At 71.0% G+C, this 113575-nt stretch carries 104 protein-coding genes (2 of these 104 only partly in view); 64 read left to right on the top strand and 40 right to left on the bottom strand.

Going from position 1 to position 113575, the window contains the following annotated elements; translation table 11 throughout:
- Positions 1 to 804 carry the 5' portion of a transporter substrate-binding domain-containing protein gene (locus tag QBL25_RS11020; RefSeq protein WP_409056846.1) on the bottom strand. Its footprint begins 156 nt before the window's first position, so 804 of the gene's 960 nt are visible here — the first part of the coding sequence; it begins with the start codon at positions 802 to 804; its stop codon lies beyond the left edge, outside the window.
- Positions 805 to 1394: 590 nt separating this feature from the next.
- Between QBL25_RS11020 and QBL25_RS11015 the strand changes: the two genes are divergently transcribed.
- The 9 genes from QBL25_RS11015 (at position 1395) to adhE (ending at position 12323) form a co-directional block, all read left to right on the top strand.
- A complete protein-coding gene (locus QBL25_RS11015) occupies positions 1395 to 2252 on the top strand; it encodes an amino acid ABC transporter permease (protein WP_409056845.1) in 858 nt (285 codons plus the stop codon).
- Complete coding sequence (locus QBL25_RS11010) at positions 2249 to 3124, top strand: amino acid ABC transporter permease (RefSeq protein WP_409056844.1); 876 nt, start codon at positions 2249 to 2251, stop codon at positions 3122 to 3124. Before QBL25_RS11015 ends, QBL25_RS11010 begins: the two co-directional genes overlap by 4 nt.
- Positions 3121 to 3882 (top strand): amino acid ABC transporter ATP-binding protein, encoded by a 762-nt coding sequence (locus QBL25_RS11005; protein WP_409056843.1) that lies wholly within the window; start codon positions 3121 to 3123, stop codon positions 3880 to 3882. Before QBL25_RS11010 ends, QBL25_RS11005 begins: the two co-directional genes overlap by 4 nt.
- Before the next feature lie 48 nt (positions 3883 to 3930).
- Positions 3931 to 4905, top strand: coding sequence for an ABC transporter substrate-binding protein (locus QBL25_RS11000; protein WP_409056842.1), 975 nt, complete (start codon positions 3931 to 3933; stop codon positions 4903 to 4905).
- Between the two features lie 158 nt (positions 4906 to 5063).
- Positions 5064 to 5903, top strand: a complete 840-nt coding sequence (locus QBL25_RS10995) for a DUF1684 domain-containing protein (protein ID WP_409056841.1) — start codon at positions 5064 to 5066, stop codon at positions 5901 to 5903.
- Positions 5904 to 6189: 286 nt separating this feature from the next.
- Complete coding sequence (locus QBL25_RS10990) at positions 6190 to 7089, top strand: S1 family peptidase (RefSeq protein ID WP_409056840.1); 900 nt, start codon at positions 6190 to 6192, stop codon at positions 7087 to 7089.
- 172 nt (positions 7090 to 7261) lie between these two features.
- Positions 7262 to 8125 (top strand): slipin family protein, encoded by an 864-nt coding sequence (locus QBL25_RS10985; protein ID WP_409056839.1) that lies wholly within the window; start codon positions 7262 to 7264, stop codon positions 8123 to 8125.
- Between the two features lie 275 nt (positions 8126 to 8400).
- Complete coding sequence (locus QBL25_RS10980) at positions 8401 to 9486, top strand: S1 family peptidase (RefSeq protein ID WP_409056838.1); 1086 nt, start codon at positions 8401 to 8403, stop codon at positions 9484 to 9486.
- Between the two features lie 230 nt (positions 9487 to 9716).
- Positions 9717 to 12323 carry a bifunctional acetaldehyde-CoA/alcohol dehydrogenase gene (gene adhE, locus QBL25_RS10975; RefSeq protein WP_409056837.1) on the top strand — a complete coding sequence of 869 codons (2607 nt, stop codon included), beginning with the start codon at positions 9717 to 9719 and terminating at the stop codon, positions 12321 to 12323.
- A gap of 79 nt (positions 12324 to 12402) precedes the next feature.
- Here adhE and QBL25_RS10970 read toward each other — a convergent pair whose 3' ends face one another.
- Entirely contained in the window at positions 12403 to 13548 is a 1146-nt protein-coding gene (locus tag QBL25_RS10970; RefSeq protein WP_409056836.1) for an AAA family ATPase, read from the bottom strand.
- A gap of 67 nt (positions 13549 to 13615) precedes the next feature.
- Positions 13616 to 14707, bottom strand: a complete 1092-nt coding sequence (locus QBL25_RS10965) for a DUF3533 domain-containing protein (protein WP_409056835.1) — start codon at positions 14705 to 14707, stop codon at positions 13616 to 13618.
- A 163-nt stretch (positions 14708 to 14870) separates the two neighbouring features.
- Between QBL25_RS10965 and QBL25_RS10960 the strand changes: the two genes are divergently transcribed.
- The 5 genes from QBL25_RS10960 (at position 14871) to QBL25_RS10940 (ending at position 22512) form a co-directional block, all read left to right on the top strand.
- Positions 14871 to 18314 (top strand): DNA polymerase III subunit alpha, encoded by a 3444-nt coding sequence (locus QBL25_RS10960; RefSeq protein ID WP_409056834.1) that lies wholly within the window; start codon positions 14871 to 14873, stop codon positions 18312 to 18314.
- Positions 18311 to 19285, top strand: a complete 975-nt coding sequence (locus QBL25_RS10955; RefSeq protein ID WP_409056833.1) for a DNA polymerase thumb domain-containing protein — start codon at positions 18311 to 18313, stop codon at positions 19283 to 19285. Before QBL25_RS10960 ends, QBL25_RS10955 begins: the two co-directional genes overlap by 4 nt.
- A gap of 115 nt (positions 19286 to 19400) precedes the next feature.
- Positions 19401 to 20777 carry a sensor histidine kinase gene (locus QBL25_RS10950; protein WP_409056832.1) on the top strand — a complete coding sequence of 459 codons (1377 nt, stop codon included), beginning with the start codon at positions 19401 to 19403 and terminating at the stop codon, positions 20775 to 20777.
- Positions 20774 to 21469, top strand: a complete 696-nt coding sequence (locus QBL25_RS10945) for a response regulator (protein ID WP_409056831.1) — start codon at positions 20774 to 20776, stop codon at positions 21467 to 21469. Before QBL25_RS10950 ends, QBL25_RS10945 begins: the two co-directional genes overlap by 4 nt.
- Positions 21470 to 21627: 158 nt before the next feature.
- Positions 21628 to 22512 (top strand): esterase/lipase family protein, encoded by an 885-nt coding sequence (locus QBL25_RS10940; RefSeq protein ID WP_409056830.1) that lies wholly within the window; start codon positions 21628 to 21630, stop codon positions 22510 to 22512.
- Between the two features lie 89 nt (positions 22513 to 22601).
- Here the strand turns inward: QBL25_RS10940 and QBL25_RS10935 are convergent, their stop codons facing one another.
- The gene (locus QBL25_RS10935; protein WP_409056829.1) at positions 22602 to 23618 is read right to left on the bottom strand and encodes a lytic polysaccharide monooxygenase; all 1017 of its coding nucleotides are present in this window, start codon (positions 23616 to 23618) and stop codon (positions 22602 to 22604) included.
- Positions 23619 to 24249: 631 nt separating this feature from the next.
- Between QBL25_RS10935 and QBL25_RS10930 the strand changes: the two genes are divergently transcribed.
- The gene (locus tag QBL25_RS10930; RefSeq protein ID WP_409056828.1) at positions 24250 to 25521 is read left to right on the top strand and encodes an ATP-binding protein; all 1272 of its coding nucleotides are present in this window, start codon (positions 24250 to 24252) and stop codon (positions 25519 to 25521) included.
- A gap of 825 nt (positions 25522 to 26346) precedes the next feature.
- Here QBL25_RS10930 and QBL25_RS10925 read toward each other — a convergent pair.
- Positions 26347 to 26748, bottom strand: a complete 402-nt coding sequence (locus tag QBL25_RS10925; protein WP_409056827.1) for an SANT/Myb-like DNA-binding domain-containing protein — start codon at positions 26746 to 26748, stop codon at positions 26347 to 26349.
- Positions 26749 to 26923: 175 nt separating this feature from the next.
- On the opposite strand from QBL25_RS10925, the gene QBL25_RS10920 reads away from it, so the two are divergent.
- Both QBL25_RS10920 and QBL25_RS10915 read left to right on the top strand, forming a co-directional pair.
- Positions 26924 to 27127, top strand: coding sequence for a toxin-antitoxin system HicB family antitoxin (locus QBL25_RS10920; RefSeq protein ID WP_409056826.1), 204 nt, complete (start codon positions 26924 to 26926; stop codon positions 27125 to 27127).
- On the top strand, positions 27124 to 27429 hold the full coding sequence (locus QBL25_RS10915) for a hypothetical protein (RefSeq protein WP_409056825.1): 306 nt from the start codon (positions 27124 to 27126) through the stop codon (positions 27427 to 27429). The genes QBL25_RS10920 and QBL25_RS10915 overlap by 4 nt, the downstream gene beginning before the upstream one ends.
- Before the next feature lie 44 nt (positions 27430 to 27473).
- Here QBL25_RS10915 and QBL25_RS10910 read toward each other — a convergent pair whose 3' ends face one another.
- From QBL25_RS10910 to QBL25_RS10900, 3 genes are all read right to left on the bottom strand, one after another.
- Positions 27474 to 27923: an NUDIX domain-containing protein gene (locus tag QBL25_RS10910; RefSeq protein ID WP_409062608.1), complete on the bottom strand. Its 450-nt coding sequence runs from the start codon at positions 27921 to 27923 to the stop codon at positions 27474 to 27476.
- Positions 27924 to 27975: 52 nt separating this feature from the next.
- Positions 27976 to 29190, bottom strand: coding sequence for a helix-turn-helix domain-containing protein (locus QBL25_RS10905; protein WP_409056824.1), 1215 nt, complete (start codon positions 29188 to 29190; stop codon positions 27976 to 27978).
- 240 nt (positions 29191 to 29430) lie between these two features.
- Positions 29431 to 29805: a GntR family transcriptional regulator gene (locus tag QBL25_RS10900; RefSeq protein ID WP_409056823.1), complete on the bottom strand. Its 375-nt coding sequence runs from the start codon at positions 29803 to 29805 to the stop codon at positions 29431 to 29433.
- Positions 29806 to 30824: 1019 nt separating this feature from the next.
- Between QBL25_RS10900 and QBL25_RS10895 the strand changes: the two genes are divergently transcribed.
- From QBL25_RS10895 to QBL25_RS10825, 15 genes are all read left to right on the top strand, one after another.
- Positions 30825 to 31205, top strand: coding sequence for an RRQRL motif-containing zinc-binding protein (locus QBL25_RS10895; RefSeq protein WP_409056822.1), 381 nt, complete (start codon positions 30825 to 30827; stop codon positions 31203 to 31205).
- A gap of 261 nt (positions 31206 to 31466) precedes the next feature.
- Positions 31467 to 31799 (top strand): hypothetical protein, encoded by a 333-nt coding sequence (locus QBL25_RS10890; protein ID WP_409056821.1) that lies wholly within the window; start codon positions 31467 to 31469, stop codon positions 31797 to 31799.
- Positions 31796 to 32134: a hypothetical protein gene (locus tag QBL25_RS10885; protein ID WP_409056820.1), complete on the top strand. Its 339-nt coding sequence runs from the start codon at positions 31796 to 31798 to the stop codon at positions 32132 to 32134. The genes QBL25_RS10890 and QBL25_RS10885 overlap by 4 nt, the downstream gene beginning before the upstream one ends.
- Entirely contained in the window at positions 32134 to 32319 is a 186-nt protein-coding gene (locus QBL25_RS10880) for a hypothetical protein (protein ID WP_409056819.1), read from the top strand. Before QBL25_RS10885 ends, QBL25_RS10880 begins: the two co-directional genes overlap by 1 nt.
- A gap of 8 nt (positions 32320 to 32327) precedes the next feature.
- Entirely contained in the window at positions 32328 to 33440 is a 1113-nt protein-coding gene (locus QBL25_RS10875; RefSeq protein ID WP_409056818.1) for a hypothetical protein, read from the top strand.
- A 226-nt stretch (positions 33441 to 33666) separates the two neighbouring features.
- The gene (locus QBL25_RS10870; RefSeq protein ID WP_409056817.1) at positions 33667 to 35424 is read left to right on the top strand and encodes a type IV secretory system conjugative DNA transfer family protein; all 1758 of its coding nucleotides are present in this window, start codon (positions 33667 to 33669) and stop codon (positions 35422 to 35424) included.
- A 135-nt stretch (positions 35425 to 35559) separates the two neighbouring features.
- Entirely contained in the window at positions 35560 to 36552 is a 993-nt protein-coding gene (locus tag QBL25_RS10865) for an NlpC/P60 family protein (RefSeq protein ID WP_409056816.1), read from the top strand.
- Positions 36552 to 36776, top strand: coding sequence for a hypothetical protein (locus QBL25_RS10860; RefSeq protein WP_409056815.1), 225 nt, complete (start codon positions 36552 to 36554; stop codon positions 36774 to 36776). Before QBL25_RS10865 ends, QBL25_RS10860 begins: the two co-directional genes overlap by 1 nt.
- Positions 36777 to 36778: 2 nt before the next feature.
- Positions 36779 to 37153, top strand: coding sequence for a hypothetical protein (locus tag QBL25_RS10855; protein WP_409056814.1), 375 nt, complete (start codon positions 36779 to 36781; stop codon positions 37151 to 37153).
- A gap of 3 nt (positions 37154 to 37156) precedes the next feature.
- Positions 37157 to 38425, top strand: a complete 1269-nt coding sequence (locus tag QBL25_RS10850; RefSeq protein ID WP_409056813.1) for a hypothetical protein — start codon at positions 37157 to 37159, stop codon at positions 38423 to 38425.
- On the top strand, positions 38349 to 39692 hold the full coding sequence (locus QBL25_RS10845; RefSeq protein WP_409056812.1) for a hypothetical protein: 1344 nt from the start codon (positions 38349 to 38351) through the stop codon (positions 39690 to 39692). Before QBL25_RS10850 ends, QBL25_RS10845 begins: the two co-directional genes overlap by 77 nt.
- A complete protein-coding gene (locus QBL25_RS10840; protein ID WP_409056811.1) occupies positions 39686 to 40948 on the top strand; it encodes a hypothetical protein in 1263 nt (420 codons plus the stop codon). The genes QBL25_RS10845 and QBL25_RS10840 overlap by 7 nt, the downstream gene beginning before the upstream one ends.
- 82 nt (positions 40949 to 41030) lie before the next feature.
- Positions 41031 to 41168 (top strand): hypothetical protein, encoded by a 138-nt coding sequence (locus tag QBL25_RS10835; protein WP_409056810.1) that lies wholly within the window; start codon positions 41031 to 41033, stop codon positions 41166 to 41168.
- 147 nt (positions 41169 to 41315) lie between these two features.
- Positions 41316 to 41522, top strand: coding sequence for a hypothetical protein (locus tag QBL25_RS10830; protein WP_409056809.1), 207 nt, complete (start codon positions 41316 to 41318; stop codon positions 41520 to 41522).
- A gap of 4 nt (positions 41523 to 41526) precedes the next feature.
- The gene (locus QBL25_RS10825) at positions 41527 to 41730 is read left to right on the top strand and encodes a hypothetical protein (RefSeq protein ID WP_409056808.1); all 204 of its coding nucleotides are present in this window, start codon (positions 41527 to 41529) and stop codon (positions 41728 to 41730) included.
- Between the two features lie 3 nt (positions 41731 to 41733).
- On the opposite strand, the gene QBL25_RS10820 is transcribed toward QBL25_RS10825, so the two are convergent.
- Positions 41734 to 41979, bottom strand: coding sequence for a hypothetical protein (locus QBL25_RS10820; protein WP_409056807.1), 246 nt, complete (start codon positions 41977 to 41979; stop codon positions 41734 to 41736).
- A gap of 42 nt (positions 41980 to 42021) precedes the next feature.
- Between QBL25_RS10820 and ssb the strand changes: the two genes are divergently transcribed.
- From ssb to xerC, 7 genes are all read left to right on the top strand, one after another.
- A complete protein-coding gene (ssb, locus tag QBL25_RS10815) occupies positions 42022 to 42480 on the top strand; it encodes a single-stranded DNA-binding protein (protein WP_409056806.1) in 459 nt (152 codons plus the stop codon).
- 84 nt (positions 42481 to 42564) lie between these two features.
- On the top strand, positions 42565 to 42687 hold the full coding sequence (locus tag QBL25_RS10810) for a hypothetical protein (protein WP_409056805.1): 123 nt from the start codon (positions 42565 to 42567) through the stop codon (positions 42685 to 42687).
- Positions 42687 to 44495: a DNA cytosine methyltransferase gene (locus tag QBL25_RS10805; RefSeq protein WP_409056804.1), complete on the top strand. Its 1809-nt coding sequence runs from the start codon at positions 42687 to 42689 to the stop codon at positions 44493 to 44495. Before QBL25_RS10810 ends, QBL25_RS10805 begins: the two co-directional genes overlap by 1 nt.
- A gap of 88 nt (positions 44496 to 44583) precedes the next feature.
- Positions 44584 to 45489: a bifunctional DNA primase/polymerase gene (locus tag QBL25_RS10800; RefSeq protein ID WP_409056803.1), complete on the top strand. Its 906-nt coding sequence runs from the start codon at positions 44584 to 44586 to the stop codon at positions 45487 to 45489.
- A 364-nt stretch (positions 45490 to 45853) separates the two neighbouring features.
- The gene (locus tag QBL25_RS10795) at positions 45854 to 47107 is read left to right on the top strand and encodes a DUF3631 domain-containing protein (protein ID WP_409056802.1); all 1254 of its coding nucleotides are present in this window, start codon (positions 45854 to 45856) and stop codon (positions 47105 to 47107) included.
- 150 nt (positions 47108 to 47257) lie between these two features.
- A complete protein-coding gene (locus tag QBL25_RS10790; protein ID WP_409056801.1) occupies positions 47258 to 47512 on the top strand; it encodes a helix-turn-helix domain-containing protein in 255 nt (84 codons plus the stop codon).
- 74 nt (positions 47513 to 47586) lie between these two features.
- The gene (gene xerC / locus QBL25_RS10785) at positions 47587 to 48786 is read left to right on the top strand and encodes a tyrosine recombinase XerC (protein ID WP_409056800.1); all 1200 of its coding nucleotides are present in this window, start codon (positions 47587 to 47589) and stop codon (positions 48784 to 48786) included.
- A gap of 172 nt (positions 48787 to 48958) precedes the next feature.
- Here xerC and QBL25_RS10780 read toward each other — a convergent pair whose 3' ends face one another.
- On the bottom strand, positions 48959 to 49645 hold the full coding sequence (locus QBL25_RS10780) for a response regulator (protein WP_409056799.1): 687 nt from the start codon (positions 49643 to 49645) through the stop codon (positions 48959 to 48961).
- Between the two features lie 256 nt (positions 49646 to 49901).
- On the opposite strand from QBL25_RS10780, the gene QBL25_RS10775 reads away from it, so the two are divergent.
- From QBL25_RS10775 to QBL25_RS10760, 4 genes are read left to right on the top strand one after another with little or no spacing between them, the layout of a single operon-like run.
- Positions 49902 to 50885 (top strand): Bug family tripartite tricarboxylate transporter substrate binding protein, encoded by a 984-nt coding sequence (locus QBL25_RS10775; protein WP_409062607.1) that lies wholly within the window; start codon positions 49902 to 49904, stop codon positions 50883 to 50885.
- Entirely contained in the window at positions 50882 to 51430 is a 549-nt protein-coding gene (locus QBL25_RS10770) for a tripartite tricarboxylate transporter TctB family protein (protein WP_409056798.1), read from the top strand. The genes QBL25_RS10775 and QBL25_RS10770 overlap by 4 nt, the downstream gene beginning before the upstream one ends.
- A 1-nt stretch (position 51431) precedes the next feature.
- Entirely contained in the window at positions 51432 to 52940 is a 1509-nt protein-coding gene (locus QBL25_RS10765) for a tripartite tricarboxylate transporter permease (protein ID WP_409056797.1), read from the top strand.
- The gene (locus QBL25_RS10760; RefSeq protein WP_409056796.1) at positions 52937 to 53422 is read left to right on the top strand and encodes a GNAT family N-acetyltransferase; all 486 of its coding nucleotides are present in this window, start codon (positions 52937 to 52939) and stop codon (positions 53420 to 53422) included. The genes QBL25_RS10765 and QBL25_RS10760 overlap by 4 nt, the downstream gene beginning before the upstream one ends.
- A gap of 54 nt (positions 53423 to 53476) precedes the next feature.
- Here QBL25_RS10760 and QBL25_RS10755 read toward each other — a convergent pair whose 3' ends face one another.
- Positions 53477 to 53623 carry a hypothetical protein gene (locus tag QBL25_RS10755; RefSeq protein WP_409056795.1) on the bottom strand — a complete coding sequence of 49 codons (147 nt, stop codon included), beginning with the start codon at positions 53621 to 53623 and terminating at the stop codon, positions 53477 to 53479.
- Between the two features lie 108 nt (positions 53624 to 53731).
- Between QBL25_RS10755 and QBL25_RS10750 the strand changes: the two genes are divergently transcribed.
- Positions 53732 to 54817 carry a methyltransferase domain-containing protein gene (locus QBL25_RS10750; protein WP_409056794.1) on the top strand — a complete coding sequence of 362 codons (1086 nt, stop codon included), beginning with the start codon at positions 53732 to 53734 and terminating at the stop codon, positions 54815 to 54817.
- A gap of 141 nt (positions 54818 to 54958) precedes the next feature.
- Here the strand turns inward: QBL25_RS10750 and QBL25_RS10745 are convergent, their stop codons facing one another.
- Positions 54959 to 55483, bottom strand: coding sequence for a DUF402 domain-containing protein (locus QBL25_RS10745; protein ID WP_409056793.1), 525 nt, complete (start codon positions 55481 to 55483; stop codon positions 54959 to 54961).
- On the bottom strand, positions 55464 to 56393 hold the full coding sequence (locus QBL25_RS10740; protein WP_409056792.1) for a GNAT family N-acetyltransferase: 930 nt from the start codon (positions 56391 to 56393) through the stop codon (positions 55464 to 55466). Before QBL25_RS10740 ends, QBL25_RS10745 begins: the two co-directional genes overlap by 20 nt.
- Before the next feature lie 70 nt (positions 56394 to 56463).
- Here QBL25_RS10740 and QBL25_RS10735 point away from each other — a divergent pair, with 70 nt between their 5' ends.
- Entirely contained in the window at positions 56464 to 56874 is a 411-nt protein-coding gene (locus tag QBL25_RS10735) for a GntR family transcriptional regulator (protein ID WP_409056791.1), read from the top strand.
- Between the two features lie 41 nt (positions 56875 to 56915).
- Here the strand turns inward: QBL25_RS10735 and QBL25_RS10730 are convergent, their stop codons facing one another.
- Positions 56916 to 58010 carry a DUF5925 domain-containing protein gene (locus QBL25_RS10730; protein ID WP_409056790.1) on the bottom strand — a complete coding sequence of 365 codons (1095 nt, stop codon included), beginning with the start codon at positions 58008 to 58010 and terminating at the stop codon, positions 56916 to 56918.
- A gap of 156 nt (positions 58011 to 58166) precedes the next feature.
- Here QBL25_RS10730 and QBL25_RS10725 point away from each other — a divergent pair, with 156 nt between their 5' ends.
- Positions 58167 to 59591, top strand: a complete 1425-nt coding sequence (locus QBL25_RS10725) for a GH39 family glycosyl hydrolase (protein WP_409056789.1) — start codon at positions 58167 to 58169, stop codon at positions 59589 to 59591.
- Positions 59592 to 59624: 33 nt separating this feature from the next.
- Here the strand turns inward: QBL25_RS10725 and QBL25_RS10720 are convergent, their stop codons facing one another.
- The 6 genes from QBL25_RS10720 to QBL25_RS10695 all read right to left on the bottom strand — a co-directional run bounded on the left by QBL25_RS10720 (position 59625) and on the right by QBL25_RS10695 (position 68178).
- Positions 59625 to 63578 carry a lipopolysaccharide biosynthesis protein gene (locus QBL25_RS10720; protein ID WP_409056788.1) on the bottom strand — a complete coding sequence of 1318 codons (3954 nt, stop codon included), beginning with the start codon at positions 63576 to 63578 and terminating at the stop codon, positions 59625 to 59627.
- A complete protein-coding gene (locus QBL25_RS10715) occupies positions 63571 to 64371 on the bottom strand; it encodes a polysaccharide deacetylase family protein (RefSeq protein WP_409056787.1) in 801 nt (266 codons plus the stop codon). The genes QBL25_RS10720 and QBL25_RS10715 overlap by 8 nt, the downstream gene beginning before the upstream one ends.
- Positions 64372 to 64403: 32 nt before the next feature.
- Positions 64404 to 65435, bottom strand: a complete 1032-nt coding sequence (locus QBL25_RS10710) for a glycosyltransferase family 2 protein (protein ID WP_409056786.1) — start codon at positions 65433 to 65435, stop codon at positions 64404 to 64406.
- The gene (locus QBL25_RS10705; protein WP_409056785.1) at positions 65432 to 66265 is read right to left on the bottom strand and encodes a glycosyltransferase family 2 protein; all 834 of its coding nucleotides are present in this window, start codon (positions 66263 to 66265) and stop codon (positions 65432 to 65434) included. Before QBL25_RS10705 ends, QBL25_RS10710 begins: the two co-directional genes overlap by 4 nt.
- Positions 66266 to 66644: 379 nt before the next feature.
- Positions 66645 to 67745, bottom strand: a complete 1101-nt coding sequence (locus tag QBL25_RS10700; RefSeq protein WP_409056784.1) for a GNAT family N-acetyltransferase — start codon at positions 67743 to 67745, stop codon at positions 66645 to 66647.
- A gap of 1 nt (position 67746) precedes the next feature.
- Positions 67747 to 68178, bottom strand: a complete 432-nt coding sequence (locus QBL25_RS10695) for a hypothetical protein (protein WP_409056783.1) — start codon at positions 68176 to 68178, stop codon at positions 67747 to 67749.
- Between the two features lie 231 nt (positions 68179 to 68409).
- On the opposite strand from QBL25_RS10695, the gene QBL25_RS10690 reads away from it, so the two are divergent.
- The gene (locus QBL25_RS10690) at positions 68410 to 69234 is read left to right on the top strand and encodes an SGNH/GDSL hydrolase family protein (protein WP_409056782.1); all 825 of its coding nucleotides are present in this window, start codon (positions 68410 to 68412) and stop codon (positions 69232 to 69234) included.
- A 13-nt stretch (positions 69235 to 69247) separates the two neighbouring features.
- Here the strand turns inward: QBL25_RS10690 and QBL25_RS10685 are convergent, their stop codons facing one another.
- From QBL25_RS10685 to QBL25_RS10670, 4 genes are all read right to left on the bottom strand, one after another.
- Entirely contained in the window at positions 69248 to 70867 is a 1620-nt protein-coding gene (locus QBL25_RS10685; protein ID WP_409062606.1) for a serine/threonine-protein kinase, read from the bottom strand.
- A 110-nt stretch (positions 70868 to 70977) separates the two neighbouring features.
- Complete coding sequence (locus QBL25_RS10680) at positions 70978 to 72471, bottom strand: sulfite exporter TauE/SafE family protein (RefSeq protein ID WP_409056781.1); 1494 nt, start codon at positions 72469 to 72471, stop codon at positions 70978 to 70980.
- The gene (locus QBL25_RS10675; RefSeq protein WP_409056780.1) at positions 72468 to 73826 is read right to left on the bottom strand and encodes a tetratricopeptide repeat protein; all 1359 of its coding nucleotides are present in this window, start codon (positions 73824 to 73826) and stop codon (positions 72468 to 72470) included. Before QBL25_RS10675 ends, QBL25_RS10680 begins: the two co-directional genes overlap by 4 nt.
- A 166-nt stretch (positions 73827 to 73992) precedes the next feature.
- A complete protein-coding gene (locus QBL25_RS10670) occupies positions 73993 to 75549 on the bottom strand; it encodes a DUF4331 domain-containing protein (RefSeq protein ID WP_409056779.1) in 1557 nt (518 codons plus the stop codon).
- A gap of 210 nt (positions 75550 to 75759) precedes the next feature.
- On the opposite strand from QBL25_RS10670, the gene QBL25_RS10665 reads away from it, so the two are divergent.
- The 4 genes from QBL25_RS10665 (at position 75760) to QBL25_RS10650 (ending at position 79435) form a co-directional block, all read left to right on the top strand.
- Positions 75760 to 76314: a sigma-70 family RNA polymerase sigma factor gene (locus QBL25_RS10665; protein WP_409056778.1), complete on the top strand. Its 555-nt coding sequence runs from the start codon at positions 75760 to 75762 to the stop codon at positions 76312 to 76314.
- A complete protein-coding gene (locus tag QBL25_RS10660) occupies positions 76311 to 77126 on the top strand; it encodes an anti-sigma factor domain-containing protein (RefSeq protein ID WP_409056777.1) in 816 nt (271 codons plus the stop codon). The genes QBL25_RS10665 and QBL25_RS10660 overlap by 4 nt, the downstream gene beginning before the upstream one ends.
- Positions 77127 to 77242: 116 nt before the next feature.
- Positions 77243 to 77509, top strand: coding sequence for a hypothetical protein (locus QBL25_RS10655; protein ID WP_160504136.1), 267 nt, complete (start codon positions 77243 to 77245; stop codon positions 77507 to 77509).
- Positions 77510 to 77707: 198 nt separating this feature from the next.
- Positions 77708 to 79435 carry an amidohydrolase gene (locus QBL25_RS10650; protein WP_409056776.1) on the top strand — a complete coding sequence of 576 codons (1728 nt, stop codon included), beginning with the start codon at positions 77708 to 77710 and terminating at the stop codon, positions 79433 to 79435.
- 48 nt (positions 79436 to 79483) lie between these two features.
- Here the strand turns inward: QBL25_RS10650 and QBL25_RS10645 are convergent, their stop codons facing one another.
- The 3 genes from QBL25_RS10645 to hmgA all read right to left on the bottom strand — a co-directional run bounded on the left by QBL25_RS10645 (position 79484) and on the right by hmgA (position 82883).
- Entirely contained in the window at positions 79484 to 80707 is a 1224-nt protein-coding gene (locus tag QBL25_RS10645) for a type ISP restriction/modification enzyme (protein ID WP_409056775.1), read from the bottom strand.
- Between the two features lie 15 nt (positions 80708 to 80722).
- On the bottom strand, positions 80723 to 81472 hold the full coding sequence (locus QBL25_RS10640) for a GntR family transcriptional regulator (protein WP_409056774.1): 750 nt from the start codon (positions 81470 to 81472) through the stop codon (positions 80723 to 80725).
- A 64-nt stretch (positions 81473 to 81536) separates the two neighbouring features.
- Complete coding sequence (gene hmgA, locus QBL25_RS10635) at positions 81537 to 82883, bottom strand: homogentisate 1,2-dioxygenase (RefSeq protein WP_409056773.1); 1347 nt, start codon at positions 82881 to 82883, stop codon at positions 81537 to 81539.
- A gap of 101 nt (positions 82884 to 82984) precedes the next feature.
- Here hmgA and QBL25_RS10630 point away from each other — a divergent pair, with 101 nt between their 5' ends.
- From QBL25_RS10630 to QBL25_RS10615, 4 genes are all read left to right on the top strand, one after another.
- On the top strand, positions 82985 to 83617 hold the full coding sequence (locus QBL25_RS10630; protein WP_409056772.1) for a TetR/AcrR family transcriptional regulator: 633 nt from the start codon (positions 82985 to 82987) through the stop codon (positions 83615 to 83617).
- Positions 83618 to 83775: 158 nt separating this feature from the next.
- Complete coding sequence (locus QBL25_RS10625; protein ID WP_409056771.1) at positions 83776 to 86052, top strand: molybdopterin oxidoreductase family protein; 2277 nt, start codon at positions 83776 to 83778, stop codon at positions 86050 to 86052.
- A gap of 121 nt (positions 86053 to 86173) precedes the next feature.
- Entirely contained in the window at positions 86174 to 87628 is a 1455-nt protein-coding gene (locus tag QBL25_RS10620) for a CitMHS family transporter (RefSeq protein ID WP_409056770.1), read from the top strand.
- On the top strand, positions 87628 to 88875 hold the full coding sequence (locus QBL25_RS10615; protein WP_409056769.1) for an MFS transporter: 1248 nt from the start codon (positions 87628 to 87630) through the stop codon (positions 88873 to 88875). Before QBL25_RS10620 ends, QBL25_RS10615 begins: the two co-directional genes overlap by 1 nt.
- Positions 88876 to 88881: 6 nt before the next feature.
- Here the strand turns inward: QBL25_RS10615 and QBL25_RS10610 are convergent, their stop codons facing one another.
- The 6 genes from QBL25_RS10610 to QBL25_RS10585 all read right to left on the bottom strand — a co-directional run bounded on the left by QBL25_RS10610 (position 88882) and on the right by QBL25_RS10585 (position 96973).
- Complete coding sequence (locus tag QBL25_RS10610) at positions 88882 to 91101, bottom strand: beta-glucosidase (RefSeq protein ID WP_409056768.1); 2220 nt, start codon at positions 91099 to 91101, stop codon at positions 88882 to 88884.
- Positions 91102 to 91114: 13 nt separating this feature from the next.
- Complete coding sequence (locus QBL25_RS10605; protein ID WP_409056767.1) at positions 91115 to 91999, bottom strand: carbohydrate ABC transporter permease; 885 nt, start codon at positions 91997 to 91999, stop codon at positions 91115 to 91117.
- The gene (locus QBL25_RS10600) at positions 91996 to 92943 is read right to left on the bottom strand and encodes a carbohydrate ABC transporter permease (protein WP_409056766.1); all 948 of its coding nucleotides are present in this window, start codon (positions 92941 to 92943) and stop codon (positions 91996 to 91998) included. The genes QBL25_RS10605 and QBL25_RS10600 overlap by 4 nt, the downstream gene beginning before the upstream one ends.
- Complete coding sequence (locus tag QBL25_RS10595; protein ID WP_409056765.1) at positions 92940 to 94265, bottom strand: ABC transporter substrate-binding protein; 1326 nt, start codon at positions 94263 to 94265, stop codon at positions 92940 to 92942. The genes QBL25_RS10600 and QBL25_RS10595 overlap by 4 nt, the downstream gene beginning before the upstream one ends.
- Before the next feature lie 311 nt (positions 94266 to 94576).
- Positions 94577 to 95569, bottom strand: a complete 993-nt coding sequence (locus tag QBL25_RS10590; RefSeq protein ID WP_409056764.1) for a LacI family DNA-binding transcriptional regulator — start codon at positions 95567 to 95569, stop codon at positions 94577 to 94579.
- Between the two features lie 189 nt (positions 95570 to 95758).
- Positions 95759 to 96973 carry a S8 family peptidase gene (locus QBL25_RS10585; RefSeq protein ID WP_409056763.1) on the bottom strand — a complete coding sequence of 405 codons (1215 nt, stop codon included), beginning with the start codon at positions 96971 to 96973 and terminating at the stop codon, positions 95759 to 95761.
- Between the two features lie 317 nt (positions 96974 to 97290).
- Here QBL25_RS10585 and QBL25_RS10580 point away from each other — a divergent pair, with 317 nt between their 5' ends.
- The 3 genes from QBL25_RS10580 to QBL25_RS10570 all read left to right on the top strand — a co-directional run bounded on the left by QBL25_RS10580 (position 97291) and on the right by QBL25_RS10570 (position 101378).
- Positions 97291 to 98679, top strand: a complete 1389-nt coding sequence (locus QBL25_RS10580; RefSeq protein WP_409056762.1) for an aldehyde dehydrogenase family protein — start codon at positions 97291 to 97293, stop codon at positions 98677 to 98679.
- A gap of 51 nt (positions 98680 to 98730) precedes the next feature.
- A complete protein-coding gene (locus QBL25_RS10575; RefSeq protein ID WP_409056761.1) occupies positions 98731 to 99813 on the top strand; it encodes a zinc-binding dehydrogenase in 1083 nt (360 codons plus the stop codon).
- A gap of 215 nt (positions 99814 to 100028) precedes the next feature.
- On the top strand, positions 100029 to 101378 hold the full coding sequence (locus tag QBL25_RS10570; protein ID WP_409056760.1) for an MFS transporter: 1350 nt from the start codon (positions 100029 to 100031) through the stop codon (positions 101376 to 101378).
- Here QBL25_RS10570 and QBL25_RS10565 read toward each other — a convergent pair.
- Both QBL25_RS10565 and QBL25_RS10560 read right to left on the bottom strand, forming a co-directional pair.
- On the bottom strand, positions 101344 to 102357 hold the full coding sequence (locus QBL25_RS10565; RefSeq protein ID WP_409056759.1) for an urea transporter: 1014 nt from the start codon (positions 102355 to 102357) through the stop codon (positions 101344 to 101346). The two genes, QBL25_RS10570 and QBL25_RS10565, sit on opposite strands and share 35 nt — an antisense overlap.
- 177 nt (positions 102358 to 102534) lie before the next feature.
- Entirely contained in the window at positions 102535 to 103185 is a 651-nt protein-coding gene (locus tag QBL25_RS10560; protein WP_409056758.1) for a TetR/AcrR family transcriptional regulator, read from the bottom strand.
- 109 nt (positions 103186 to 103294) lie between these two features.
- Here QBL25_RS10560 and QBL25_RS10555 point away from each other — a divergent pair, with 109 nt between their 5' ends.
- From QBL25_RS10555 to QBL25_RS10545, 3 genes are all read left to right on the top strand, one after another.
- On the top strand, positions 103295 to 104446 hold the full coding sequence (locus QBL25_RS10555) for an acyl-CoA dehydrogenase family protein (RefSeq protein WP_409056757.1): 1152 nt from the start codon (positions 103295 to 103297) through the stop codon (positions 104444 to 104446).
- 60 nt (positions 104447 to 104506) lie between these two features.
- A complete protein-coding gene (locus QBL25_RS10550; protein WP_361195722.1) occupies positions 104507 to 104797 on the top strand; it encodes a YiaA/YiaB family inner membrane protein in 291 nt (96 codons plus the stop codon).
- Positions 104798 to 104865: 68 nt separating this feature from the next.
- Positions 104866 to 105498 carry a TetR/AcrR family transcriptional regulator gene (locus tag QBL25_RS10545; protein ID WP_409056756.1) on the top strand — a complete coding sequence of 211 codons (633 nt, stop codon included), beginning with the start codon at positions 104866 to 104868 and terminating at the stop codon, positions 105496 to 105498.
- A gap of 12 nt (positions 105499 to 105510) precedes the next feature.
- On the opposite strand, the gene QBL25_RS10540 is transcribed toward QBL25_RS10545, so the two are convergent.
- Complete coding sequence (locus tag QBL25_RS10540; protein ID WP_409056755.1) at positions 105511 to 105975, bottom strand: MaoC family dehydratase; 465 nt, start codon at positions 105973 to 105975, stop codon at positions 105511 to 105513.
- A 175-nt stretch (positions 105976 to 106150) separates the two neighbouring features.
- Here QBL25_RS10540 and soxR point away from each other — a divergent pair, with 175 nt between their 5' ends.
- Positions 106151 to 106618 (top strand): redox-sensitive transcriptional activator SoxR, encoded by a 468-nt coding sequence (gene soxR, locus QBL25_RS10535; protein ID WP_409056754.1) that lies wholly within the window; start codon positions 106151 to 106153, stop codon positions 106616 to 106618.
- Between the two features lie 20 nt (positions 106619 to 106638).
- Here soxR and QBL25_RS10530 read toward each other — a convergent pair whose 3' ends face one another.
- On the bottom strand, positions 106639 to 107361 hold the full coding sequence (locus QBL25_RS10530) for a 3-keto-5-aminohexanoate cleavage protein (protein WP_409056753.1): 723 nt from the start codon (positions 107359 to 107361) through the stop codon (positions 106639 to 106641).
- A gap of 51 nt (positions 107362 to 107412) precedes the next feature.
- On the opposite strand from QBL25_RS10530, the gene QBL25_RS10525 reads away from it, so the two are divergent.
- Positions 107413 to 107931, top strand: coding sequence for a hypothetical protein (locus QBL25_RS10525; RefSeq protein WP_409056752.1), 519 nt, complete (start codon positions 107413 to 107415; stop codon positions 107929 to 107931).
- 33 nt (positions 107932 to 107964) lie between these two features.
- Here QBL25_RS10525 and QBL25_RS10520 read toward each other — a convergent pair whose 3' ends face one another.
- On the bottom strand, positions 107965 to 108573 hold the full coding sequence (locus tag QBL25_RS10520; RefSeq protein WP_409056751.1) for a hypothetical protein: 609 nt from the start codon (positions 108571 to 108573) through the stop codon (positions 107965 to 107967).
- Positions 108574 to 108821: 248 nt separating this feature from the next.
- Here QBL25_RS10520 and QBL25_RS10515 point away from each other — a divergent pair, with 248 nt between their 5' ends.
- Entirely contained in the window at positions 108822 to 111650 is a 2829-nt protein-coding gene (locus QBL25_RS10515; protein WP_409056750.1) for a penicillin acylase family protein, read from the top strand.
- 31 nt (positions 111651 to 111681) lie between these two features.
- On the opposite strand, the gene QBL25_RS10510 is transcribed toward QBL25_RS10515, so the two are convergent.
- Positions 111682 to 112953, bottom strand: coding sequence for a serine-threonine protein kinase (locus QBL25_RS10510; protein WP_409056749.1), 1272 nt, complete (start codon positions 112951 to 112953; stop codon positions 111682 to 111684).
- Positions 112954 to 113038: 85 nt separating this feature from the next.
- On the bottom strand, positions 113039 to 113575 hold the final stretch of the coding sequence (locus QBL25_RS10505; RefSeq protein WP_409062605.1) for an MFS transporter. The gene runs 717 nt beyond the window's last position; 537 of the gene's 1254 nt are visible here — the last part of the coding sequence; its start codon lies off the right edge, out of view — the gene reads right to left on this strand; it ends in the stop codon at positions 113039 to 113041.

Below are 113575 nucleotides of genomic sequence, written 5' to 3'. Positions count from 1 at the left end.
GAAGCCGACGTCGAGGCGGTGGTACTCGCCGAGGAACTTCAGGCCCTCCTGGTGGGCGACCGCGTAGCGCAGTCCGTTGATCGTGGACATCACCACGTCGGTGCGGCCCTGCTGGAGCGAGCCCCAGACCGCGCCCTGCTCGGCGTACGTCTTCACGCTGTACGGCTTCTTGCCCGCGTCCGCGCACACGTGCTTGTTGTCCTCCAGGGTGACCTCGAAGGTGGTGCCCGCGCCGGTCGCCACGTTCAGACCGCACAGCTGCTTGAAGTCGGTGACCTTCTTCAGCTTGCTGTCGTCGCGCACGGCGAAGCCCTGGCCGTCGTTGATGTACGTGACGAAGTCGATGGTCTTGCGCCGCTCCTCGGTCACGCCGAAGTTGCCGGTGCCCAGGTCGTACTTCCCGCTGTCCAGGGCGGGCAGGATCGCCTCGAAGCTCGCGGCCTCGCGCTTCAGCTTCAGTCCGAGCGCCTTGGCGACGGCCTCCGCGAAGTCGGCGTCCTGCCCGACGATCGTCTTGCCGTCCTCCAGATAGGTGTTGCCGGGCGGACTGCCCCCGACGGCGGTCGCCAGACTCAGGGTGCCCCGCTCGCGTACGTCCGCGGGCAGGAGCTCGGCGGCCGCCGCGTTCTTCTTGACCGAGGAGACCACGTCCTGCGTGGGGATCTTGTCGCTCTTGCCCGCGGGTGCCGCGCCGACCGCCGTGCCGGCGGACCCGCCGGAGCCGCAGGCGGTGAGCGTGAGCGTGGCGGCGGTGATCAGGGCGAAGGCGGCGGGGATGCGGCGGGCATGCGGAAACGTGCTCATGGCGTGAGGCTCTCCATCAGGCGGCAGGGCAGGGCGAAGCGGACGTACGAGGGAGGGGTGCCGTCGCTCAGAACGGTGCGGCGGCGGTGTACGCGTGTGAAGGCGAGGTCGATGACGCGTGGGCGCACGGGAGATGCCCGACGAACGCGGAGAACGTGAGGAGCGCGGCGAACACAGAGAACGCGGCGAACACAGAGAACGCAGCGAACACAGAGAACGCGGCGGACGCGGTGAAGGAGGCCCGGGAACGGGTGGGCTCAGCGCGCAGGGGGTCGGCTCAGAGAGTCGTCGAACACGACGCCGACCACACTCGACCGAAGTCGATGTGGGAGCGCGTGACCAGCCACTGCTGCGGATGCATGGGGCAAGTGGAGCAGGCATCCGTTTCCCCGTCAACTGCCGTGAGACGTACCGCTCATATCCTGGACAGCCTTGACAGCGGGCCGAAAGCGCCCCGTACTCTCAGGGCGGATCGTGCTGAGGGGCTCGGTCCGTGTGAAGGCATCACCCGTGTGTGATCTCCCGCCGAGCGCTTCGCCCTGCGATCGCGCCGTGCGCCGGGGATCTCCGACATCCACGGAGCCTTCGCCATGTCTTCCGACACGCTCGCCAAAGCCGCGACCGCACCTGCCCAGGACCCGCCCCCCGATGTCCCGCTGATCGTGCCGCAGCGCCGCGTCGGGCAGTGGGTGGCCGCCGCTGCGGTCCTCGTGCTCCTCGCGCTCGCCCTCAACTCCGTCGTCCGCAACGACGCGTTCCAGTGGGACGTCGTCGGCGACCACTTCACCTCGGCGTCCGTGCTGCGCGGGCTGTGGCTCACGCTCTGGCTGACCGCCGTCGTCATGGCGCTCGGCTTCGCGCTCGGCGCGGTGCTCGCCCTGGGCCGGCTCTCGTCCAATCCTGTGCTGCGCGCGGTCAGCTGGGGCTATGTGTGGCTGTTCCGGTCGATGCCGATCCTGGTGCAGCTGCTGTTCTGGTTCAACATCGGGGCGCTGTACCCGTACCTCTTCGGCGTGAAGACGGTGAACCTCCTCGGGCCCCTCACCATCGCCGTCATCGGGCTCACCCTGCACGAGGCCGCGTACGCCGCCGAGGTGGTGCGCGGCGGGATCCTCTCCGTCGACCGCGGCCAGATCGAGGCCGCGCAGGCGCTCGGGATCAGCCGGTGGCGCCGATGGCGGCGGATCGTCCTGCCGCAGGCCATGCGCTCCATCGTGCCGCCCGCCGGGAACATGCTGATCGGCACGCTCAAGGGCACGTCCATCGTCAGCGTGATCGCCGTGCAGGACCTGCTGTACTCCGTGCAGCTCGTCTACCACCGCACCTACCAGGTCATCCCGCTGCTCCTGGTCGCGACCATCTGGTACGTCGTGATCACCTCGCTGCTCAGCGTCGGCCAGTACTACGTGGAGCGGCACTACGCGCGCGGTTCGGAGCGCTCCCGATGAGCCTGACGGAACGCAAGCCGGCCGGTGACACGGCCAAGGAGGACTTCGGCGCGCTGAAGGTCGTCCCCGTACGCCACCCCTGGCGCTGGGCGGCCGTCGTCGCGACGGCGGTCCTGGTGGCCCAGTTCGCGCACGGCCTCGCCACCAACCCCGGCTGGGAGTGGGAGGTGTTCGCCGAGTTCTTCACCGCCGACGTGATCCTCAAGGCGGTCTGGATCACCCTCCAGCTCACCTTCTACGGCACGGCACTCGGCTTCGCGCTCGGCATCGTGATCGCCTTCATGCGGCTCTCGGCCAGCCCCTTCCTGCGGGCGGTGGCCTTCGGCTACATCTGGGCGTTCCGGTCGATCCCGCTGATCGTGCAGCTGCTGTTCTGGTTCAACCTGGCCTACCTCTACAAGGAGCTCCGGTTCGGGATCCCCTTCGGGCCCGGCTTCTTCTCCTTCGACACGATGGGCCTGGTCGGAGCGATGAGCGCGGCGGTCCTCGGGCTCGCCCTGCACCAGGCCGCGTACGCCGCCGAGATCGTGCGCGCGGGCGTGCTGTCCGTCGACAGCGGCCAGCTGGAGGCGGCGGCCGCGCTCGGCATCCCCCGGCTGCGGCAGATCCGCCGGATCGTCCTGCCGCAGGCGATGCGCTCGATCCTGCCCAACGCGGCCAACGAGATCATCTCCCTCTTCAAGGGCACCTCGATCGTCTCCGTGATGGCGATCGGCGAGCTCTTCTATCAGGTGCAGGTCATCTACGGCCGCAACGGCCGGGTCGTGCCGCTCCTGATGGTCGCCACCGCCTGGTACGTCCTGCTCACCAGCGCCCTCTCCGTCCTCCAGCACTACGTCGAACGTCACTTCTCGAAGGGGGCATCGCGATGAGCGCGATGGTCGAACTCCGGTCCGTACACAAGTCCTTCGGGACCCTGGAAGTCCTGCGGGGTCTCGATCTGGAGGTGCGCAAGGGCGAGGTCACCGTCATCCTCGGCCCCTCCGGCTCCGGCAAGTCCACGCTCCTGCGCGCCATCAACCACCTGGAGAAGGTGGACAAGGGCTGGATCAGCGTCGACGGCGCGCTCGTCGGCTACCGGCGCTCCGGCGACAAGCTGTACGAGCTGCGCGAACGCGAGGTGCTCAAGCAGCGCACCCAGATCGGCTTCGTCTTCCAGAACTTCAACCTCTTCCCGCACCTGACCGTCCTGGAGAACATCGTCGAGGCGCCCGTCTCGGCGCTGAAGCGGCCACGCAAGCAGGCCGCCCTGGACGCCGGGACCCTGCTGGCCCGGGTCGGTCTCGCCGACAAGGCGGACGCCTACCCCAAGCAGCTCTCCGGCGGGCAGCAGCAGCGCGTGGCCATCGCCCGCGCCCTCGCCCTGGAGCCGAAGCTGCTCCTCTTCGACGAGCCGACGTCCGCGCTCGACCCCGAACTGGTCGGCGAGGTCCTCGACGTCATCAAGGACCTGGCCCGCCAGGGCACCACGATGATCGTCGTCACCCATGAGATCGGCTTCGCGCGCGAGGTCGCCGACACGGTCGTCTTCATGGACGAGGGACTCATCGTCGAGCAGGGCACCCCCGGCGACGTGCTGGACCGTCCACGGCACGACCGCACCCGCGCGTTTCTCTCCAAGGTTCTCTAGCCCGATTCCCTCTCCGGCCCAGATTCTCCATTCTCCAGGAGCTCCCGCATGTCTTCCCGACGCACCACCCTCTCCCTCTCCGCCGCCGCCCTGGTCCTCGCACCCCTGCTCGGCGCCTGCGGCGGGGACAGCGACGCCGCGACCGGCGGCGGCGAGCCCGGCACCAAGAAGGTCGGCGACATCAACATCGGGCCCGACCAGAACCGCGTCCGCGGGAAGAAGGACGCCGCGGCCGCGAAGCTCGTGCCCGCGGCGGTGCGCGAGCGCGGCACGCTGCGGCTCGGCGGCAGCGCCGACTCGGTCGCGCCCCTCGGTTTCTACGCCACCGACGACAAGACGCGGATCGGCTCGGAGGTCGACATCGCGAGCCTGGTCGCCGACACGCTCGGCCTGAAGCCGAAGTTCGAGCAGGTCTCCTGGGAGAACCTCTTCGTCGGCCTGGACAGCGGAAAGTTCGACGGCGTCTTCTCGAACGTCACCGTGACCGAGGAGCGCAAGGAGAAGTACGACTTCGCGACCTACCGCCACGACAACATCGCCTTCGAGGCCCGCAAGGACGCCGACTGGACGGCGAAGAAGCCGGCGGACGTGGCCGGCAAGTCGATCGCGGTCTCCTCCGGCACCAACCAGGAGAAGATCCTCGTCGACTGGAGCGAGCAGAACGAGAAGGCCGGGCGTGAGCCCGTGGCCATCAAGTACTTCCAGAAGGACTCCGACTACTACCTCGCCCTCCAGTCGGGACGCATCGACGCCTACCTCGGCCCGAACCCCTCGGCCGCCTACCACGTGGCGTCGTCGGGGCAGACGAAGATCATCGGCACGATGTCGGGCGGCGGCCCGAGCATCCAGGGCGAGATCGCCGCCACCACGAAGAAGGACAGCGGACTCGTCGACGCCTATGCCGCCGCGCTCAACCACGTGATCGAGGACGGCAGTTGCGCCAAGGTCCTGAAGCGCTGGGGCCTGGAGGACGAGGCCGTGAAGGAGTCGCAGATCAACCCCAAGGGTCTGCCGAAGCCGTAGGAAGCGGCAGGAGGCGGCAGGGAGGGACGGGGGAGCGGCAAGAGCACCGGGAAGCGACCGGGTAGCGGCTGCGGGGCGGATGCCCAGGGCGGAACACGAGGGCGCGGCGCCGCGCCCACCTCTCGGGCCGGGCGGGCCCGTATGGAAGGGTTGATCACATGACGACGGACGCATCGACGGACGCGGCACACGAGCGGAAGGACGCGGCACTCGACTGGAAGCGCTGGCACGAGCAGCGGACGGAGGCGGTGTCGGCGTCCTACGGCCCGCTCTCCCTCACCGGCACCCACTGGCTCGCGGACCACCCGGATGGTTCGCTTCCGGACATCCCCGGGCGCTGGACCGAGGCGGGCGACGAGCTCGTCCTGACCGCGCGGACCGACGACGGGCTCACCCTCGACGGACGGCTCTTCGACGGGGAGGCCCGGCTCACCGCCGATCCCGGCCCGGTCGGCGCGGCCCGCGTCGGGCACGGCGACCGCCGTCTGGTGGTGCTGCGCCGCGAAGGCCTCTGGGCGGTACGCGACTTCGACCCCGGGGCCGCCGCGCGCCGCGCGTTCCGGGGCATCGAGGCCACCGCGTACGACGCGCGCTGGGCGGTGCCCGGGCGCTTCACGCCGTACGCCGCCGACAGCACGGTGGACGGGGTGCGCACGGTCCGGGTCGGCAACGCGGACGGGGTCGAGCGGGGGCTCGGCCTCGGGGGCGAGCTGGCGTTCACCCTGGCCGGAAAGGAGTACACGCTCCAGGTGTCGGTGGAGGGGGACGGCTCCTTGTGGGCGGTCTTCGGGGACGCGACCAGCGGGGTCTCCAGCTACCGGTTCCGGTTCCTGCGGCCCGCCGCGCCGGACGCCGAGGGGCGCACGACCGTCGACTTCAACCGGGCGCTGCTGCCCCCGTGCGCCTTCGCCGATCACTTCATCTGCCCCTTCCCGCCTCCCGGGAACACCCTCGGCACAGAGATCGCCGCCGGAGAACGGAACCTCGTGGGGCGCTGACACGTCTGAAACAGGCAGAAGCCAGGAGCAGCCAGAAGCACGGCCGATGACCCGAGCCCCGACGGCGTACGACAGGTACGACAGCCGTCGGGGCCGCTCGGCATGCAGGTGTCCGACGGCCGAAAGACGCCCTTGTGCGTGCTGTCCCCGGCCCCAATACTCCCGAGCAGCGCTTGTCAGGGGCACGGCGTAACCGGAATCCGGCTTGCCTTTTTGTCCCTTGGCTGCGCCTCACGGACCCGCAACCCACACGGGCCCACTGACTTCCCCCCGGGAGGAACAACAAGTGAGGAACAAGCGCACCACCCCCCGCAGCGGCATAGCGAGACGTACTCGTCTGCTCGCCGTGGCCACCGGACTCGTGGCCGTCGGCGCGCTCGCCGTCCCCGCTGCCAACGCCGACGACGTCGCCACCTTCAGCTCGGCGCAGCTCACCAAGGCGAGCGACGCGGTGCTCGACGCGGATGTCGCAGGCACCGCATGGAGCGTCGACAAGGCGACGAACCGTCTGGTCGTCACCGCCGACAGCACCGTCTCCCAGGCCGAGATCGCCAAGATCAAGGAGGCGGCGGGCAGCAACGCGGGCGCCCTCAAGGTCGAGCGCACTCCCGGCAAGTTCACCAAGCTGATCTCCGGCGGCGACGCGATCTACGCGTCCAGCTGGCGCTGTTCGCTCGGCTTCAACGTCCGCAGCGGCAGCACGTACTACTTCCTGACCGCCGGTCACTGCACCGACGGCGCGGGCACCTGGTGGTCCAACTCCGCGAAGACCACGGTCCTGGGAACCACCACGGGCTCCAGCTTCCCGACCAACGACTACGGCATCGTGCGGTACACCAACACGTCCGTCACCAAGTCCGGCACGGTCGGCAGCCAGGACATCACCAGTGCGGGCAACGCCACCGTGAACCAGGCCGTCACTCGGCGCGGCTCCACCACCGGCACCCACAGCGGCAGGGTCACCGGCCTGAACGCGACCGTGAACTACGGCGGCGGTGACATCGTCTACGGCATGATCAAGACCACGGTCTGCGCCGAGCCCGGCGACAGCGGCGGCCCGCTCTACGCGGGGACCAAGGCGCTGGGTCTCACCTCGGGCGGCAGCGGCAACTGCTCCTCGGGCGGCACGACCTTCTTCCAGCCGGTCACCGAGGCGCTGAGCGCGTACGGCGTCAGCGTCTACTGATCCACGTCACGTAGATCAGTCTGCGGCCAGCAGCGGGAGAGCCCCCGTCCGGCACGTCCGGGCGGGGGCTCTCTCCCGTCTCCCGTCGTCCCCCGTCTCCCTTTGCGCGCCCTGCGGCGTTACCGTCGAAGGGAACGCCCAACACGCCCAATTCGGACCCTGGGGGGCCGGCATGGTCGAGGAGCTGGTGGCGGCGGGAGTGGCCGTCGGGTCTGCCGGAGCGCTCTATGTCATGGCAGCGGCGCGTGTGGTCAAACAGTACGAACGGGGTGTGGTGCTCCGGCTCGGACGGCTCCAGCGTTCGGTGCGGGGGCCCGGGTTCACGATGATCGTGCCGTTCGTGGACCGGCTGAACAAGGTGAACATGCAGATCGTGACGATGCCGGTCCCGGCGCAGGACGGCATCACCCGGGACAACGTCACGGTGCGCGTGGACGCGGTCATCTACTTCCGGGTGGTCGACGCGGCGGAGGCCGTCGTCCAGGTGGAGGACTACCGGTTCGCGGTCTCGCAGATGGCCCAGACGTCTCTGCGCTCGATCATCGGCAAGAGCGACCTCGACGATCTGCTCTCCAACCGCGAGAAGCTCAACCAGGGCCTGGAGCTGATGATCGACTCTCCGGCGGTCGGGTGGGGCGTGCAGATCGACCGGGTCGAGATCAAGGACGTCTCGCTGCCGGAGACGATGAAGCGCTCGATGGCCCGGCAGGCCGAGGCGGACCGCGAGCGCCGGGCCCGCGTGATCAACGCGGACGCCGAGCTGCAAGCCTCCAAGAAGCTGGCCGAGGCCGCGCACCAGATGGCGGAGGAGCCCGCCGCGCTCCAACTGCGGCTGCTCCAGACCGTGGTGGCCGTCGCCGCCGAGAAGAACTCGACGCTCGTCCTGCCCTTCCCCGTGGAGCTGCTCCGGTTCCTGGAGCGGGCCCAGCAGGCGCAGCAGCCGGCCGCCCCCGAGGCCGCCGTCACGGCGGTGCCCGAAGCGCCCGCCGTGACCGAGTCAGGCGTGCCCGGAGCGTCGAAAACCGGACAGGACTAGTCCTCACCCATTGCCGATCACCCGCTCGCACGGGGTGTTTGCAGCGGGAACCGACGTGGTGAGACCGGCGCCGGTGAAGGCCCGGGGGGCGTGCGGTGTTTGTCGCGTGCGCGTCCTGAAGTAGACCTTGTGTGCTACCGGGCGGCATCGGGATAGTGGGCCGCACCCTTTGGCATGGACGCGGCTTTCGCAGCGTGTGCGACTCCGTGCCGGTACGCCTTCCGGCCCTCAGGTCCCCACACCGAACGGGCCGACCCCCCACAGGAGGACGTGAGTTGAAGCACCGACGCATATCCAAGCGACGTGCCGCCGTGGCAGGTGCGGGCATCACCGCACTGATCGCCGCCGGAATCACCTTCCAGACTGCGAACGCCAGCGAGAGTGTCCCGACCCCCACGCCGGACACCCTCTCCCTCGCGAAGGCCGGAAAGCTCGCCTCGTCCCTCGGCAAGGACCTCGGTCCGGACGCCGCCGGCACGTACTACGACGCCAAGGCCAAGCACCTCGTCGTGAACGTCCTCGACAAGAGCGCGGCCGACGCCGTCGAGTCGGCGGGCGCCAAGGCGAGAATCGTCGAGAACTCCCTCGCCGAGCTGAAGGGCGCCCGCTCGACCCTCAGCGACAAGGCGTCCATCCCCGGCACCTCGTGGGCGGTCGACCCGGCCACCAACAAGGTCGTCGTCACGGCCGACCGCACGGTCAAGGGCGCCGACCTCGACAAGCTCGGCGCGGTCGTGAAGGGGCTCGGCGGCAAGGCCGAACTCCAGCGGACCAAGGGGGAGTACAAGCCCTTCATCGCGGGCGGCGACGCCATCTGGGGTGGCGGCGGCCGCTGCTCGCTCGGGTTCAACGTGGTCAAGGACGGTGCGCCGCACTTCCTGACCGCGGGCCACTGCACCGAGTCGATCACCAGCTGGTCGCAGGAGCAGGGCGGCGCGGTCATCGGTGAGAACGCGGGCTCCAGCTTCCCCGACAACGACTACGGCATCGTCAAGTACAGCGGCGACACCGCGCACCCGAGCGAGGTGAACCTCTACAACGGCTCGACGCAGGCCATCACCAAGGCGGGCGACGCGACCGTCGGCCAGAAGGTGCAGCGCAGCGGCTCGACCACGCAGCTGCACGACGGCACGGTCACCGGTCTCGACGCCACCGTGAACTACGGCAACGGCGACATCGTCAACGGACTCATCCAGACCGACGTCTGCGCCGAGCCCGGTGACAGCGGCGGCGCGCTCTTCGCCGGGGACACGGCCCTCGGCCTGACCTCGGGCGGCAGCGGTGACTGCAGCGCCGGCGGCGAGACGTTCTTCCAGCCGGTGCCCGAAGCGCTGAGCGCCTTCGGTGCGGAGATCGGCTGAGGTCGTGGCGCCTCGCTAGTACCTCGGCAGCGCTCCCGGCAGAAAGCGGCAGCGCGTGGGGCCGGTCCGTCGCGTGCGGACCGGCCCTTTCCGTTCGTGCATTTGTGAAAACTTTCACAAAGTGACCTTCGGCCCACCCGAAGAGGCCTTTCTCGGCCCCAGGAGCTCGTCGTAGGGGTGTGCAATGGAGGCACAAGCGAGAACGCATGCCTCACCGAAGGAGCCCCGTCATGGAGGCCAACGAGATGGTGGACGGACTGGTCCAGGGAGCGCTCGCCGCGCTCGACCGGTTCGCGTCGTACGACCAGGAGCAGGTCGACCACATCGTCAAGAAGGCATCCCTCGCCGCGCTGAACCGGCACGGGGAGCTGGCGGAGCTGGCCGTGCGGGAGACCGGCCGCGGCCTCTTCGAGGACAAGGCCGTCAAGAACCTCTTCGCCTGCGAGCACGTCGTCCACTCGATGCGCGGCCTGAAGACCGCGGGCGTCATCTCCCGCGACGAGCTCAACGGCATCACCGAGATCGCCGAACCGGTCGGCGTCGTCTGCGCCATGACCCCGGTGACCAACCCGACCTCGACGACCCTCTTCAAGGCCCTCATCGCCCTGAAGACCCGCAACCCGATCATCTTCGCCTTCCACCCCAGCGCCCAGCGCTGCTCCGCCGAGGCCGCCCGCATCGTGCGCGACGCCGCCATCGAGGCCGGTGCCCCGGCCAGCTGCGTGCAGTGGATCGAGGAGCCCTCGATGGCGGCCACGGGGCTGCTCATGAACCACCCCGGCGTCTCCACCATCCTCGCCACGGGCGGCAACGCCATGGTCAAGTCCGCCTACTCCTGCGGCAAGCCCGCGCTCGGCGTCGGCGCCGGCAACGTACCGGCGTACGTCACGCGCAGCGGCAAGCTGCGGCGCGCCGTGCACGACATCGTGCTCTCCAAGGCCTTCGACCACGGCATGATCTGCGCCTCCGAGCAGGCCGTGATCCTCGACGAGGAGGTCTACGACGCGGGGCTCGCGGAGTTCGAGCGGCTCGGCGCGTACGTCGTCACGGCGGCCGAGAAGACCAAGCTGGAGGAGTTCGTCTTCGGGACGACGGCCTTCGGCGCCGACTGCGCGGGCGCCAAGCTGAACGCGGACGTCGTCGGCAGGTCCCCGCGGTGGATCGCCGAGCAGGCCGGATTCGAGGTCCCCGAGGGCACGTCGGTCATCGTCGCCGAGTGCGCGGAGGTCGGCGAGAGCGAGCCGCTGACCCGCGAGAAGCTCTCCCCGATCCTGGCCGCCCTGAAGGCGGGATCCACCGAGCAGGGCCTCGAACTGGCCGCGCGGATGGTCGAGTTCAACGGTCTGGGCCACAGCGCCGCCATCCACACCGAGGACGAGGAGCTCGCCGAGGAGTTCGGCAGGCGCGTCAAGGCGGTCCGTGTCATCGTCAACGCCCCCTCGACCTTCGGCGGCATCGGCGACGTCTACAACGCCTTCCTGCCCTCGCTCACCCTCGGCTGCGGCTCCTACGGGCACAACTCGGTGTCGAACAACGTCTCCGCGGTCAACCTGATCAACGTCAAGCGGATCGGACGGCGCAACACCAACATGCAGTGGTTCAAGGTCCCGCCCAAGATCTACTTCGAGCGCAACTCCCTGCGCTACCTGGGGGAGATGGACGCCATCCGGCGGGTGTCGATCGTGACGGACAAGACGATGTCGGCGCTCGGCTTCGTCGCCCGGGTGACCGACATCCTCCAGGCCCGCCCCCAGGCCGTCACCGTCCAGGTCATCGACGACGTCGAGCCCAACCCGGAGCTGGCGACCGTGCGCGCCGGAGCCGCGCGCATGCGGGACTTCGAGCCGGACACGATCATCGGGCTCGGCGGCGGCTCACCGATGGACGCGGCCAAGATCATGTGGCTGATGTACGAGCACCCGGAGGTCGAGTTCGCGGACACCAAGGAGAAGTTCTTCGACATCCGCAAGCGGGCCTTCACCTTCCCGGGCCTCGGCGAGAAGGCGCAGATGGTGGCCATCCCGACCACCTCGGGCACGGGCTCCGAGGTCACCCCCTTCGCCGTCATCTCCGACCCGAAGGCCGCCCAGAAGTACCCCCTCGCCGACTACGCGCTCACCCCGAACGTCGCGATCGTCGACCCCGTCCTGCCCCTGAAGCTCCCCGCGACGGTCACCGCCGACTCCGGTTTCGACGCGCTGACCCACGCCACCGAGGCGTACGTCTCGGTGTACGCCAACGACTACACCGACGGGCTCTGCCTCCAGGCGATCAAGCTCATCTTCGAGAACCTGGAGCGGTGCGTCGTGAACGGGTCCGCCGACCCCGAGGCGCGGGAGAAGATGCACAACGCCTCGACCGTGGCGGGCATGGCCTTCGCCAACGCCTTCCTGGGCCTGGTGCACGCCATGGCGCACACCCTCGGCAACACCTTCCACGTCTCGCACGGCCGCACCAACGCGCTGCTCCTGCCGCACGTCATCCGGCACAACGGCACCGTGTCCGGCAAGGCGACCCCGTGGCCGAAGGCCGAGGTCTACCGCGCGCCCGAGCGGTTCCAGGAGATCGCGCGGATGCTGGGCCTTCCGGCGGACTCCCCGGAGCAGGGGGTCGAGTCCTACGCCCGCGCGGTCGAGGAGCTGCGCGCCAAGTGCGGTGTCCCCGCCTCGTTCGCCGAGGAGGGGGTCGACGAGGCGGCCTTCATCGCGGCCCTGCCGGAGCAGGCGAGGAACGCGTACGCCGATCAGTGCGCGCCGGCCAACCCGCGGATGCCGATGCTCTCCGAGATGGAGAACTTGATGCGGCAGGCCTACTACGGGAACGGGGAAGGTGCCTGATCCGGGTCGCCGTCCCCGGGCCGGGTGGCCGGGCGCGCGGTTCTGCGCGCCCCTGATGAGGCGCCCCTCGCGGGGCGCCTCATCGTTTGGGCCAGTACCAGAGGGGCTCGTCCAGGAGGCCCTCGCGGCCTGCCACCGTCGTCCGGCCGGACTCCTTCACCAGTTCTATGGAGTTCACGTCGAGCCGGTGGCGCACCGCTCCCTTCGCGATGGCCTCGGCGAGCGGGCGGGCATGGGTCACCAGGACGACCTGGGTGTCCTTCGTGGCGGTGAGGATCAGGTCCGCCAGGGGGCGCAGGAGGTCCGGGTGCAGGCTCGTCTCCGGTTCGTTCAGGACCAGGAGCGCGGGCGGCCGGGGCGTGAGCAGCGCCGCGGTCCACAGCAGATAGCGCAGGGTGCCGTCGGACAGCTCGGCCGCTCCGAGGGGGCGGTTGAGCCCGCGCTGGCGCAGCTGGAGCTCGAAGCGGCCGCCCTGCGCGGCGATCTCCACCCGGCTGCCGGGGAAGGCGTCGTCCACCGCGGCGTCGAGCGCCGCCGGGTCGCCGATCTCCCGGATGGTCTGCAAAGCCGCGGCCAGGTCGGCGCCGTCAGGGGCGAGGACCGGGGTGCGGGTGCCGATGCGGGCGGCGCGGGCGGGGGCTCCGGCGTCCGTGCGGACGTGGTCGTAGAACCGCCAGGATCTGATCAGCTCGCGCAGGCGCAGCAGGTCGGGGGCGAGCTGCGGGTCGGCGAGCTCGCTCAGCATGCTTTCGTACGGCCGGATGCCCTGGGTGCGGTGCCAGCCGCCGTCGGCGGTACGGGTGCGCACGGCCGGGCCCGCGCGATCGCAGAGCAGCGCGGCGGGGCGCAGCACGGGTCCTGCCCAGGTGCACTCGCGCTTGATCTCCGGGTCGAGATTGAACAGTGAGGGCCCGGCGCCGGCGCCCGAGGTGGGGATGGGGTGCCCGAAGTCCACCGCGTACCCGAACTCGTCGCCCGCGAAGCCGAGGCGCAGGCTGGTCGCCTCCGCCTTGGCGGGGCCCGCCCACAGCGCGGAGGGCAGCCCGCCCTCACGGGCGAGGGCGGAGACCGCGCCGCCGCGCGCGGAGTCGGCGAGCAGCCGCAGCGCGCGGTACAGGCTGGACTTGCCGGTGCCGTTCGCGCCCGTCACGACGTTCAGCCGGCTCAGGGGGACGATCAGTTTGCGCAGGGAGCGGTAGTTCTCGACCGCCAGGGTGGTGATCATCGCTCAAGCCTCGCACCCGGGTCCGACAACGGCCGCGGGAAGCGGCCCCGCGGGCGGGCCGCCCGGTTCACCCGCGATGGGCGCCGCTGTCGGTGCCGGTCGTGCCCGTCGTGCCGGTTGTGCCGGTTGTGCCGGTCTCCTGCATCGCGGGCTGCCGGCCCGGCTGGCGGTCCCCGCGCAGCGAGGACATGACCAGGGTGACGGCGGTGCCCACGACCGCCCAGGCGGCGAGCACCAGCATCGGTCCGGTGATCGCGTTTCCCTTGAAGTACGCGATGGAGCGGGCCACCCAGGTGCCCGCGCCCGGCGGCAGCCAGGGCCCGATCTCCTTCCAGAACGGCGGCAGCATCGGCAGCGGGAAGGCGCCGCCCGCGCTCGGGTTGCCCGCGATCACGACGAGCAGGACCGCGAGGCCGATGCCCACGATGCCGGTGAGCGACTGGAGGGCCAGCGTGATCATGCCGACCCCGAAGACGACGAGCGCGCCGAGGCCCCACAGGCCCATGATGCTGCCGGGCAGGGCGCCGAGGATTGGGCCGATGATGAGCGCGCCGCCCAGGCCCCCCGCGATCGAGTAGAGCGCCATGACGCCGGTCCTGATCAGCGCGCGGCGGCCGTTGGCGGCCCGGGAGCCCGCGCTGATCGCCAGGATCGAGGCGCACAGGTAGCCGCCGACGCACCAGCCGACGACCAGGTAGAAGGACGAGAGCCCGTCGAAGTCCTTGCTGGACGCCGGGGCCACGTCCACGGTCTTGACCGTCCGCTTCTCGGCCCCGTCGACCTCGGTGGCGATCTTCTCCAGCGCGGTGGCGAGGACGGTGCCGCCGCCCGAGCCGACCAGGAGGGTGTCGGTGGTGCCCCGGGGGTCGAGGATCAGGGCGCCGTCGATGTCGCGGTTCATGATCTTGTGCCGGGCCGCGGCCTCGTCCTTGACCACGCGCGGGTCGAGCGGTTCACCGGGGAGCTTCGCGAGCTTGTCCGACGTCTCCTGGGCCGCGGGTCCCGGAGCGACCACGCCGAAGGGCACGTCCTTCGGCTTCGGGTCGTGCAGGGCCCCCACGTAGGAGGCGATGAACAGCAGCTGCAGGGCCAGTACACCGATGACCAGCAAGGCTGCTCGCGGGGTGACGGCGCTCTTCAACTCATCGGTGAAACTCATGCCCCCACGCTCCGTGGCCCCCGTCGTTCCCGCAGGTGGGCGGGGCCGAATGGGCGAAACGGAGTGCGGTTCGACCCGGGTGTCGTACGTACGTTCGAAACTTGGTCTATGGTGGAGGCGGGGGATGTGAGAACGGTTCGATTCAGGGTGTCAGGAGGTGCGTGTGCCCGGGTTCACGCATCTGCACACCGTCTCCGGGTTCTCCCCGCGCTACGGGGCCTCGCACCCGGAGCGGCTCGCCGAGCGCGCCGCCGAGCGGGGCATGGACGCCCTCGCCCTCACCGACCGGGACACCCTCGCGGGCACCGTCCGGTTCGCCAAGGCCTGCGCCAAGGCGGGCGTGCGGCCCCTGTTCGGGACCGAGCTCGCGGTGGGGGAGGCGGACCCGGCCGGCGGCGCCCGGCGCCGGACCCCGGTGCGCGGCGGTGCCTTCATCGACGAATCGACCCCGCGCGTGACCTTCCTCGCCCGTGACGGCGCCCGGGGCTGGGCCGCGCTGTGCCGTCTGATCACCGAAGCGCACCGGAGCGGCGAGGGGCGGCCCGTGCTCCCGTGGGAGGAGAACCACGGCGAGGGCATGACCGTCCTGCTGGGCCCCGCGTCCGACGTGGGGCGCGCGCTGGCCGCCGGACGCCCCGACCGCGCCGCCCGGCTCCTCGCCCCCTGGCGCGAGCGCTACGGGGACGGGCTGCGCCTGGAGTCCGTGTGGCACGGCCGCGAAGGCACCGGACCCGGCTCGCTCCGCCTCGCCGCCCGCACCGTCGGCTTCGCCGCCGAGCAGGGCGTGCGCCCCGTCCTGAGCAACGCCGTCCGCTACGCCGACCCCGGCATGGGCCCGGTCGCCGACGTGCTCGACGCCGCCCGCCGCCTCATCCCGGTCGACCCGACCAAGGAACTCGACGGCGGGGAGCGGTGGTTGAAGGACGCCGACGCCATGCTGGGCGCCGCCGAGCGGATCGTGGAGGCGGCCGGCTTCCGCCGCGACACCGCCCGCCGTCTCGTCGAACAGACCCAGTCGGCCGCCGCCGAGTGCCTCGTCGACCCCGAGGACGACATCGGCATCGGCTCCGTGCGCTTCCCCGAGCCGTACCTCGTCGGCGCCGGCCGCCGCAGCGCCCAGCGCGTCCTGGCCTCACGGGCGGCGGCGGGCATGGTGCTGCGGGGCTACGACACCGGCCGCGCGCACCGCGCCTACTGGGAGCGGATGCACCACGAGCTGGACATCATCGCGTACCACGGCTTCGCCTCCTACTTCCTCACCGTGGCCCAAGTGGTCGACGACGTACGGGACTTGGGCATCCGGGTCGCGGCGCGCGGCTCCGGGGCCGGGTCCCTGGTCAACCACCTCATCGGCATCGCGCACGCCGACCCGGTCGAGCACGGCCTGCTCATGGAGCGGTTCCTGTCCACCCGGCGGGCCGTCCTGCCCGACATCGACATCGACGTGGAGTCGGCGCGCCGTCTGGAGGTCTACCGCGCGATCATCGGCCGCTTCGGCACCGAACGGGTCGCGACCGTCGCCATGCCCGAGACCTACCGGGTCCGCCACGCCATCCGCGACGTGGGCGCGGCCCTCTCCATGGACCCGGCCGAGATCGACAAGATCGCCAAGTCCTTCCCGCACATCCGCGCGCGCGACGCCCGCTCGGCGATGGAGGAGCTGCCCGAACTGCGCGCGGTGGCACAGGAGGCGGGGGAGCACGGCCGGCTGTGGGAGCTCGTCGAGGCCCTGGACGCGCTGCCGCGCGGGGTCGCCATGCACCCGTGCGGGGTGCTGCTCTCCGACGCCTCGCTGCTCGCGCGTACGCCCGTCATGCCCACCAGCGGCGAGGGGCTCCCCATGTCCCAGTTCGACAAGGAGGACGTGGAGGACCTCGGGCTGCTCAAGCTCGACGTGCTCGGCGTGCGCATGCAGTCGGCGATCGCGCACGCGGTGGGGGAGGTCGAGCGGACCACGGGGGAGCGCGTGGACGTGGACGCCGTGCCGCCGGGGGACCCGGCGACGTACCAGCTCATCAAGTCCACCGAGACGCTCGGCTGCTTCCAGATCGAGTCGCCGGGCCAGCGGGACCTGGTCGGGCGCCTCCAGCCCGCGACCTTCCACGACCTGGTCGTCGACATCTCGCTCTTCCGGCCGGGTCCGGTCGCCGCCGACATGGTGCGGCCCTTCATCGAGGCCCGGCACGGCCGCGCGCCCGTCCGCTATCCGCACCCGGACCTGGCGGGCCCGCTCAAGGAGACGTACGGCGTCGTCGTCTTCCACGAGCAGATCATCGAGATCGTGGACATCATGACCGGCTGCGGACGCGACGAGGCGGACCGGGTGCGGCGCGGGCTCTCCGATCCGGAGTCGCAGGGGCGGATCCGCTTCTGGTTCGCGCAGCAGGCGGCGGCCAAGGGGTACGACGCCGAGACGATCGGCCGGACCTGGGGGATCGTCGAGGCCTTCGGCTCGTACGGCTTCTGCAAGGCGCACGCGGTGGCCTTCGCCGTGCCCACGTACCAGTCGGCGTGGCTGAAGGCCCATCACCCGGCCGCCTTCTACGCCGGGTTGCTCACCCACGACCCCGGGATGTACCCGAAGCGGCTGCTGCTCGCGGACGCGCGGCGGCGGGGGGTGCCGATCCTTCCCCTTGACGTGAACCGGTCCGCGGTCGCTCACCGTATCGAACTGGTGTCCGGTTCCGGCTCGGCGCCGGACCGGTGGGGCCTGCGCCTCGCGCTCTGTGACGTCCACGGCATCAGCGAGGCCGAGGCCGCGCGGATCGCCGACGCCCAGCCCTACGCCTCGCTCCTGGACTTCTGGGAGCGGGCCAGGCCCAGCCAGCCGGTCGCGCAGCGGCTCGCGCAGGTCGGCGCGCTCGACGCGTTCGGCGCCAACCGCCGCGACCTGCAACTGCACCTGACCGAACTCCGGCGGGGCGCGCACGGCTCCTCGGGGGCCCAACTCCCGCTGTCCGGCGGCCGGAAGACGGCTCCCGCCGGGCTGCCCGACCTGGACGACGCGGAACGGCTCAGCGCCGAACTCGGCGTCCTCGGCATGGACTCCTCGCGCCACCTCATGGGCGACCACGCGGAGTTCCTCCGGGAGCTCGGCGTGCTCACGGCCCGCCGGCTGCGGGAGGCCGAACACGGGGCGACCGTCCTGGTCGCGGGCGCCAAGGCGGCCACCCAGACCCCGCCGATCCGCTCCGGGAAACGGGTCATCTTCACCACCCTGGACGACGGCACGGGCCTGGTCGACCTGGCCTTCTTCGACGACGCGCACGAACGCTGCGCGCACACCGTCTTCCACTCCTGGCTGCTCCTGGTCCGCGGAGTGGTGCAGCGGCGCGGGCCGCGCAGCCTCAGCGTGGTCGGCGCCGCCGCGTGGAACCTCGCGGAACTGGTGGAGCTGCGCCAGGAGGGCGGCCTCGAAGCGGTGGGCGCGCGTCTCGCCGAACCGGGGCCCGAGGAGACGCCCGACGCGGCCCCCGCGGACGACGGCCGCCGCATCAAGATGTCCACGGGGTACGAGATGCACCCCTGGGCCGACCTTCAGCCGCCCGGTGAACGGGCGGCGACAGGACGCAAGTTGTGGCACCAGAGCCCCGGGAGCGCGGGATGAGCATCCTCTGCGTACGGTTCCTTCTGCCGCCCCTGCACGAGGCGGCCGTGCCCCGGCTGCTCACGCTGCTCGGCGAGTTCAGCCCCGTGGTCGAGGCCCTGCCGCCCGACGCCGCGCTCGTCGACGTACGCGGAGCGATGCGGTACTTCGGGCGGGACGCCGTCGAGCTCGCCTCGGTGATAAGGGTGCGCGCGCTCGCCCACCACGGCGTGGACTGCGTGATCGGCGCCGGGCCCGGCCCGATGCTGGCCCGGATGGCCGCACGGGAGGCCGCGCCCGGGGTGACCCGGGCCGTGGGCCAGGGCCCCGGAGCCGTCGCGGAGTTCCTCGGGCCCAAGCCGGTCGCCGAACTGCCGGGAGTCGGCCGCGCCACCGCCCGCACCCTCTGCTCGTACGGGCTCGACTCCGTCGGCAAGGTGGCCGCAGCGCCGCTGTCCACGCTCCAGCGTCTCGTCGGCGCCCGCGCGGGCCGCGAGCTGCACGAGAAGGCGCACGGCGTCGACCGCGCCCGCGTCGTGCCGAACGCCGCCGCCCGCTCCCTCGCCTCCGAACGGCCCTTCCCCCGCGACGAGCTGGACCCCGCGCGCCACCGCAGGGCGCTGATCTCGCTCACCGAGGAACTCGGCGCCCGGATGCGCGACGAGGACCAGGTGTGCCGCTCCCTGACCCTCACCGTGCGGTACGCGGACCGCTCCACGACGACCCGCACCCGTACGCTCCCCGAGCCGACCGCGCACTCCTCCGCGCTGACCGCGACCGCGTACCGCATGTACGAGGCCCTGGGCCTCCAGCGGGCCCGGGTGCGCGGCGTCTGTCTGCGCGCCGAAGGGCTCGGCCCCGCCGAACACGCCGCCCACCAGCTGATGTTCGACCCGGTGGACGAGAAGGCCCGCAGGATCGAGGCGGTGGTCGACCGGGCGCGGGCGAAGTTCGGGCCGGGTGCGATCGTGCCGGGGACGCTGGCGGCGTGACACCGTCACCGCCGGGCAGCGGTCCGTCGGCCGTGTCCGGGGCGGGCGGGGCAGCCCACGGGCGTACGACCGCAGGCCAATACCCTCGCGCGGGGCTGCCGCCTACGATCGGCGCATGGACGTCACAGCAGGTCAGCCGCCGCCCGCGAAGGGCCTGAGCGAGGGCCGCGGCAGGGATACGGACCTGGGCACGGGCCGCGGCAAGTTGGCGACCCGGGGCCCGTGGCGGGCCGTGCGCACGGGCCTCGCCTGGACCGGGGCCGTCCTCTTCCCGGCCGTCACCTACGTCACGTTCTCCGACGGGCGGCAGGGCTTCGACCTCTTCATGGTCCTCGCCTCGGTCCTGCTCGCCGCGGTGGTCGCCGCGCTGCTGCGGAGCAGGCCGCTGGCCGCCCTGACCCTGCTGCTCCTGGGCGGGGTCACGGCCACGATGGAGATGCGGACGACGGAGATCAGCTACCTCCAAGTCCTGTCCGCGGTGGGCGCCGTGGGCTTCCTCGCGGCCACCCGCCCGCGCCGCACGTCGGTCGTCGCCGCCCTCCTGGCGTGCACGGCGCAGATGCTCTCCCTCTTCGCCTTCCCGGCCGACCAGGGCTGCCTGCCCGGCCAGTACGGGATGAGCCACTGCGCGACCTCCGCCTGGGCGAGCGACACCAGCCAGACCGCCGTGTTCGTCGCCGTCCTCCTCGTCGCCGCCTGGATGGCGGGCAACTCGGTCCGAGAGCGCCGCACGCACGCCGAAGCCCTGCGCACCCAGGCCACCGCCCGCGCCATCACCGCCGAACGGCTGCGCATCGCACGGGAGTTGCACGACATGATCGCGCACAGCATCGGTGTCATAGCCATCCAGGCGGGTGTGGGCAGCCGGGTCATCGACACCCAGCCCGCGGAGGCCCGCAACGCGCTCAGCACCATCGAGGCCACCAGCAGGGAGACCCTCGCGGGGCTCCGCCGCACGCTGGTCGCGCTGCGCAGACCGGAAGCGGATCCGGTGAACCCGGCGGATCCGGCGGACCCCGGGGCCGCCGACGCCGTACAAGCCGCCGCCCGCGCCGAGTCCGCGCCGCCGCGCGAGCCGGCCCCGGGGCTCGCCGACGTCGACCGGCTCGCCGCGGCGGCGCGGGACGCCGGGGTCCGCGCGGAGATCCGCCGGGTGGGGGACGAGGGGCCGCTGCCGGCCGACATCGACCTGGCCGCGTTCCGCATCCTCCAGGAGGCCCTGACCAATGTCGTACGGCACGCGGGGACGGGCGCCTGCCGGGTGACCGTCGAGCGGCGGGACGGCGCGCTGTCCCTGGAGGTCGAGGACGACGGCCGGGGCGGGCTGCCCGCGGGCACCGGCTTCGGCCTGGTCGGCATGCGGGAGCGGGTGGCCCTGCTGCACGGCCGGTTCACCGCGGGGCCGCGTCCCGAGGGCGGGTTCCGGGTGACGGCGCTGCTGCCGCTGCCGGCCGCTGGGGCCGGAGCGGGGAGCGGGGTGGGCGCCCGATGACCGATGCCGCCCTTCGTGCCGTCCGCGTCCTCCTCGCCGACGACCAGCCCCTCGTCCGTGCCGGCCTGCGCGTCCTGATGGCCGACACCCCCGACATCGAGGTCGTGGGGGAGGCGGGGACGGGCGCCGACGCGGTGCGGCTGGCCCTGGACGTGTGCCCCGACGTCGTCGTCATGGACATCCGCATGCCCGGCATGGACGGCATCGAGGCCACCCGCAGGATCACCTCCCAGGCCGGCGCGACACGCGTTCTCGTCCTCACCACCTTCGATGACGACGACTACGTGTACGGCGCGCTGCGCGCGGGCGCGAGCGGGTTCCTCGTCAAGGACATGGCCCTGGAGGACATCCTCGCGGGGATCCGCGTGGTGGCCACCGGGGACGGGCTGATCGCACCGAGCGTCACCCGGCGTCTGATCGAGGAGTTCGCGGCGCGTCCGGAGCCGGTGCCCGCGCCCGCGCCGCCGGTGCGGGAGACGGTGGAGGGCATCACCGACCGTGAGTACCAGGTGCTCACGCTGGTCGGCCGCGGGCTGTCGAACGCCGAGATCGCGGCGGAGCTCTTCATCGCCGTGGCCACGGTCAAGGCGCACGTGGCGCGGCTCTTCACCAAGCTGGACTCCCGCGACCGCGTCCAACTGGTCATCATCGCGTACGAGTTGGGGCTCGTCGCGCCGCCGCCCCGGCGCTGATCCGGTCGGACCGTGCCAGTGGGCACCGGAAGTTTTACCGACGCGTAACTTCACACTTTTACTACCCGCCCGTAATTTGTCGTGTGCACGGCATCCTCGTGATCCGGATCACAGGGCTCATCCATCGCAACTCCCTTGAGCCGCAAGGAGATCACACGATGCTGCCCTGGAGACGAGCGCTCAGAGCGCTTGCCGCCGCCCTCCTCATGACGGGCGCGCTCACCCTCACCCCCACCGCCACGGCCTCCGCCGCTCCCGCCGCCCCCGCCGCTCCCGCCGCCCCCGCCGCCACGTCGAGCGGCTGGAACGACTACGGCTGCAAGCCCTCCGCCGCCCATCCCCGCCCCGTGGTGCTCGTCCACGGCACGTTCGGCAACTCCGTCGACAACTGGCTCGTCCTGGCGCCGTACCTGGTCAAGCGCGGCTACTGCGTCTTCTCCCTGGACTACGGCCAGCTGCCCGGAGTGCCCTTCTTCAACGGCCTCGGACCGATCGACAAGTCGGCCGAACAGCTCGACGGCTTCGTCGACAAGGTGCTCGCCTCGACCGGCTCCGCGAAGGCGGACCTCGTGGGCCACTCGCAGGGCGGCATGATGCCCCGCTACTACCTGAAGTTCCTCGGCGGCGCACAGAAGGTGAACGCCCTGGTCGGCCTCGCCCCCGACAACCACGGCACGACTTTGCTCGGCCTCACCCGGCTGCTGCCCTACTTCCCGGGCATCGAGGACCTGCTCACCACCAAGACGCCGAGCCTCGCCGACCAGGTGGCCGGATCGCCGTTCCTGACCAAGCTCAACGCGGGCGGCGACACCGTCCCGGGCGTGCGCTACACCGTCATCGCCACGAAGTACGACGAGGTGGTCACGCCGTACCGCACGCAGTTCCTCGACGGCCCCGGCGTACGCAACGTGACCCTCCAGGACCTGTGTTCCGTCGATCTGTCGGAGCACGTGGCGATCGGGATCCTGGACCGCGTCGCGCACCACGAGGTCGCCAACGCGCTGGACCCGGCGCACGCGACACCGAGCACCTGCTTCTCCTGATCCCGCACCTCAACCTGCCCCTGAAGCGCGTACGGGAGCAGCCGCTGACCGAAGTCAGCGGCTGCTCCCGTACGGCGTCTTCGGGGTGATCAGCGGCCGTGGCGCGCCGAGCGGCGGCGGGCCGTGCCGAACATGGCCGCGGCGCCGATCGCGAGGGCGGCGGCACCGCCGATCGCGATGTACGGGGTGGTGCTGTCGCCGCCGGTCTCGGCGAGGTTCTCGTCGGCCGCGACGGGCTTCTGGTCGCCGCCGTTCACCTCGGGCTGGTTGGCGGCGGTGTCGTCGCCCGCCGCGGCGTCGTCACCGGCGGCCGGGGCCGGGGCGGCCTCGGAGGCCTCCGCGCCCGTCTCGGCGTCGCTGTCGCCGTGGCCGTGGTGCTCGACGGTCGACTTGTCGGCGCCCGCGGCGATGTCCTCCTCGGAGGGCGCGGAGGCGGTCGGGGCCGGAGCCGCGGCCTCGCCGCCGCCGCTGTCCTTGCCGAAGACGACGTCGGAGCAGGTGTAGAAGGCCTCGGGGGAGTCCGAGCGCTGCCAGACCGAGTAGATCAGGTGACGGCCCGACTTGGCGGGGACCTTGCCGTCGAAGACGTAGTCGCCGTTCTCCATCTTCGGGTCGGCGACGTCGACGAACGGCTTCTCCTCCAGGTCCGACCACTTCAGGGGCTTGGTCGGGTCGTACGAGTCCTTCGTGATGTACAGCTCGAAGGAACCCTTGTGCGGGGCGGTGCCCTTGTAGTGGAAGGTGTGGTTGCCGCCGGACATCTTGCTGGAGGGCCAGTCGGCGCGCGGCAGGTCGAGGCCCTTGTACTTGTCGTTGCCCGCGCTGCACAGCTTGCCGTCGGGGATGATCTCCTTCGACTTGCCGGCGGCGTTGGCGATGTTCACGCCGTTCCAGTCGTAGAAGGCCTGTGCGCCGCTGGCCGCGACAGCGGCCTTGCAGGCGGCCGACTTCGGGGCCTCCGGGCCCTCCTGGAAGCACGCGGAGACCCGGCTCACCGGGTCCGTCATCGAACCGTGCGCGGCGGCCGGGGCGGCCGAGAGGGCGGTCAGGGCGAGCGGGGCGATGCCGGCGGCGGCGATCGCGGCGACCTTGCGACGTGCGGTCATGAGTGGTTCTCCTCAGCGGCGGTTCTGGGGGGTGGTGGGGGACACGAGACGGTTGCGAACGGCCGGTGCCGCCCCCCGAATACGTGCGGCGCCGACGGTTCGTAACCGGCCCGGCGACGAGAAAACTAGCCGCTGAAATCCCCCGATCCACCTGCTGGGAGGGGGTGATGGCGATCTTTATGGTCGACTTAAGGAAGGGCTAACCGGGGGCTCAGGCTGGGCGCCTGTGAGCCCCGATTCGACCAGTACGTGAGCTACGGGACGGTCCGGGGGAGTCCGTGGGGGTCCGGTAGAAGTCGCTGCGTGTGGCTCCCCGCCTGGCTCCCCCCGGGACCCTGGTCACATGGACTGCCGCCCGTTTGGTTGCCGGGGCAGCAGGTCCCAAAGAAACGCATGCCTGATGAGGTTGTGGCACACAAGCCAAGGCGGCACGCGACCAGCGCGTGCGAGCTGAGGGGGTATGCGGCGGCAGGAACTCCGTCAGGCGAGAGTCTGAGGGGATGCCTAGACGCACGGACTTGTGTGCGTGGTGTACGACTGCGGGTAAGGCGCAGCACGGGGTAGCCGCATCGAGGGTGCGAGATTGCAGAAGTTGAGCACAGGCGCCCATCCCAAGGAACACACTGACTGCATGGCTCTGGACATCGATCACACTGCCCCATTCCGTACCCCCCTACAGTTGCGATCCCTTGTCGTTGCGATCCAAAGCGCTGGGGAACACGATGAGAGCGACTGGATTGAATGGAAATCCAATTACGACTTGAGCGAGAAAAGCACCAAAGCCACGCTTGCACGTCACATTATCGCTCTCGCAAATCGCACCGTAGAGAAAAGCCGCCAGGCGGCGGGAGGGCACGGATACATTATAGTTGGGGTCGAGCCTGGCAATCTCGAAGGTGTTCGCACCATAGATTTGGCAGATCTGGAATCAGGGGTTCGCCCCTACCTCGGACCTCTCGGACCCGAATGGATTCCGGCATACATCTCCTGTGAAGGAAAGGACGTCCTAGCAATTTCGGTAGATCCACCCCGGCAGGGAGACAGAATCCACACGCTTGAAAAATCATTTGATAAATACTACGCCGGAATGATCTTCGTCCGTAGGACAGCTCAAACCGTACTTGCGGACCCTGGAGAAGTCTTCGCCCTATCACAAAGGGTCCAGGTTGTAGAAGATCGTCAATCCCTGACACTCACGAGCGCCAAAGAAGTAACCTCAGCCCCTTCCTGGCCCTGGCTCGACGAAGCGCTTCGATCCATGCTGAACGAGGAAAGGGAAGAAGTTGAAGCTAAGGGACGCAGGAAGGTTGCCCGCCAGTTTCTTCCCGCCATCGATAACGACCCTCGCACCCTTGAAGATTACACCGAGGAAGCAAGGCAATACCTAGAAAGGTACAAAACCTACCTGTTCGAAGTTGCTGTGCAGACGTTCGTGCGCTCAGGACACGGCTCACTTGAGATGAATCTAAAGAACAGCCAAGAGCGCAGCTATCAGCAAGTAAGGGTGGAGGTGGAGCTCCCCTCTGGCTTTGCTGCCTATATGGCCGAAGAGTACGCCGGTGACGATATCGAGCCGCCAAATAGGCCGACACCGCTAGGGAAGCAGCATTTTTCGGTAATGAGTAACGAGATTCATTTCGGAGATATGCTTTCCCGCACCTCAGGCCTCGACATCGATGCGCGGGTCGAAGAGGGGCGAATCATTTTCGACGTAGCAAGTCTCCGGGCGGAAGAATCTTTACCTCTACCCATTTTCCACCTCCTGGCGCCACCAGGCCTCAACAGCGGTGCGACTCGCATGGCTTGGTCAATCACTGCAGTAAATGCCGTCGGCAGAACCAAGGGCACTATCGACATCAAAGTCGGCGCCACAGTCGAGAGGCAGGCGTCGGACAGGGACTAACGAGCGCTGCTAGGACCTCACGGTTGCATTCTCTCCAGGGGAGGACTCGCCACATTTCATTGGATGACGGTGCAGATGTAGTCGCAATGCGGGGCCTTCTGTCTTCCGCAGAACAGATAGTCAAACAAGTTGCCTCATTGGGTTAAGGAACCGGCCACCCCTTGCGGCCGTACCGTGGGAGCTAAGCTCCTCGTAAGGCCTGCCGGCCAGTAGCGCATACTTCCTCCAAAGGCGCCAGCATGCGCGACAGGTTGCAGTCTGAGTAGAGCACGGAGAATCACCGTGCCCGCCACGGTTCCACGTGATGACATCTCTCCTGCTGGGTGTAACCACCGGGAACGTCCACGCTGACGGCATGCCAAAAGGGTTCTGCTTCTCGGAAATGCCCTCCCCCTGTATGCCACTCGACATCGGGATAGGCGGCGCGCAGAGAGCGAAGAGCAGCTGAGGCTAATCCAAAGCGCTCATAGCCTGGGTAGGAGTAGGGAGACTCCACCCACCCGATTTCGCATTGCTGGCAGACCACATACTCGGTCTCGAAGGCGATGGCCGATCCGTAATAGGCGGTTCGGATGCGCCACCCAGTGCGCTCGTAAGCTCCGGCCGGTCGGTCGACCCAAGGTTTCGGTGGTCTGGAAGCCCTGACGAAGCAATAGGCCTCCGGGTATAGCCATCGGCGGATGTGATCACGCCAAGTCGGCTTGTCAGGCCACTCTCGCACCCAAAGTACATGGTCAGCAATTCGAGCTAGTTCGCGGATCACAGCCTCCTTCGCAGCCGTGCGTTCTTGTGCTCCAGACCTCTCCGGGTCGCTGCCTGGTTCCGTCACAGCTGCTCAAGCCCGAGCTTGGCGAGTCGAGAGCGTATGGCCGTGGGCTGTCGTCCGAACTCGGTAGCCAGCTCGTCGAAGTCGCGTTGGCCTTCTCGATGGAGGGTTATCAGCTTGGCTTCGTCTTCGGCACTCCAGGGCCGCCCGAAGTTTGGGAAACGAGCTCGAAGCTGTTCTGGATCTTCCCGTCTGCTGCTGCCTGGGACGGTCGCCACCTCGATAGCTTCGACCATGTTCACGGGGAAGCGGGCGCGCACGGCCGCGGCGATCCACAAAAGTAGATGACCGCCATCGAAGGTGATGCGGTCGGCAGGGATGACTGCTGCTCTGCGTAAACAGTCCTCGTCATCCGGGTTCGTGACGTAGTCCGTGAAAGTGATGCGGAACGATGTACGCACTGTAGAGACCTCCAATGGCTCCAGCCTCCCGCACGGGGCGCGTCGGCAACAGACCGCACCGGCTGACACCTACTGAGCGGGGAGGGCCCGCGGTAGAGCACTAGGCAAAGATCTTCTCTCAGGTGCCCGCAACAGACGCCTACCCGGTGCCCACAGGAACTACTACAGTGGTGGCATGAGTGTATTCACCGTGCGCATACCGGATGACCTGGATGCTGAGGTTCGGAAGGCAGCGGCTGAGGCTGGGCTGTCTTTGAACGCCTACATGGTCCGGACGTTGCGAGATCAGACCCTGCGTGAAGCGCTAGCCGCCGTGGACAGTGCGGGGGTGTTGCTTGTCGACACTGGGGACGACGATCCGGCGGGGGACATCCGTTGAAGCGCGGAACCGTCTGGGAGATCCCGGTGGGCGACGCCATGCGTACCGCAGTCGTGCTCTCCATCGACGAGGTGAACACGAAGTTCCAGGCCGCCGTCTGCCTGCTCCTGCATCCGGCCGGCGCCTACCCCGACACCCTCGTATCCGTGCCGATCGCCGACCCCGTGCGAGCGGTCGCAGTCCCGGTGAACGTCACCCAGTACGCAGCTCGGCGCTTCGAGAACGCCAAGCTACTGGGCGAGGTGGGCCAAGAAACCATGGCTCGCATCGAGCAGGCCGTACGTTCCGTTCTGGGGCTGTGAGGACCCAGGGGGAGCAGGTGGTCAGCGACTGGGGCCGCGAAAACTCACTGCTCAGGTCGCAGGCCGTGTTCGAGATACGCCACGGCGCCCTCGTCGCGCGCAATCGCAGCCGCGTGGATGCGGCGTGCGAGACGGGGAATGGTGAGGCCCTCCACCGCTGCGATGGCGTGAAACTCGTACGCCTTGATCTCCGACTCCTGCAACCTGATCTGTGCTCGGACCTGGTCGGAGAGGGTGCCGCCGTCGAAGAGGTACAGCACCTTGTCACCTTCGGAGGGGCTGGGCGCCCAGTCGACGACAAGCAGGCGCCCGATCTCGGGTGCGATGCCGAGTTCCTCCCGAACCTCGCGGACGCACGCCTGTAGCGGTGACTCACCGGCGTCGATGTACCCACCTGGGATGTCCCGGTAGTCCTTGTACGTCGGCTCAAGGAGCATGACGCGGCCCTGGGCATCAAAAAAGAGCGCGCCCGAGGCCATCCGCGGGCGCGCCATTTTTGCTTCGTGTTCGTTCTCGGTCTCGCTCACAAGACCGAGCCTAACCAGCTCACACCACTCGAAGCCTCTCGGCCAGGTCTGCTACCGGGCGAGTTGGCCGTCCGCGCGTTCCACGGACCCAGCCGAGTACGATCTCTCGGCTCATGTAGTGGTGCCGGACCTGCTCCGGTGCCATTTCCTCTGCGTCGAGAACCATGCTGAGCGCGTCATCAGTGCGGTTCCAAGCGCTGAGCGCCCGCGCCACTTCGAGGTTGTGCCGCACCCTGCGCTCGACAGGAAGCCCGCTGGTATCGACCTGCGGCCCCAGTTCGGCCGCGACCTGGAAGTCGCCGAGTTCACCAGCAGTGGCCACCTTGTGGATCGCGACGTTGGTGGGCCCGAAGGCCGTCCACATGTGGTTTCCGTCAGCCCCAAGCCGTGACGCCATCGCATCCGCCTCACGCAGGAAGGCCTGCGTCGTCGCACGGTCCTCTGCACGAGCCGCAGCCATCGAGCCCGTCAGGAAGAGGGTTCCGTAGACGGACAGGTATGCGGGGGTCGCCTCCCCCAATCCAGACTCAAGGAAGCCGGCCGCATCACTCACTAGCTGCACCGCAGTCTCGTAGCGTCCGGTGGACAGGAGGCAGTGCGTAACCGACCGGAAGAGCGATCCGACGATGACGTTGTTCCCGCTCTGCTGTGCGGCAGCAAGTCCGCGATCCGCCGCCATCCAAGCCAGCTCGTTCTCACCCAGCTTGCCGAGCACCATCGCTGCCCCCTGGTACGTCAACGCCAGCAGCGCGTTCGCCTCCTCTCTCTCCTCCCCCGCGTACGCACGGACTGCGAGCAGGGCATCCGAGAGGATCAAGGGCAGCTGCCGGGTCGCGAACCCGTACTGAGACCCCTGGTAGGCATCCCACACCTCACTCACGTCGGACCGTAGAGCGGCCAGAGCCGGGGGTTCGCCATCCGTCGGCGCCCCAAGGAGCGGGGTCAACTGCCGGTAGTCCATCAGCGCTTCGCGCAGCGCAGGGACCGTGCGTCGCCCGCTGTCTGTCGACCACTCCAACAGGGTCGGCTCGCCGATGAGGTCTGCGATGGACACGTCCAGCGCGTGAGCCATTGCGCGGATCACAGAGAGGCGGTCCAGCTCGATGCGGTTGTTCTCCGCCTTGCCGAGCCAATCCGCGGTGCGGCCGACCAGTCCGGCCAACACCTCTTGAGACATGCCGCGGCGGTGGCGGTACCACGCAACCCGCTCGCCGATCGTCAGTTGCTGCGTCATTCCTCGCATGACTTCAGCCTCGCCTCGGTTCGCAGATAGACCCCGGAAGGATTTTCCGGGGTCGGGTCATGAGGGGCCCATAGCGTCTTGGTTGTCGGGAGCCAGACACCCGACACGACGACGAAGGGTACGGCTATGCCTCTGCCGGCAGACGAGCAGCACCACTTGATGGTGGCTTCTGAGGAGCTCCCCGCGAAAGGGCACCGCCACCGCAACGAAGGCAGGACCACCGCCCGGGCCCTACTCGGAGTCGGTCCGGTCTCCTTCGAGCTTCGCCACACGCTCGGAAAGCTCGGCGAGTTGAGAGGTGACAGCACTCAACTGGCCCTGCAACTCGCGAAGCCCTTGGGCTCGATCCTGCGCACTCCCGCCGTCGGTGGTTTCGGCAACGTAGGTGCCGCTGCCGGGACGGGAGTCCGCCAGACCTTCGATCTTCAGTACGTCGTAGGCACTCTGGACGGTCGCGAGAGCAACCTTCAGGTGCTTGGCGAGCTTCCGGCCGGGCGGGAGTGGAGCCAGCGGCTCCAGTTCACCGGTCGCGATCCGGGATCGGTAGTACGCCGCGATGTCCTTCGCCGTCGGTGGGCTGCCGCCGCCCCACTCCATCCAGTCCATCCCTAGAGCTTAACCGATCTAGGTCAATCCAACTTTTTCCACGGAACCCCTTGCGCGAAAAACTGACCTAGGCCAATCTGAACCTGCGCCGCCGACGGAGCCCGGAAGAGCTCCACGAGCTGTGGCTGCAAGGTCTTGACCTGCTTAAACGAGCGCGCCGACAGGTCCCGAGCAATCGGGAGCCCGATTAGGGCTACCGCGCCTGGCGGAGATGCAGCGCCGTTGTTTGAGAACTGAAGAGTGATCGTGCGGGGCTGACGCGAGAGCGGCGGTCGTGGCAGGTGCCTAGGGCGAGGGTCCGGGGGCAAACCACCGCGATGAACGTGGCTCTCCCCCTACGCGCCTGGCAGGCGCCACCTGGTTTCGGGTGTGGGGAAGGACAGCGGGGCCCCAACGCACGTGGCGGCAAGAGTGAGACCGCCCCCGCGGCGACCGGGTGATGTCGTCGGCGGCACGCCAAGCCCACCGGCAACGGAGAACGCCCCCTGAAAGCGGGGGCGCCGCCCGGTGCGGGCCGCCCTGCTGGCGTCAGAGCAGCGACGATGACGCACCCGATTTTCCCGGCTCGGGGCCGGTGGCCCGCATCAGCGCGCCGCCGGTGAAGCCGTATCCCTCTGAAGTGAAGGGGGTCGGTGTGAACCGACGAGATACTCCGGCGTTGCCGTGATCGACCGGCACGGCAACGCCGTTTCGTCCACAACCTGTGGGCAGAGCAGTACGCCACAGGTGACCGGTCGCCCTCCTACCGAATCGCGGCGGTTACCGCTGCGCCGGTTGCCTCCTTCGCCCGTCCGGCCGTCCCGCAAGGGGCGCGTCGTACGGGCGGGGCGAGGGGAGCCGGAGGAGCTGGTTCTGAGCGGTCCCCCGGGGTGCCACCCGAGGGACCGCGTACGGGCACCTGACTAGGAGGCACCTGTGATCACGAGTCTGACAGATGCGGAGCGGGCCGAGCTGGCCCGCAGGACGGCCGAAGCGAACAAGGCCAGCCAGGACAACGCCCGGGCCAGGGGCGGGCGTTGATGGGGACCGCCTACGCCAAGTGCTTTGATCCCCTTGGCGCCCGCTACGGCGTCCCGACCTTTCCATGGACGCTGGCTCCGGACGATTTGGCCACTCGCCGGCAGTTGCGGGCGCGGGGGCTGCGTCCGGGCGGTCAGCCGATAGCGGCGCAGGTCATGATGCGCCAGCGCGGCCGGAAGTCCGGCGCGAAGGTCGCCTACCTCTACCGCCTGGACAAGGCGCTGCCGGTGCGGCCGATGACCTCGCGCAAGTGGGGCGCGCTCGCGCTGGCGATGCTCACCCGCCGCACCTGCCCCGTCTGCGGGGTCATCTACAGCTTCTGCCTGCCGACCTCGCTCGGTATGTGCCTGCTGTGCCACGACGCAAAGCACACTCACTGAGCTGGCACGACTTTGCTCAGCGGGGTCCGGACGGTCGGCATACCAAAGCACCGTCCGGGCCCCTTCCAATTCTTCTCGCCATGGGCCGCCCCGAGGGTCGAAAGCCGGGTTCGACTCCCGGCCGGGGCGCTGCGGTCGCCCGCGCGACCGCGCCGCCGTGACGGCGGCATTCCTCTCGTACGGCTGGCGCCCCCGGAGCGGCTACTCCGGGGGCGCTGTTCGGGCCGTGCCCATTCCATCTGATCTAGGGAGCCACGACCCATGAAGTGCATCGTTGCTGGTCATACCGCCGTTACTGCGAAGGAGTTCGCGGAACTCGCGTTGGGCTTCACCGAGCGTGCGGCGGGGTTCGACACGGAGCTGTTCACCGGCACCGCCGCAGAGTCCGAGGAGGACCGCGCGGCGCGGCTGGCGGTGGCCCGAGACGTGCTGGCCGAGTTGCGTCAGGTCGACCCGGTGGCCGCGGCCTACGCCCGCGAGCTGCTGAAGGCAAGCGACCTGCCCGCCCGGGTTCCGCGGCGACAGCGGGCCCGCAAGGCTGCGGCCCGGCGTCCGGTCGCGTGCGGGACGCAGGGCCTGGCGGTGGCGGCGTGAGGACAGATCTGGCACTGGAGTATCTGACGGTTTCGCTGCGGACCCTGCGGCTGTTGACGGTGGACTTCCCCGATCTTCCTGCCCCGACCGTGCACGTCTCCCCTCTCTATCCGGAGCGGCTGGAACTGTCCCTGTACGACGACCTCGGGACTTTCGAGCCCTGGCGGATCGCGCTGGGCATCGCCCGCGATGCCGTGGACTTCCACACCCAGAGCGACGGCACGACCTGGGTGCTGGAGGCCTGCGCCGACTTCGCCGGTGCCACGGTGCGGCTCATCGCTTACGCCGACGCACCCGTTCGGGAGGGCCTGGGCGTCGCGAAAGCCGGCCGTTGATGGCCAAACCGACGGATGAGCTGTACGTGCGCTATATGCGCGCCTACGACGACTCCGTCCAGCACGGCATCGAGTGCGCCGCCTGCCGGTCCGATCAGGACTGCCGGGAGGGAGCACGGCTGTACGAGCACTTCGCCCGGCTTCAGGACGCCTACCGGGCACGTCAGGCCAAGCGGAAACCATAGGAGTGATCGTGAGTCGCACATCCACCGCCCTCGAAAGGATCGAGGGCTTCAACCCGTTTGCCGTCGTCGAGAAGCTGCTGACGCTGGCAGCTCTGACCGTCGTGGCGATCACCGTCGGCGGCCAGCTCGCCCCGCTGCTCGGTCTGCACGGGACCCTCGGGACGGCTGTCGCCTGGTCCATCGCCCTGGTCTTTGACGCGTTGTGGATCGGCGCGCTGAAGATGAGCGAGCAGGCCATCCGCCAGCGCAGCGTCCTGGGCATGGTCGTGATGCTGTCGGTGGCCGTCCTCTCGATGGCCGGTTCCGTCGCCATCTTGCTGCTGATGGGGCACGCCCGCGTCTTCGCCCTGGTCCCGGTGGCCGCCGCCGTGTTCATGGGGCTGCGGATCTTCGCCGACCACCTGCTCGCCGATGACGCGACCTCCCGCGCCATCGCCCAGCAGTCCGCGTCCGCCCGCAACACCCTGGCACTCACCTACGCCGATGCCCGGCATCTGAAGGCGCGGGCCGAGAACGAGGTCGTCATCGAGACGGCCGAGGTGCTCGCCGAAGCGCACCGCCAGGCGGTGCGGGCGAAGGCCACCACCGGCATGCAAAAGAAGATCAACAAGGTGCGGGCCAAGGCCGAGGAGGCGCTGAAGTCCTCGGAGGACAAGCACGGGACGGCGGCGAAGGCGTTCGCGGCCCGCTCCCTGCATCTCCCGGCTGCTCCCTCGGAAGCTCCCCTCGGAATCGCGACCGGTGCGCCCGGCAATTCCGAGGGGGACCGGAACCCGGCTGCCGTGCCAAGCCCGGAAGGCCCGGCGCCCGGGGCGCAGTCCTCGGAATCCTCGGAAACCGCTGAGCTGCACGAACAGCCCGCCGACGCTGGGGCGTCGCAGGTGGCCGACGGTGATTCCGAGGGGCCCTCGGATCTTTCCGAGGGGCCAGGCCGCAAGCCGGGCCTGAGCGATGAGGAGCTCTACCTCACCGGGCGCCGGATCTTCACCGAGCTGGCGCCGCCCAAGTCGCTCAACGGGTTCATCAAGGCCATGAAGGCTCAGGGTGCCAAGGCCAGTTACGAGCGGATGGCCAAGACCTACGAGCAGCTGCAAGCGCAGTTCGCCGAGCAGCCCGCGTAATCCGGCACACACCAATGGAGCCCGGCCCACCTGAGGTGGTCCGGGCTTCGTTGCGACTGCCGGAAGACAGTCGATGCACCACCCCTTCCCCCCCCCGGGCCAGCGGTTGGCCGGCGGCTGGCGGGCTGGCGGACATGCGTCCGCAGGTCCCGCAGGTCCGCCGTGCAGATCCGCATCCCGCCCAGGGGAGACCGTCCACCTGTCGCCACACGAGAGATGAGGACGCATGGCCGCCGAAGCGGTCGACGAGGTCGAAGAGAAGGAAGTCAAAGAGACACCGAAACCGAGCAGGCCCCCGGCGAAAAGGCCGCTGTCCGAGGAGATGCGATGGCTGATTGGCGGGCTCGCTGTCACCGGGCCCGCCTCCGGGCTGGTCTACCGGGACGCGATCGAGACCTGGGTCTACGACAACCGCATGTGGTTGCTGGGCATCGCCGTGCTGCTGGTCGGCTCGTGCGTGCTGGCCATGACCCGGGCCTACCGGCGCACCCGAAGGCCACGGCAGCGCAAGAGCGCGCACGTCGTTGCCGCCTTCGCCTCCGAAGGCCTGCACGCCGCGCCAGCACACACCTCCATGGGAGCCTGCGAGGTTCCCGCCCAAGGGGTCACCTCCCCGCCGGGACCCCCGGGGGAGGCCGCGTGGGGAACGCACCACACGGTGCCGGGGGACGTGGCAGCGTCGTTCCAAAGCGACGATGCCCCCCACCTGGTAGCCGCGCTGAAGCTCGACTACGCGGCGGGCAAGGCCCGCACGCTCAGCCGCGGGCGCGTCGACCTGGGGGAAGAGTGGGTCATCGAGCTGCCGCCCGGCGGCGTGTACGGCGATGTCGCCGCCAAGTTGGAACGGGTCATCTCCTGGCTCGACGTGGACGCCACGAAGCTCACGATGCGCCCGGGGACCACCTCCCGGCAGGTCGTCATCACCGTCCTCGACCAACCGATCTACAGCCGCATCCCCGCCCTTCCCGATCCGGTCGAAGCCGCCCACCGGGGCGTGATTCCCCTCGGCTACGACATGTACGGCGCCATGACGGAAATCAAGTCCCCGGTCGGCGAAACGCACATGCTGATTGCTGGATCGTCCGGGGGTGGAAAGACCGAAGAGATCAAGTGGCTCGTCTATTTCGCCCTGGTCAACGGCTGGGACATCGTCCTGGTCGACGCCAAGGGTGACGGCGATCTCGCCTACGCGGAAAAGGCGTGCCTGATCTACGAAGAGGTTCCCGACCACGAACGGATGATGGAAATCATCGCGTTCGTGGAAGACAAGCACGCGCAGCGCTCTTCGGAAAACAGTGCATCGGTGCGGGCCGGAAACGGCAAAGCGAATCACCGGCCGCTGCTGTTCATCGTGGACGAGGTAAGCACCTACACCGATGAAGCCGATTCGAAGAAGGAGGCGACCGCATTCGAGACGAAACTGAAGACCGCCTCCCGCAAGTTCCGTTCGTCGAAGATCCTCGTCGTGCTGTCGACGCAGAATCCGAAGGCGGAAGTCATCAACACGTCGATTCGGGCGAATCACCGCGTGCGCATCGCTTTCGGCTGCGCGGAGACCGGACAGTCAGACGTCATCCTGGGCGGCGGGACAGCACGGGCCGGGCATGACGCCTCCAAGCTCCCCGGCATTGACGGGGCAGCGATCCTCCAGGTCAAGGACAAGGCCCGCGAGATGCGCGGATTCCTCGTCACGGACGAGGAACTCAACGCAGCGATCGACGCCCGGGCCGAGGAATTCCACGAGGACGAGCCAGAACACGTGCGCCTGGTCCGCGAGGCCTACGACGGTCACGCGTTCCTTCCCACCGTCGAATTCGCCTCGAGGCTCCGCGAGCTGGGCGTGGACATCGCCGGAGGAGAGGACCGCACCGCCGTGGGCAAGGCGGTCTCCGCGTGGCTGGCCCAGGCCTTCGGCCGGCCGATTCCCGCGGTCTCTGTCGACCGCGTCCAGGGGCGCCGCCTGAGCGACATCCTGCCCCGCTAGGCACCCTGCCGACCACCCTGCAAGCACCCCTCTCGCACCCTGCGGCCACCCTGCGCCGCAGGGTCGGCTCCGGGTGCCCGCAGGGTGGCGCACAGAGTTCCTGGCCTGCATGAAAACACCTGAGGAGGGTGGGAGATGAAAGGGTCCGCGATCGGCCTGATGGTCGCCGGATCGGGGTTGTTGGCGGTGACCGCCACGAGCCTGACCGGCAACCCGGCGGTCAGCGGCAAGGCCACGACGGTGGCCAACCGCACGGCGCCCGGCTCGGTGCCCGCACGCTACGAGCGGCTCTTCAACGCCTGGGGCAATGAGTGCGACGCCATCACCCCCAGCATCCTGGCCGCACAGCTCAAACAAGAATCCGGGTTCAACCCCCGGGCCAAATCACCGGTCGGGGCCATGGGGATCGCCCAGTTCATGCCCGGAACCTGGCAGAACTCCGGGTTCGACGGAAACGGCGACGGCAAGAAGGACGTCTGGGATCCGGAAGACGCGATCCCCTCGGCCGCCAAGTACATGTGCTCCGTCTCCCGAAGCGTGAAAGACGTCCCCGGCGACAAGACACGATTGGCGCTGGCCGGATACAACGCCGGTCCCGGAGCGGTGCAAAAGTACCGGGGCATACCGCCCTACAAGGAGACCGAGAACTACGTCTCCACCATCATGGCGTCGGCCGCGAAAATGGTGCAGACGGTCGGCGGGCAGTCCAGCGTCACGATCGAGGCGGTCAATTACGCGTCCGCTCAGATCGGCAAGAACTACGTGTGGGGCGGCAACGGAGATGCCGACGGCGGTTTCGACTGCTCTGGTCTCACCAAGGCCGCTTTCGCCCAGGCCGGTGTCACGCTCCCACGAGTGGCTAGCGCCCAGTACACCCACCTCGACGACGACGGATCCCTGGTCGAGAAAAGCGATCTGAGGATCGGAGATCTCGTCTTCTTCAGCAAGAAGAAGCAGACGGGCAAGGCCACTGCGGCCGACATCGACCACGTCGGCATCTATCTCGGTCGGGGCCATTTCCTGAACGCGCCCCGCACCGGGGCGAAAGTCCGTATCGAAAAGATCTGGTGGGACACCTACATGGGTGCGGGCCGGGTCTACCCGAAAACCAAGAGCAAGGAGGCGTGATGGCGAACGGACAGTGCATCGCCACCACCCAGGCCATGTATTCGGTGGCCGCATCCGCCCAAAGCCTGGAAACGACGGTCGCCGTGTTGACGGGGCTGGTCGTCTTCCTGGTCCTGGCCTGCGCCGCGACGGCGATCGTCGCCTACCGGCTGCACTCCAAGGTCCAGCGCCCCGTCACCCAGCACGACACCTTCCCCCTCACCACCTCTGAGAAGGAGTTCTGATCATGGGCAAGTTCACCGGAACGATCGTCGTCGCGGGCCCCGGAGACGGCTGCATCACCAAGTCCGACGGGAAGAAGGACTGCTCGGAGGGCGCCAAGCAGGTCGTCAAGACGGTCAACGACACCGGCCCGGACCTGGCGCCCGTCTCCGGGTTCCTGCCTCTGTACGGCGTGATCATGGGTGTCCTGATCGGCGCGGTCATCCTGGCGATCGCGGCCGGGGCGGTCATCTCGGCCGGCCGCGGCGGCATCCAGGCCGGGTTCAAGAAGGACGGCTCGGCGCTGAAGAAGACCGCAATCACCGTGGGCGGTCTGATCGTGCTGCTGCTCGGTGTGCTGGCGATCGGCCCGTCCATCGCCACCGCGCTGGGAGGCTGAGCCGTGGCCGATGATCCCTGCGCCCGCATCAAAGGCCCGGCTCACAAGTACTGCGAGAAGGGCCAGGGTGGAGGCGAGGACGGCGGCGGGACGGATCCGGACGATCTGACACCGGAGATGCCCGGTTCGATGGATCCGCTGGGCTCTGCCGCCGACTGGCTGTCCGACCAGGCGGCTGCCCTCTACCGGCTCATGGACAAGTCGATGATGGCGGCCGCCGATCCGCTCGACGGCATCAGCGGCGGCGCGCTGGCCAAGGTCTACAACCCGGTGGCGGGTATCGCCGTGCTGATCGGGGCGGTCGTTCTGGTGGGCGGGCTGATCTTCTGGATCGCCCGCCCCTCGGGGCCCGCCTTCAAGAAGGCGGGCTCGGCCGGCGGACGGTTCTTCGCCCTGCTCTTTTTGGTGACCGTCATCCCGATGGCCGTGGGGCTGATCGCGTTCGCGTTCGGCCAGTTCTCCGCACTCTTGTACGCCGACCTGGCCGACCATCCCTTCAAGGGCATGGAAAAGTCCCTGCTGGGCTCCAACGGCAACCCCTACGGCCGTCTCGCACAGGCCTTCGTGGTGCTGCTCGCGGTCGGGCCCTTGTGGCTGCTGTGCGTCATCTCCCCCGTGGCCGTGCTGGCTGCGGTGGTGTTCCTGCCGCTGTCTGCCGCGCTGGGGGTAAGCAAGGGCTGGATGCGCTCGCGCAGCGGCAAGACGCTGCTGCATCTGGTCGCGGCGGTGTTCCTGGCCCGGGTGCCGATCTCCATCGTGCTGATGTTCCGCAGGGTGCTGCCCAAGAGCGCCCTGACCGATCTGCTGCTCACCGCGAGCACGACGCTGGTGTGCCTGTACATCCTGCTGAGCCTGCCGGAGATGGCCAAGAACGTCGCCGCCGCCGTCACCCGCGCCCCCAAGCTCAAGACCCGCAGCGAGGGACGCACCGCAGTCACCAAGCTGCCGGCCGACGCAGAGCGCCAGGCCCACGCCAAGCGGCTGGCCCGCGCCCAGGCGCTCCGCGGCAAGCGGAGGCCGACCCGACAGGCCACCGGCGTCCACGACCCCGCACGGCGCCGCCCCTACCCCGGCAGCGGCCAGGGAGTGCGGGCGGCGCTGAAGGCGCCCGCCCACCCGGCACAGGCATCCCAGCCCGAGCCCGCCGCCTCTCGCACCGTCCGCAAGTCCCCCCAACGACAGGAGAGGATCGGTCATGTCCGCGTCCCGGACCTACCTGCTCGACCCGCTGTACGAGACCGAGACGCTCAAGCTCCCCCCTTCCCGTACTGATCTGACGGTCATCGGGGCCGGGGTCGCCATGAGCGTCACCCACGGCGTGGCGGTCCCCGGCATCCTGGGCACGCTCACCTGCATCGTCCCCGCCGCCCTGGCCGGAGCCCTGGCCCTGGTCAAGACGGGCGGTTCCACGGTCGTCGAACGCGTCGCCCGCCACAGCGGCCACGCGCTGCGCAAGCGCGCTGTGGAGCGCGCCGTCAGGAAGTACGAGAGCGAGCAGGCCCCCGCCGCACCGGATGCGGAGGGGGCCCTGCCCCATCACGACGCCTTCACCAAGATCAATAACCTGATCTGGCACGAGCGCGGCCCTTACGCCTTCCCGCAGGGTGCGGGCAGGATGCTGGCGGCGTTCGAGTGGGTCACCGACGGCGCCGCCCTCAAGGACGGCGCCCACCGCGACCGCGCCCACGACGCGCTCGCCGCGTTCCTGGAATGGGTAGCGGCCACCGGCCACGGCTCGTGTGTGCGCATCGTCCACGCGGTCAGCCCCTACGCCGGAGAGCACGACATCCGGGCCGAGAAGGACGGCGACCTGGCCGCCTCTTACCGGCAGTTGATGGACATGGTCAACGGGGCGTGCGACGTGCACACCACCGTCATCCTGCTGTCCGTACCCGCCCACGGCCCCGACGTCGAGGAGGAGACGGCCTGGGCGCAGGCGGCCTTCGAGCAGGCGCAGGTGTGTGGGATCGACACCGGCCCGATGTGGGACCGCTCCGCCTGGGACACCGCGCTGGCCACGGTCCGGGGCGAGAGCCTCTACGAGATCCACGAGGACCACTTCCGCGCCGGTGACTACCTCACCGCGACTGCCGAAGTCGCCGACTTCAGGCGCGGTGAGCGGGCGGCGGAGTTCTGGCGCCCGATGATCACGACGCTGCCCCGCGTCACCCGGACGACCGTGGTCGAGTACCTGCCGCTGGATCGGCGTAAGGCCGAGAAGCGGCTGGAGACCGGGGAGATGCTGCGCACCGCGACCGCCCGCGACGAGAAGGACGTGCGGCGGGAGAAGACCTCCACCCGCACCGGCAAGCGGGCCGCCGAACTCCATGAGGAAGACATCTCCGACGGCGCCGCCTACGTCAAGGTCGCCGCCCGCATCATGATCCAGGCCCGCGATGCGGCCGAACTCAAAGAGTTCCGCCGGGACGTCGAGCAGAGCGCGGTATCGACCGGCGCCCATCTGACGTGGATGGACAAGGAGCACGAGAGGGGCTGGCACTGCGCGCTGCCGCTTCCGGGAGGAGAGATCACATGCTGACCACCACCACCCGCCAGGCAGCGGGCCTGTATCCCGGCTACGCCTGCAAACCCGTCACCGACGGGGCGCTGATCGGCGCCTCACTGCTGGACGGCTCGCCCTTCCGGTTGACCCCCGTCGACTGTGACCAGGAAGTCTTGCCGTCCACCGGCATGGCCCTGCTGGGCACGCTCGGCAACGGCAAGTCCACCAACACCAAGGTCATGGCGCTGCGGGACATGGCCCGCCCCGGGCGTCGCTATGCCGTCTTGGACGCCAAGGGCGAGGACGGCGTGGGCGAGTGGGACGCGGTCGCCGCAGCCCTGCGCATCGCTCCGGTCCGCTTCGGCGAGGGGGTGTGCATGAACCCCCTCGATGCGCGGATTCCCCCGCTGCACCGGGTGCAGCTGGTGGCCGTGCTCGCCGAACTCGGTGGGCACCGACCGCTGTCGCCCGGCGCGCGGATGACACTGGATGCGGCCATGGAGTCGCCGGCCGCCCGCACCTTGTCGGGACTGATGGGTGCGGTCACCTCCCTTCAGGCCGATGCGATCCCCGGACGCTTCGACAGCGGGCAGTTGCTCGCCTTCGGGCAGGAGGTCGTCCAGGCGCTGTCGCCGTTCATCCGCTCGGCCACCCGCGGCATGCTCGATGGGCAGACGTCGGTGTCGCTGGACGAGAAGCTGACGGTGTTCGACTTCTCCCGCATCGACCGCACCTCCATCGCCCTGCCCGCGCTGATGTCGGTGGTGGGGGTGTTCCTGGAGTCGGTGTGGCTCGGCCAGGGCGGGGCCGAGCACGGCATCCACTCGACGCTCATCGTCGAAGAGGCCTGGCAGATCCTGAAACACCCGGCCACGGCCGCGCTGTTGCAGCGGATGATGAAGTACTCGCGCCGCGAGGGCCTCTCGGTCACCTCGGTCGCGCACAGCGCCAAGGACGCCAAGTCCGAAGAGGCCAAGGACCTCCTGCGCCTGGCCTCCACCCGCATCCTGCACCAGATGGACGAGGACGAAGCCGAGCAGTGCCGCGGCCTGTTCTCCCTGCCCGACTGGGCCGTGCGCCAAATCCCGCTGCTCGGCCGAGGCCAGGCCATCTGGCAGACCGGACGGCACGTCAACCTCGTTCAGACCCTGGTCACCGACTACGAGCGGCGGCTCTGCTTCACCTCCAGGCGCCGCGACGCAGCCCAGGGCAAGACACCCCCACTCGCCCCCGCCGCAGGGCGTGAGTGGGGCTGGCAGATGCCGCCGAACGTCATCGACCACGCAGCCTGAACCGCTCCCGCACCTGCCACACCCCGCCCCGCCCCTGATTCAGGGCGGGGCGCTGTCGTTCCCCAGAGAAGGAGAACAGCCGATGCGCTGCGCGTACTGCAACGAAGCCAAGCCGGACGTGACCATCCGCCGAGACCCCTTCGCGTGGGAGGTCGGCGACCAGGACGTGCAAGAACCGATCTGCGATGCCTGCGAGCAGAGCAGGGCCGACGAATCCTGAGCCCATCGATCACGGCGCCCCGGCGTCGCGTCAAGTCCGGCCGCTCCGCCTGATCTTCGCCCCCCCTTCCGGGCTGGCGAAGACCGGGCAGGCCGACCGGCCCGCACTCCACCCCACCACGACCGTCCTCTCCTTGGAGGTTCCACCGTGCTGATAGGCAAGCGCACCCCCACCCACTACGAGATCACCATCACCCCGGTCACCCCCGCCCGGCGGCCGGTAGGAGTCGGGGTCCTGATCACCGTGATCCTGTTCGCCGTTGCCGCCCTCATCGGGCCGCGTGACGACAGCGGCACCAGCCACAAGCCCGAGCGCACGCAGATCACCGACGTGCGCCCCCACGGCCGGGAGTAGCGCCATGACCTGCCGCGACTGCACCGGGCACCACCCCGTGCGCATCGACGCCTACCCGGCCGGCAACCCGCGCGCCTCGCTGGTCGCCGCCCACCGCGCCACCCAGGCCCGCACCGAGGCCCCGGGCCTGGTCCACGTCCACTACGACGCGATGCACGACACCTTCGCCGTCATTCGCACCAACGACGGCACCGTCCACCGCGGCTAGAGCTCAACCAGGGTGGCGCGACGGCTTCTGCCGGGTCCGCCAGATCCACCACTGGGCGAGTGCATTGCACACCGCCAGCACGACGGCGAACACGACCGCATCCGCCCACGACTTGTCCAAGAGCAGGCGCCACACCACAGCGCACGCCCCGTAGACGATCACCCAGACGGCGATGACGACCGTCCAACGCACCCACCGCCGGGCCCACCAATCCGTGGGCACGAGCTTGGCCACACTCCATCTGTCCATGACCAACAGCTACCCCCAGAAACCACGTTGAGAGGAACCCGTATGTCATCCGGAGAGACCCCGATCACCGTGATCGGCAACCTGACCGCCGACCCCGAGGTGAAGTTCACCCCCTCCGGGGCGGCGTTGGCGAAGTTCACCATCGCCTCCACGCCGCGCATCTTCGACCGCGAGAGCAACCAGTGGAAGGACGGCACGTCCACGTTCTTCCGCTGCGCCGCCTGGCGCTCGCTGGCCGAACACGTCGCCGAATCGCTGACCAAGGGCTCCCGCGTGGTCGCGTTCGGCCGGATCCGCCAGCACAACTGGGAGACCCCTGAGGGCGAGAACCGCTCGATGCTCGCGCTGGAGATCGACGAGATCGGCGCCTCACTGAAGTTCACCAACGTGGCCATCGAAGCCAAGCGGCCTGCGCAGAGCAGCCCGGCATCGGGCGATGAGGCGTGGAACACCGCTGGCGCGTCGGGCGACTCGAAGTACAGCGAGCAGCCCCCGTTCTAGAGCTGCCCGGGGCGGTCGCCTCTCGCCAAAGAATCGCGACCGCCCCGGCGCTCCCCGTCCCTTCGAGACAACAGGAGCACATCAGTGCTGACCTTGACCGATCTGTTCTGCGGCGGCGGCGATACGTCCACCGCCACCCTCAGGGTGCTCCGCGCGAACGCGCGGATGAGCGCCCCGGTCGGCGGCGCCGAGAGGAGCGCGGCCTGATGTATCACAACGACAACGACGCGTTGACCGTCATGGACTGGTTCTGCGGTGCGGGCGGCTCGTCGCAAGGCATGGCCTCCATTCCCGGTGTCCGGATGGAGCGGGCGGCGAACCACTGGGAGCGGGCGATCGAGTCGCACGCGGCGAACTTCCCCACCGTCGACCACTACCGCGGCGACATCCGTGAGGCCCCGGTGGAGGCCTGGCCGGTCACCGACATCTTCTGGGCCTCCCCCGAGTGCCCGCAGTGGTCCAACGCCCGCGGCAAGAAGCGTGACTTCGACGCCTCGATGCAGGGCGACCTCTTCGACGGGTTCGGCCCGTCGGAGGAAGTCGAGCGGTCCCGCGCGCTCATGGAGGAAGTCCCCATGTACCTGCGCGGGGTGCAGCAGCGTGGTGGCCTGGTCAAGGCCGGCGTGGTCGAGAACGTCGTCGACGTTCGGGCCTGGGATCAGTGGGATCGCTGGATCGGCGAGATCCGCAAGCTGGGCTACCAGACCCGGGTCATCGCCCTGAACTCGATGCACGCCGACCCGCGCACCGTTCACAAAGCGCCGCAGTCCCGTGACCGGCTGTACGTCGCCTACTGGCACCAGTCATTGGGCCGTACGCCGGACTGGGACAAGTGGCTGCGCCCACGCGCCTGGTGCCCCGGCTGCGAGGCGTGGGTACAGGCCGTGCAGCGGTTCAAGCAGCCCGGCCGCGACATGGGCCGCTACCGCCAGCAGTACGTCTACCGCTGCCCCAACACCCGCTGCCGCAGCCAGATCGTCGAGCCCGAAACGCTGCCCGCCGCAGCGGCGATCGACTGGGATATCCCGGGGCAGCGCATCGGCGACCGCACCAAGCCCTTGGCCGACAAGACTCTCGCCCGCATCCAGGCCGGACTCGACAAGTTCGCCCGCCCCATCACTCTGGAGGCTGCGGGCAACACCTTCGAGCGGCGCCCCGGGGTGCGCACCTGGCCCGTCGACGCACCACTGACGACGCAGACCACGACCCCCACCAAGGCGCTGGCCTACGAGCCGTTCATGGTCCCGGCCGGAGGCACCTGGCGCAACGATCCCTCCAGCGTCCTTGACCCCATGGCCTGCCGCACCACCCGGGAAAACGACGCCCTCGCGATCCCGCCGCTGCTCATCCCCGTCGAAGGCCGCGACGGCAAGGAGCCCCGCTCGGCCAACGAGCCGCTGCGCACCCAGACCGCCCGCAACGAAACCGGCCTCGCCTGGCTTCCGTTCATGGTCACCATGAGGGGCGGCGGCGACCAGCTTCGAGGGCGCTCCATCAGCGAGCCCGTCGGAACTGTGTCCGCCAACGGCAACCACCACGGCTTGGTCATGCCCGACGTGCCCGCCATGGTCATGCGGAACAACGGCAGCAAGGGCAACGGCGGGGAGCACTGCACGTCCGCTGCGGAGTACTTCCGCACCCTGACCACCACCGGCCACCAGTCCCTCGTCACCTGGGAACACCTCCTGGTCCCCTACTACGGCAACGGCACCGCCAAGACCGTCCGCGAGCCCGTCGGCACCCTGTCCACCCGCGACCGGTACGCCCTCGTTCAGGGCAACGTCGACATCAACGACGTGCTCTTCCGGATGCTGGAGCCGCACGAGATCGGGCGGGCCATGAGCTTCGCCGACCAGTACATCGTCCTGGGCTCCAAGCGCGAACGCGTCCGCCAGTACGGCAACGCCGTGACCCCCAACTGCGCCGAGGTCATCGTCTGCGCGCTCGTCGAGGCCATCACCGGAGAGCCCATCGCCCGGCACACCGAAAAACTCCAGGTCACCATTGCGGCCTGAACGCACGCCCGGGGCGGTCGCCTCTCGCCAAAGAATCGCGACCGCCCCGGCTCTCCCCGTCCCTTCGAGACAACAGGAGAACTCCAGCATGACTCATCCACCCGCCCCCGCGCTGCTCGATGCAGCGCTCGATGCCGCCGCCCGCGGCTGGCCCGTCCACCCGCTCCGCCCTGGTGGCAAAGGCTCGGCTCTGCACGGCGAACGCGCCTGCACCGGATCCGGCCCCTGCACCAGCGGGCATGTGAAGTGGGAGCAGCGCGCCACCTGCGACCCCGAGCGCATCCGCCGCACCTGGCAGACGGGGGCGTTCAACGTCGGCATCGCCCCCGGCCCCGCCCACCTGTTGGTCGTCGACCTGGACATCCCCAAGGGACAGGACGGTCCGGACGCGCCTTGCGGCGCGACGAACTTCCAAGCGCTCTGCGAGCGCGCCGGCGTCCCCTGGCCCGCTACCTACACGGTGCGGACCCCCAGCGGCGGCCTCCACCTGTACTTCCACACCCCCCACCACCTGCCGAGCACGGCGGGAAAGCTCGCCGCACGCATCGACACCCGCGCGTGGGGCGGCAACATCGTGGCCGCCCGAAGCCGCACCCCCCACGGCACCTACACCGTCGATGTCGACAGCCAGGTCGCGGAGCTGCCCAACTGGCTCCACACCCTGCTCCGCACCCCGGCCACCACGCCGGGGCCTGCACGGCTCGCGCCGCTGCTCTTGCCTGGACAGGCCAGCCGTCGCGCCCATGCGGCCCTGGAGCGGGAAGCCGCACAGGTGGCAGGGACCGGTGAAGGGGGCCGCAATCAGCGGCTGTTGGCGGGCGCCCGGGCCCTGGGGCGCTTCGTCGCGTGGGGTGAGATCTCCCGGAGTGTGGTGGAGGAGGCTTTTCAGGCGGCCGGGGAGATGGCCGGCCTGCCTGCGCCCGAGTGCCGCACCACGATCCGCAGCGCGCTGGACTGGTCGATCCGCACCGCCCGCCCGCGGGAGGCCGCATGACCCCCGCATACCGCCCCCGCCTGAAAAGCCTCCCCGATACGTCGTCCCGGCTCGGCTCCGCGAACAGCGCGGGACCCGCGTCTCGGGAGGGCGGCGAAGAGAAGGCCGCCCGTCAGGGCGTCCTTTCAGCTCTTCTCCCCGAACAGAGCTCCAGCGGTCCCCTGTCCGGGGATGGGCGCTATCCCGTGGCCTGGCTCCACATCTGCGCACCGCGCGGCGCTACACCGATCGCCACGTCGGTGTGCGAGTGCGGCCGCAACCGCAGCGCGGTCGGGCACGGGAAGGCGCTCGCCCTCATCGACGACCACACCGCCCACCGCGATCACTGCCCCCTCCGCGCTCCCCAGGAAGGGACGAACGCAGCATGACCAGCACCACCGAAACCACACCCATCGACGGTGCCGCACTACTCGACGAGGTCGAAGCGTTCCACCGACGCTTCAACATCTTCCCTCGGGAGGCCGCCTACGTCGCCGTCACGCTCTGGGACGCACACGCCCACCTGATCGACGCGTTCGACTCCACCCCGCGCATCGCCTTCCTCTCCCCGGAGCCCGGCTCCGGGAAGAGCAGGGCACTGGAGATCGTCGAAACGCTCGTGCCCAACCGGATGGTCGCTGCGCAGGCCTCCGCGTCCGCCATGTTCCGGTCCGTCGCTGGCGATGAACGCCCCACGATCCTCTTCGACGAGGTCGACACCGTGTTCGGGCCCAAGGCGGGGGACAACGAGCCGCTGCGCGGGTTCCTGAACGCCGGACATCGCCGCGGCGTTGGAATGTGGCGCTGCGTCGGAGACGGGGCCAACCAGACTGTGCAGGAGTTCTCTTCGTACTGCGCGGTCGCCATGGCCGGGCTCGGCTCGCTGCCGGACACGATCCTGACCCGCTCGATCATCGTGAGGATGCGAAAGCGCGCCCCCAACGAGGCGATCGAGCCCTACCGTCGGCGCGTGCACGAGCGCCAGGGCAACGCGCTACGGGACTCCCTCGCACAGTGGGCCGACACCGTGCGCGAGAGCCTCCAAGATGCCTGGCCGGCCATGCCCGAGGGAGTGACCGATCGCCCCGCCGACGTGTGGGAACCCCTGCTCGCCGTCGCGGACGCGGCAGGCGGGGACTGGCCCGAGCGGGCACGGGCCGCCTGCATCGATCTCGTCATCACCGCCAGGGAAGAAGACAAAGCCTCCCTCGGCGTGCAGCTCCTTACAGACCTGCGGGACCGCGTGTTCTGCGGAGCCGACCGGATGGCCACCGCCGACATCATCAAGGCGCTCTTCGCCATCGACGACGCCCCCTGGGGCGATCTGGACGGCAACGGCAAAGCCCTCACCCCGCGTGTGCTGTCCAAGATGCTCGGGGAGTACGTCACGGCCGACAACAAGACCATCCGGCCTCGCTCGATCCGCACGCCGTTGGGTGTCCCGAAGGGCTACTACGCGGAAGATCTCGCCGACGCGTGGCTTCGCTACTGCCCCCCACCCCCCGGGAAGTCCGCTACAGCCGCTACATCCGCTACACCGCAGGTCAGCGGGGGTGAAAACGTAGCGGAAGAGCTTCCCGGCATCCGCTACATCTCCGCGGAAGCCGCTACCTCCGCCGCAGCCCACCGCAGCGCGTAGCGCCGCCTATCCGCTACATCCCGCCCATCCGCTACAGAAAACAGGCCCCTGACCTGGCCTGTAGCGGATGTAGCGGATGTAGCGGACCTGGGAGGGAGGGCGGTAGGCCCTCTCCACTCGTCTGTCCCGCTCTGCTCAAGGAGTTCCCCCATGGCAGTCACGCGCGCCGTAGATCTCGCTGAGGAGCCCAACCCACTGATGAGTACCGCTGCCCCGCCTGAGCAAGTCCTGTATCGCCCGGAGGAGGCCGCAAAGGTTCTCCGTATCGGGCGGTCGCTGGTGTATGAGGAGATCCGCCTAGGGCGACTCCAGACCGTCCGGATCGGCCGGCGGCGGCTCGTTCCGCCTGAGTACGTCACGGCGTATATCGACCTCCTCAAGCGGGAGGCAGAGGAAGCCGCGTAGTCGCCAAGTCCGAATCAACGAGGAGGGGCCCGCCCAAGGCGTGCCCCTCCTGCCTGCGAGAGAGGCGTGCGGGAATGTCCAATGAGGTCCGGCGACGCAAGGCCGGCAACGGAGAGGACTCGATCTATTGGGACAAGACAAAGGAGCGATACATCGGCGCCGTCTCGCTGGGATACACACCGGCAGGTAAACGCAAGCGCCCCAAAGTCTCAGGCAAGACCAAGACCGAAGTGCGGCGCAAGCTCCGGGAGCTCAAGAAGGAGCTGGAGGCCGCGGGCGGCCGCAAGGTGCCCGCCAACTACACGGTCGCGCAAGCCGTGCATGACTGGCTAGACCAGGGGCTCAGAGGGCGTGAAATCGGCAGCATCGAGACGTACCGGAGCCTGACTGACGTGCACATCGTCCCCGCTCTAGGGCAAGCCAAGCTGCGCGAGTTGGAAGCTGACGACGTGGATGAATGGCTTGCGAGCAAGACGGACGTACTGGCTACACAGTCGCTGCGGATGGTGCATTCGGTGCTGCGACGCTCCATCAGCCACGCACAGCGCCGGGGGAAGGCCGCCCGGAACGTGGCTGAGTGGGTAGAGGTCCCCGATGGGCGCCCTGGGCGGCCAAGCAAGTCGCTCTCCCTTGAGCAGGCTTCGGCAGTCCTCCAGGCCAAGACCGGGACGTGGATTCACGTGTACGTCGTCCTCTCCCTCTTGGTGGGAGTCCGCACCGAGGAGGCCCGTCCCCTCACGTGGGCGCACGTACATACGGCTCCGAAGGATGGCGCCAAGCCCCACGTGGACGTCTGGAGGTCCGTGCGGCGAAGCGGCGACACGAAGACCCGAAAAAGCCGTCGTTCCCTGGCCATGCCGCGCGCCGTCGTGCCCGTGCTCGATGCTCATAGGGCTCGACAACAGGCAGCCTGCAAGGCTGCCGAAGTGGAGTGGGACCCGAATGGTCTGGTCTTCCCCTCCGAATCGGGGGAGACGCGGACAGCTTTGAATGTCCGGCGCAACTTTCGCCTTCTGCTCAAGGACGCGGGGTTCGCCAATCCGAAGGAGTGGACTCCGCGTGAGACACGCACATCCTTCGTGTCTCTGCTCTCCGACCACGGCCTGAGCATCGACGTCATCGCACGGCTTGTGGGGCACAGCGGAAGCAGCACCACAGAGCGCGTCTATCGGAAACAGCTTCGTCCCGTGATCACCGAGGGCGCTGAAGCGATGGACCAGATCTTCGACCACAGCCCCTCCAGCAGCGATGGGGGAGTGGCCGAGCCGTCCTAGCTTTCTCGCAGTGGCTCCCTGTCTGGCTCCCCACAGGTCGATTCGCCCATCGGAGAACCGGGTTGACCTGCGACGATATGGTGCTCCGGCGCTTACGGTCGACTTAAGGGAGCCCTCAGACTCCGCTCAGGTCGCGCCCGAATTGCCCCTGGGAAGCCCGTCGGCTCCGGCCTCACCGCACCCAGCGGTACCGGCGCTCCGGGCGGCCCGTGCCGCCGTAGCGCAGGGTCACCTCGGCGCGGCCCGTGTCCGTGAAGAACTCCAGGTAGCGGCGGGCGCTGACGCGGGAGAGGGCTCCCCGCTCGGCGCACTCCGAGGCGGAGAGGCCTTCCGGGTGGGCGCGCAGGGTCTGTTCGACCAGGTCCGCGGTATGGGCGGCCAGGCCCTTCGGGAGCTCGCGGGAGCCGGGCGGGCGGGTGCCGAAGATCTGGTCGACGTCCTCCTGACGCGCCTCGTCCAGACCGTCCAGACGCGCCCGCACCGCCGCCACGTGCAGCAACTGCTCCCGCAACGCCGCCTGGTTGAACGGCTTGATCAGATAGTGCAGGGCCCCGGCCCGCAGCGCCGCCCGCACGATCTCCGCGTCCCGCGCGGCCGTGATGAACAGCGCGTCCAGCGGCTGCCGGTCCCGGTCGCGCTCCTCCACGGCACGCAACTCCCGTAGCACCGCGATGCCGTCCATATCGGGCAGATAGATGTCGAGCAGGATCAGATCCGGGCGCAGCCGCTCCACCGCCGCCAGCGCCTGAGCGCCGCTGTGCGCCACTCCCACCACCGCGAATCCGTCCACCGCGGACACATGGCGGCTGTGCAGTTTGGCGACCATGAAGTCGTCGTCCACGACCAGCACCCTTGTCATCGCCGCAGGCTATGGGCGCGACCACAACGACCACAACGTCCGTTGATTCCGGAAGAGAGACAGCTTCTTAACGCGCAGGCAACATGTGGGCCACCTCACAGATGACCTCCCCCTCGGATCCCCACCCGGATTCTCCCTCGGATTCCCACCCGGATTCCCCTTCGGATCCCGCCCGGATCCCGCCCGGACCCCCGGGAACCGACTCCGTACCGACCACATCTCCGTACCGACTACATACCGACAGGTGGTGGCACACGTGCGTCTGCGCACACCCCTTGCCCTGCTCGGGGCCGCGCTGCTCGTGCTCGCAGGGCCGCCCCTGCTCTCGACGGGCAGCGGCGCCGAGACCGGCACACAGATCCCCGGCCTGCGCCTCATGGTCCCCAACACCCCGGGCGGCGGCTACGACATCACCGCCCGCACCGCGGCGAAGAACGCCGAGGACGCCGGCCTCACCCACAACATCGAGGTGTTCAACCTCCCCGGAGCGGGCGGCACCGTCGGTCTCAGCCGCCTCGTCGGCGAACACGGCAACGGCAAGCTCGCGATGTCCATGGGCCTCGGCGTCGTCGGCGCCGCACGCTCCAACGACTCGGCCAAGACCCTCGCCGACACCACCCCGATCGCCCGCCTCACCGAGGAGCCGGACGTCGTCGTGGTCGCCAAGGACTCCCCGTACAAGACCATCGGGCAGCTCGTCGACGCCTGGAAGAAGAGCCCCGGCAAGCTGCCCGTCGGCGGCGGCTCGTCCCCCGGCGGACCCGACCACCTCGCCCCGATGCTGATGGCCCGCGCCGCCGGGATCGAACCGAAGAAGGTCAACTACGTCCCCTTCGACGGCGGCGGCGAACTGCTCGCCTCCATCCTCGGCAAGAAGGTCGCCTTCGGCGTCTCGGGCGTCGGCGAGTACCTCGACCAGATCAAGTCGGGCGAGCTGCGCCTCCTGGCGACCACCGGACTCGAGCGGGTCAAGGGCCTGGACGGCCCGACCCTCAAGGAGTCCGGCTACGACGTGAACTTCACCAACTGGCGCGGCATCGTCGCCCCGCCCGGCCTCTCCGACGCGGAACGCAAGAAACTCACCGGCCTGGTCACGAAGCTCCACGACTCCCCCCAGTGGCGCGCGTCCCTCAAGACCAACCGCTGGGACGACGCCTTCCTCACCGGTGACAAGTTCGGTGACTTCCTCGCCGCCCAGGACAAGAGCGTGGTCTCCGTGCTGAAGGAGCTGGGACTGTGACGACGACGACCACCACCGGCACCACCCCGCCCGAGGAGCGCGGGAACAGCCGCCGCGCCTGGCTGCGCGAGCACTCCGAACTCGGCGTGTGCGTCATGCTGCTCGCCCTCGGCGTGCTCGTCCTCACCGACGCGCTCACCATGGACGTCGAGATCGCCCAGCGCGGCCCCATCGGCCCCAAGACGGTCCCGGTCGCCGTCGGCATCGGCCTCCTCGTCGTCGCCGTCATCCTCGCGATCGACGTCCTGCGCGGCGGCCGCGGCGAAGCCGAGGGCGGCGAGGACATCGACCTGTCCGAACCCGCCGACTGGCGGACCGTGCTGCTCCTCGCCGGAGTCTTCCTCGGCGCCGCCGTCCTCATCGAGCCGCTCGGCTTCCCCGTCGCGGGCGCCCTGCTCTTCTGGGGCGCGGCGTACGCCCTGGGCAGCCGCCATCTCGACCGCGACCCGCTCATCGCGGCAGGGCTCTCCCTGCTCACGTACGTCGTCTTCAACAACCTGCTCGGGGTGCCGCTGCCCGGCGGGCCGCTGATGGGAGTGCTGTGACATGAACGCCTTCAACTCCCTGATGGACGGCTTCGGCACGGCCCTCACCCCCATGAACCTGCTCTGGGCCGCCATCGGCGTGCTCCTGGGCACCGCGATCGGCGTCCTGCCCGGCATCGGCCCCGCGATGGCGGTGGCACTCCTGCTCCCCGTGACGTACGGCCTGGAGCCGACCGGCGCGTTCATCATGTTCGCGGGCATCTACTACGGAGCGATGTTCGGCGGCTCGACGACGTCGATCCTCCTCAACACCCCCGGAGAGAGCGCCGCCGTCGTCGCGGCCATGGAAGGCAACCCGATGGCCAAGGCGGGACGCGGCGCACAGGCGCTCGCGGCCGCGGCCATCGGGCACTTCGCGGGCGGCATCATCGGCACGATCCTCCTCGTGGCCCTCGCGCCCACCGTCGCCGACCTCGCCGTCGACATCGGGGCGCCCGACTACTTCGCCATCATGGTCCTCGCGTTCATCGCGGTGACGTCGGTGCTCGGCTCCTCCCGCGTACGAGGCCTCGCCTCGCTGCTCATCGGCCTGACCCTCGGCCTCGTGGGCCTGGACCAGATGACCGGGCAGCAGCGTCTGACCTTCGGCTCGCTCCAGCTCGCCGACGGCATCGACGTGGTGATCGTCGCGGTCGGACTCTTCGCCATCGGCGAGGCCCTGTGGGTCGCGGCCCATCTGCGGCGCACCAGCGGCGAGGCGATCCCCGTCGGCCGCCCCTGGCTCGGCAAGGCCGACGTGAAGCGCACCTGGAAGTCCTGGCTGCGCGGCCCGCTCATCGGCTTCCCGTTCGGCGCGATCCCCGCGGGCGGCGCGGAGATCCCCACCTTCCTCTCCTACGTCACCGAGAAGCGCCTGTCCAAGCACAAGGACGAGTGGGGCAAGGGCGCGATCGAGGGCGTCGCGGGCCCCGAGTCGGCGTCCTCGGCGTCGGCGGCCGGCACCCTCGTCTCCATGCTGACGCTCGGGCTGCCCACGACCGCCGTGGCCGCGGTGATGCTGGCCGCCTTCCAGCAGTACGGGATCCAGCCGGGCCCGCTGCTCTTCGAACGCGAACCGGACCTGGTGTGGGGCCTGATCGCCTCGCTCTTCGTCGGGATGGTCCTGCTCCTGGCCCTGAACCTGCCGCTGGCCCCGGTCTGGGCGAAGCTGCTGCGCATCCCGCGGCCCTACCTCTACGCGGGCATCCTCTTCTTCGCGGCGGTCGGCGCGTACGCGGTGGGCGGCGAGGCGCTCGACCTGGTGATCCTCCTGATCATCGGCCTCATCGGCTTCGGCATGCGCCGCTACGGACTGCCGATCCTGCCCGCCGTCATCGGCGTCATCCTCGGCCCGAACGCCGAGCAGCAGCTGCGCCGCGCCCTCCAGATCAGCGACGGCAGCGTCAGCGGTCTGGTCGACACGCCCTTCTCCATCACGGTGTACGTGATCATCGCGCTGATCGTGCTGTGGCCGCTCCTGAAGAAACTGCTGGTGCGGGGCAGGAGGAGTGACGTAGACGTAAAGGCATGACCCAGCTCCCGCCCGACGCCGTGCCCTCCGATGCCGTGCCGTCCGATGCCGTCCGCCCCGCCACCCCCGCCGACGTCCCCGCCGTGCGGGCGGTGACGGACGCGGCGTACCGCCCGTACATCGAGCGCATCGGTGTCGTGCCCGTCCCGATGGAGGCGGACCACGCGGCGGACGTGGCGGCGGGGCGGGTGTTCGTCACCGGGGATCCGGTGGTGGGCGTCCTGGTCCTGGTCCCGTACGAGGACCATCTCTTCCTGGACAGCGTGGCGGTCCACCCCGAGGCGGCCGGCCGGGGGGTGGGCCGGCGCCTGCTCGCCTTCGTGGACGAGCGGGCGCGGTCACTGGGGCTCGGTGAGATCAGGCTCTACACGAACGCGATGATGTGGGAGAACCAGAAGATCTACCCGCGCTACGGCTACGCGATGGTGGAGCGCAGGGTGGACGGCCCCTACGACCGCTTCCACTACCGGAAGACCCTCTAGCCGGCGCCGCGTGCCGTGCAGCGTCTCATGTCCCTGTCCCGCGGCCCCCGGGTCTCATCCGTCGGGCCACCAGGTCCGCTGGATGTCCTTGCGGACCTCGGGGCGCTCGCGAGGCCGTTCCCGCTCCTCGGACTCGAACTTCTCCCGGATCCGCCGATTGGTGGGCTTCCCGACGGTCTTGTGCACGGTCACACGGCGCATGGCTGCCTCCCTGTACTACCGATGTCCAAGGTGGGACGTCGGTAGACCTCTGCCGGGAGGGTTTCTCATCGAAGTTGGATTGTCAGTGGCGAGTGTCACCATCGCCGGATGACGATCGACTGGGATATCGAGGCGGCCACGTTTGACGACGAGCCGGACCACGGGCTGCGGGACGCGCAGGTGCGGGACGCGTGGGCGCGGCGCCTGCGGGACTGGCTGCCCGAGGCCCCGGGCGACCTTCTTGACCTGGGCTGCGGCACCGGAAGCCTGTCCCTGCTGGCCGCCGAGCGGGGGCATCGCGTCACGGGCGTGGACCTGTCCCCGAACATGGTGGAGCTGGCCCGCGCGAAGCTGGCGGGGCACGCGGCGGAGTTCCTGGTGGGGGACGCGGGCGCGCCGCCGGTGGCCGGGCGCCGCTTCGACGTGATTCTGGCGCGGCACGTGCTGTGGGCGCTGCCGGAGCTCGAGGAGACCCTGCGGCACTGGTGCGGGCTGCTGCGGCCGGGCGGACGCCTGGTCCTGGTGGAGGGGGTGTGGGGCACGGAGAACCCCACCGGGATCCCGGCCGAGCGGCTGGTCGGCGCGCTGACCCCGGTGGCCGCCCGGCTGCACACCGAGCGCCTGTCGGGGGACGAGCGGCTGTGGGGCAAGCGGGTGGAGGACGAGAGGTACGCGGTGGTCGCGGTCCTGTCCGAGACCCCCGTCCGCCACGCTGAGGTGGTGGACGTCCACCTCATCCTCCGCCGGGGCGACGAGGTGCTGCTGGCCCGCCGCGCCAACACCGGGTACGGCGACGGGCTGTTCAACCTCCCCTCCGGCCACGTCGAACCCGGCGAGGACGTCCGCGCGGCGGTGATCCGCGAGGCCCGCGAGGAGATCGGCCTGACCCTCACGCCCGCCGACGTCAGCGCCGAACTGGTCCTCCAGCACCGGGGCCCGGGCGAGCCCGCCCGCATCGGCTGGTTCTTCGAGGCGGAGCACGGAGCGGGCGGCACCCCTTTCAACGCGGAGCCCGACAAGTGCTCCGAACTGAGCTGGCACAAGGCGACCGAACTCCCGGCCGACATGGTGGCGTACTGCCGCGCAGCACTGGAGTCCTGGCACAAGGGAGACCACTTCGCCCTCCACTGGCAAAACGAAAACGACACGGTGCGCCACACACCGGGTGGACCCGACCGCACGGTGGCCCTCTGACCGGGGAGCAGCCGCCGGGTATGCGCGGCGGGGGCGTGAGCGGCTGCGGCCCCGGCACCGGTGGTCCCTCCTCTCCCGGGAGCGGCATCCGTTCGCGGGAGAGGGGGAGTCGGTGGTCGGGGTGGGGTGATTCGGGTTGTTCTATGGGGCGTTCACGTGAGTGGCGGGGTGGGGAGGGAGGGTTTTGGTGTGGGCCAGGTGTTCCAGTTCGGACAGGGCGGCCAGGGCCTGGGTCGCCGCGTCGGGGTCGCGGTCCGCGAGGCCGCTCTCGGCGAACTCGTCCTCGTCCAGGCGCAGGACCGTCGCGCCGTCCGCCGAACACCACAGGTCCAGGTCCAGGTCCTCCACGGTCAGCGTGGAGCCTTCCCGCACCGCGGGCCGCGTCACGTCGCAGTACCAGCCCTTCAGGACGCCCGTGGAGGTGCGGACCTCCTTCACCGCGTACCACCGGTCACGCCAGTAGTGCTCCGTGAAGACGTCCCCCGGCTCGAAGCGCACGAAGCCGAAGTCCCGCACCCCGGCGGCCGCCCACGGCGCACGGACGGTCACCACCGTGCCGTCGTCCGCGAGGACCTCCGCCGGGTAGCGGATCTTCGTGCGGCCCGCCTTCGTCAGGACGACGTCCACCTTCTCTACCGGCCGCCCGTCAGCCGAGCTCTCGGACATGGCGTACCTCCGTCGCGCAGATCTCGTAACCGAACCACTTGTTGATCGCCAGCATCGGCCCGTTGCCCGCGTCGTTGCCGGTGAAGGCCTCCCGGTGACCGGCGGCCCGCGCCCGGTGCAGGGAGTCGTTCTTGGCGAGCTTGGCCAGACCGCGCCCGCGGAACGCGCGCCCCGTACCGGTCATGCCGCTCGCGTACCGCCCCGCGTCGTCCGTGCGGGCCAGGGTGAAGGCGGCCGGAACGCCGTCCACCACCGCCACCGAGGTCAGCTCGCGGTCGACCAGGGGGTGGTTCCAGGTCTCGGCGAGCCAGTGCGCGTAGTCCGTGAACTCCGCTCCCACGTCGCCCGGTTCGTCCGCCACGGTCTCCGCGTCCAGCTCGAAGAGCGCGCGCGGATCATCCCCGTACGACGCTCCCGTACGCAACTCCACGCCCTCCGGCGGCTCGTGGCGGGCCGGCAGCGTGCCCTCCGCCAGGTCCAGGCGGAGGAAATGGGCCGAGCGGCTCGCGCGGTAGCCGCGTGCGGCGGCGAAGGCGAGGTTCGCGGGCCCGTCGAGCACCCAGGAGAAGACGGTGCCGACCCCCTCGGCGGCCAGATGCTCCTCCGCGGTGCGCAGGATCAGCGAACCGGCGCCGAGCCCGCGCCGCTCCGGGAGCACGTAGACGTTGGCGAAGCCCTGGCCCGGCTCGGGGCTGTCGTGGGCGACGCCCACCTGCGCCGTGCCGATGATCTCCCCGTCGGTCTCGGCGACCAACTGGCGGTAGCGGGCGCGGGGATGGGCGTGCGCCAGGTCGAACCGGACCGATTCGGCGGTGGCGAGCATGGCGGGCACGCAGGCGCGGCGCACGGCGGCGAAGGCCTCGGCGTCCGGTGCGGCACCGGGGCGCAGGGCGCGGACTAGGACGGTCATGGACGCGCACGCTACGCGCGGAGCGTGTCCGGGTGCCTCTTATTTTCCGGGGGTGCGGGACAATCGCCGCGTGACGTTGAAGATCGAGATCGAGAGTGACGGCGGCGCGGGCGCCGGAGGTACGGGCGCCGGGGGTGTGCCGCCCTACGAGCAGGTGCGGACCCAGATCGCCGAGCAGGCGCGGGGCGGGACGCTGCCCGTGGGGTACAAACTGCCGACCGTGCGGGGGCTCGCGCAGGACCTTGGGCTCGCGGCCAACACGGTGGCCAAGGCGTACCGGGCGCTTGAGGCGGACGGGGTGATCGAGACGCGCGGGCGGCACGGGACGTTCGTGGCGGCCGCCGGTGACGCGGCGGCGCGCGAGGCCTCGGCCGCCGCCCAGGCCTTCGCCGAACGCGCCCGACGGCTCGGTCTCTCCGAGGCAGGAGCTCTCGCCGCCGCACGGGACGCGCTGCGCGCGGCCTACGGCGACTCGGGCTGACTCCACCGCCCCCCCTCCAGACCCCCGGCGGGACCTCGCGGCTACAGGTAGAGCCCCGCGTCCGCGCCCTCGCGGGGGTCAGGGACCGAGGTGGGGGACGTGCCGCGCCGCAGCGCGTACAGCTCGGCCAGGGTCGCGCCCTCGCGGGAGACGCCCTTCTCCGTGCCGAGCCACTGCACGGACTCGGCCCGGGTCAGGTTTCCGACCTCGATCCGGGCCAGGCAGCGGCCGGGCCTGACCACCGCCGGGTGGAGGCGCTCCAGGTCTTCGTTCGTGGTGACGCCGACCAGGACGTTGCGGCCCTGCCCGAGCAGTCCGTCCGTCAGGTTCAGCAGCCGCGACAGCGCCTGGCCCGCGGTGTGCTTGGCCTCGCCGCGGATCAGCTCGTCGCAGTCCTCCAGGAGGAGCAGCCGCCAGCGGCCCTTGGACGTGCCGTCGTCCTCGCCGATCGCGATGTCCATCAGATAGCCGACGTCGCTGAACAGCCGCTCCGGATCCAGGACGCAGTCCACCTGGCACCAGTCGCGCCAGGACCGCGCGAGCGTCCGCAGCGCCGACGTCTTGCCCGTGCCCGGCGGGCCGTGCAGCAGCAGGAGGCGGCCCGAGATGTCCTCGGGGGTCGTCTTCATCAGGGAGTCCATGGCCTCGGCGACCGGCGCGGTGTAGTTCTCCCGCACCTCCTCCCACGTACCGGCGGCGATCTGCCGCGTGGTGCGGTGCGGGCCGCGCCGTGGCGACACGTACCAGAACCCCATGGTCACGTTGTCCGGCTGCGGCTCCGGCTCGTCCTGCGCGCCGTCCGTCGCCTGCTTCAGGACCTTCTGGGCCAGGTCGGCGCTGGTCGCCGTGACCGTGACGTCCGCGCCGCGGTTCCAGCGCGAGACCAGGAGCGTCCACCCCTCGCCCTCGGCGAGCGTCGCGCTGCGGTCGTCGTCGCGGGCCGCGCGCAGCACCTTCGCGCCCGGCGGGAGCAGCGTGCAGCCGGACTTGACGCGGTCGATGTTGGAGCTGTGCGAGAAGGGCTGCTCGCCGGTGGCGAAACGGCCGAGGAAGAGGGCGTCCACGACATCCGACGGAGAGTCGCTGTCGTCGACGTTGAGCCGGATCGGCAGGGCGTCCTGGGGGTTCGCAGACATGCCGCCATGATCCGGCACGCACGTGCCCTCGTGCATCCCGGTTTACGTACTCCGCCGTACTCCGTTCAGGTGCGGGAGGGTTTCAGGGTGTCCCGTGGCAAACCTGTGGCGCGGAACCCGTGTCACCGGCAACCCCCGTGGATAGGCTTGTCCTTGATGGGACGTCATGGGTGGAATTCGGGGGCACAGCGGTGGCGGCTCACCGCCCTGCTCGGCGTTGCCCTGGTCGCGCTGGCCCTGATCCTGACCGTCGTCACCACGCTGCCCGACGACGACACGGGAACCGAGGGCACCACGCGCGACGGGGACAAGGTGCACGGCACCCCCGCCGTCCCGCCGGGCGAGGCGAAGCCCGCCGTCGGCTGGGGCTTCACCCACACCCAGTACAGCGCGGACGAGGGCGACGACGCCGTCACGCGCCGCGCCGAGGAGATGCTCGCGGACCACCCGCGCCCGCTGCCGCAGATCCAGCACATCATGGGCTGGGGCGCGAGCAACCCCGAGCCGGTCCGCGGGCGTTACGACTTCGCCGCGATGGACCGCCGGATGGACTTCATCCGGGCCACCGACGGCACGCCGGTCGTCACCCTGTGCTGCTCCCCGGACTGGATGAAGGGCGGCAAGCCCGGCGCGGACAACACCGACTGGAGCCAGCAGGCCCTGGAGACCGCCCCGGAGCGCGCCCACTACAAGGACTTCGCCAAGCTGGCCGCGACCGTCGCCAAACGCTATCCGGACGTCCGCCACTTCATCGTCTGGAACGAATTCAAGGGCTTCTGGAACAGCGAGGAGGCCCGCTGGGACTACGAGGGCTACACCGAGCTCTACAACCTGGTCTACAAGGCGCTCAAGAAGGTCGACAAGGACATCATGGTCGGCGGCCCGTACCTCGTCATGGACAGCGTCGACCCGCGCCAGAGCGAAGGCGCGTCCACGAAGGTCGAGGGCCCCTGGGGCCGCCTGGACCAGCGGGTCCTCGACGCCTTCGACTACTGGAACAAGAACAAGGCGGGCGCGGACTTCGTCGTCGTGGACGGCTCCAGCTACACCGTCGACGACGAGATGCTCACCGACGAGTTCAAGGCCACCGACAAGCTCACGGCCGTCGGCGAGTGGGTGCGGGAGCGGACCGGCGACCTGCCGCTGTGGTGGGCCGAGTACTACGTGGAACCGGGCGACGCCGACGACAACCGCGACGACTGGTCCGAGCCGCACCGCGTGGCCGTCCACGCCGCGGGGCTGATGGCGATGGTCCGCGGCGGCGCGAGCAGCGGTTTCTACTGGAACCCGCAGAAGGAGGGCGAGCGCTGCGCGGGCTGCCTGTGGCGCTCCACCCAACTCGACGACGGCGGCACGGAGCTGCCGATGCTGAAGATGCTCTCCCGGTTCAGCGACGCCTTCCCGCCCGGCACGGAGTACGAGAAGGTCTCCGTCGCCGCCGACGACGTACCGAACGTCCGCGTCCTGGCGAGCAAGGAGACCGTCCTCGTCGTGAACACCCTCGACCGCTCGATCGACGCGAAGGTCGACGGACAGCGGTTCACGATGAAGGGGTACGAGGTGAGGTGGCTGAAGCGCTGATCCGCGCCGGCCACCTCCTCCCTCCCCGGACCGTCACGCCATCGTCAGGAACCGCTGGACCAGCGAGGCGAGCAGCACCGCGAGCAGCGGCAGCGAGAACCAGAAGCTGCTCTGGAGCCAGCGCAGCTGCCGCACGCTCGGCTCCACCGCCACCCGCACGATCTCCCGGGTGACCAGCAGCAGGATCAGGGCGATCGCCGCCAGCGCGCCGACCACCGACCAGGGCGTCCAGGTCACCTGCGGTCCGATCGGGCCCGGGGCGGCCTTCTCGATCTTGCCGTCCGGCCGCTCGCGCAGCGCGTAGAGGGTCGCGTCGTCGTTCGTGAAGACCTTCTTCAGCTCCCGGCGGTCGTCGAGATGCGTCATCAGCCGCGTGTCCCACGTCCTGGAGTAGCCCACGTCCATCTGGAGATAGACCGTCTGACTCTTGTTGATCAGCAGATACGACTGCGGGCCCGCGTCCTTGAGCGCCTTCACCAGGCCGGAGACCAGGACCGGGTCGGCCGGGGCGAGGGTGGGGACGTACTGCACCTTCTCCATGTCGCGGGTGCCCCACGGCAGCGCGGGCGTCACGTTGTTCAGCGTGTCGTCGCTCATCCACAGCAGCCGCACGGTCGGGTCGTCGTGCGCGTACACGTACTCCATCGCGGCGACCTCGCCGCCCCGGGTCCGCTCGAAGGGCTCGTTGCCCCAGCGCGCCACCAGGAAGCCGCCCATCAGGACGAGTCCCGCGAGAAGCGCGGCGATCGGCGCCAGACTGACCCGGTCGCGGTCCCGCTCCTTGGCGGTGATGCCCGCGCGCGGGAACAGCGCGAGACCGGCGAGGAGCGCGGCGCCGGGCAGCGCGAACATGAAGACGCGCAGCGCCATCTCGCCGCCGTACGACTGCATGCCGAAGCCCAGGAACGGGACGAAGGTCAGGACGAGCAGCGAGCGTTCCGTGTACTTGTGGTCGCGCCGCCGCCACCAGCCCCAGCAGGCCAGCGCCATCACGCCGCCGGCGAGCGCCACGCGCGCGTAGAGCACGAGCTGGTGGGTCGAGCTGCCGCCCTCGATGCGGCCGGACACCGACGACGAGACGTTGCCGCCGACGCCGCCGATGCCGCCGAACAGCTCGTCGAAGTGCCCCGACCAGTACGGCTCCGCGAGGAAGCCGAGCCAGACGGCGACGAACACCGCGAACAGGATCGGCAGGCCGCGCAGCTCCGAGCGGCCCACCAGGACGAGCACGGTCAGGACGCCGAGCATCACGAACGGCGTGAGCTGGTGCGCCGGGACCGTCGCCGCGAACAGGGCGATCAGGACCGCGAGCAGCACCGCGCGCTGGCGCCGGTCCGCCGGTTCGACCTCCAGCTCGCCGGGCCGGCGCTTGGCCCACAGCACGTGGGGAGCGCGGAACCACACGAGCAGCACCGCGACGAACACCAGATAGAGCAGGTACGTGAAGCCCTGCGGGGAGAAGTAGTCCTGGCCGACCCAGCCGCTCAGCGCGAAGATCCACAGCCCGGCCCACTTGGCGCGCCAGGACGCCCGCAGGGAGCGCACCAGCAGCATCATCGGCGCGAGGTAGAGCAGTTGCATGGCCAGCGGCCACCAGCGGATCACCTCGGTCATGTCCGAGACGCCGCAGGCCTTGGCCACGAACGTGGCCGCCGCGAAGAACCCGGGCCAGCTCCAGCGCGCGTCCAGGTCGGGCACCGCGGTGCCGGTCCTGTCGATGTACTCCATGAAGCCCAGGTGCTGCCAGGCCGTCGCGAACCGCGGCACCTCCTCGATGACGGCGGGCAGGGCGTGCAGGCACACCACCGTGACGAGCAGCGTCACCGGGAGCAGGGTCTTGTGCGGCCGCTCCGTCCACAGCAGCGAGGCGAAGACGACGACGAGCAACGCGGCCCCCAGCAGGGTCGGCTCGGGCAGGATCGAGATGAGCCCGAGCCCGCCCATGGTGTCCAGGTCCGCCTCGGTGAGGCCCAGGACCGGCAGCCAGTAGAGGCCGAGCGCGACGGCGAGGAGCAGCGCCAGGCAGGCGGCCCGGCGGCGGGGGAGCGGGTCGCGCGCGGGAGCGGGCTGCCCGGGCGGTGCCTGTGGCACGCGGGCGTCGGTGCCCGGCTCCTCGGCGGGCGCGGTGACGGCCTCGGACACCGAGGGGGGCATCGCAGTGGCCGGTCCCGGCTCGGGCTTCGGCCCCGCCTCCGGCTCCAGGTCCGGCGTCGCCACCGGCTCCGGCTCGGGCTTCGGCTTCGTCTCCGACGGCCCCGGCGGGGTTCTCAGCGCCCACGTCGGCCGGTGCTCCATCGGGTCCCCCTCGACGCCCTCGTCCCCCGTGCCCGCGGCCTCCCCGGCGGCGGGCGTCCCCGAAGCGACCCTGCCGGTCACCCGCGTCCCGAACGCGGGCGTCCCGGGGCCCGGACGCACGTCGGGCCTGCGCTCCGGATGTTCAAAGTCGGTCAGCACCGCCAGTTGCAGCGTGTCCGAGTCCAGCGACTCCCGCAGCGCCCAGGCGGGGCCGCGCCGCTCCTTCTTCTGCCCCGGCTCCCGCGCGGCGGGCACGGGCGGTGCGTCGGCCGGCCCCAGGTCCGCGAGGTCGCCGTCCGGCGCCCGCCCGTCGTCCGGCTCCGGCGAGGGCACCCCGCGCGCCACCCGGTACAGCTTCGGGGCCGCGATCGCCACGATCACCGCGAGGCTGCAGATCTCGGCGACGCCCGCCCCCGTCAGACCCATCCGCGGCAGCAGGATCAGCGTCAGGCCGAGCACCAGGACGCACAGCAGGCCTTGCAGCCAGGCGATCCCCGACGTACGGCTCTGGGCGCGCTGCACCGCGAAGTACGTCTCCATGACGACCCGCAGCGCGGCGCCCACCGCGAACCAGCGCAGCAGCGGTGTCGCCGCGTCGGCGTACCCCTGGCCGAACACCCCCAGGACCCAGGGCGCGCAGACGAACAGCAGGCCGCACACCGGCAGCATGATGCGCGCCATGCGCAGCAGCGCGGCCCGGGTGTTCGCCGCGAGCCGCGCCGGGTCGTGCGCGCCCTCGACGGTCAGCGAGGCGCCCATGTTGATGGCGAGCAGGTTGACCGTGCCGCCGATGGTGGTGGTGATGTAGAAGTACGCGTTGTCGACCGAGCTGACCTGCGAGGCGACGATCACCGGCACGAGGTAGACCACGGCGAGCGAGAACAGCGAGCCCGTGTAGTCGCCGGCCAGGAAGCGCCCCATCTCGCGCAGCGTCGGCGGCTGCGCCTTGTCCCGGGTGGCCTTCACGTGGCGCGGCACCAGGCGCCGGAAGACCAGCCAGCCCAGCGGGACGACCGACATGGCGATCGCGGCGACCCACGACACGAAGACGCCCGCCGTCGGGATCGCCGCGGCGATCGCGATCAGCAGGCCCAGCTTGACCACCGAGAAGATCGTGTTGCCGACCGGCACCCACAGCGCGCTGCGCAGCCCCGTCAGCACCCCGTCCTGAAGGGTCAGCAGCGACCAGGCGACGACCGCGGCGACGAAGCCGAGGCCGTTCAGCGGGCCGTGCAGGAACTTGTACGAAGGCCCCCACAGGTCGAGCGTGAACAGGAAGACCAGCGCGGCGCACGCGACGACCAGGGAACTGCCCGCGTACGTACGGAAGATGAGCTTGCCCGTGGCGCGCCCCGCGACCGGTATGAAGCGGGCGAGCGCCCCCATCAGGGTGAGGGCGGTGAGCCCCGCGAGGAACTTCATGGCGGCGATCGCCGCCGAGCCCTGGCCGACCGCCGCCTCGGAGTAGTACCGGGCGGCGGCCAGCCAGAAGCCGAGGCCGAGCACGCCGGAGATGCCGGTGTTCAGCATCAGGGCGTAGGCGTTGCGGAACAGCGGGCTGCCGCCGCCGGAGCCGCCGCCCCTGCCGGGCAGCCGCAGTCTGCGCGGCCTGCCGGACTTCCCGGACGGCGGCTGCTGTTCGGTGGGCGCGGACCCAGCGACGTCTGCCTGGGCGGTCGACGTGTCAGACACGGGTACGAGTTGCCTTCCGGCGGGCCTGGCGGACTCTGCGGACGACGGCGTACCCCTTGGTGAGGGCACAGTCCTTCGCGAAATTACGGGTGATCGCGCGGCCCTCGACGAGCCGCTCGAACTCCTCGATGCCGGTGGAGCGGCGCACGGTCACCCGTTGCAGGGCGTACGGCCCCTGGGTGCGCCGGGCGAGGCCGTTGTTGACGGCGAGCGACTGGGCGAACCCGGCACCGCGCACCGCCCGGCGCACCCGGCGGCTCGAATAGCCGTACGGATACGCGAAGGAGGTGGGGCGGGTGCCGAGTTCGTCGGTGACGATCTCCTTGCAGCGCAGCAGTTCGAACCAGAGGTCGTCGTCGGCCAGTTGGTCGAGCTGCGGATGCGTGTGGCTGTGCCCGCCGATCTCCGTGCCCGACGCCGCCAGTTCCCGCACCTGGTCCCAGTCGAGCATCACGTCGAGCCCGCCGCCGGTGTCGTGCGCTCCTCGCAGCCAGCCGGTGGAGACGAAGAGCGTCGACGCGAAGCCGTGCTTGGCGAGCACGGGCAGCGCGTGCCGGTGCACGCCCTCGTACCCGTCGTCGAAGGTGATCAGGACGGGCTTGTGCGGCAGCGCGCGGCCGGGCGTACGCCAGACCGCAGCGAGGCCCGCCGTGCTGAGCGGCGTGAAACCCCGCTCGCCGAGCAGCTCGAGCTGCTCGGCGAAGGCCTCCGGTGCGACCGACAACTCCCGTGTCTCCTGCGTCGGTTCATGCGCGATCGAATGGTACATCAGTATCGGCACGGGCTCGTTCATGGCGGCCCCCCCTCGGCCGGTCGGTGCCGTGCTCATGCGGCAGCCCCCTCACCGTCCGCATCCCGCTCGATCCGCACGACCGAGAAGGCGGCGCCGCCCCTGCGCGCGCGGACACTGCCGAGGACGTACCCCCCGGCCGCCGTGACCACGCCCGCCACGATGGCGCCCGCCCGGCCCGCGCCGCCCGGACGGGCGAGCAGCGCGTCCCGCAGCCCGCGCGCCACCCCGGCGGGCAGTACGCGCGTGGTGTACCGGCGCTCGGACTCAAGTCCCTTGCCGGCCCCGACGCTCCGGGCCACCAGTGCCTTCGAGAGCCCTTCCGCGAACGTCCGCGAGCGGAAGTAGCCGAAGCGCTCGCGTGCGGCGGGGACCCGGTGGTGGATCACCGCGCGGTCGTCGATGAGCAGGACGGCGTCGGGCCTCGCCCGCGTGAGGCGGATGCACAGCTCCGTCTCCTCGCCGCCCAGCGGCCGCTTGTCGCCGTCGCGGCCGATGCCGGTCGCGAAGCCGCCCGCCGCCTCGAACGCGCCGCGCCGGAAGGAGGCGTTGCCGCCCAGGACGTTGCGCACCCGCACCCGCCCCTCGGGCAGCCCCTTGTACGTACAGCCCACGACCCAGTCGAACTCCTCGGGGAACCAGGCGGGCCTGCGCCGGGACTCCCAGACGGGCAGGGTGCGCCCGCCCACCGCGAAGACCCGCGGATCGGCGTACGCCCCGGCGAAGTGGCGCAGCCAGTCCCGCTCCGCGACGGCGTCGTCGTCCAGGAACGCGATGATCTCGCCGCGGGACGCGGCGATCCCGGTGTTGCGGCCCGCGGACAGGCCGCGGGGGCCCGCGTTCGCGAGCACCCGCACGCCCGCGGTCTCCTTGTACTCCCTGGTGAGGCGGTCCAGGAGCGAGGCGTTGTGGTCCACCACGAGCAGCGTCTCCAGGGCCGCCAGGGACTGCGCCCGCACCGAGGCGACCGCCGCGAGGATGTCCTCCCAGCGGTCCTCGGTGTAGACGCAGATGACGACGGAGATGCCCGCGACCGTGCCGTCCCCGTGGTGGCCGGGAGCGCTCAAGACGCCTCTCCCTGGCGTGTCCGGAAGGGGCCGCCGGTGCGCTCGCGCTGCCGGCCGCGGCGGTTGGAGCGCTCGGTGAGGATCACCTTCAGGACGCGCAGCCCGTCGCGTACGGCGCTGAGGTTGCTGGTGCCGTGGATGCGGAGGTACTCGTGGCTGGGGATCTCCTGCACCTTGAGTCCCGCTTTGACCACCCTGATGTTCATCAGGGTCTCCACCTCGAAGCCGGTGCAGTCGAGCTCGATCTTGTCGAGGCAGTGCTTCCAGAAGGCGTTGTAGCCGTAGCACAGGTCGGTGTAGCGGGCGCCGAACTTGGCGTTCACGACGGAGCACAGGACGTGGTTGCCGAGCTTGCGGATCGGCGTCATGTCGTCCGTGGCGCCGCCGTTGGCGAACCGCGAGCCCTTGGCGAAGTCCGCGCCCGAGACGAGGGCGGAGACATAGCTGACGATCTCGTGCCCGTCGGCGGAGCCGTCCGCGTCGACCATCACGATGATGTCGCCGGTGCACGCCTCGAATCCGGTGATCAGGGCGTCGCCCTTGCCCTTGCCGAGCTGGCGGACGACCTTCACGTCCGGCCACAGCTCCCGCGCCACGGCCACGGTGTCGTCGGTGGAATTGCCGTCGACGAGAACGACCTCGTGGATCCAGTCGGGCAGTGTCTTGAAGACGTAGGGAAGATTCTCCGCTTCGTTCATGGCGGGAATCACGACGCTCACCGGCGGTGTGATCGCCAGGTGCGTGGAAATCGCCCGGTAGTTGCCGGACAACGTCGTCTTGTTTAACGGGTCCGGGCCCGGCTCGGTGGCCGGGGGCACAACAGAACTCATGAGTCTGGTCCCTCTCGTCCGGTGGACCGCCCACCCCCGGGCGGTCTGGATGTGTATCCGGTTCGAAAGGGGGGTTGTCACTTGAGCATGACGAAATCGATCTCCGTGCATGCCGAGTGAGCTGGCATCGCGCGGGACGTGACTCGGCATGAATGCGGTCGCCGAGCACGGCACCCCCCTACCGCGCCCCGCGCCGGTACCACCGCGATCTTGAGCCCTCCCCTAGATCGCACTGCGTGATGGACCGATGCGGGTGGATGTAAGACGGTATTGATGATTGAGACCGTATGGCAAGACCTGGAACGGGGCCTCACGTTTTTGATGATTTGGCCGGTCTTGATGGGCACATCTGGAACGCACTGTTCCTTCTCGCGCCCTCTTATTCCTTCTTTCTTGATCGAATGTGCCCGACGCGTTTCAGCAGCTTGTCGGCCGGTTCGAAGAGCTCCGGACGGGACAAGACCGTGTTGCGCAGCGCCCGGACCGGAGCGCGTCGCGCCCGGTGGGCGATGGCCGCCGGATGGCGCAGAGCCACCCACCCCTCGGACACGGTGAGTTCGCGTGTCTTGAGGGAGTCCTTGTACTGCTTCTGGCCGCGGCCCAGATCGAGGTACGCGATGCCGTCGGCGGCGGCCGCCTCGGCCATCCGCAGATGCATGAGCAGGCCGGGCGAGTACTTGCCGAACGCGGGGTCGTAGGCCGGGAACCACTGGGCGATCACCCGCTCGGAGCGCAGCCCGAAGTGCGCGGCGGCCGGCACGTCGTCGACGTACAGGACGGAGAGCAGGCCGGCGAACTGCTCGGACCTGGTGTGGAAGAGCTGGCGCACCATCTGGCTGATCCAGGCCTGCGCGAAGCGGTCGCTGCGGCCGGTCCTGCGGTACTGGGCCGACTTCCAGCCCATCAGGACGTCCAGGACCTCGGGGTCGCGCTCGTCGTGGACGTAGCGGACGGTGCCGTGGTCGCGCGTGAGCCTGCGCTCCTTGGCGAGGGTCGAACGGATGAACTTCGGCGACTTGGCCTTCAGCCGGTGGAGGTAGGCCTCGTACCCCTGATCGATGTCCATGACGGGGGAGGCGAAGGAACCGGAGGCGCCGGCCTCGAACGGCTCCTGGCCGCCGGCCAGGTGGTCGAACTCGTACAGCGCGAGCCCGCAGGCCCGCAGCAGCTCTCGCGCGTCCCAGGTGAAGCCGGGCCGGTGCACCAGGCCCTGGCAGTCGGAGACGCCGAGGCCGATGGCCCGGCCGACGCCGGTGACGGATCTCTGGAAGGGGAAGAACGCCGCGGGCTCGCCGTCCTCGCGCACGACCGCGATCCGCACCCCGCGCCGCCAGTGGGCCACGGCGAGGGTGAACTCGGGGGAGAGGAACGGATTGGCCATCTCCGCGGCGCCGTCGAGATGGGCCTTGGACTGAAGCGCCGTCCAGGCCACGCGGTCCGCGGCGGTGAGGTCTCCGGGCCGGTGCACGGTGATGTCCACGTCAGGAGGTCCGCCTCGTCGGGGCGCGGCGTCTCAGTCGCCGCGCCAGTACCAGCAGGTGGATGAGCGAGCTGAGCGCGGTGATGGCCACGACCCCGCCGCGCACCGACCACAGGTGAAGGGCCAGCATCGCCTGGGTCACCAACAGGTTGACCGCGACGGCCCCGGAGACGGAAGCGATGATCCGGCCCCATGGCTCAAGTCCCCTGAGGGCGGCGCCGATCGCGCAGCCGGGAGCCGCGATCAGGAAGAAGAGGGTGAAGGGGCCGCGCAGGGGCGACGCGAGGTCCGTGAGCGCGAGCATCGCGCCGACCGCCCCCACCGCCACGGCCACGCCCGCGAGCAGCGGCAGCGCGTCCTCGTGCCGGCTCGGCCGGCCGCCGGGTCCCCGGCCTGTGTCTGATGACGGTGCCTTGATCCTGATCGTCTGCATTGGCGACTTTGCCCCCCGAAGCGCCGGATGCCGGGCTTCAATGTCGCGCAGCCGACGGTGGCCCGTCAAGATGCGGAGGGAGTGTGGAGATGTTGCCCGCCGGGGCTTGAAACACGGGAACTCCCTTTGCGGCCAGGGGAATTACCGGAGAACTTATTGTCATGAACACTATCGACGGCCCGAGGGGAGTGGTACCACGGTCGAGGCAGAAATCCTGCTAAGGGAGGTTCCATGAGATTGTCCCGAATCACGGCATACGCTTCCTCACTCCTCCTCGCCACCGCCTTCGCCCTCACCGGGGCCACAGCGGCACAAGCGGACCAGCAGAACGATCAGAAGGCCGCGGCCACCGGCTATGTGGCGCTCGGCGACTCCTACTCGTCCGGTGTGGGAGCCGGCGGATATGACAGCGGGAGCGGAGACTGCAAGCGCACCCCGCGCGCGTACCCCGCACTCTGGGCGGCCGCCCATTCACCCTCGAGCTTCAACTTCACGGCGTGCTCGGGCGCTCGTACGGGTGACGTCGTCTCCAACCAGCTCGGACCGCTCGGCTCCGGCACCGGTCTGGTCAGCATCTCCGTGGGCGGCAACGACGCCGGCTTCGCCGACGTCATGACGACCTGCGTGCTCCAGTCCGAGAGCAACTGTCTCGCGCGCATCGCCCAGGCGCGCAGTTACGTCGAGACGACGCTGCCCGGCAACCTCGACCGGGTCTACTCGGCGATCAGCGCGAAGGCACCGGCCGCCCAGGTCGTCGTGCTCGGCTACCCCCGCTTCTACAAGCTCGGCGGCGGCTGCATCGCCGGCCTGTCCGAGAAGGAACGCGGCGCCATCAACAGCGCCTCCGACTTCCTCAACACCACCACCGCCAAGCGCGCCGCCGACCACGGCTTCACCTTCGGCGACGTGACCCCCGCCTTCACCGGTCACGAGATCTGCTCGGGCGACGCGTGGCTGCACAGCGTCAACTGGACCAACATCGGCGAGTCCTACCACCCCAAGGCCGCGGGACAGTCCGGCGGCTACCTCCCCGTGTTCAGCGCCGCAGCGTCCTGATCCGTCCCCCCGCTCAGTTCGGCGCGTAGGAGGAGGCCCCGCCCGTCGGGGTCTCCTTCTCGCACGTCACGGAGTAGGCGACCGCGTTCGAGTTCGCCTTCACCGGGCCGCGCACCTCGACGCTGAGCTGGTTCTGGTACGTCGAGCCCGGCTCCCCGGCGACCGTCTCCGTGTGGTGCACCTGCTTGGTCTTGCCGCCGCCGGAGGAGAAACCGAGCGTCTTCCAGCCCGGGTCGCTCGGCTCACCGGACTTGGTGACCCAGCGGTAGTCGACGGTGACCGGCACCCGCCCCACGGTGAACGTCGCCGTGAACGAGGGCGAGGTGGCCGGCGGGCAGACGCCGCTGTACTCCGTGTTCGTGCCCACGACCGTGACCTTGACGGACTGCGCGGGCCGCGTGGTCGAGCCGCCGTTGCCGCCGCCACCGCCGGTGCTCCCGCCCGAACCGCCGCCGCCGCCGTCGCTGCCGCCGCCGGTCGAACCGCCGTCGCCGCCGCCTCCGTCGCCCGATCCTCCGCCGTCGCTGCCGTCGCTGCCGCCGTCGGAGCCGCCGCCGTCCTTGCCGCCGGTCGAACCGCCGTCGCCGCTTCCGCCGCCGTTGCTTCCGCCGCCTTGGGAGGCCCCGCTGTTGTTGCCGTTCTCGCCTCCGCCGTCGTTGTTGACCAGCGCGTACACCAGTCCGCCCAGGGCGAGCACCAGGGCGACCAGGCCCGCGGTGAGGACGAGGACCGAGCGGCGCGAGCGCTTCTGGGGGACGGGTGTGGTCGTGGTGACCACCGGCTCCTGCCCGTCCGGCGGCGGCAGCGGCGAGGGCGCCTGCTGATGCTGCTGCGAGGTGACCGTCGGCATGTACGGCAGGGGGGTCGCGGCCTGGGGCGTGCCGCCCGCCGCGACGAGCCGCAGCTGGTTCTCGGCGTCGGCGGCGGAGATCCGCGTGGCGGGGTCCTTGCGCAGCAGCCCTTCGATGACCCCGTACAGCGGCCCCGCGTCGCGCGGCGGGGGCAGCTCCTCGTCGACGACGGCCCGCAGCGTGCTGAGCGGGGTGTCCTGCCGGAACGGCGAGTGGCCCTCGACGGCCGCGTAGAGCAGGACGCCCAGCGACCACAGGTCGGACTCGGGGCCTGGCCGTCGCCCCAACGCCCGCTCCGGGGCGAGGAACTCGGGGGAGCCCACCACCTCGCCCGTCATGGTGAGGGCCGAACTCCCCTCCACCATGGCGATCCCGAAGTCGGTGAGGACGACTCGGCCGTCGTTGGCGATGAGGACGTTGCCCGGCTTGACGTCGCGGTGCAGGACTCCGGCGTCATGGGCGGCGCGCAGGGCGGCGAGCACCTCGGCGCCGATGCGGGCGGCGCGCTGCGGCGCCATCGGCCCCTCCGCGTCCAGGACGTCGGAGAGCGAGAGGCCCCGCACGATCTCCATGACGATCCACGGGCGGCCGTCCTCGCTCGCCACGTCGTACACCGTCACCACGTTCCGGTGGGGGATGCGGGCGGCGGCCCACGCCTCGCGCTCCAGGCGGGCGTACAGCCGGTCGACGTCGGGGGCCGGGAGCCCGGCGGGCGCCCGCACTTCCTTGACCGCGACCTCGCGGCCCAGGACCTCGTCGCGGGCCCGCCAGACCGTGCCCATGCCGCCCTCGCCCAGCGGGGCGAGCAGGCGGTAACGCCCCGCGATCACACGCTCGTTCCCGCTCACGGGCGTCCCCCATCCGCAGCCGTGCGATTCTCCACAAAACTACCTCAACCGAGCGCGGTTGCCGCCCCCTTGAACACCAATCCACACCCGAGGACCACCACGACGCAGGCGGAGCCCAGCGGAAGGAGACGACGCGAGGCCCGGTGCAGCCACGGGGGCCCGTGCACCCGCCGCCCCGCGAGCGCCCCGACCCGCACCACGAGGAACCCCGCGGCCGTCAGCGTGACCGCGAGACCCACCCCGTACGCCAGGACGAGCAGCAGCCCGAACCAGGCCTCGCCCAGGGCCGCGGCGCCCACCAGCACGACCACGGCGGAGGGGCTGGGCACCAGGCCGCCCGCGAAGCCGAGGAAGAGGGCGCCGCGCACGGTGGGCGGCGGCTCGTGCGCGGGGTGGTGATGCGAGGGGTCTGAGTGGGTGTGGGGGTGGGTGTGGGGATGGGTGTGGGGGTGGTGATGGTGGTGGTGAGGACCGTGCCTGCGCCGCCGCCAGGCCCGCCGCAGCAGCAGCGTCCCCGCGCCGGTGACGAGCACGCCGCTGACCACCCCGAGCCAGGCGATGACCGAGGGCGCCGCCGCCGATCCCCCCGCCACGAGCAGCCCCAGGGCCGTCACGCCGAGGGTGTGGGTGACGGTCACCGAGGCGGCGAGGGGCAGGACGTCCCGCAGCGACGCGCGCCCCCGCGCGGCGGCGCTCGCGGCCATCAGCGTCTTGCCGTGCCCCGGCGCGACGGCGTGCAGCGCCCCCAGCAACAGGGCGATGGCCAGGGCGAGTCCGGCGAAGCCCGGCGTCAGGTCGTGGCGCGCCACGAGTCCGGTCAGGGCCTGCGTCCACCGGTCGGCGCCGCGCGGCAGCACGGAGGAGGGCGCGTCCGGCTGCCGCTCCTCGCTCAGGGCGGGGCCGCCGGGGGTGATCCGCAGGGCGGCGGAGTCGTCGCCGGGCGGCGAGTCGAGCAGCCGCCGCGGGTAGCGGGTGAGGCGCCGCGACACGGACTCCGCGGGTACGTCGGATGCCTTCAGGGTCATCCGGTCGCCCCGCGCCGTGACTTCCCGCCACCCGGGGCCCGCCCGCCCCGCGGCCTCGAACCGGGCGGCGAGCTCGGCGCCCCGGGGGAGCGGGGCGCCGAGCTCGCACTCCACGCGCAGGGTGGGCAGGCCCGCCTGCCCGTCCCGGGTGACCGCCCGGGCCTCTTTCACGCGGAGTTCCCTCGCCCGACCGCCGACCCGGAGCCGGCTGCCGCGGGCGGCGTCCGCACACCGCTCGTCGGCCCAGCTCGCCAGGCCCACGCGCTTGACGCGGGACATGGCCTGGGTCGCGGGGATCTCGGCGAGGTCCTCGACGTGGTCGACCCGCAGTTCCCCCGGGCCCACCACCAGTCCGTCGTACCGATTGACGGTGAAGTTGCCCAGCGGGTGGGCGGCCGCGTCCGCGGCGGGCAGCACGGCCAGCGCGAGCCCGGCGGCCAGCACCCCGCCGACGACGAGCCCACGCCGCCCGGCCGCACCCCGCCGCGCCAGAACACCCAGTACGCGCCTCATGACGCCTGCCCCTTCGCCGCCTTGGCCGCCGCTGCCACGGCCGCCTTGGCCGCCTTCGCTCCCGTCGGCGAGAAGCCCGGGTTCAGCTCCAGGGCCGCGGCGCTCCAGCGACGCGCGGCGGCCGCGTTGCCCACGGCCCCTTCGATCGCACCCCGGTGGTACAGGAACGACGCCTCGCGAAAGCCGGTGGCCGTGGCCCGGCGGGCGTACACGAGCGCCTCGTCGGAGCGCCCGTCGACGTGCAGCGCCCAGGCCAGCGCGTCCGCCGTGTGGACGGTGTGCCGCCGCTGCCACTCCGCCTTCGCCGCCCGCAGCGCCGCCTTCCGCTCCGCCCGGTCCCCGTGGTCGGTCAGCGCGACCGCCGCGTCCAGGTCCGCGTTCACGCCGTTCGCCCGGGCGAGGGCGACCCACGCGGACACCAGCGCGTACTGCTCCCGCGCCTTCGCCCGGTCGCCCGGGCGGCCCCTGGCCTCGTACAACTCGCCGAGCGCGACCAGCGGTCCGGGCAGCGCCGAGCGCGCCACCACCTCCCGCAGTTCCCGTATCGCCCGCCCCGTGTCGCCCTGTCCGGCCCAGGCGCGGGCACGGCACTCCAGCGCGGGAAGGTAGGAGGCGTCGGCCCGCAGCGCCTTTCCGCACTGCTTCAGCGCCTCCCCGAACTCGCCCTGCCGCCAGGCGAGCTGCCCCAGCGCGGTGGCCACGTACGCGGCGTCCCCGGCACCGGCACCGGGGCCGACGGCCCGGGACAGCGCCCGCCGGGCCCCCGCCACATCGCCCCGCAGCTCGCGCACGTAGGCGTACCGCGTGAAGACCGGCACCCCGGGCCGCCGGGCGTCGGCCTCGTCCGCGGCCCGGGCGGCGGCCTCGTACCGCCCGAGCTCGACCAGCGCGTCGATCCGGGAGGCCAGCGCACCCGCGTTGTAGCGGTTCACGTCGAGCGCCGCCTCCGCGGCACGCAGCGCCCCGGGGAAGTCGTGGCGGGCAGCGGCGAGCGCGGCCCGTCCCGCGAGCCCCGCGTCATTGCCGGGCCGCAGCTCCAGGGAGCGGTCGAGGGCGCGGTCCGCCTCGCGGTAGCGCGACGGATCGCCCTGGGTGCGCGCCTGCTCGACGTAGGCGGTCCCCAGGGTCGCCCACGCCCCGAAGTCCGTGGGCCTGGCCCGCAGCCGCGACTGGAGCGCTTCGACGCCGCGGCTGAGATCAGCGCCCCGCAGCGCGGCATCCGGCGCCACGTCGACATAGGGCGAAGGGCGGTCCGGGCCGTCCTCTGAGCCGCCCACGACGGCACCCGCGGTGATCGCGAGCGCGAGGGCGACGGCCGCCACCACGGGCCGGCCGGCAGGTCGGGGCAGTGCCATCACGAGACCTTCCGTGCGAGATCGAATGCGAGACGGGGGGAGCGCGCGAGAAACCGCGAGAAAGAGGGGCGAGAGACCGGGAGAGAGAGGGGCGGCGGAGAATGAGCGAAGAGAGAGGGCGCGGCCCGCTGGGGGATGAGAGCGGGCCGCGCCGGTCCGGAGGGGGTCAGCCGGACACCCCGGTGGAACCGCGCCTGCGCCACCACGCGAGCCCGAGTCCGACCAGGGCCACGCCTGCCGCACCCGCGACACCGGAGGCGAGCAGGACGGCATCGGTGTCGTCGCCGCCCCCGCCGGTGCCCGGACGGCCGGGCACGGCACCGCCGCCCAGCGCGTCACGCGCCGAACTGCCGCCGCCGCCCTGGGCCAGCGGTCCCCGGGACCCGGACGTGGGAAGCGCCACGTACGGGAAGGAGGCGCCGAACTTCTGGTCGTTGGCGTTCACCGCGTCGCCCAGGTCGTTCTTGTTGCCGGTGAGTTCGCCCTCGACGGCCTGCAACTCGATGTCGATGACGTCGTCGGTCAGCCGCCGCCCGTTCGGGAACCCGGCGTTGTCGCCGTCGAGCGCCCCGAGCCGCTTGGGCTGATCCGCCGGCTTGACCGACGTGTTGAGCCGCAGGGCCTCGGCGGGCCGGACGTTCGGCGGCTGGTTGAGCCCCTTGATGCCCGTGAGGAACACCGACACGAGGTCGTTGCGCGGCTCGGCGGGCGCCTTGAGCTTGTAGATCTTCTCCAGGATCTTCGGCAGCTCCGGCTTGGTCACGTACTTCAGGAAGTCCGCGTCGTTCCAGGGCGAGGACGCGTTGAACTTGTCCTTGTCCTTCCGCGGCACGACCACCTCGTTGACCAGCGGGTTGCCCATGCGCGACACCTGGGTCCACTTGCCGCTCGCGTTCTTGCGCTGCGTCGTCGACCAGATGCCGACGGTGGGCTGCTTCCCGGACTGCCGTATCTCGGCGGTCGGCACCTGAAGGGCGACGGTGTTCACGTTGTAGCCCTTGAGGGTGTCGTTCCCGACCTCCGACAGGTTGGCGCCGTACGCGAGGTCGAAGACCCGCAGATCCGCGAAGAACGGATCGTCGGCCTGCCCGGCGAACGTCGAGCCCCCGCCCTTGACCTGCCGCACCGCCTGATCGCGCAGCTTCTTGTAGTCGGGCATGGACGCCTTGCCGACGTGCGAGGGGGCCGCGGGCACGTCGTCGGCGATCTTCGTGGTGGAGACGACCTTCTGCTCCTTGAGCTTGATCAGCTCCAGGTCGTAGGTCTGCGTCACGTTCAGGTCCGGGTCGTCCAGGCTCGTGACGGGCCCGGTGTTGTAGAGGAACGTGTCGCCGTTCTTGGTCTTCGTGTCGAACGTCCACCGGTAGAGGAGGTCGCCCTGCGCGTCGCCGTCGTTGTCGATGTGCACGTCGTACTGGGCGTCGTCCGCGAACGGATAGAAGGTGGGCCCGCCCGCGGGCTCTTCAAAGGGCAGCCAGTCCGCCACGATCGTCGTGGAGTCGGGCTTGTCCGGGCTCACGAACGCGTACACGTCCGTCGTGTCGTACTGGGGCTGTCCCGAGATGAGCGGGGCCTCCCGGTGGCTGGCGGCGTCGGCCGCCCCAGGTTCCAGTGCCGTGACGCCGGCGGCGGCGAGCCCCCCGGCGGCCAGAGCGCCACAGACGAGCGTGGCGAGGCCGCGCTTGCCGCGCAGCCCCGCCCTGCTCCTGGCGATAGCTGTCATCGCGTCCGTCCTTACTGTTCCTCGCGCGACCCCCGCGTGGTGCGCGACAGCCGCCTGACGCACGCCATTCGGGGCTCGGGCCCCGGCGGATTGCCCTTGGCCCCAATCCGCTTCCTTCTTTTGTCCCGAATGCCGGTGCGACCGCATCACGAGGCGCCCGGACCGGGACGGCGCGAGCCGCCCGGCCGGGCAGAGGGGGGAGGGGCACGCATGGAGCCCGACGCGTTGCTGCCACTGATCGCCCGGGGCGACCAGCAGGCGTTCGAGAAGCTGTACGGACTGGTCTCCGGGCCGGTCTACGGCATGGTCCGCCGCGTGCTCCGCGACCCGGCCCAGTCCGAGGAAGTGGTCCAGGAGGTCCTGCTCGAACTCTGGCGGACGGCCGCCCGCTTCGACCCGGCGCGCGGCAGCGCCCTCGCCTGGATCCTCACCCTGGCCCACCGCAGGGCCGTCGACCGGGTCCGCAGCGCCCGCGCGGCCGGCGACCGCGAGCAGCGGGCGGCCGAGCGCGGCGAGGGCCCCGCCTTCGACGAGGTCGCCGAGGCGGTCGAGAGCCGTCTGGAGCGCGAGTGGGTGCGCCGCTGTCTGCGCCGCCTCACCGACCTCCAGCGCCAGGCCGTCACCCTCGCCTACTACGAGGGTTATACGTACCGGGAAGTCGCCGGGCGCCTCTCCGTGCCCCTCGGCACCGTCAAGACGCGGATGCGGGACGGGCTGCTGCGGCTGCGCGACTGCCTGGGCACGGCCACCGGAGACGCGGCATGAGCGGGGACGCGGGCCTGGGGCCCGCGGGGACCGTCACCGGGCGGGCGCGGCCGCGCCGGCGCATCCACTCCCTGGCCGTCCCCTACGCCCTGGACGCCCTCGACCCGGGTGAACTGCGCCGCTTCGAGAGGCATCTGGCCCGCTGCGCGCCCTGTCGGGCGCAGACCCGGGAGCTGGGCGAGGGCACGGTCCGCCTGGCGGGGGCCGCCGCGGCGCCCGCGCCGCCCGCCCTGCGCGAACGGGTGCTCGCCGCCGTACGCACGACGGAGCAGGAGCCGCCCCCGCGGGCGCCCGCCGCGTGGGGTGCGCCCCCACGCGCTCGTACGCTTCCGCCCGCCGCCCGGCCCGGCCGCGTGGCCGTCGCCGCGCTCGCTCTGATCTCACTGGTGGTGACCGCGGTCCTCGCCGTGCAGCTGCTCCGTTCCGACGGCCGGCTCGACCGCGAGCGCGCCGAGGCACGTGAGATCGCCCACGTCCTGGCCGCTCCGGACGCCCGCGCGAGCGCGACGCGGGATGCCCGGGGGCGCGGGATCACCGTCGTCGCGTCGGAGTCCAGGCGGCGCGCCGTGGTGACCGTCACAGGGCTCGGGGCGCCGCCGCCGGGCCGCGCGCACCAGCTGTGGCTGCTGCGGTCCGGCCTCGCGCCCCGTTCCCTGGGCCTCGTGGACGGCGAAACGCCGGTGATCGCCACGGTCCTGGGGGCATCCGCGATGTCACTGGCCGTGACGACCGAACCCGACGGCGGCTCAGAGAGGCCCACTTCTGCCCCTCTTGTCCAACTCACCCTGGAATCAGTTGGATTCGGAGAGTAATCGTCAACCTCCTTATGGGGTAGGTGAATCCTGTGACCGGGATACACGAGTGTCCGGACGGGGCGATAGGGTTAACCTGCCCTGGGCCGGGTGCCCTCGTACGGGTGGGGAGTGACATGGAACAGATAACGGTGCGCAGCAGGGCGCGTGTCCCTGCGATCACCTGCGGGAGCAGCGCGACCAGCTCGCGTCTCGACCGCCATCTCGCAGTGCTGGGCGGCCCCGCCGTTCCGCAGCGCGAGACGGCCGAGGCGACGCTGCTGATGCGCGAGCTGACCTCACGGGGTGCGCATGACCACAGTGGCCGCGGTGCACGAGTGCGGAGGGTCTCCCTCTTCGCTCCCCTGCGCAGGCTGCGGCGGTCGCTCTTTGGGGGTCGCTGACCACGGGTGGTCGGGGGTTCGGCCGTCGCTCGGCGGCGGATTGCTCCCACCCACCCGCCCCTTCCCCACCACACGTCTCACCCGGTACGCCTCATGCGTAACACCCTTGTCATGCGCACCTGTTGACGCCGCAACTTTCCGGCCGCACTGTGGCTGATTGTTTGGCCGATACACCCAACCTCACCCCCGGAGGTGCGCGTGTGTGACCTGCACGATCAGCATGAGCATCCAGCACTCCCCGCGAGCGGCCCGTCGCTGAGCCGCCGCCGCATCATGCAACTCCTCGGCGCGGCCGGTGTCACCGCCGGTGCCATGACCGCCGACGCGGACCCGGCGATGGCCGCGGGCGCCGACGACAGCCCCGCGGCCTACGAACCGCCCGAAGGCCTCGCGGCCGACACCCCCGCCAAGCGCGCGGCGCTCGACTGGATCACCGCCCACGACGACCGGATCACCGGCCTGAACGCCGAGATCTGGGACAACGCCGAGCTGTCGCTCAGGGAGTGGAAGTCCTCCCTCGCCGAGGCCGATTTCCTCGAACGGGCCGGATTCGACGTGAAGTTCGGCACCGCGGGCTTCCCGACCGCGTTCACCGCGACGTTCACCCACGGCAAGGGCGGCCCGGTCCTCGGCTTCAGCGGCGAGTACGACGCGCTGCCCGGCCTCTCGCAGCACAAGGGCGTGGGCCACCACGACCCGCGCGAGTACGTCCACGACCCCTTCGCGCCGAGCTACGGCCCTGGCCACGGCTGCGGCCACAGCGCGCTCGGCACGGCCGCGGCGGCGGCCGCGGCGGCCGTCGCGCAGGCCGCGAAGAAGCACCGGCTCCCGGTCACCGTGAAGTTCTTCGGCTCCACGGCCGAGGAGATGCTGATCGGCAAGACGTACGCCGTCAGCAAGGGCGTGTACGACGGCCTCGACGCGTTCTTGGACTGGCACCCCTCGACGGCCAACGCGACCGGCTGGGGCAGCACCACCGCGATGACGGCCGTCACCTTCACCTTCCTGGGCGTCGCGGGGCACGGCGGCACCCCGCTCGGCAACAAGTCGGCGCTGGACGCCGCCGTGATGATGGCGACGATGTCGGAGTTCCTGCGCGAGGAGAACCTCGCGCCGAGCGGCCGGCTGCACTGGGTGATCAACAACGGCGGCGACATCCCGAACGTCACCGCGGAGATCGCCGAGATCTCGTACTACGTGCGGGAGGGGAGTCCCGCCCGCGTCCAGGTCCTCCTGGACAAGGTGATCGCGGTCTCCGAGGCCGCGGCGAAGGCGTCGCAGACGACCGTGCGCCGCCGCGTCACCTCGGCCTGCTGGAACCAGCTCCCGGCCAAGGCCTTCGCCGAACTCCTGCACGCGAACATGCGCGAGATAGGCCCGCCCGACTTCCCCGCGTCCGCGCATGAGCTGGCCAAGGAGCTCCAGGAGTCGCTGGGCCTGCCCCAGAAGGGCATGCACGACGAGATCGGCGAACTGACCCCGCCCAACCCGGTGTTCATGGGCGGCGGCTCGACGGACGTCGCCGACATCAGCTGGAACGTCCCCACCGTCTCGATGGGCGCCGCCCTCGCCCCCATCGGCACCAAGATGCACACCTGGTCCACCGCGTCCTGCGCGGCGGCCGCCCCCGGCCAGGCCGCGGTGCTCGCCGCGGCGAAGTACCTCGCGGCGACCGCGGTCGACCTGATCACGCAGCCCGAGCGCCTGAAGGCGGTCAAGGACGAGTTCAAGGAGCGCACGAAGGACGTCCGGTGGAAGACCGCGCTGCCGGACGGCTATGAGCCGCCGATGTACGAACCCCCGGCGTGGTTCCTGAGGAAGACGGGCCAGAAGTGGCCGCCGCCGAACATCACGTGGCCCCCGAAGCGCGTGGTGTCCCGGGAGAAGTTCTCCTCCCTGGGCCCGGAGCTCGCCCCGCAGAAGTAGGGCGCGGCCGCCCGCTCCCCGTCCGCCCGCCGCGCCGGGGCCGGTGGCTCAGAGCAGGGCGAACTGGCCGCCGGGCCCCTCCTCGTGGTGGTCCAGGACGGACGCGGGACGCCGGGCCGTGTCGGGCACGGGGAGCACCCCGGCCCGGCGCAGCGCGTCCGCCGTGATGCCGGGGCCCGGTGCCGCCTCGACCGACGCGGTCAACTCCTCCTGGAGCGCCTCCTGGAGCGGACGCAGTTCCGCGAGCAGGGCGAGCACGGTGATCAGTTCAAGCAGCTCGGACGTCCAGGCCTGCGGCCACTCCGCGGGCCGGATGGCCTCCAGGGAGCCCGCCTCGCCCGCGGCCGTGCGGCGCGCGCACCACAGCTCGACGACCCGCACCCCGCTCACCTCGAACTCCCACGCCTCCTTCGGCACCGGCGAGATCCGGCCCTCGTCCACGCACAGGGCCTCCTCGTCGGCGTCGTAGAAGACCTCCGCGGGGCGGGCGGGGAGCGGCGCCCGGACGTAGGGCCGCCGGCCGCCGGGAAGCTTCGGCCGCGTGCCGTCGGCGCGGGCCTCAAGCGCCAGCACGCGCCGGCCCAGTTCCGTGCCCCGCGCCCAGAGCCCGGCGTCGGCCGTCAGCGGCACCCGGCAGCCGGCCGGGGACGCCTGGGCGACGGCCAGCGTCCAGGCCAGCAGGTCTGCGGCGCCGACGTCCTGGCCGAGCGCCGCGGCGAGATGGGCGAGCAGGCCGGGCGCCGCGTTGGGCTCGCGCCCGCCGGGGCGGCGGAACAGGGGCCGGATGCGCCCGGGCCGCCCGGCGGGGGAGCGGCCGTCCGGCAGCACGGCGGAGGCGAGGACGGCGGGTCCCGTGGCGCCGGTGACGTACCCCTGCTCGACGAGGAACAGCTGTCCCTCGCCCGCGACCCGCCACAGCTCGGGGCGCGCGGCGTCGATGAGCCGGTGGTCCGGGATCAGCCACTGCTCGTCGAAGGGGCCGTGCAGGACGCGCACCGGTTCGGGGCAGGGGCCCGACGCGGCGGCCAGCGGGACCGTGGAGCCCGGGTGGCCGGGGAGTTGGGCGACGGCGGTGTGCAGGGTGCGGGAGCGGGTGGGGGCGAGCAGCTTCTCGCGCTCGGCCGGATCCGCCCGGACGAACGCGGCCCAGCGGGCTCTGAGCGTCGCGGCGTCCGGTCCCATCGGCCACCCGCGGCCCGGCCGGAGCGGCGCGACGGACCACGGCATCAGGTCGCCGAGCAGCGGCGCTTCGTCGTGCGTCACGCCCGGCATCGTACGTCGAGACCCTTACGTCGCGTCGAGGGTGACCGTGAAGGAGAAGCGGTCGCCGCGGTAGTGGATGCGGGCCACGTCCAGGGCGCGGCCCTCCTCGTCGTACGTGATGCCCGTGTAGTGCAGGATCGGGCTGAGCAGCGGCACTTCGAGGAGGCGGGCCGTCTCCGGGTCGGCCAGGGTGGCCTCGACGGTGTCCGTGATGCGGCTGATGCGGACGCCCACCACGTCGCGCAGGACCTTCGTCATGGGCCAGCGCGTCAGGTCGTCGAGGTCCACGCGGTCCGCGAGTTCGGGGCGGATGAAGTTGTGGGCGTGATTGGTCGGTTCGCCCGTCTTCTCGTCGCTGCGCAGCCGGTGGTAGGTCGCCACCTCGGTCAGGTCCGGGAAGTGCTCGGCCAGTTCGCCGGAGACCGGGGCCGTGCCGTGCGCCAGGAGCCGGGTGCTCATGCCCGACTGCTGGGCCACGATCGCGTCGACCGAGCCGAGCAGCCGGACCGGCGAGCCGCGCTGGGCGCTGGGCTCGATGAACGTGCCGCGCCGCCGGTGGCGGGTGATCAGCCCCTCGTCCTCCAGCTCCTTGAGCGCCTGGCGCATGGTCAGGACGCTCACGCCGTAGTGCCCCGCCAGCTGCTCCTCGGTGGGCAGCCGGAGCGGGGCGTCGGGTGTGCGGCCGAGTATCGAGGCGCGCAGGGACTGCGACACCTGATACCAGAGCGGCAGTTTGCGATTCAGGACGATCGAGTCCGGGGCGAAGGCGGTCACGGTCTCTCCGAATCAGTCCGCATCGGCATCGAAACGGGATCAACCACCCGGAACGGGCAGCGGATCAGTTTCGAAAATGGCGCTCAAGACCCTCCCACACATCGTCGTATCCGCGCTGGAGATGGGCGGCCTGAGCTGCTTGTTCGGTCGCCGTCACCGGCCAGCGCGTCTCGAACATGAAGGCAAGGCCGTCGTCGATCTTCTGCGGCCTGAGCTCGGCGGCCGACGCCTTGTCGAAGGTGTCGCGGTCGGGGCCGTGCGCCGACATCATGTTGTGCAGGGAGCCGCCGCCGGGCACGAAGCCCTCGGCCTTCGCGTCGTACGCGCCCTCGATCAGGCCCATGTACTCGCTCATCACGTTCCGGTGGAAGTACGGCGGCCGGAAGGTGTCCTCGCCCACCAGCCAGCGCGGCGCGAAGACCACGAAGTCGACGCCCGCGAGGCCCGGGGTGTCGGACGGCGAGGTGAGGACCGTGAAGATCGAGGGGTCCGGGTGGTCGTAGCTGATCGTGCCGATGACGTTGAAGCGGCGCAGGTCGTACACGTACGGGACGTGGTTGCCGTGCCAGGCGACGACGTCCAGGGGCGAGTGGTCGTAGGTCGCCCGCCACAGGTTGCCGCAGAACTTGTTCACCACCTCCACCGGGCGGTCCTCGTCCTCGTACGCGGCGACGGGGGCCCGGAAGTCGCGCGCGTTGGCCAGGCCGTTCGCGCCGATCGGGCCGAGGTCGGGGAGCTGGAAGACCGCGCCGTAGTTCTCGCACACATAGCCGCGGGCGGTGGTGTCCAGGAGCTCCACGCGGAAGCGGACCCCGCGCGGGATCAGCGCCACCTCGCCCGGCTCGGCGCGCAGCAGGCCGAACTCGGTGCGCAGGAGCAGACCGCCCTGCTCGGGTACGACGAGGAGTTCGCCGTCCGCGTCGCTGAACACCCGGTCCGTCATGGAGGAGTTGGCGTGGTACAGGTGCACGGCCATGCCGGTGCGCTGGGCCGCGTCGCCGTTGCCGCCCAGGGTCCACAGGCCCGCGAGGAAGTCCGTGCCGGGCGCGGGCTCGGGGAGGGGGTTCCAGCGCAGCCGGTTGGGGTCGGGCGTCTCGGTGAAGGGCGCCGTCCGCAGGGCGCCGTTGTCGACGCGCGTGAACGCCGGGTGCGCGGCCGAGGGGCGGATGCGGTAGAGCCACGAGCGGCGGTTGTGCGCGCGGGGCTCGGTGAAGGCGGTGCCGCTCAGCTGTTCCGCGTACAGCCCGAGGGGAGCGCGCTGCGGAGAGTTTTGGCCGTGCGGCAGGGCGCCGGGCACGGCTTCGGAGCTGTGTTCGTTGCCGAAGCCGGAGAGGTACGTCAGTGCCTCGGCCGTCTTGCGCGGGTCGTGCGCGTCCCCGCGGCTTGCGTCGCTGGAGTGTTCCCGGCTCATCATCGCTCCCTCGTCAACGATTCCTATGGGACACCGTAGGATTCACGTTTTCCTTCCGCAAGGGGATCCATGGATGTGAACAATGCTCTACTCTCCCGGGGATGCCCCACCCTGATCAGCGCAAGCCCCCGCCGCCCCCGAAGACCCTGCGCCGCGTGCCCGTGCAGGAGCGCAGCGCCGAGCGCCTGACCCGCATCCTCGACGCCTGCGCCGCCCTCCTGGACGAGGTCGGCTACGAGGAGCTGAGCACTCGGGCCGTCGCCGCCCGTGCGGGTGTCCCGATCGGCTCGGTCTACCGCTTCTTCGACAACAAGAGGGCCATGGCGGACGCCCTGGCCCACCGCAACCTCGACGCGTACGGCGAGCGCGTGGCGGCCCGCATGGCCGGGGTGGAGCGCGGCGACTGGCGCGGCGCCGTCGACGCGGCCTTCGACGAGTACCTCGCCATGAAGCGCACGGTCCCCGGCTTCGGCCTGGTCGACTTCGGCATCCCCTCCGCCCCCGACGCCATGCCCGACGCCAACTCGGACGTGGCCGAGCGGGTGGCGGGGCTGCTCGCCGCCCACCTCGACCGGCCGCTGGACGAGAAGCTGCGCCGTACGGTCCTCGTGGGCGTCGAGGCGGTGGACGCCGTCCTCCAACTCGCCTTCCGCGCGCGGCCGTCGGGCGATCCGGACCTGATCGACGAGACGCGGATCCTGCTGCACTCCTATTTCGCGGGGTCGCTGGACTGAGCCGGAGCCCGCCGTCCGGCCGCTCCCGGACCACTCGCCCGGGGCCGGCGGGGGCCCGCGGATTCACGACTGACCCCTCCAGGGGCCTGACGGCGTGCATACCGGTCGGTATGGTGAGAGCGCACGTGCGCCGTAGCCGCCGCCCCGGAGGGTCCTCCATGCCCAGCACCGCCCTGCGTATCTGCCCTCTGTGCGAAGCCACCTGCGGGCTCACGCTCACCATCGAGGGGACCTCCGAAGGCCCCCGTGTGACCGGCGCCCGCGGCGACCGCGACGACGTGTTCAGCCACGGCTTCATCTGCCCCAAGGGCGCCTCCTTCGGAGAGGCCGACTCCGACCCCGACCGCCTCAAGGGCCCCCTCGTCCGCAAGGACGGCGTGCTCCAGGAGGCGAGCTGGGACGAGGCGTTCGACGCCGTGGCCGCCGGACTCCGCCCCCTGATCGAGCGGCACGGACCGCAGGCGGTCGGCGTCGTGCTCGGCAACCCGAACGTGCACACCATGGCCGGCGGCCTCTACCCGCCCGTACTCCTGAGCACCCTCGCCACCCGCAACGTCTTCACCGCGAGCACCGTCGACCAGATGCCCAAGCACGTGTCCAGCGGGCTCCTCTTCGGCGACGCGTTCGCCATCCCCGTCCCCGACCTGGACCGCACCGACCACCTGCTCCTGCTCGGCGCCAACCCCCTGGAGTCCAACGGCAGCCTGTGCACGGCCCCCGACTTCCCCGGCAAGCTGAAGGCGCTGCGCGCCCGCGGCGGCACCCTCACCGTCGTCGACCCCCGCCGCACCCGCACCGCGAAGCTCGCCGACCGGCACCTGCCGATCCGGCCCGGCACGGACGCCCTGCTGCTCGCCGCCATGGTCCACGTCCTCTTCGAGGAGCGGCTCACCGGCCTCGGCGCGCTGGAGGACCGGGTGGAAGGGGTCGACGACGTGCGGGAGGCCGTACGCGCCTTCACCCCCGACGCCGTCTCCGCGGCCTGCGACGTCCCCGCCGACACCATCCGCGCCCTCGCCCGCGAGCTGGCCGCCGCCCCCACCGCCGCCGTCTACGCCCGCGTCGGCGCGAGCACGGTCGCCCACGGCACCCTCACCAACTGGCTCGTCGACGTCCTGAACGCCCTGACCGGCAACCTGGACCGGCCCGGCGGCGCCCTCTTCCCGCTCTCGGCCACCGACCGCGCGCCCCGGCCCGCGGGCCCCGGCAAGGGATTCGCGCTCGGCCGCTGGCACAGCCGCGTGAGCGGCCACCCCGAGGCCAAGGGCGAACTGCCGATCGCCGCGCTCGCCGAGGAGATCGACACCCCCGGCGACGGGGCGATCCGCGCGGTCGTCGCCGTCGCGGCCAACCCGGTCCTCTCGGCGCCCGACGGCGACCGCCTCGACAAGGCCCTGGCCTCGCTCGACTTCATGGTGAGCGTCGACCCGTACCTCAACGAGACCTCGTGCCACGCCCACGTGGTCCTGCCGCCGCCCCCGCCCTCGCAGAGCGCCCACTTCGACTTCGCCTTCAACGGATTCGCCGTACGCAACCAGGTCCGCTACACCCGCGCCGCACTGCCCCTCGCGGAGGGCAGGATGTCCGAGGCGCAGATCCTGGCCCGGCTCGTCCTCGCGGCCGGCGGGATGCACGGCGCCGATCCTGCGGCCGTCGACGCGATGGTCGTCGACAAGACCCTGGGCAAGGCCGTCACCGACCCCCACTCGGCCGTCCACGGACGCGACCCCGGGGAGCTGTCCGCCCTCCTCACCGGCGAGAGCGGCCCCGAACGGCGGCTCGACCTGATGCTGCGGCTGGGCCCCTACGGCGACGGATTCGGCGCCCGCGAGGACGGGCTCACCCTGGAGCGGCTCCTCGCCCACCCGCACGGCATCGACCTCGGCCCGCTGGAGTCCCGCCTCCCGCAGGTCCTGCGGACCCGCAGCGGACGCGTGGAACTCCTGCCGCGACCGATCGCGGACGACCTGCCGCGCCTCGCGGACGCCCTGCGCACCGCCCCGGACGAGCTCGTCCTCGTGGGCCGCCGTCATCTGCGCTCCAACAACAGCTGGATGCACAACGTGCGCACCCTCACCGGCGGTTCCAACCGCTGCACCCTGCACGTCCACCCCGAGGACGCGGCCCGCATCGGCCTGGTGGACGGCGCCCGCACCCGGGTGGCGGCCGCGGGCGGCGAGCTGACCGTCCCCGTCGAGGTGACCGACACCGTGCGCCCCGGAGTCGTCAGCCTGCCGCACGGCTGGGGCCACGACCGCCCCGGCACCCGCCTGGCCGTGGCCGCCGAGAACCCCGGGGTCAACGTGAACCAGCTCCTGGACGGCACCCTCCTCGACCCGCTCTCCGGGACGGCCGTCCTGAACGGCTTCCCGGTGTCCCTCACCCCGCTCGCCGTGGCACCAGAACCGGAGGCCGTTCCGGCAGCAAGTCGTTGACCAGGAGTTTTGCGCTTATTGCTCACACGTCAACATCTTGTTAACGCTGAAGCAGGGGTCCTAACGTCAACCGGACCGCCAGACCTGGTGGGAGTTCGATGGTGAACGTTAGGTAGCCCCCATGCTGACAATCCTCGGATTCGTCATGATCGCCACCTTCCTGGTGCTGATCATGATGAAGAAGATGTCGCCGATCGCGGCACTGGTGCTGATCCCCGCGCTCTTCTGCGTGTTCGTAGGAAAGGGAGCCCATCTCGGGGACTACGTCCTCGAGGGCGTCGGGAATCTGGCGCCCACGGCGGCGATGCTCATGTTCGCCATCGTCTACTTCGGCGTCATGATCGACGTCGGCCTCTTCGACCCGATCGTCCGGGGCATCCTGCGCTTCTGCAAGGCCGACCCGGTGCGCATCGTGGTCGGCACCGCGCTGCTCGCCGTGATCGTCTCGCTGGACGGCGACGGCTCGACGACCTTCATGATCACGGTCTCGGCGATGTACCCGCTCTACAAGCGCCTCAAGATGAGCCTCGTGGTCATGACGGGTGTCGCCGCCACCGCCAACGGCGTCATGAACACCCTGCCCTGGGGCGGCCCGACGGCCCGTGCGGCCACCGCGCTCAAGGTCGACGCCGCCGACATCTTCGTCCCGATGATCCCGGCGCTCGCGATGGGCCTCGTGGCCGTCTTCCTGCTCTCCTACGCACTGGGGCTGCGGGAGCGCAAGCGCCTGGGCACCCTCTCCCTGGACGAGGTCCTGGAGAAGGAGACGGCGACCGAGACGGTCCTGGTGGGCGCGGGCGGCGGCGCCGGCGGACGCACCTCGCTCACGAAGACGACCACCGGGGGAGCGGGCTCGGGAACGGACGCGGACGCGGATGCCGCGGCCACCGCGACCGGGGGCGCCGCCGACGCCTACGACGACGCCGACGACGGCTTCCAGGGGCTCGACCCGCACCGCGCCACCCTGCGCCCCAAGCTCTACTGGTTCAACGCCGGTCTCACCGTCGTCCTGCTCACCGCCATGATCATGGAGTGGCTGCCGATCCCGGTCCTCTTCCTGCTCGGCGCCGCGCTCGCCCTGACGGTCAACTTCCCCCACATGCCCGACCAGAAGGCCCGTATCGCCGCCCACGCGGAGAACGTCCTCAACGTCACCGGCATGGTCTTCGCGGCCGCCGTCTTCACCGGCGTCCTCCAGGGCACCGGCATGGTCGACCACATGGCCACCTGGCTCGTCGACGCGATCCCCGAGGGCATGGGCCCGCAGATGGGCCTGGTCACCGGCCTCCTGTCGCTGCCGCTCACCTACTTCATGTCGAACGACGGCTTCTACTTCGGCGTCCTGCCGGTCCTCGCGGAAGCGGGCCAGGCGCACGGCGTCAACACCCTGGAGATCGCCCGCGCCTCGATCGCGGGACAGGCCCTGCACATGTCGAGCCCGCTGGTGCCCGCCGTCTACGTCCTGGTCGGCATGGCCAAGGTGGAGTTCGGCGACCACACCAAGTTCACCGTCAAATGGGCCGTCCTCACCTCGCTCGTGGTGCTCGGCTCCGGAATCCTCTTCGGCATCATCTGATGCCATCCACCCCGGGCCGGGCCTGGTTGCTGCGCCTCGTCATCGCCTTCAGCTTCGCGCAGGGGGCGGTGTCGATGGCGCGTCCTGCCGTCTCCTACCGGGCGCTCTCGCTGGGCGCCGACGAGCGGGCGATCGGCGTCATCGCGGGCGTGTACGCCCTGCTCCCGCTCTTCGCCGCCGTACCGCTCGGGCGCAGGACGGACACCGGGCGGTGCGCGCCGCTGCTGCCGATCGGCGTCGTCCTGATTTCCGGGGGGTGCGCGCTCAGCGGCACGGCCGGATCGCTCGGCGCGCTCGCCGCCTGGAGCGGTGTGATGGGCCTGGGCCACCTCTGCTTCGTGATCGGCGCCCAGTCGATCGTCGCCCGGCAGTCCGCCCCCGACGAACAGGACCGCAACTTCGGGCACTTCACGATCGGCGCCTCGCTCGGGCAGCTGGTCGGGCCGATCGCCGCGGGCTCCCTCATCGGCGGCGACATGGGCCGCACGAGCGCCCTGGCCCTGCTCGTCTCCGCGGGCGTCGCCGCGGTCTCCTTCACCTCGCTGTGGCGCATCGAGCACGTGCGCTCGGCGGCGCCCGGCGCGGGGCGTACGGCCGCCAAGGTGCCGGTGCTCGGCATCCTGCGCACCCGGGGCGTGCCCGCCGGGATCTTCATCAGCCTCGCGGTGCTTTCCGCCACGGACATCCTCACGGCCTATCTGCCGGTGGTCGGCGAGCACCGGGGGATCGCGCCCGCGACGGTGGGCGTGCTCCTGTCGCTGCGGGCCGCGGCGACGATCGCCTGCCGGCTCGTGATGACGCCGCTGATCAATCTGCTCGGGCGTACGGTGCTGATCGTCGTCACGTGTCTGCTGGCCGCCGTGCTGTGTGCGGGGGTGGCGTTGCCGGTGCCCGTGTGGGGGCTCGGGGTGATGCTGGTGCTGCTGGGGTTCTGCCTGGGAGTGGGGCAGCCGCTGTCGATGACGACCGTGGTGCAGGCCGCCCCCGACGGGGCACGCTCCACGGCTCTCGCGTTGCGGCTGACGGGCAATCGGCTGGGGCAGGTGGCCGCGCCCGCCGGGGCGGGGCTGATCGCCGGGGTGGCGGGCGTGGCGGCTCCCTTCGTGATGCTGGGCGGGCTGCTGCTGGTGGCCGCCGGGCTGGGTCTCAGACGCAGCCCGGCGGAGCCGTCCCCGAACCCGTCTCCGCCCCTGCCCGGAGCGGGGGCTTCGCCCCGGACCCCGCTCCTGAAACGCCGCAGGGGCTGACCGCCCTCACTTGACCTTCGTCTCGCACCGCATCCGTCGCTCATGGCCCACCACGCGCTCGGGCCCCGTCAAGGTCAGCGGCACCCGGTGGTGGACCGTCGCGCTGGAGGCGGCCACCCGCAGCTCCAGGGCTCCCGGCTCGACGACGCGCAGGCCGTCCGAGGCCGTGTACGACGCCAGGTCCGCGTGGAACGTGGCGTGGACCTCCGCGGATCCGCCGGGCGGCAGCGGCACCCGCGCATAGCCCACCAGGCGGACCACGGGCCGTGCCACGCGCCCCACGGGGTCGTGGAGGTAGAGCTGCACGACCTCCGTGCCGGGGCGGTCGCCCGTGTTGGTGACCGTCACGCGCACGGTCGTCTCGCCGTCCGTGGGCAGCTCGGCGGGGACGGGAGCCACCTCCCACGCGAACGTCGTGTACGACAGGCCGTGCCCGAACGGGAACAGCGGCGTCGGGTCGAGACTGCTCGCCTCGCCGCGCTGGCCGAGCGGCGGCGCCAGATACGTCCAGGGCTGGCCCGCAGGCCCGCGCGGCACGCTGACCGGCAGCCGCCCCGACGGATTGACCCGGCCCGAGAGCACCCCCGCGACCGCGCCGCCGCCCTCCTCGCCGGGGAAGAACGCCTGCACCACCCCGGCCAGGCGGTCCGCCCAGCGGCCGAGCGCGTAGGGGCGCCCGGTGAGCAGGACCAGGATCGTGGGGGTGCCCGACGCGAGCGCGCGGTCGATCAACTCGCCCTGCCCGTCCGGCAGTTCCAGATCCGCCGCGTCACACCCCTCGCCCGACGTGCCCCTGCCGAAGAGCCCCGACCGGTCGCCCGCCACCACCACGCACACCTCCGCGTCGGCCGGGTCCGCGACGAACGACGCCGCCGGGAGCTCCGACCGCAGCGCCCGCAGCAGCGTCGGCACGGTGACGCCCATCGGCAACTCCGGGTGCTCGACGCCCACATGGCGCGGAAAGGTGTAGCAGCCGAGCATCGCCGCCGGGTCGTCCGCGAGGGGGCCCACCACCGCGATCCGAGCGTCGTGCGCCAGGGGGAGGGCCCCGCCCGTACGGGCCAGGAGGACCACCGACTCCTCCGCCAGCTCCCGGGCCAGCAGCCTCATGTGCGGCGGGTCCAGGTCCACGGGCCCGGCGGGCACAGCCGCCGTCCACCCCGGGTCGAGCAGGCCGAGCTCGCACTTCTGGGTCAGGACGCGCAGGGCCGCGCGGTCCACCACGTCCCGCGGGGCGTCCCCCGCCCCGAAGCAGCGCACCGCCGGGAGTTCGACGTCCACGCCCGCCGCCAGGGCCAGGGCGGCAGCCCCCGCCCTGGAGTCCGTGACCCCGTGGGCCGACTCCAGGAAGGACACCCCGAAGTAGTCCGAGACCACGGTCCCGGTGAACCCCCACTCCTCGCGCAGGAGCCCCGTGAGCAGCGCCCGGTGGGCATGGGCCGGCAGACCGTCCAGGTCGTTGTAGGCGGGCATCACCGAGCGCGCGCCCCCGTCCCGTACCGCCATCTCGAACGGCGGCAGGACGACGTCCGCCAGTTCGCGCGGTCCGATCGACACGGGTGCGTGGTTGCGGGCGCCGCGCGAGGCCGCGTACCCGGCGAAGTGCTTGAGCGTGGCGACGATCCCGGCCGCCTGGAGGCCCTGGACGTACGCCGTGCCGATGGTCGCCACGAGGTAGGGGTCCTCGCCGATGGACTCCTCCGTGCGGCCCCAGCGCGGGTCGCGCACGACGTCCAGGACCGGGGCGAGGCCCTGGTGGACGCCGACCGCGCGCATCGACGCCCCGATGGACTCGGCCATCCTGCCCACCAGCGCGGGGTCGAAGGAGGCGCCCCAGGCGAGCGGGGTGGGGAAGACGGCGGCCTGCCAGGCGGTGAACCCGGTGAGGCACTCCTCGTGCGCGAGGGCGGGAAGCCCGAAGCGGTTGGCCGCGCGGACACGCTCCTGGAAGGCGGCGAGCCGGGCCGCGCCCTCGGCCGGTTCCACCGGGGCCGTGCCGAAGGGGCGCGTCAGCTGGCCCAGGCCGTGGGGGAGCAGCGCCTCCAGGTCGACGTGTTCCGCCACCTCGTGCTGGAGCGGTGCCACGTCGCCGGTCTGCTCCTGGGCGTCGGAGCCGGGCCAGACGCCGTACAGCTGGGCGATCTTCTCCCGTGCGGTCATCCGGGCGAGCAGGTCGGCGGCCCGCTCGGCGGCGGGCAGCGTGATGTCCTGCCAGGGGTGGACCATGGGACTCCTCAAGTCAGCGGCCGCCCGCGCCCATCAGACCGTCGACCAGCTGACGGCGGGCGAAGAGGTACACGGCGAAGATGGGCACGATGGACAGGACCACGGCGGCGAGCAGCGCCGGCACGTCGACGCGGAACTCGCCGACGTAGTCGTAGAGCCCGAGGGTGAGCACCCGGGACTCGGGGGACTGGGTGAGGATCAGCGGGAAGAGGAAGCCGTTCCAGGCCTGGAGCGCGGTGTAGACGGCGGCCGTGGAGATGCCGCCGCGGGACATCGGCACGACCAGGCGCAGCAGGATGCGGGCGGGACCGGCGCCGTCGAGCGCCATCGACTCGTACATCTCCTCGTCGATGTCGCGCATGGAGCCGGTGAGGATCAGGACGCTCACGGGGAGCGCGAAAGCGGCCGTCGGCAGGATCACCGCGAGCAGCGAGTCGTAGAGCTGGAGCTTCGTGATCAGCAGGAAGACCGGGATGATCACCGCCTGGGCGGGGATCGCGAGGCCGAGCAGGAACAGCTGGAAGAGGCGCCGGGCGCCCCGGCCCCGCGCCCGCACCACCGCGTACGCGACGCACACCCCGAGCACCAGGACGATCGCCACGCAGGCGACCGTCACCACCGCGGTGTTGAGGAGGTAGGTGAAGAAGCTGCTGTCCAGGACGCGGCGGTAGTTGTCGAGGGTGGGTTCGGTGGGCACGGAGAGCGGGCCGCGGTCGAAGTAGGCGTCGCGCGACTGGAGGGTCGTGGCGAGCAGGACGTACAGCGGCAGCGCGATGATCACCAGCCAGAGGAGGGCCGCGGCCCCGGCGGGGAGGTTGGGGCGGGCGCGGCGGGGGCGGGGCCCGCGCGGCGGTCGCACGGGGCTGCGGGTGCCGGGCCGCTCCAGGGTGCTGGTCACAGGCCCTCCCGTGTCGAGCGCATCGCCGCGAAGCCGGTGAGCCGTACGAGCAGAACGGAGACGCCCGTGGCGACCACGACGAGCGCGGTGGCGATCGCGCTCGCGTAGCCCATGTCGCGGGAGACGAACCCGGTCTCGTACATCCAGTAGGGGACGATCGTGGTGTCCGTGCCGGGGCCGCCCTCGGTGAGGATCAGCACGGTGTCGAAGAACGTCAGCGCGCCGACCACCATCAGGACGGACGAAGTGATCAGGGTGTTGCGCAGCTGCGGCAGCGTGATGTGGAAGAACTGCCGTACCGTGCCCGCGCCGTCGATGGCCGCCGCGTCGTACAGGGAGCGCGGGATCTGCCGGGTGCCGCCCTGGTAGAGCAGGGTGTGGAACGGGATGAACTGCCAGGCGGCCACGAACAGGATGGCTCCGAACGCGCCGCGCGGGGAGCCGAGCACGTCGCCGTCCGCGAAGCCGATCCACGGCCCGATGTCGGCGATCAAGCCGAAGTTGGGGTCCAGGAGCGTCTTCCAGAGCAGCGCGAGCGCCACGGACGAGGCGAGCAGCGGCAGGAAGAAGACGGCGCTCAGGACGGCGCGGTTCTTCTGCCGGCCGGCCGCCCACACCCCGAGCAGCAGGGCGATCGGCGTCTGCACGAGCCAGGTCAGGGCGGTGAGCAGCAGGCTCAGGACCACCGCGCCCCGCATCGTGGAATCCGCCCACAGGCGGCGCCAGTTGGCGGTGCCGCTGAAGGAGGGCAGGCCGCCGAGGCCGTCCCACTGGGTGAAGGAGAGATAGCCGACGAGGAAGAGCGGGCCGAGCGCGAAGCAGAGGAAGAACAGGGCGCCGGGCGCGGCCCACAGCAGGCCGGGGCGACCGGGGCGACCGGCGCGGCGGGGGCGATCGGGGTGACCAGGGCGGCCCGAACGGCCGCGCACGAGGGCCGGGGTCACTTCACTTTCCGCATCGCGTCGGCGAAGCCCTTCGGGCTCAGATCGCCGTTGAAGAGCTTTTGCAGGTTGTTGGTGAGCGGGGCGGTGAACTTGGCGGGCAGCGCCTGGTCCCAGGAGAGCGTGAAGGAGGGGGCCTCGCTCACCATCTCGTACTGGTACGTGGCGTACTCGGGGCTCTTGTGGGCGCCGAGCTGCTTCTTGGCGTCGGAGGTGGCGGGGACGTCTCCGTTGGCCACCAGGTCCTTGGCGTAGCTGTCCTGGGCGGCGAACTTGAGGAACTCGACGGCGGCGTCGCGCCGTTCGCCCTTCTTCACCTGGGTGGCGTTGACCGACCAGTAGTTGGTGGGGTTGCCGACGACGTTCTTGGGGTCGCCCTTGCCGCCGGGCACCGCGGGGAACGAGGTCCAGCCGAGGCCCGTCCTGGCGAACTCCTTCTGGTTGGCCTGCTGGTTGGCGTACTCCCAGCTGCCCATCAGATGCATGGCGGCCTTGCCGCGGGCGAAGAGCGTGGAGGCGCCGTCCGCCGTGTAGTTGACGGACTTGTAGTTCTTGCCGAAGGCCCCGCGGTCGACCAGGTCGCGGATCGTCTCACCCGCCTTGATCATGGCGGGGTCGTTCCAGGCGGAGGAGTCACCGTCCATGATCTTCTGGAAGACCTCGGGGCCGCCGAACCGGTCGAGGAGGTACTCCAGCCACATCAGTTCGGTCCACGGGTCGGCGCCCGCGAGCGCGAACGGCGTGACGCCCTTGTCCTTGAACGTGTCGATCAGGTCGAGCAGGTCGTCCCAGGAGGCCGGGGGCTCGACGCCCGCGTCCCGGAAGACCTTCTTGTTGTGGAAGAGGATCACCGGCTGCATGCCGCGCATCGGAACGCCGTAGTACGTCCCCTCGACGCGGCCCGCGTCGAGGATCGAGGGGATGAACGCCTTCTTCAGCGCGGGATCCCTCTTCAGGTACGGGCCCAGGTCGACCAGCATGTCCTTGGCCGCGAAGTCGCTGATGGAGCCGCCGCCCCAGTTGAAGAAGATGTCGGGGGCATTGGCGGTGCCCATCGAGGTGCGCATCTTGTCCTGGTAGCCCTCGCCGGGGATCTCGACGAGCTTCACCTTGACGTCCGAGGTCTTGTTGAAGCGGTCGACGACCTTGCGCTGCACCGAGGCCGACGGGTCGCCGTAGACCCAGGCCTCCAGCGTGGCGCCACCACCGCCCGCGCCGTCCTGGGGGCCGCCGCTGCCACAGGCGGAGAGGCCGGTGGCGGCGAGCGTCAGGGCCGCGGTGGCCAGGGCCGTACGTATGCGTCGGCGCAGGGGAGGGACAGGCATCGCAGCGCACCTTCCGGAAGGGTTCCGAAAATTATCGGTCGATGCGCACGGAAGTTACGGGCGACGGTCGGACGTGTCAACGCTCCTGACAGGAAGGGGAGTTCAGGAGTCTGGCCGGGAGGAGGCGCAAGCGACGCCGGACCCGCGCGGGACCTGCGCGGGACCTGCGCGGACTTCAGCCGCGGGCCGGGGTGCGGGACTTGCGCGGACGTCAGCCGCGGGCCGCCGTGCGGGACCTGCGGACCTCGGCCGCGGGCCGCCGCGCGGGGCCTACGGACCTCAGCCGGGGCGTTGTGCGGGGCCTGCGGGCCTCAGCCGCGGGCCGCCGTGCTCGAGCGCACCACCAGCTCCGTCGCCAGCTCGATCCGGGGTGAGGCGGGCTCCTCGCCGAGCGCGAGCCGCAGCACCGTACGGGCCGCCAGCTTCCCCATGTCCGACAGGGGCTGGCGCACGGTCGTCAGGGGCGGCGCGGACCAGCTGACCTCCGGCAGGTCGTCGAAGCCCACCACACTGAGGTCCTCGGGAACCCGCAGGCCGCGCCGCCGCAGGGCCTCGATCGCGCCGAGCGCCATCTGGTCGCTCGCGGCGAAGAGCGCGGTCGGCGGCTCGGCGAGACCGAGGAGCCGGCCCGCTCCGGCGAACCCCGACGCGTGGTAGAAGTCGCCCGGCACGATCAAGGCGTCGTCGACCGGCACCCCCGCGCCCTCCAGCGCCGCCCGGTAGCCGTCGAGCCGGGCCCGGGAGCACAGCAGCCGCGGCGGACCGGCGATGAAGCCGATCCTGCGGTGGCCGAGGGAGAGCAGGTGCTCGGTCGCGGCCATCCCGCCCGCCCAGTTGGTGGCGCCCACGGTCGGCGCGTCCAGGGCCGGGGAGCCGGCCGGGTCGATCACGACGAGCGGGACACCGAGCCGCCGCAGCTCGTCGTGGAGCACCGGCTCCAGGACGGAGGTCACCAGGATCACGCCGTCGGACGCACGGGCCCGCAGATTCTTCATCCACTGCCGGGCCGAGCCCGACGCGCCGTGGATCGCGGAGACGACCGTGCCCGCGCCTGCCGCGTGCACCACGTCCTCCACCCCGCGGATGATCTCCACCGCCCAGGGGCTGTCGAGGTCGTTGAAGACCAGGTCGACGAGGGCCGCGCGGCTGCCGGGCGCGCTCGCCCGCCGCTCGTAACCGTGCTCGCGCAGCAGGTCCTCGATGCGCGCGCGGGTCTCCTCCGAGACGTCGGACCGGCCGTTGACCACCCGCGACACCGTCGGCACCGAGACGCCCGCCTGCCGGGCAATCTCCGTGATGGTCACCTTGCTCCTGGACCGGCTCACTTCCCACCTCCGTCGAACTCCGTCGAAACCTTGCAGAAGCCTTCCGGAACACCGGAGTTGAGGTGAAGCCTAGAGGAGAGGGCCGTGGGACGAGCAGGCGCGCGGAAGTTCCCCGGAGGCGCCGGCTGCCTCCGGGGAACGGGGTGCTGCTCGGAAATTACCCGAGGACTACGGGACGAGCTTCAGGAGCTTGTTCGGCGATCCGCTGCCCGGGCCGGTGACCTTGCCCGAGGTGGCTCCGTTCACCAGCGCCGAGGAGACCTGGGCGGGCGTGGCCGAGGTGTGGCCCGCCAGGTAGACCGCCGCGGCACCCGCGACGTGCGGGGTGGCCATCGACGTCCCGGAGATGGTGTTGGTGGCCGTGTCGCTCGTGTTCCAGCCCGCCTTGATCGAGACGCCGGGCGCGAAGATGTCCAGGACCGAGCCGTAGTTGGACCAGCTGGCCTTGGCGTCCGTGCTGCTGGTGGCGCCCACCGTGATGGCCGCGGGGACCCGTGCCGGGGACGACGAGGAGGCGTTGACGCCCTCGTTGCCCGCGGCGACCGCGTAGCTGACGCCGTCGGCGATGGAGTTCTTCACCGCGTTGTCCAGCGAGGTGGAGGCGCCGCCGCCGAGCGACATGTTCGCCACGGCGGGCGCGCCCGCCGCGTGGTTGCTCGTCACCCAGTCGATGCCCGCGATGACCCCGGCGGTCGTGCCGGAGCCGTTGTTGTCGAGCACGCGGACGGCCACGATCTTGGCCTTCTTGGCGACGCCGTACGTCTTGCCCGCGATGGTGGTGGCCACGTGCGTGCCGTGGCCGTTGCCGTCCTGGGCGGTGGTGTCGCCGTCCACGGCGTCGTAGCCGTTCACCGCGCGGCCGCTGATCTCGGAGTGCGTGATGCGCACACCGGTGTCGATCACGTACGCGGTGACGCCCGAGCCCGCGGTGTCCGGGTAGGTGTAGGTCCCGGACAGCGGCAGGCTCGTCTGGTCGATGCGGTCCAGGCCCCAGGGCGCGCTGCTCTGGGTGGCGCTCGCGCGGACCGTGCGGTTCTGCTCGACCGAGGCGACCGCGGGGTCGGCGGCCAGGCGTCTCGCCTCCGCCGCGCCGAGCTCGACGGTGTAGCCGTCGAGCGCGGACTTGAAGGTCTTCTTCACCGACCCGCCGTACTCGGATATCAGGCCCTTGCCCTGGGCCGACGCGGCCTTGATGCCCGCGTTCTTCTTCAGGGTGACGATGTAGCTGCCCTTGACGGCGTCGGCCGAGCCGGCTCCGATCACGGTGCCCTCGGTGGGGGCGGCCTGGGCCGGAAGGGCGGTGACCGCACCGAGCAGAGTGGCGGCGGTGGCGGTCGAGATCGCCGCGGCGATCACAGTCTTCTTGCTGCGCAGCATTGCCATTACGAGGGAGTCCTCCTCATAGGCGGCGCGCGCCCCGGGTCGGGCGGCGCAACTGTGGGGGCGTGTGCGTGATCGCACACACAGCCGGGAACGGTGCGTTCCGTTCTCGGCGCGTTCAGCAGAATGTCGGCTCTACAGGCGTAGATCAAGGGAGTTGAAGCCTTGACATGTGTCTGTCATGTGCCCGCAATCGAATTTCGGAGGCACGCGCGTGGGGTAGGTGTCGGTCCGGGGCGAATGCCCCCTGTTCCGACGCCCCTGGTGCCCAAAAACTATCAGCGCTAGTTTGGGGTGCGGACGACTACCTGAGGAGTGCGATGAAGGCCCACGACGGCATGTACATCGGCGGCGCCTGGCGGCCCGCCGCCGGTACGGACACGATCACGGTCCTCAGCCCGGCCGACGAGCAGCCGGTGGGCGAGGTCCCCGCCGGCACGGTGGAGGACGTCGACGCCGCGGTGCGCGCGGCCCGCGAGGCCTTCCCGGCCTGGGCGGCGACCCCGCCCGTCGAGCGCGGCGCGCTCATCGGGGCGCTCCGCGACCAGCTGGTCGCCCGCAAGGACGAGATCGCCGAGACGGTGACGGCGGAGCTGGGCTCGCCGCTGCCGTTCTCGCAGATGGTGCACGCGGGCGTACCGATCCTGGTCGCCGGTTCGTACGCCGAGCTGGCCGCGACGTACGCCTTCGAGGAGAAGATCGGCAACTCCACGGTCTACATGGAGCCGGTCGGCGTGGTCGGTGCCATCACGCCCTGGAACTACCCCCTCCACCAGATCGTCAACAAGGTGGCCCCGGCGCTCGCCGCGGGCTGCACCGTGGTCCTCAAGCCCGCCGAGGACACCCCGCTCACCGCCCAGCTCTTCGCCGAGGCGGCGCACGAGGCGGGCATCCCCGCCGGTGTGTTCAACCTGGTCACCGGGCTCGGCCCGGTCGCCGGACAGGCGCTCGCCGAGCACGAGGGCGTCGACCTGGTCTCCTTCACCGGCTCGACGGCCGTCGGCAAGCAGATCGGCGCGACCGCGGGCGCGGCCGTCAAGCGCGTCGCCCTGGAGCTCGGCGGCAAGTCCGCCAACGTCATCCTGCCCAGCGCCGACCTGACGAAGGCGGTCAAGGCGGGCGTCGCCAACGTCATGTCCAACTCGGGCCAGACGTGCAGCGCCTGGACCCGCATGCTGGTGGACTCCGCGCGGTACGACGAAGCGGTCGCGCTCGCGGCGGAAGCCGCCGCCAAGTACGGCTCGCGCATCGGCCCCGTCGTCAACGCCAAGCAGCAGGCGCGCGTGCGGGGGTACATCGACAAGGGCGTCGAGGAAGGCGCCCGCGTGGTGGCCGGCGGCTCCGAAGCCCCGCGCGAGCAGGGCTACTTCGTCCAGCCGACGGTCTTCGCCGACGTCACCCCGCAGATGACCATCGCCCAGGAGGAGATCTTCGGCCCGGTCGTCTCGATCATCCGGTACGAGGACGAGGACGAGGCCCTGCGGATCGCCAACGGCACCGTGTACGGCCTCGCGGGCGCGGTCTGGGCGGCCGACGACGCGGAGGCGATCGCCTTCGCCCGCCGCATGGACACCGGCCAGGTCGACATCAACGGCGGCAGCTTCAACCCCCTTGCCCCGTTCGGCGGTTACAAGCAGTCGGGGGTGGGGCGCGAGCTGGGCCCGCACGGCCTGACCGAGTACCTCCAGACGAAGTCCCTCCAGTTCTGACCCCTCCGCCTGCCGCCCGCCGCTTGTCGCCTGCCCAAGGAGTACCCCACCGTGGTCCGCGCCGCCGTACTGCCCGCCGTCGGTTCTCCCCTGGAGATCACCGAGATCGACCTGCCCGAGCCGGGCCCCGGCCAGGTGCGGGTGCGCCTCGCCGCGGCCGGGGTCTGCCACTCCGACCTGTCCCTCACGAACGGCACGATGCGGGTGCCCGTGCCCGCCGTGCTCGGCCACGAGGGCGCGGGCACGGTCGTGTCCGTGGGCGAGGGCGTCACGCATGTGGCGCCGGGCGACGGAGTCGTCCTCAACTGGGCTCCCTCGTGCGGCGGCTGTCACCCCTGCTCGCTCGGCGAGGTGTGGCTGTGCGTGAACGCGCTGGCGGGCGCGGCCGACGTGTACGCCCACCGCGCCTCGGACGGCGCGGACCTCCACCCCGGCCTGAACGTCGCCGCGTTCGCCGAGGAGACGGTGGTGGCGGGCAACTGCGTGCTGCCCGCCCCGGTCGGCGTCCCGCTGACGGACGCCGCGCTCCTGGGCTGCGCGGTGCTCACCGGGTACGGCGCCGTGCACCACTCCGCGCGGGTCCGCGAGGGCGAGACGGTGGCCGTCTTCGGGGTCGGGGGAGTGGGCCTCGCGACGCTCCAGGCGGCGCGCATCGCCGGGGCCTCGAAGATCGTCGCGGTCGACGTGTCCCCGGAGAAGGAGGAGCTCGCGCGGGCGGCGGGGGCGACGGAGTACGTGGTCGCCTCCGAGAAGACCGCGAAGGACGTCCGCGGACTGACCGACGGCCAGGGCGTGGACGTGGCGGTGGAGTGCGTGGGGCGCGCGGTGACGATCCGCACGGCCTGGGAGTCCACGCGGCGCGGCGGGCGTACGACGGTGGTCGGCATCGGCGGCAAGGACCAGCAGGTCACCTTCAACGCCCTGGAGATCTTCCACTGGGGCCGCACCCTCGCCGGCTGCGTGTACGGCAACTCCGACCCGGCGGCGGACCTGCCGGTCCTCGCGGACCACATCCGCGCGGGCCGCTTCGACCTGGGCCTCCTGGTGACCGACCGGATCGCGCTCGACGGCATCCCGGCCGCCTTCGACAACATGACGGCGGGCAAGGGCGGACGCGCGCTGGTGGTGTTCTAGCCCTCGGCCTCCCGGCACTCCGCGAGACCCCTCGACACCCTCACGCGTTCGGACACACGCCGGGCGGGCCGCACTCCGGCCCGCCCGACGTGTGAGCTGCGGAAAAAGAACTCCCTGCGCGAACCGTTGACCACATACCCACTGGTCGGTACGGTCCCTGCCATCACACGCCCACCCCCTGTCCCGTCCCCGGACCCACCGGAGTGTGCACCCGCATGGACCCCGCACCGATCTCCACCGCACCCCCCTCCGCTCCCGCGTCACCGGCGGATCCCCACCGCCGCAAGGTGGCCACCGCGGCCGCCCTCGCCTCGGCCGTCGAGTGGTACGACTACTTCGTCTTCGGCATCGCCGCCGCCCTCGTCCTCGGCGACCTGTACTTCCCCTCCGGCAGCTCCTCCGCCGGTGTGCTCGCCGCGTTCGCCACCTTCGCCGTCGGCTTCCTGGCCCGCCCGATCGGCGGCATCATCGCCGGCCACCTCGGCGACCGGCGCGGCCGCAAGCCCATGCTGGTCCTCGCGCTGACCCTGATGGGCCTCTCCACCACGGGCATCGGCCTGCTCCCCACGTACGAGACCGTCGGCATCGCCGCGCCGATCCTGCTCGTCACCCTCCGCGTGTTCCAGGGCATCGCGGTCGGCGCGCAGTGGGGCGGCGCGATGCTCATGGCCACCGAGTACGCCCCCGAGGGCAAGCGCGGCCTCTACGGCAGCCTGGTCCAACTGGGCGTCCCCATCGGCGTGGTGAGCGCCAACACGGTCTTCCTGATCGCCGGGGCCGTCACCAGCGAGAGCACCTTCGAGTCGTGGGGCTGGCGGGTGCCCTTCATGGTGGGGCTCCTCGTGCTCGTCCTCGCCTGGTACATCCACACGCGCGTGGAGGAGACCCCGGAGTTCCGAGAGGCGGAGAGGGCCCTCGCCGAGAAGGAGAAGAGCCGCAAGGGCGCCGGCGCCGACGGGGGCAACTCGCCCCTGCGCACCATCCTGCGCCACCACCTCGGCACGGTGTTCCTGGCGGGCGGCTCGTTCGCGGTGAACACCGCGACCTTCTACATCATCATCACCGGTGTCCTCGACTACACCACCCGTGAGCTGGACATGAAGCGCAGCGCGGTCCTCACCGTCTCGCTCTGCGTCAGCCTCACCCAACTCGCCCTGATCCCCGCCTCCGCGGCGCTCTCCGACCGCATCGGACGGCTGCGGATCTACGCGCTGGGCGCCGCGGGGCTCGCGGTCTGGGCCGTGCCGATGTTCCTGCTCATCGACACCGGCTCACTGCTGTGGCTGGCCGTCGGCACCTTCGTGACCAGCTGTTTCCTCAGCATCATGTACGGGCCGCAGGCCGCGCTCTTCGCGGAGCTGTTCACGGCCGAGATGCGCTACACGGGAGCCTCGCTCGGCTACCAGATCGCGGCCGTGTTCGGCGGCGGGCTCGCGCCGTTCGTGATGGTGCTGCTCCTGGAGGCGACGGGCACCTCGATGGCCGTCGCCGCGTACATCATCGGTCTCGCGGTGATCGCCCTGATCTCCATCAAGGTGCTTGCGGGACGGGCGAGTTCCCGCTGAGTCCACCGCTCTTCGGCGCGGCGTCCGGCTCCGGCACCGTCACCTCCGACGGCGCCGGAGCCGTCGCGCGCAGCCGCGAGAACGACTTCGCGGCCGCCAGGAACGCGAGTGTCGTCAGGACGAACGGCCAGGTGAAGGTGTGTCCGCCGGACGGCGCGAGAAGCGCCGACATGGCCGAGCCGACGGCCGTCGCCGTGGCGGCGCCCACGAGGGCGTACGCGAGCGTCGCACCCCGCGCCGGCAGGAAGACGCCGCACAACGCCAGCGCCACGAGCACCGAGTTGTATACCGTCGTGCCGTCCGCGATCTGCGCGGCCGGCGCCCCGAGCACCCACGCCGTCCCGATCCCGACCACGCTGCCGAGGCACGCCACGGCGCCCGCGCGGCGGCTCGCGACGAAGAGCCCCACGAGCAGCAGCGCCCCGACGTACCACTGCGGCATGAAGAAGATCTGGGCGAAGCCCGCGAAGAACGCCCGGGCCAGATCGACCGGTCCGAGCGAGGTCGGGCCCGTCGCCGCGCGCGTCAGCGCGGCCAGGGCGTCCCCGTGGTGCCACACCCGCTCGAAGCCGGGCGCGGCGATCGTCGTGGCGCTCGCGAGCAGGCAGTACGGGAGCGTGAGCGAGGGCAGGCCCCAGACGGCGAGGAGGTTGACCGCCGCCGCCGTCACGACCGTGACCACCACACATCCCGCCAAGGCGAGCGCGGCCGTGGACAGATGCCCGGCGCCGAGGAACACCGCGAAACACAGCGCGGTGAGGCAGGCGTTGAAGCCTTCGAGGCCGGTCGTCACGCGGTCGTGGGCCGCCCCGAGCAGCCACGCCGTCCCGGTGCCGACGGCCGTGCCCGCGAGGCCGTAGAGGCCGTACTCCCACCCTGCGGCGAACAGCGCCACGCAGAACACGGCGCCCGCCGCCGCGCTGGACAGGAAGGTCACCTGCGCCTGACCGCGCAGCACGAGGGCGCAGAAGGGCAGCACCCGGGCGAGCGGACCGGTGGGCGCACCCGCACTCCAAAAGCCCGTTCCCCTGGCATCAGTTGAGTGCCGCACGGCTCACTCCCGTGTTACGTCCATGTTTCGACCGACAGGACGGATGCACTTTACATCTACTTGTGGGGGTACGGCGATACGTACGGCGACATCGAGGCGCGAGCGTCAGCCCGTCGGAGCCGCCACCTGTGCGTACTGGAGCGCGAGACCGTCGAGCAGCGCTCGCAGGCCCGTCTCGAAGGCCCGTTCGTCGATCTCCTGCTGGCGCTCGGCCAGCAGATGGGCCTGGCCCAGGTGCGGATAGTCCGCCGGGTCGTACGCGGTCGCGTCGTCCACGAAGCCGCCGGCGAAGGAGCCGAGCGCCGAGCCCATGATGAAGTACCGCATCAGCGCGCCGATCGACGTGGCCTGCGCCGCGGGCCAGCCCGCGTCCACCATCGCCCCGAACGCCGCGTCCGCGAGCCGCAGTCCGGCGGGCCGACGGCCGGGGCCGCTCGCGAGCACCGGAACGATGTTCGGGTGCAGGGTGAGCGCCGCGCGGTACGAGACGGCCCAGTCGTGCAGCGCCGTCCGCCAGTCGCGCTCGTCGGCGGTCTCGAACATCGACAGGTCGACCCGCGCGCTCACCGAGTCCGCGACCGCCTCCAGGATCTCGTCCTTCGTCCGGAAGTGGTTGTAGAGCGAAGGCCCGCTGACCCCGAGCTCGGCGGCGAGGCGGCGCGTCGAGACGGCGGCGAGCCCCTCGGCGTCGACGAGCGCACGCGCCGTCTCGACGATGCGATCTCTGCTGAGGAGGGGCTTGCGCGGTCGGGCCATGCGGCACATAGTAGGGCTGCCGCAAGAAACTAGCAGTGCTAATTTAAATCCGGGACACAGGCCGCTCCCGAGAACGTCCCCAAGAGTCGACCCGAAGAGGTGCCACGCGATGAATCTGGAGCTCAGCGAGGAGCAGTCCGCCGTGCGGCAGCTCGCCAAGGACTTCGTGGCCCGCGAGATCGCCCCCCACGTCATCGAGTGGGACCGTGCCGAGAGCGTGGACCGGTCCGTCGTGAAGAAGCTCGGCGAGGTCGGCTTCCTCGGGCTCACCGTCGACGAGGAGTACGGCGGCTCGGGCGGCGACCACCTCGCCTACTGCCTGGTGACCGAGGAGCTGGGGCGCGGCGACTCCTCCGTGCGCGGCATCGTGTCCGTCTCGCTGGGCCTGGTGGCCAAGACCATCGCGTCCTGGGGGAGCGAGGAGCAGAAGCGGCGGTGGCTGCCGGGCCTCACCTCCGGCGAGCTCGTCGGCTGCTTCGGGCTCACCGAGCCGGGCACGGGGTCCGACGCGGGGAACCTCGCGACGAAGGCCGTGCGCGACGGCGGCGACTACGTCGTCAACGGCTCCAAGATGTTCATCACGAACGGCACCTGGGCCGACGTCGTGCTGCTCTTCGCGCGGACGAACGACGCCCCCGGGCACAAGGGCGTCTCCGCCTTCCTCGTGCCGACCGACACCCCCGGCCTGAGCCGCCGCACGATCCACGGCAAGCTCGGCCTGCGCGGCCAGGCCACCGCCGAGCTGGTCCTCGAAGACGTCCGGGTGCCCGCTTCGGCCATGATGGCGCCCGAGGGCAAGGGCTTCTCGGTCGCCATGTCGGCGCTCGCCAAGGGGCGGATGTCGGTCGCCGCCGGGTGCGTGGGCATCGCGCAGGCCGCCCTCGACGCGGCCGTGACGTACGCGACCGAGCGCGAGCAGTTCGGCAAGCCCATCGCGGGACACCAGCTGGTCCAGGAGCTGATCAGCGACATCGCGGTCGACGTGGACGCCGCGCGCCTGCTGACCTGGCGGGTCGCCGACCTCATCGACCGCGGGCAGCCCTTCGCCACGGAGTCCTCCAAGGCCAAGCTGTTCGCCTCCGAGGCCGCGGTGCGCGCCGCCAACAACGCGCTCCAGGTCTTCGGCGGCTACGGCTACATCGACGAGTACCCCGCGGGCAAGCTGCTGCGCGACGCCCGCGTGATGACGCTCTACGAGGGCACGAGCCAGATCCAGAAGCTCGTCATCGGGCGGGCGCTGACCGGCGTATCGGCCTTCTGAGTACGCGAGCTGAGTACGCGAGCGGATGTGGCCCGGCCGCTGCCGGGCCAAGCTCTGACCATGAGTGAGACACCGGTCAAGCAGCAGAGCAGCACCGCCTACTACGGCCAGGCGATCGCGTCGTTCGCCGTGGCGCTGGGCGCGACGGCGATCGGGATCTACAGCCTCGACGTCAGCGGCTGGATCCGCGCGTTCCTCGCCATTTCCGTCCTGTACCTCACGACCTCCGCCTTCACCCTCGCCAAGGTGATCAGGGACAAGCAGGAGGCCGGCCAGCTCGTCAGCCGCGTCGACCAGGCCCGTCTGGAGAAGATCCTCGCCGAACACGACCCGTTCAAGCCGGTCGCCTGACCGGCTTCCTAAGCGCTTGCTCACCGCCGGGGGTATGGTGTCCCTCCGAACGGCGGAAGGAGTGGGCGATGAGCACGGCGGAGCAGACCGAGGGCGAGGACCTGCCATGGGGCGAGGTCACCCCTGATGCGGCGCGGCGGCTCCTGGTCGCCGCCGTCGAGGCCTTCGCCGAGCGCGGGTACCACGCGACGACGACCCGGGACATCGCCGGCCGCGCCGGCATGAGCCCGGCGGCGCTCTACATCCACTACAAGACCAAGGAAGAGCTGCTCCACCGCATCAGCCGGATCGGCCACGACAAGGCCCTGCGGGTCCTGCGCACCGCGGCCGACGGTCCGGGCACGGCGGCGGAGCGGCTCGCCGACGCCGTGCGGTCCTTCGTGCGCTGGCACGCCGACCACCACACCACGGCCCGCGTGGTCCAGTACGAGCTGGACGCGCTCGGCGAGGAGCACCGCACGGAGATCGTCGCGCTGCGCCGCCGGTCGGACGCGGCCGTGCGGGACATGATCAACGACGGGGTGCGGGACGGGGAGTTCGACGTCCCCGACGTGCCCGGCACCACGCTGGCCGTGCTCTCGCTCTGCATCGACGTGGCCCGCTGGTTCAACGTCGCGGGCACCCGGACGCCCGACGAGGTCGGCGCGCTCTACGCCGACCTCGTGCTGCGCATGGTGGGGGCCCGCAAGCAGGCCGCCTGAACCGCGCCCGGCTCAGAAGTAGTAGCGGGACACCGACTCCGCGACGCAGGCGGGCTTCTCGCTGCCCTCGCGCTCCACGGTGACCACGGCCGTCACCTGCACGCCGCCGTCCTTGGTCTGCTCGACCTCCTTGAGCACGGCGCTCGCGCGCACCCGGGAGCCCGAGGGCACCGGCGAGGGGAAGCGGACCTTGTTGGTGCCGTAGTTGACGCCCATCTTCATGCCCTCGACCCGCATGACCTGCGGCACCAGGCTCGGCAGCAGCGACAGCGTCAGATAGCCGTGCGCGATGGTCGTCTTGAAGGGGCCCTGCGCCGCCTTCTCCGCGTCCACGTGGATCCACTGGTGGTCGCCCGTGGCGTCGGCGAACAGGTCGATCCGCTTCTGGTCGACCTCCAGCCATTCGCTGTGCCCGAGCTGCTCGCCGACTCCGGCACGCAGGTCGTCGGCCGACGCGAAGATCCTCGGCTCTGCCATGTCCCTGGCCTCCTCAAAGTAATCGAACTAAGCGCTTGCTCAGCATGCTGGGTGGGCCGACGTGTGTCAACGGAGGCGTCCACGGAGCCGTCGGCCGAGGCGTCGGCGGAGGCCTCGCCGCAGACCCCGGCGGAGGCATCAACGGGCCCTCGGGCCAGCCATTAAGGTGTGAGGGGTGCCCCAGATCCCAGAGAAGATCCACGAGCTCACGGTCGGCCAGCTCTCGGCCCGCAGCGGCGCGGCCGTCTCCGCCCTGCACTTCTACGAGTCCAAGGGTCTGATCACCAGCCGCCGCACCTCGGGCAACCAGCGCCGCTACCACCGTGACGCGCTGCGCCGCGTCGCCTTCATCCGGGCCGCCCAGCGCGTCGGCATCCCGCTCGCCACGATCCGCGAGGCGCTGGACTCGCTCCCCGAGGAGCGCACGCCCACCCGCGAGGACTGGGCGCGCCTCTCGGAGACCTGGCGCTCGGAACTGGACGAGCGCATCAACCAGTTGGGCCGGCTGCGCGATCACCTCACGGACTGCATCGGCTGCGGCTGCCTCTCCCTGGAGACGTGCGTGCTCTCCAACCCCGACGACGTCTTCGGCGAACGAGCCGCCGGCTCCCGCCTCCTGGTGGAGCGCCGCACCCGCTCGTGAGAGCCCTCACGCAGGGACGCTCACGCGGGATCAGGGCCCAGCAGGGACAGCGCCGCCCTCACCAACTCCGCGTTGGACCGGGCCCGTCGCCCGTCCGGCAGGGCCAGCGTGTCCTCCAGGCCGATCCGCGTCGCCAGACCCAGGCGGCCCGCGAGCCGCAGGACGGGCCAGGTTCCCTCCTCCTCGCCGTGCAGCAGGACGGGGCGGCCGTGGGCCGGGCCGATCGCCGTGAGCAGGGCGCGGGCCGAGTCGCGGGCCGTGGCCGGATCGGGGTCCGTGACCTCGGCGAGGACCCGCAGGACGCGCGGCCCGTGCGCCCACGCCGCGAAGCGCTCCGCGCCGTCCGTCCCGGACCAGAGGCCCGCCTCCACGCCCACGCCCCGGTCGAGGAGCGCCTCGGCCACCGCTTCCGCGCCCGGCTCGTGCCAGTTCACCGACGCGTGGTCGGGCAGCACCGTCCACGCGCGGATGTGCGCCACCCGCTGCTCCGGGTCCGGGTCGGCCCACGCGCCCGTGGTCACCCCGACCGGGACGGAGGTCACGGAACGGACCGCTTCCAGCGCGGCCGCAACCGCGCGTGGCGCCAACGTGTCTTGTCCACAAGGAGACTTGGGGTGTACATGGACATCGCGTGCACCGGCCGCGACGGCTTGCGCCACGGACTCGGCCATCGCCCCGGGTGACAACGGGATCAGCGCACCATCGCCCGCGCCGCGGGCGCCGTTCAGACATACCTGCATCACCACAGGACAGCACAGCCGACGGGACACCGACGAGACACAGGGGGAGGGCCGATGGGAGTAGCCATCTGCTCGTTGAAGTGGGACGCCGCACGGACGGGACCGCAGAAGATCAAGTACGACGGCGACGGCTACCACCTCGTGCGGTTTCCGTACGCGGACGCCGAGGAGTCCTACGACCCGTGGGACATGCACGACCCCGGCAAGGGCGGCACCGGACCGTCCCGGTTCCCGGACGCCCGGTCCGGGCTCATCTGGCCGAGCCACGACGGTTGGGGCACCCTGTCGGCGATGATCTTCTGGGAGCCCGACGGCCGGCCCACCGAGTACCGCGCACGCTATGTGCGCGACCCGCTCGGCCTCTCCACCGGGTACGACTCGACGGCCACCACCGACTGGGCCCCCACCAAGGGCGGGCAGTACCGGACGCACACCTGGCAGATGTTCGTCCGCCCGGAGACCCCGGTCGGACTGAAGATATCGGCGCGCGGCCCCGGCGACGTGAAGATCGCGGCGCCACTGATGTTCGCCGAGTTCAAGCTGGCCATACAGTGGGACGTGGCGACGCCCTAGCCGCCGTACGCCCGCAGGCGGCCTCGCGGAACCTCATGCCGAGACCAGTGGCCGCGCCCGCCGTGCCCGCGCCCTCGCCATCGCGGCGGGCGTGAGCACCGGCGCCGGGACGACGATCCCGCAGCCCGTGCAGACGGCGCCCGAAGAGGGCTCGTGCGCGAGGCCGTGGGTCCATATGAGGTCCGACCGGTCGCACACCGGACAGACCGCGCCCGGCTCCCGTTCGAGCGCCGCGATCAGCCGGCGCAGCACGTCGGCCAGCGGTCCCGAGGGGTGGACGCCGGGATCGTCGCACCAGGCGACCCCGAACCCGCCCCAGGTGCACCGGTGCCAGTCGTCCACGCTGCCGGGGCGGCGCAGCCCGTCGTGCTTCTCCTTGCGGCGGCGCTCCGCGAAGTCCGCCTCGTAGACGAGCCAGACCGCACGGGCCGCCTCCAGCTCGTCGAGCGCGGCCACGAGCCGCGCCGGGTCGGGGGAGCGGTCCTCGGGCCCGAAGCCCGCCCGGGAGCACAAATGGTCCCAGGTCGCCCGGTGGCCGTAAGGGGCGAACCTCTCCAGGCACTTGCGCAGCGAGTACCGCCGCAGTGCCAAATCGCTCAGCGGATCGCGCACCTGTCTCGCGAGACTCCGGAATCCGGCCATCGCCCTGCACCTCCGTCGCACGTTCTCGGACGTTGCCGAGTAGACGTATCGACACGCGATTCGGCTCCCTCCTGGTCCCCCCGACTTCGGACAGATGTCGTCTGCCCCGGAAACGGGGCGTCGAGCAGTGACGATGTGGCGATTCTGGAAAAGCGACGACTGTTCATCTTCCGGGTTCGGCAACCCGCCAGTAACCTCCGCCCCAACTCCCTCCCACAGGAGCACAAGCGGAGCCCAGAGGAGCACCCATGCGACCACGCATCGCCCGGCTCAGAACCGCCACCGTCACCGCGGCGCTCGCCCTCGCGGCGTCCCTGCTCGCCCCCCGGCCGGGCGCGGCGGCCGACGAGCCGCCACCGGTCGTCGACCACTGCCAGGGGCAGTGCGCGGACATCCTGCCGCCCGGCGCCAACGGCAACGCCACGCTCGCCGAGATCCTCGCCCACCGGGTCCTCGGCACCCAGCCCGCCCACGCGAACGACCAGCTGGGCCCGTACGACAAGCTCTCCGCCGGCTATCCGTCGCTCACCGACGACAAGCTGACGGAGTTCTTCAACGACGCGTCGTTCGGCGTCCGCGACGGCCAGGTCGCCTCCGTCACCAAGCCGCGCGACGACGTGACGATCACCCGGGACAAGAAGTACGGCATCCCGCACATCAAGGGCTCCACGCGGTACGGCACCGAGTTCGGCGCGGGCTTCGCCGCCGGGCAGGACCGCCTCTGGCTCATCGACCTGTTCCGGCACATCGGCCGCGGTGAACTGACCTCGTTCGCGGGCGGCGCCCTCGCCAACCAGGGCCTGGAGCAGCAGTTCTGGCCGCAGGCCCCGTACACGGAACAGGACCTGGAGAAGCAGGTCGAGTACATCAGGACCACGCAGGGCGAGCGCGGCAAGCAGGCCATGGAGGACGCCCAGGCCTACATCGACGGGCTCAACGCCTACCGCACCAAGTCGAAGAACGGCCGCTACTTCCCCGGTGAGTACGTCCTCACCGGCAAGATCGACGCGATCACCAACGTCGGCGAGATACAGCCCTTCAAGATCACCGACATGATCGCGCTCGCGTCCGTCGTCGGCGGCCTCTTCGGCAACGGCGGCGGAGGAGAGGTCGAAGCGGCGCTCTCCCTGCTCAAGTCCCAGGAGAAGTACGGCGTCGAGAAGGGCACGAAGGTCTGGGAGTCCTTCCGCGCCCGCAACGACCCCGAGGCCGTCCAGACCGTCCACGACGGCACGAGCTTCCCGTACGCGGGCAAGCCGGAGTACGCGCGCGGCACCGCGATGCCCGACGCCGGATCGGTCGAGCGCGAACAGCTCGTCCACGACCGGGAGGGCGGCGCCAAGCCCACGTCCGGGGCCGAGGTCCGCAAGGACCCGGTGAAGGCGCCGAAGAAGCTGAAACCGCTCCAGGGGATGTACGACGACGGGGTGCTGCCCGCGGATCTGTTCGGGCGGGACGGCCACAAGAAGGGCATGTCCAACGCCCTGCTCGTCTCCGGCAAGCACACCGCGAGCGGAAACCCGGTTGCCGTCTTCGGCCCGCAGACCGGCTACTTCGCCCCGCAGCTCCTCATGCAGCAGGAGCTCCAGGGCCCCGGCATCAGCGCACGGGGGGTCTCCTTCGCGGGCGTCGGCATGTACGTCCAGCTGGGACGCGGTCAGGACTACGCCTGGTCGGCCACCTCCGCCGGGCAGGACATCACCGACACGTACGCCGTCGAGCTCTGCGAGCCGGGCGGCGCCACCCCCACCAAGCAGTCCGCCCACTACCTCCACCACGGCACCTGCACCCCCATGGAGAAGCTGGAGCGCAAGAACGCCTGGAAGCCGACCCTCGCCGACTCCACGGCCGCCGGCTCGTACCGCATGCAGGTGTTCCGCACGAAGTACGGCGTCGTGACGCACCGCGCGAGCGTCGGGGGCAAGCCCGTCGCGTACGTCTCGCTGCGTTCCACCTACCGCCACGAGGCCGACTCCATCATCGGCTTCCAGATGCTCAACGACCCGACGTACGTGAAGGACGTCCCGTCGTTCAAGAAGGCGGCCCAGCACATCAGCTACGCCTTCAACTGGTTCTACGCCGACGCGCGCGACACCGCGTACTACAACAGCGGCGCCAACCCCCAGCGGGCCAAGGACGTCGACCCCGCCCTGCCCGTCCAGGCCCAGGCGGCCCACGAATGGCGGGACTTCGACCCGGAGAACAACACCTCGGCCCAGACCCCGCCGGAGGAACACCCGCAGTCCGTGAACCAGGACTACTACATCTCCTGGAACAACAAGCAGGCCAAGGACTTCAGCGCGGCGGGCTTCGGCCTGAGCGCCGTGCACCGCGGCGACCTGCTCGACGGACGGGTGAAGAAGCTCACCGAGCAGGGCGGCGTCACACGGGCCGCGCTGACCCGCGCCATGTCCGAGGCGGCGGTCACCGACCTGCGCGGCGAGCAGGTGCTGCCCGAGCTGCTCAAGGTGGTGCGCAGCAAGCCCGTCACCGACCCCCAGCAGGCGGCGGCGGTCCAGAAGCTGGAGGCCTGGCAGAAGGCCGGGTCCCAGCGCAACCAGACGGCGGCGGGTTCCAAGACGTACGCTCACCCCGACGCCGTACGCATCATGGACGCCTGGTGGCCGCTGCTGATCGAGGCCGAGTTCAAGCCGGGCCTCGGCAAGGAGCTGTACGAGTCGCTGACGGCGCAGCTCGGCACCGACGAGTCACCCTCCGCCGGACACGGCCCGACCGGGGCGCACGCCGGATCGGCCTTCCAGTACGGCTGGTGGGGCTATGCGGACAAGGACCTGCGGGCCGTGCTCGGGGAGCCCGTGCAGGGCAAGCTCGGGGACGCGTACTGCGGCGAGGGGAAGCTGGACGCCTGCCGTGACGCGCTCCTTGCCACCCTGACGCAGGCCGCCGCGAAGCCCGCGACGCAGGTGTATCCCGGCGACGACAGCTGCAAGCCCGGTGAGCAGTGGTGCGCGGACTCGATCATCCACCGGGCGCTCGGCGGCATCACGCACGGGCCGGTCCAGTGGCAGAACCGGCCCACCTACCAGCAGGTCGTCGAGTTCCCGAAACACCGGTAGCAGCGGAGCGCCGGCAGAGAGGCAAGGAGAGTCACCCCGAGGCGATCCGCCCTGCGGCGAACACGACACGCGCCAGTTCCTCGTGGCAGATGTCGCTGTGCGCGCCGGAGGGCGGGCCGCCGCGCCGCACCACCGCCGACGCGTCCACGCTCACGCACCCCTGGGCGGGGATCGCCCGGCCCAGTTTGATCCGCTTGGCGCCGTCCACCGCCCGGATGCCGTCGTACCCGATGGCGCCCCAGCGCTCCCAGAGGCCGAGGAAGGTCGAGGAGTCCCCGGCGATCTTGGACGCCAGCGGGTAGAGCTTGCCCAGGGCGTCGTCGTGCCGGGAGTGGCAGGACACCAGCGGCCCGTCGATCCGCCGCTGCATGCCGCTGAGCGCGCCGCCGCGCGAGGGCGCGTGCGGCAGCCGCTTGGAGAACGCGTAGTGCGAGAAGGCCCCTTGGAGCAGGGTCGTGGACTTCACGCTGCGCACCGACGCCGGCATCCCGCGCAGGGCGTACGACACGAGGCGCGCGCCGAAGCTGTGTCCGATGAGGTGCACCCGGACGTCCGGCGCCTCGCGGGCGAGCAGTCCGATCGCGGGGCCGAGGCCCAGCTGGCCCACGGAGCCCGCCCGGCGCTTCATGGCGTAGTAGCTGGCCTGGCGCAGGAGTTCGTGGGCGCCGTTCCACAGGCGGGCGCGCAAGCCGCCGAAGAGTTCCTGCTGGCCGGTGCCCTCCATCGCCGCGGCGAGCACCTGGCACACCTCGACGGCGTCGTCGGTCAGCATGGCGGGCTCGCCGGCCCAGGTGTCGTTGGCGAACCGCTGGGCGGCGCTGTGCTGGTGGACGGCGACCAGGTCGCGTACGAGGCGTCCGTACTCGTAGAGGCGCGAGGGCACCTCGGAGCGTTCCGCCAGCAGGGCGCCGATCCGGCCCAGTTCGGCCTCGTGGTCGGGGAACGTGTGCGCGAGCAGGAGCCGGGTCGGCTCGTCGAGCAGGGGGCCCGCGCCCGGTGCCGGGCCCGGGCCGGTGGCCGTGACCGCGGGTTCGAAGTCCGGGATGCGCTCGTCGGGGAAGCGGACGGCGGGCCAGAGCACCCCCACGTATCCCAGGCGCACGCGTGGTCCCGCGAGCTCCCGGCAGGGCGCGAAGAACCGTCGGTAGAGGTCGGTCGCCATGTCTTGGTCGTTGTTCCAGCCGTGCGCGAGGACGAGGAGATCGGTCACGTGCTCGTCGGCCACCTCGGCGAGGAGATGGTCGCGCTGCGTGGTGTCGACGTCCCCGTCGGCGTCGAAGGTCAGTTCCCAGTAGGGCTCCACGCGGCCCGTCGTCCTGCGGGCCCGCTGTACTGACCAGACGTCCCGCAGCACCCGTCGGGCCGGTCGCCCACCAGGTCGGCCGGGCTCACGCCAGCTCCCGGTCCCGGGTCTCGGGCAGCGCGAGCACGCACACCAGGGACACGACCGCCATGGCGCTCACGTACCAGCCCACCGACGAGGAACCGAACGCGGACTGCAACCGGGTCGCCACCAGAGGGGAGACCGCGCCGCCGAGCACACCGCCCAGGTTGTAGGCGAGCGAGGCGCCCGAGTAGCGCACGTGCGTGCCGAACAGCTCGGGCAGGTACGCGCCCATCGGGCCGTACACCACGCCCATGCAGAAGAGGGCGCCGCCGAGCGCCAGGGCCATCAGGACGGGCTGCTCGGTGTCCAGGAGCGGGAAGAGCACCAGGCCCCACACCACCGCGAGCCCGGCGCCCGCGAGGACCAGCTTGCGGCGGCCCGCGCCGTCGGAGCGGGTCGCGGCCAGCCACGTACCGGCCGCGAGGAAGAGGCAGGCGACCAGCGAGAGGCCCAGCATGGTGTTGCGGGAGACGCCGAGGGTGCCGGTGGAGTAGGCGAGGCAGTACGTCGTGGCCGTGTAGAAGAGGCCGTAGGCGAC

This window comes from Streptomyces sp. SYP-A7185 (assembly GCF_046103685.1).
In the GTDB taxonomy this organism is placed as follows: Bacteria; Actinomycetota; Actinomycetes; order Streptomycetales; family Streptomycetaceae; genus Streptomyces.
The sequence above is the reverse complement of the archived record's forward strand: the minus strand, read 5'-3'. Positions and strand labels throughout refer to the sequence as shown.

Bases quoted from the DNA above. Each gene is read 5' to 3' on its own strand.
- QBL25_RS11015 (WP_409056845.1), top strand. From the start codon at position 1,395: ATGTCTTCCGACACGCTCGCCAAAGCCGCGACCGCACCTGCCCAGGAC.
- QBL25_RS11010 (WP_409056844.1), top strand. From the start codon at position 2,249: ATGAGCCTGACGGAACGCAAGCCGGCCGGTGACACGGCCAAGGAGGAC.
- QBL25_RS11005 (WP_409056843.1), top strand. From the start codon at position 3,121: ATGAGCGCGATGGTCGAACTCCGGTCCGTACACAAGTCCTTCGGGACC.
- QBL25_RS11000 (WP_409056842.1), top strand. From the start codon at position 3,931: ATGTCTTCCCGACGCACCACCCTCTCCCTCTCCGCCGCCGCCCTGGTC.
- QBL25_RS10995 (WP_409056841.1), top strand. From the start codon at position 5,064: ATGACGACGGACGCATCGACGGACGCGGCACACGAGCGGAAGGACGCG.
- QBL25_RS10985 (WP_409056839.1), top strand. From the start codon at position 7,262: ATGGTCGAGGAGCTGGTGGCGGCGGGAGTGGCCGTCGGGTCTGCCGGA.
- adhE (WP_409056837.1), top strand. From the start codon at position 9,717: ATGGAGGCCAACGAGATGGTGGACGGACTGGTCCAGGGAGCGCTCGCC.
- QBL25_RS10970 (WP_409056836.1), bottom strand. From the start codon at position 13,548: ATGATCACCACCCTGGCGGTCGAGAACTACCGCTCCCTGCGCAAACTG.
- QBL25_RS10965 (WP_409056835.1), bottom strand. From the start codon at position 14,707: ATGAGTTTCACCGATGAGTTGAAGAGCGCCGTCACCCCGCGAGCAGCC.
- QBL25_RS10955 (WP_409056833.1), top strand. From the start codon at position 18,311: ATGAGCATCCTCTGCGTACGGTTCCTTCTGCCGCCCCTGCACGAGGCG.
- QBL25_RS10950 (WP_409056832.1), top strand. From the start codon at position 19,401: ATGGACGTCACAGCAGGTCAGCCGCCGCCCGCGAAGGGCCTGAGCGAG.
- QBL25_RS10945 (WP_409056831.1), top strand. From the start codon at position 20,774: ATGACCGATGCCGCCCTTCGTGCCGTCCGCGTCCTCCTCGCCGACGAC.
- QBL25_RS10940 (WP_409056830.1), top strand. From the start codon at position 21,628: ATGCTGCCCTGGAGACGAGCGCTCAGAGCGCTTGCCGCCGCCCTCCTC.
- QBL25_RS10935 (WP_409056829.1), bottom strand. From the start codon at position 23,618: ATGACCGCACGTCGCAAGGTCGCCGCGATCGCCGCCGCCGGCATCGCC.
- QBL25_RS10930 (WP_409056828.1), top strand. From the start codon at position 24,250: ATGGCTCTGGACATCGATCACACTGCCCCATTCCGTACCCCCCTACAG.
- QBL25_RS10920 (WP_409056826.1), top strand. From the start codon at position 26,924: ATGAGTGTATTCACCGTGCGCATACCGGATGACCTGGATGCTGAGGTT.
- QBL25_RS10910 (WP_409062608.1), bottom strand. From the start codon at position 27,923: ATGGCGCGCCCGCGGATGGCCTCGGGCGCGCTCTTTTTTGATGCCCAG.
- QBL25_RS10905 (WP_409056824.1), bottom strand. From the start codon at position 29,190: ATGACGCAGCAACTGACGATCGGCGAGCGGGTTGCGTGGTACCGCCAC.
- QBL25_RS10900 (WP_409056823.1), bottom strand. From the start codon at position 29,805: ATGGACTGGATGGAGTGGGGCGGCGGCAGCCCACCGACGGCGAAGGAC.
- QBL25_RS10895 (WP_409056822.1), top strand. From the start codon at position 30,825: ATGGGGACCGCCTACGCCAAGTGCTTTGATCCCCTTGGCGCCCGCTAC.
- QBL25_RS10890 (WP_409056821.1), top strand. From the start codon at position 31,467: ATGAAGTGCATCGTTGCTGGTCATACCGCCGTTACTGCGAAGGAGTTC.
- QBL25_RS10880 (WP_409056819.1), top strand. From the start codon at position 32,134: ATGGCCAAACCGACGGATGAGCTGTACGTGCGCTATATGCGCGCCTAC.
- QBL25_RS10870 (WP_409056817.1), top strand. From the start codon at position 33,667: ATGGCCGCCGAAGCGGTCGACGAGGTCGAAGAGAAGGAAGTCAAAGAG.
- QBL25_RS10865 (WP_409056816.1), top strand. From the start codon at position 35,560: ATGAAAGGGTCCGCGATCGGCCTGATGGTCGCCGGATCGGGGTTGTTG.
- QBL25_RS10860 (WP_409056815.1), top strand. From the start codon at position 36,552: ATGGCGAACGGACAGTGCATCGCCACCACCCAGGCCATGTATTCGGTG.
- QBL25_RS10855 (WP_409056814.1), top strand. From the start codon at position 36,779: ATGGGCAAGTTCACCGGAACGATCGTCGTCGCGGGCCCCGGAGACGGC.
- QBL25_RS10845 (WP_409056812.1), top strand. From the start codon at position 38,349: ATGTCCGCGTCCCGGACCTACCTGCTCGACCCGCTGTACGAGACCGAG.
- QBL25_RS10840 (WP_409056811.1), top strand. From the start codon at position 39,686: ATGCTGACCACCACCACCCGCCAGGCAGCGGGCCTGTATCCCGGCTAC.
- QBL25_RS10835 (WP_409056810.1), top strand. From the start codon at position 41,031: ATGCGCTGCGCGTACTGCAACGAAGCCAAGCCGGACGTGACCATCCGC.
- QBL25_RS10825 (WP_409056808.1), top strand. From the start codon at position 41,527: ATGACCTGCCGCGACTGCACCGGGCACCACCCCGTGCGCATCGACGCC.
- QBL25_RS10820 (WP_409056807.1), bottom strand. From the start codon at position 41,979: ATGGACAGATGGAGTGTGGCCAAGCTCGTGCCCACGGATTGGTGGGCC.
- ssb (WP_409056806.1), top strand. From the start codon at position 42,022: ATGTCATCCGGAGAGACCCCGATCACCGTGATCGGCAACCTGACCGCC.
- QBL25_RS10805 (WP_409056804.1), top strand. From the start codon at position 42,687: ATGTATCACAACGACAACGACGCGTTGACCGTCATGGACTGGTTCTGC.
- QBL25_RS10800 (WP_409056803.1), top strand. From the start codon at position 44,584: ATGACTCATCCACCCGCCCCCGCGCTGCTCGATGCAGCGCTCGATGCC.
- QBL25_RS10795 (WP_409056802.1), top strand. From the start codon at position 45,854: ATGACCAGCACCACCGAAACCACACCCATCGACGGTGCCGCACTACTC.
- QBL25_RS10790 (WP_409056801.1), top strand. From the start codon at position 47,258: ATGGCAGTCACGCGCGCCGTAGATCTCGCTGAGGAGCCCAACCCACTG.
- xerC (WP_409056800.1), top strand. From the start codon at position 47,587: ATGTCCAATGAGGTCCGGCGACGCAAGGCCGGCAACGGAGAGGACTCG.
- QBL25_RS10780 (WP_409056799.1), bottom strand. From the start codon at position 49,645: ATGACAAGGGTGCTGGTCGTGGACGACGACTTCATGGTCGCCAAACTG.
- QBL25_RS10765 (WP_409056797.1), top strand. From the start codon at position 51,432: ATGAACGCCTTCAACTCCCTGATGGACGGCTTCGGCACGGCCCTCACC.
- QBL25_RS10760 (WP_409056796.1), top strand. From the start codon at position 52,937: ATGACCCAGCTCCCGCCCGACGCCGTGCCCTCCGATGCCGTGCCGTCC.
- QBL25_RS10755 (WP_409056795.1), bottom strand. From the start codon at position 53,623: ATGCGCCGTGTGACCGTGCACAAGACCGTCGGGAAGCCCACCAATCGG.
- QBL25_RS10750 (WP_409056794.1), top strand. From the start codon at position 53,732: ATGACGATCGACTGGGATATCGAGGCGGCCACGTTTGACGACGAGCCG.
- QBL25_RS10745 (WP_409056793.1), bottom strand. From the start codon at position 55,483: ATGTCCGAGAGCTCGGCTGACGGGCGGCCGGTAGAGAAGGTGGACGTC.
- QBL25_RS10740 (WP_409056792.1), bottom strand. From the start codon at position 56,393: ATGACCGTCCTAGTCCGCGCCCTGCGCCCCGGTGCCGCACCGGACGCC.
- QBL25_RS10730 (WP_409056790.1), bottom strand. From the start codon at position 58,010: ATGTCTGCGAACCCCCAGGACGCCCTGCCGATCCGGCTCAACGTCGAC.
- QBL25_RS10725 (WP_409056789.1), top strand. From the start codon at position 58,167: ATGGGACGTCATGGGTGGAATTCGGGGGCACAGCGGTGGCGGCTCACC.
- QBL25_RS10715 (WP_409056787.1), bottom strand. From the start codon at position 64,371: ATGAACGAGCCCGTGCCGATACTGATGTACCATTCGATCGCGCATGAA.
- QBL25_RS10705 (WP_409056785.1), bottom strand. From the start codon at position 66,265: ATGAGTTCTGTTGTGCCCCCGGCCACCGAGCCGGGCCCGGACCCGTTA.
- QBL25_RS10695 (WP_409056783.1), bottom strand. From the start codon at position 68,178: ATGCAGACGATCAGGATCAAGGCACCGTCATCAGACACAGGCCGGGGA.
- QBL25_RS10690 (WP_409056782.1), top strand. From the start codon at position 68,410: ATGAGATTGTCCCGAATCACGGCATACGCTTCCTCACTCCTCCTCGCC.
- QBL25_RS10685 (WP_409062606.1), bottom strand. From the start codon at position 70,867: ATGGGCACGGTCTGGCGGGCCCGCGACGAGGTCCTGGGCCGCGAGGTC.
- QBL25_RS10680 (WP_409056781.1), bottom strand. From the start codon at position 72,471: ATGAGGCGCGTACTGGGTGTTCTGGCGCGGCGGGGTGCGGCCGGGCGG.
- QBL25_RS10675 (WP_409056780.1), bottom strand. From the start codon at position 73,826: ATGGCACTGCCCCGACCTGCCGGCCGGCCCGTGGTGGCGGCCGTCGCC.
- QBL25_RS10670 (WP_409056779.1), bottom strand. From the start codon at position 75,549: ATGACAGCTATCGCCAGGAGCAGGGCGGGGCTGCGCGGCAAGCGCGGC.
- QBL25_RS10665 (WP_409056778.1), top strand. From the start codon at position 75,760: ATGGAGCCCGACGCGTTGCTGCCACTGATCGCCCGGGGCGACCAGCAG.
- QBL25_RS10660 (WP_409056777.1), top strand. From the start codon at position 76,311: ATGAGCGGGGACGCGGGCCTGGGGCCCGCGGGGACCGTCACCGGGCGG.
- QBL25_RS10655 (WP_160504136.1), top strand. From the start codon at position 77,243: ATGGAACAGATAACGGTGCGCAGCAGGGCGCGTGTCCCTGCGATCACC.
- QBL25_RS10645 (WP_409056775.1), bottom strand. From the start codon at position 80,707: ATGCCGGGCGTGACGCACGACGAAGCGCCGCTGCTCGGCGACCTGATG.
- hmgA (WP_409056773.1), bottom strand. From the start codon at position 82,883: ATGAGCCGGGAACACTCCAGCGACGCAAGCCGCGGGGACGCGCACGAC.
- QBL25_RS10630 (WP_409056772.1), top strand. From the start codon at position 82,985: ATGCCCCACCCTGATCAGCGCAAGCCCCCGCCGCCCCCGAAGACCCTG.
- QBL25_RS10625 (WP_409056771.1), top strand. From the start codon at position 83,776: ATGCCCAGCACCGCCCTGCGTATCTGCCCTCTGTGCGAAGCCACCTGC.
- QBL25_RS10620 (WP_409056770.1), top strand. From the start codon at position 86,174: ATGCTGACAATCCTCGGATTCGTCATGATCGCCACCTTCCTGGTGCTG.
- QBL25_RS10615 (WP_409056769.1), top strand. From the start codon at position 87,628: ATGCCATCCACCCCGGGCCGGGCCTGGTTGCTGCGCCTCGTCATCGCC.
- QBL25_RS10610 (WP_409056768.1), bottom strand. From the start codon at position 91,101: ATGGTCCACCCCTGGCAGGACATCACGCTGCCCGCCGCCGAGCGGGCC.
- QBL25_RS10595 (WP_409056765.1), bottom strand. From the start codon at position 94,265: ATGCCTGTCCCTCCCCTGCGCCGACGCATACGTACGGCCCTGGCCACC.
- QBL25_RS10585 (WP_409056763.1), bottom strand. From the start codon at position 96,973: ATGGCAATGCTGCGCAGCAAGAAGACTGTGATCGCCGCGGCGATCTCG.
- QBL25_RS10580 (WP_409056762.1), top strand. From the start codon at position 97,291: ATGAAGGCCCACGACGGCATGTACATCGGCGGCGCCTGGCGGCCCGCC.
- QBL25_RS10570 (WP_409056760.1), top strand. From the start codon at position 100,029: ATGGACCCCGCACCGATCTCCACCGCACCCCCCTCCGCTCCCGCGTCA.
- QBL25_RS10560 (WP_409056758.1), bottom strand. From the start codon at position 103,185: ATGGCCCGACCGCGCAAGCCCCTCCTCAGCAGAGATCGCATCGTCGAG.
- QBL25_RS10555 (WP_409056757.1), top strand. From the start codon at position 103,295: ATGAATCTGGAGCTCAGCGAGGAGCAGTCCGCCGTGCGGCAGCTCGCC.
- QBL25_RS10550 (WP_361195722.1), top strand. From the start codon at position 104,507: ATGAGTGAGACACCGGTCAAGCAGCAGAGCAGCACCGCCTACTACGGC.
- QBL25_RS10545 (WP_409056756.1), top strand. From the start codon at position 104,866: ATGAGCACGGCGGAGCAGACCGAGGGCGAGGACCTGCCATGGGGCGAG.
- QBL25_RS10540 (WP_409056755.1), bottom strand. From the start codon at position 105,975: ATGGCAGAGCCGAGGATCTTCGCGTCGGCCGACGACCTGCGTGCCGGA.
- QBL25_RS10525 (WP_409056752.1), top strand. From the start codon at position 107,413: ATGGGAGTAGCCATCTGCTCGTTGAAGTGGGACGCCGCACGGACGGGA.
- QBL25_RS10520 (WP_409056751.1), bottom strand. From the start codon at position 108,573: ATGGCCGGATTCCGGAGTCTCGCGAGACAGGTGCGCGATCCGCTGAGC.
- QBL25_RS10515 (WP_409056750.1), top strand. From the start codon at position 108,822: ATGCGACCACGCATCGCCCGGCTCAGAACCGCCACCGTCACCGCGGCG.